Source organism: Vibrio sinaloensis (genome assembly GCF_023195835.1).
GTDB lineage: Bacteria > Pseudomonadota > Gammaproteobacteria > Enterobacterales > Vibrionaceae > Vibrio > Vibrio sinaloensis_C.
This window is the reverse complement of sequence record NZ_CP096199.1, coordinates 115,343-230,685: the sequence shown is the minus strand read 5'-3', so window position 1 is coordinate 230,685 and position 115,343 is coordinate 115,343. Positions and strand designations below refer to the sequence as shown.

108 protein-coding genes and 2 pseudogenes (2 of these 110 running past the window's edge) are annotated in these 115,343 nt (G+C 45.7%); 40 read left to right on the top strand and 70 right to left on the bottom strand.

Going from position 1 to position 115,343, the window contains the following annotated elements:
• From trpS to pilM, 12 genes are all read right to left on the bottom strand, one after another.
• A protein-coding gene (gene trpS, locus MTO69_RS01080; protein ID WP_248330378.1) for a tryptophan--tRNA ligase crosses the window boundary here: on the bottom strand, positions 1 to 669 show its 5' portion. The gene continues 369 nt to the left of window position 1, outside the view; only the first 669 of its 1,038 coding nucleotides appear in the window; the start codon lies at positions 667 to 669; its stop codon lies off the left edge, out of view.
• Between the two features lie 113 nt (positions 670 to 782).
• Positions 783 to 1,463 (bottom strand): phosphoglycolate phosphatase, encoded by a 681-nt coding sequence (locus MTO69_RS01075; protein ID WP_248330376.1) that lies wholly within the window; start codon positions 1,461 to 1,463, stop codon positions 783 to 785.
• A 4-nt stretch (positions 1,464 to 1,467) separates the two neighbouring features.
• A complete protein-coding gene (gene rpe, locus MTO69_RS01070; RefSeq protein ID WP_248330374.1) occupies positions 1,468 to 2,139 on the bottom strand; it encodes a ribulose-phosphate 3-epimerase in 672 nt (223 codons plus the stop codon).
• A 109-nt stretch (positions 2,140 to 2,248) separates the two neighbouring features.
• Positions 2,249 to 3,076, bottom strand: a complete 828-nt coding sequence (locus MTO69_RS01065) for a Dam family site-specific DNA-(adenine-N6)-methyltransferase (protein ID WP_248330372.1) — start codon at positions 3,074 to 3,076, stop codon at positions 2,249 to 2,251.
• Positions 3,077 to 3,173: 97 nt separating this feature from the next.
• Positions 3,174 to 4,661, bottom strand: coding sequence for an SPOR domain-containing protein (locus tag MTO69_RS01060; protein WP_248330370.1), 1,488 nt, complete (start codon positions 4,659 to 4,661; stop codon positions 3,174 to 3,176).
• Between the two features lie 87 nt (positions 4,662 to 4,748).
• Positions 4,749 to 5,837 carry a 3-dehydroquinate synthase gene (aroB, locus tag MTO69_RS01055; protein WP_248330368.1) on the bottom strand — a complete coding sequence of 363 codons (1,089 nt, stop codon included), beginning with the start codon at positions 5,835 to 5,837 and terminating at the stop codon, positions 4,749 to 4,751.
• A 25-nt stretch (positions 5,838 to 5,862) separates the two neighbouring features.
• Positions 5,863 to 6,381 (bottom strand): shikimate kinase AroK, encoded by a 519-nt coding sequence (aroK, locus tag MTO69_RS01050; protein ID WP_248330366.1) that lies wholly within the window; start codon positions 6,379 to 6,381, stop codon positions 5,863 to 5,865.
• Positions 6,382 to 6,539: 158 nt separating this feature from the next.
• On the bottom strand, positions 6,540 to 7,859 hold the full coding sequence (locus MTO69_RS01045; RefSeq protein WP_248330364.1) for a type IV pilus secretin PilQ: 1,320 nt from the start codon (positions 7,857 to 7,859) through the stop codon (positions 6,540 to 6,542).
• Positions 7,856 to 8,254, bottom strand: coding sequence for a hypothetical protein (locus MTO69_RS01040; RefSeq protein ID WP_248330362.1), 399 nt, complete (start codon positions 8,252 to 8,254; stop codon positions 7,856 to 7,858). The genes MTO69_RS01045 and MTO69_RS01040 overlap by 4 nt, the downstream gene beginning before the upstream one ends.
• Positions 8,241 to 8,771: a type 4a pilus biogenesis protein PilO gene (gene pilO, locus MTO69_RS01035; protein WP_248330360.1), complete on the bottom strand. Its 531-nt coding sequence runs from the start codon at positions 8,769 to 8,771 to the stop codon at positions 8,241 to 8,243. The genes MTO69_RS01040 and pilO overlap by 14 nt, the downstream gene beginning before the upstream one ends.
• Complete coding sequence (locus MTO69_RS01030; RefSeq protein WP_248330358.1) at positions 8,761 to 9,312, bottom strand: PilN domain-containing protein; 552 nt, start codon at positions 9,310 to 9,312, stop codon at positions 8,761 to 8,763. Before MTO69_RS01030 ends, pilO begins: the two co-directional genes overlap by 11 nt.
• Complete coding sequence (pilM, locus tag MTO69_RS01025) at positions 9,300 to 10,244, bottom strand: type IV pilus biogenesis protein PilM (RefSeq protein WP_248330356.1); 945 nt, start codon at positions 10,242 to 10,244, stop codon at positions 9,300 to 9,302. Before pilM ends, MTO69_RS01030 begins: the two co-directional genes overlap by 13 nt.
• A 129-nt stretch (positions 10,245 to 10,373) precedes the next feature.
• Between pilM and MTO69_RS01020 the strand changes: the two genes are divergently transcribed.
• Positions 10,374 to 12,887, top strand: a complete 2,514-nt coding sequence (locus MTO69_RS01020) for a penicillin-binding protein 1A (RefSeq protein WP_248330354.1) — start codon at positions 10,374 to 10,376, stop codon at positions 12,885 to 12,887.
• Between the two features lie 210 nt (positions 12,888 to 13,097).
• Here the strand turns inward: MTO69_RS01020 and oxyR are convergent, their stop codons facing one another.
• A complete protein-coding gene (gene oxyR / locus MTO69_RS01015) occupies positions 13,098 to 13,997 on the bottom strand; it encodes a DNA-binding transcriptional regulator OxyR (RefSeq protein ID WP_248330352.1) in 900 nt (299 codons plus the stop codon).
• A gap of 164 nt (positions 13,998 to 14,161) precedes the next feature.
• Here oxyR and MTO69_RS01010 point away from each other — a divergent pair, with 164 nt between their 5' ends.
• Both MTO69_RS01010 and MTO69_RS01005 read left to right on the top strand, forming a co-directional pair.
• Entirely contained in the window at positions 14,162 to 14,890 is a 729-nt protein-coding gene (locus tag MTO69_RS01010) for a glutathione peroxidase (protein ID WP_248330350.1), read from the top strand.
• A gap of 90 nt (positions 14,891 to 14,980) precedes the next feature.
• Positions 14,981 to 15,238 carry a DUF3624 domain-containing protein gene (locus MTO69_RS01005; protein ID WP_248330348.1) on the top strand — a complete coding sequence of 86 codons (258 nt, stop codon included), beginning with the start codon at positions 14,981 to 14,983 and terminating at the stop codon, positions 15,236 to 15,238.
• 178 nt (positions 15,239 to 15,416) lie between these two features.
• Here MTO69_RS01005 and argH read toward each other — a convergent pair whose 3' ends face one another.
• The 4 genes from argH to argC all read right to left on the bottom strand — a co-directional run bounded on the left by argH (position 15,417) and on the right by argC (position 20,688).
• Complete coding sequence (argH, locus tag MTO69_RS01000; RefSeq protein ID WP_248330346.1) at positions 15,417 to 17,291, bottom strand: argininosuccinate lyase; 1,875 nt, start codon at positions 17,289 to 17,291, stop codon at positions 15,417 to 15,419.
• 247 nt (positions 17,292 to 17,538) lie between these two features.
• Positions 17,539 to 18,753 (bottom strand): argininosuccinate synthase, encoded by a 1,215-nt coding sequence (locus MTO69_RS00995; RefSeq protein WP_248330344.1) that lies wholly within the window; start codon positions 18,751 to 18,753, stop codon positions 17,539 to 17,541.
• A gap of 111 nt (positions 18,754 to 18,864) precedes the next feature.
• Positions 18,865 to 19,659: an acetylglutamate kinase gene (gene argB, locus MTO69_RS00990; RefSeq protein ID WP_248330342.1), complete on the bottom strand. Its 795-nt coding sequence runs from the start codon at positions 19,657 to 19,659 to the stop codon at positions 18,865 to 18,867.
• A 24-nt stretch (positions 19,660 to 19,683) separates the two neighbouring features.
• Positions 19,684 to 20,688, bottom strand: a complete 1,005-nt coding sequence (gene argC, locus MTO69_RS00985; protein ID WP_248330340.1) for an N-acetyl-gamma-glutamyl-phosphate reductase — start codon at positions 20,686 to 20,688, stop codon at positions 19,684 to 19,686.
• 154 nt (positions 20,689 to 20,842) lie between these two features.
• Between argC and argE the strand changes: the two genes are divergently transcribed.
• From argE to MTO69_RS00970, 3 genes are all read left to right on the top strand, one after another.
• Entirely contained in the window at positions 20,843 to 21,979 is a 1,137-nt protein-coding gene (gene argE / locus MTO69_RS00980; RefSeq protein WP_248330338.1) for an acetylornithine deacetylase, read from the top strand.
• 380 nt (positions 21,980 to 22,359) lie between these two features.
• Positions 22,360 to 24,993: a phosphoenolpyruvate carboxylase gene (ppc, locus tag MTO69_RS00975; protein WP_248330336.1), complete on the top strand. Its 2,634-nt coding sequence runs from the start codon at positions 22,360 to 22,362 to the stop codon at positions 24,991 to 24,993.
• Between the two features lie 428 nt (positions 24,994 to 25,421).
• A complete protein-coding gene (locus tag MTO69_RS00970; protein ID WP_248330335.1) occupies positions 25,422 to 25,961 on the top strand; it encodes a PadR family transcriptional regulator in 540 nt (179 codons plus the stop codon).
• Between the two features lie 130 nt (positions 25,962 to 26,091).
• Here MTO69_RS00970 and MTO69_RS00965 read toward each other — a convergent pair whose 3' ends face one another.
• Both MTO69_RS00965 and MTO69_RS00960 read right to left on the bottom strand, forming a co-directional pair.
• Positions 26,092 to 29,520 (bottom strand): PAS domain-containing hybrid sensor histidine kinase/response regulator, encoded by a 3,429-nt coding sequence (locus tag MTO69_RS00965; protein WP_248330333.1) that lies wholly within the window; start codon positions 29,518 to 29,520, stop codon positions 26,092 to 26,094.
• Between the two features lie 94 nt (positions 29,521 to 29,614).
• Positions 29,615 to 30,799 (bottom strand): 3-phenylpropionate MFS transporter, encoded by a 1,185-nt coding sequence (locus MTO69_RS00960; protein ID WP_248330331.1) that lies wholly within the window; start codon positions 30,797 to 30,799, stop codon positions 29,615 to 29,617.
• 188 nt (positions 30,800 to 30,987) lie between these two features.
• Here MTO69_RS00960 and MTO69_RS00955 point away from each other — a divergent pair, with 188 nt between their 5' ends.
• From MTO69_RS00955 to MTO69_RS00910, 10 genes are all read left to right on the top strand, one after another.
• Entirely contained in the window at positions 30,988 to 32,814 is a 1,827-nt protein-coding gene (locus tag MTO69_RS00955) for a DUF294 nucleotidyltransferase-like domain-containing protein (protein WP_248330329.1), read from the top strand.
• Positions 32,815 to 32,823: 9 nt separating this feature from the next.
• The gene (locus tag MTO69_RS00950) at positions 32,824 to 33,456 is read left to right on the top strand and encodes a 3'-5' exonuclease (RefSeq protein WP_248330327.1); all 633 of its coding nucleotides are present in this window, start codon (positions 32,824 to 32,826) and stop codon (positions 33,454 to 33,456) included.
• Between the two features lie 211 nt (positions 33,457 to 33,667).
• Complete coding sequence (gene acs, locus MTO69_RS00945; protein ID WP_248330325.1) at positions 33,668 to 35,617, top strand: acetate--CoA ligase; 1,950 nt, start codon at positions 33,668 to 33,670, stop codon at positions 35,615 to 35,617.
• Between the two features lie 705 nt (positions 35,618 to 36,322).
• Entirely contained in the window at positions 36,323 to 36,772 is a 450-nt protein-coding gene (gene aroQ / locus MTO69_RS00940) for a type II 3-dehydroquinate dehydratase (protein WP_248330323.1), read from the top strand.
• A gap of 61 nt (positions 36,773 to 36,833) precedes the next feature.
• Positions 36,834 to 37,292, top strand: coding sequence for an acetyl-CoA carboxylase biotin carboxyl carrier protein (gene accB, locus MTO69_RS00935; protein ID WP_248330321.1), 459 nt, complete (start codon positions 36,834 to 36,836; stop codon positions 37,290 to 37,292).
• A 15-nt stretch (positions 37,293 to 37,307) separates the two neighbouring features.
• Complete coding sequence (gene accC / locus MTO69_RS00930) at positions 37,308 to 38,651, top strand: acetyl-CoA carboxylase biotin carboxylase subunit (protein WP_248330319.1); 1,344 nt, start codon at positions 37,308 to 37,310, stop codon at positions 38,649 to 38,651.
• Positions 38,652 to 38,813: 162 nt separating this feature from the next.
• A complete protein-coding gene (gene prmA / locus MTO69_RS00925) occupies positions 38,814 to 39,701 on the top strand; it encodes a 50S ribosomal protein L11 methyltransferase (protein ID WP_248330317.1) in 888 nt (295 codons plus the stop codon).
• A 139-nt stretch (positions 39,702 to 39,840) separates the two neighbouring features.
• Positions 39,841 to 40,803, top strand: a complete 963-nt coding sequence (dusB, locus tag MTO69_RS00920) for a tRNA dihydrouridine synthase DusB (RefSeq protein WP_248330315.1) — start codon at positions 39,841 to 39,843, stop codon at positions 40,801 to 40,803.
• Between the two features lie 71 nt (positions 40,804 to 40,874).
• Positions 40,875 to 41,171, top strand: coding sequence for a DNA-binding transcriptional regulator Fis (gene fis, locus MTO69_RS00915; protein ID WP_000462885.1), 297 nt, complete (start codon positions 40,875 to 40,877; stop codon positions 41,169 to 41,171).
• A 173-nt stretch (positions 41,172 to 41,344) separates the two neighbouring features.
• The gene (locus MTO69_RS00910; protein WP_248330313.1) at positions 41,345 to 42,316 is read left to right on the top strand and encodes a sensor domain-containing diguanylate cyclase; all 972 of its coding nucleotides are present in this window, start codon (positions 41,345 to 41,347) and stop codon (positions 42,314 to 42,316) included.
• Here MTO69_RS00910 and zntR read toward each other — a convergent pair.
• Entirely contained in the window at positions 42,313 to 42,741 is a 429-nt protein-coding gene (zntR, locus tag MTO69_RS00905; protein ID WP_248330312.1) for a Zn(2+)-responsive transcriptional regulator, read from the bottom strand. The two genes, MTO69_RS00910 and zntR, sit on opposite strands and share 4 nt — an antisense overlap.
• Positions 42,742 to 43,023: 282 nt before the next feature.
• Between zntR and purH the strand changes: the two genes are divergently transcribed.
• The gene (gene purH, locus MTO69_RS00900; RefSeq protein ID WP_248330310.1) at positions 43,024 to 44,616 is read left to right on the top strand and encodes a bifunctional phosphoribosylaminoimidazolecarboxamide formyltransferase/IMP cyclohydrolase; all 1,593 of its coding nucleotides are present in this window, start codon (positions 43,024 to 43,026) and stop codon (positions 44,614 to 44,616) included.
• Between the two features lie 116 nt (positions 44,617 to 44,732).
• Positions 44,733 to 46,022 (top strand): phosphoribosylamine--glycine ligase, encoded by a 1,290-nt coding sequence (gene purD / locus MTO69_RS00895; RefSeq protein ID WP_248330308.1) that lies wholly within the window; start codon positions 44,733 to 44,735, stop codon positions 46,020 to 46,022.
• Between the two features lie 141 nt (positions 46,023 to 46,163).
• Here the strand turns inward: purD and MTO69_RS00890 are convergent, their stop codons facing one another.
• Positions 46,164 to 46,859, bottom strand: a complete 696-nt coding sequence (locus MTO69_RS00890; RefSeq protein ID WP_248330306.1) for a DUF1481 domain-containing protein — start codon at positions 46,857 to 46,859, stop codon at positions 46,164 to 46,166.
• Positions 46,860 to 46,946: 87 nt separating this feature from the next.
• Positions 46,947 to 47,219 carry a nucleoid-associated protein HU-alpha gene (gene hupA, locus MTO69_RS00885; protein WP_100754166.1) on the bottom strand — a complete coding sequence of 91 codons (273 nt, stop codon included), beginning with the start codon at positions 47,217 to 47,219 and terminating at the stop codon, positions 46,947 to 46,949.
• 328 nt (positions 47,220 to 47,547) lie between these two features.
• Here hupA and MTO69_RS00880 point away from each other — a divergent pair, with 328 nt between their 5' ends.
• Positions 47,548 to 48,660 (top strand): CNNM domain-containing protein, encoded by a 1,113-nt coding sequence (locus MTO69_RS00880; protein WP_248330304.1) that lies wholly within the window; start codon positions 47,548 to 47,550, stop codon positions 48,658 to 48,660.
• 729 nt (positions 48,661 to 49,389) lie between these two features.
• On the opposite strand, the gene MTO69_RS00875 is transcribed toward MTO69_RS00880, so the two are convergent.
• On the bottom strand, positions 49,390 to 49,977 hold the full coding sequence (locus MTO69_RS00875) for a YjaG family protein (RefSeq protein WP_248330302.1): 588 nt from the start codon (positions 49,975 to 49,977) through the stop codon (positions 49,390 to 49,392).
• Positions 49,978 to 50,051: 74 nt separating this feature from the next.
• Between MTO69_RS00875 and MTO69_RS00870 the strand changes: the two genes are divergently transcribed.
• Positions 50,052 to 50,978 carry a D-2-hydroxyacid dehydrogenase gene (locus tag MTO69_RS00870; RefSeq protein WP_248330300.1) on the top strand — a complete coding sequence of 309 codons (927 nt, stop codon included), beginning with the start codon at positions 50,052 to 50,054 and terminating at the stop codon, positions 50,976 to 50,978.
• Between the two features lie 29 nt (positions 50,979 to 51,007).
• Here MTO69_RS00870 and MTO69_RS00865 read toward each other — a convergent pair whose 3' ends face one another.
• The 8 genes and pseudogenes from MTO69_RS00865 to MTO69_RS00835 form a co-directional block, all read right to left on the bottom strand.
• Positions 51,008 to 52,174 carry a nucleotide sugar dehydrogenase gene (locus tag MTO69_RS00865; RefSeq protein ID WP_248330298.1) on the bottom strand — a complete coding sequence of 389 codons (1,167 nt, stop codon included), beginning with the start codon at positions 52,172 to 52,174 and terminating at the stop codon, positions 51,008 to 51,010.
• 142 nt (positions 52,175 to 52,316) lie between these two features.
• Positions 52,317 to 53,963 (bottom strand): chaperonin GroEL, encoded by a 1,647-nt coding sequence (groL, locus tag MTO69_RS00860; protein WP_248330296.1) that lies wholly within the window; start codon positions 53,961 to 53,963, stop codon positions 52,317 to 52,319.
• 218 nt (positions 53,964 to 54,181) lie between these two features.
• A complete protein-coding gene (locus tag MTO69_RS00855; protein WP_004410737.1) occupies positions 54,182 to 54,472 on the bottom strand; it encodes a co-chaperone GroES in 291 nt (96 codons plus the stop codon).
• A 373-nt stretch (positions 54,473 to 54,845) separates the two neighbouring features.
• Positions 54,846 to 54,971, bottom strand: a pseudogene (locus MTO69_RS18920) (GNVR domain-containing protein); the annotation flags it as partial.
• A 390-nt stretch (positions 54,972 to 55,361) separates the two neighbouring features.
• A pseudogene (locus tag MTO69_RS18915) lies at positions 55,362 to 55,583 on the bottom strand (Wzz/FepE/Etk N-terminal domain-containing protein); the annotation flags it as partial.
• Between the two features lie 213 nt (positions 55,584 to 55,796).
• On the bottom strand, positions 55,797 to 56,132 hold the full coding sequence (locus MTO69_RS00845; RefSeq protein ID WP_248330292.1) for a DUF3135 domain-containing protein: 336 nt from the start codon (positions 56,130 to 56,132) through the stop codon (positions 55,797 to 55,799).
• Positions 56,133 to 56,244: 112 nt separating this feature from the next.
• Positions 56,245 to 56,862 carry a helix-turn-helix transcriptional regulator gene (locus tag MTO69_RS00840; protein ID WP_248330290.1) on the bottom strand — a complete coding sequence of 206 codons (618 nt, stop codon included), beginning with the start codon at positions 56,860 to 56,862 and terminating at the stop codon, positions 56,245 to 56,247.
• Positions 56,863 to 56,985: 123 nt separating this feature from the next.
• Entirely contained in the window at positions 56,986 to 57,414 is a 429-nt protein-coding gene (locus MTO69_RS00835) for a GNAT family N-acetyltransferase (protein ID WP_248334208.1), read from the bottom strand.
• Positions 57,415 to 57,531: 117 nt separating this feature from the next.
• On the opposite strand from MTO69_RS00835, the gene murB reads away from it, so the two are divergent.
• Complete coding sequence (murB, locus tag MTO69_RS00830) at positions 57,532 to 58,578, top strand: UDP-N-acetylmuramate dehydrogenase (RefSeq protein ID WP_248334206.1); 1,047 nt, start codon at positions 57,532 to 57,534, stop codon at positions 58,576 to 58,578.
• A complete protein-coding gene (gene birA / locus MTO69_RS00825) occupies positions 58,575 to 59,543 on the top strand; it encodes a bifunctional biotin--[acetyl-CoA-carboxylase] ligase/biotin operon repressor BirA (protein WP_248330288.1) in 969 nt (322 codons plus the stop codon). Before murB ends, birA begins: the two co-directional genes overlap by 4 nt.
• A 115-nt stretch (positions 59,544 to 59,658) precedes the next feature.
• Here birA and MTO69_RS00820 read toward each other — a convergent pair whose 3' ends face one another.
• Positions 59,659 to 60,009, bottom strand: a complete 351-nt coding sequence (locus MTO69_RS00820; protein ID WP_248330286.1) for a four helix bundle protein — start codon at positions 60,007 to 60,009, stop codon at positions 59,659 to 59,661.
• Between the two features lie 204 nt (positions 60,010 to 60,213).
• On the opposite strand from MTO69_RS00820, the gene pssA reads away from it, so the two are divergent.
• Positions 60,214 to 61,554 (top strand): CDP-diacylglycerol--serine O-phosphatidyltransferase, encoded by a 1,341-nt coding sequence (pssA, locus tag MTO69_RS00815; protein ID WP_248330284.1) that lies wholly within the window; start codon positions 60,214 to 60,216, stop codon positions 61,552 to 61,554.
• A 370-nt stretch (positions 61,555 to 61,924) separates the two neighbouring features.
• Here pssA and MTO69_RS00810 read toward each other — a convergent pair whose 3' ends face one another.
• The gene (locus MTO69_RS00810) at positions 61,925 to 63,241 is read right to left on the bottom strand and encodes an MBL fold metallo-hydrolase RNA specificity domain-containing protein (protein WP_248330282.1); all 1,317 of its coding nucleotides are present in this window, start codon (positions 63,239 to 63,241) and stop codon (positions 61,925 to 61,927) included.
• A 424-nt stretch (positions 63,242 to 63,665) separates the two neighbouring features.
• On the opposite strand from MTO69_RS00810, the gene MTO69_RS00805 reads away from it, so the two are divergent.
• The 3 genes from MTO69_RS00805 to MTO69_RS00795 are packed head-to-tail and all read left to right on the top strand — an operon-like array spanning position 63,666 to position 66,742.
• Positions 63,666 to 64,214 carry an ECF-type riboflavin transporter substrate-binding protein gene (locus MTO69_RS00805; RefSeq protein ID WP_248330280.1) on the top strand — a complete coding sequence of 183 codons (549 nt, stop codon included), beginning with the start codon at positions 63,666 to 63,668 and terminating at the stop codon, positions 64,212 to 64,214.
• A gap of 6 nt (positions 64,215 to 64,220) precedes the next feature.
• A complete protein-coding gene (locus MTO69_RS00800; RefSeq protein ID WP_248330278.1) occupies positions 64,221 to 65,906 on the top strand; it encodes an ABC transporter ATP-binding protein in 1,686 nt (561 codons plus the stop codon).
• On the top strand, positions 65,903 to 66,742 hold the full coding sequence (locus MTO69_RS00795; protein WP_248330276.1) for an energy-coupling factor transporter transmembrane component T family protein: 840 nt from the start codon (positions 65,903 to 65,905) through the stop codon (positions 66,740 to 66,742). Before MTO69_RS00800 ends, MTO69_RS00795 begins: the two co-directional genes overlap by 4 nt.
• Before the next feature lie 94 nt (positions 66,743 to 66,836).
• On the opposite strand, the gene MTO69_RS00790 is transcribed toward MTO69_RS00795, so the two are convergent.
• From MTO69_RS00790 to MTO69_RS00645, 30 genes are all read right to left on the bottom strand, one after another.
• Positions 66,837 to 68,777: a nucleoside-diphosphate sugar epimerase/dehydratase gene (locus tag MTO69_RS00790; protein ID WP_248330274.1), complete on the bottom strand. Its 1,941-nt coding sequence runs from the start codon at positions 68,775 to 68,777 to the stop codon at positions 66,837 to 66,839.
• Positions 68,778 to 68,859: 82 nt separating this feature from the next.
• A complete protein-coding gene (locus tag MTO69_RS00785; protein WP_248330272.1) occupies positions 68,860 to 69,408 on the bottom strand; it encodes a sugar transferase in 549 nt (182 codons plus the stop codon).
• A complete protein-coding gene (locus MTO69_RS00780) occupies positions 69,405 to 70,316 on the bottom strand; it encodes an NAD-dependent epimerase/dehydratase family protein (protein ID WP_248330270.1) in 912 nt (303 codons plus the stop codon). Before MTO69_RS00780 ends, MTO69_RS00785 begins: the two co-directional genes overlap by 4 nt.
• The gene (locus MTO69_RS00775) at positions 70,313 to 71,521 is read right to left on the bottom strand and encodes a glycosyltransferase family 4 protein (RefSeq protein WP_248330268.1); all 1,209 of its coding nucleotides are present in this window, start codon (positions 71,519 to 71,521) and stop codon (positions 70,313 to 70,315) included. Before MTO69_RS00775 ends, MTO69_RS00780 begins: the two co-directional genes overlap by 4 nt.
• Before the next feature lies 1 nt (position 71,522).
• A complete protein-coding gene (wecB, locus tag MTO69_RS00770) occupies positions 71,523 to 72,653 on the bottom strand; it encodes a non-hydrolyzing UDP-N-acetylglucosamine 2-epimerase (RefSeq protein WP_248330266.1) in 1,131 nt (376 codons plus the stop codon).
• A gap of 9 nt (positions 72,654 to 72,662) precedes the next feature.
• Positions 72,663 to 73,766: a UDP-2-acetamido-2,6-beta-L-arabino-hexul-4-ose reductase gene (gene wbjC, locus MTO69_RS00765; RefSeq protein ID WP_248330264.1), complete on the bottom strand. Its 1,104-nt coding sequence runs from the start codon at positions 73,764 to 73,766 to the stop codon at positions 72,663 to 72,665.
• Positions 73,766 to 74,803, bottom strand: coding sequence for a polysaccharide biosynthesis protein (locus MTO69_RS00760; RefSeq protein ID WP_248330262.1), 1,038 nt, complete (start codon positions 74,801 to 74,803; stop codon positions 73,766 to 73,768). Before MTO69_RS00760 ends, wbjC begins: the two co-directional genes overlap by 1 nt.
• A 3-nt stretch (positions 74,804 to 74,806) precedes the next feature.
• Positions 74,807 to 75,970 (bottom strand): O-antigen polymerase, encoded by a 1,164-nt coding sequence (locus tag MTO69_RS00755; RefSeq protein WP_248330260.1) that lies wholly within the window; start codon positions 75,968 to 75,970, stop codon positions 74,807 to 74,809.
• 2 nt (positions 75,971 to 75,972) lie between these two features.
• Complete coding sequence (locus MTO69_RS00750) at positions 75,973 to 76,917, bottom strand: glycosyltransferase family 2 protein (RefSeq protein ID WP_248330258.1); 945 nt, start codon at positions 76,915 to 76,917, stop codon at positions 75,973 to 75,975.
• 152 nt (positions 76,918 to 77,069) lie between these two features.
• Complete coding sequence (locus MTO69_RS00745; RefSeq protein WP_248330256.1) at positions 77,070 to 78,170, bottom strand: DegT/DnrJ/EryC1/StrS family aminotransferase; 1,101 nt, start codon at positions 78,168 to 78,170, stop codon at positions 77,070 to 77,072.
• Positions 78,148 to 78,609 carry a dTDP-4-dehydrorhamnose 3,5-epimerase gene (locus tag MTO69_RS00740; RefSeq protein ID WP_248330254.1) on the bottom strand — a complete coding sequence of 154 codons (462 nt, stop codon included), beginning with the start codon at positions 78,607 to 78,609 and terminating at the stop codon, positions 78,148 to 78,150. The genes MTO69_RS00745 and MTO69_RS00740 overlap by 23 nt, the downstream gene beginning before the upstream one ends.
• Complete coding sequence (gene rfbG, locus MTO69_RS00735; RefSeq protein ID WP_248330253.1) at positions 78,597 to 79,694, bottom strand: CDP-glucose 4,6-dehydratase; 1,098 nt, start codon at positions 79,692 to 79,694, stop codon at positions 78,597 to 78,599. Before rfbG ends, MTO69_RS00740 begins: the two co-directional genes overlap by 13 nt.
• A 2-nt stretch (positions 79,695 to 79,696) precedes the next feature.
• Positions 79,697 to 80,467 carry a glucose-1-phosphate cytidylyltransferase gene (gene rfbF / locus MTO69_RS00730; protein WP_248330251.1) on the bottom strand — a complete coding sequence of 257 codons (771 nt, stop codon included), beginning with the start codon at positions 80,465 to 80,467 and terminating at the stop codon, positions 79,697 to 79,699.
• A gap of 1 nt (position 80,468) precedes the next feature.
• On the bottom strand, positions 80,469 to 81,701 hold the full coding sequence (locus MTO69_RS00725) for a hypothetical protein (RefSeq protein WP_248330249.1): 1,233 nt from the start codon (positions 81,699 to 81,701) through the stop codon (positions 80,469 to 80,471).
• 68 nt (positions 81,702 to 81,769) lie between these two features.
• Positions 81,770 to 83,023: a hypothetical protein gene (locus MTO69_RS00720; RefSeq protein WP_248330247.1), complete on the bottom strand. Its 1,254-nt coding sequence runs from the start codon at positions 83,021 to 83,023 to the stop codon at positions 81,770 to 81,772.
• Positions 83,013 to 84,110, bottom strand: coding sequence for a DegT/DnrJ/EryC1/StrS family aminotransferase (locus tag MTO69_RS00715; RefSeq protein WP_248330245.1), 1,098 nt, complete (start codon positions 84,108 to 84,110; stop codon positions 83,013 to 83,015). The genes MTO69_RS00720 and MTO69_RS00715 overlap by 11 nt, the downstream gene beginning before the upstream one ends.
• Before the next feature lies 1 nt (position 84,111).
• Positions 84,112 to 84,573: an acyltransferase gene (locus tag MTO69_RS00710; protein ID WP_248330243.1), complete on the bottom strand. Its 462-nt coding sequence runs from the start codon at positions 84,571 to 84,573 to the stop codon at positions 84,112 to 84,114.
• Complete coding sequence (locus MTO69_RS00705; RefSeq protein WP_248330242.1) at positions 84,551 to 84,970, bottom strand: sugar 3,4-ketoisomerase; 420 nt, start codon at positions 84,968 to 84,970, stop codon at positions 84,551 to 84,553. Before MTO69_RS00705 ends, MTO69_RS00710 begins: the two co-directional genes overlap by 23 nt.
• Before the next feature lie 19 nt (positions 84,971 to 84,989).
• Complete coding sequence (gene rfbA / locus MTO69_RS00700) at positions 84,990 to 85,856, bottom strand: glucose-1-phosphate thymidylyltransferase RfbA (protein ID WP_248330240.1); 867 nt, start codon at positions 85,854 to 85,856, stop codon at positions 84,990 to 84,992.
• 4 nt (positions 85,857 to 85,860) lie between these two features.
• Positions 85,861 to 86,931, bottom strand: a complete 1,071-nt coding sequence (gene rfbB, locus MTO69_RS00695) for a dTDP-glucose 4,6-dehydratase (RefSeq protein ID WP_248330238.1) — start codon at positions 86,929 to 86,931, stop codon at positions 85,861 to 85,863.
• A gap of 69 nt (positions 86,932 to 87,000) precedes the next feature.
• Complete coding sequence (locus tag MTO69_RS00690; RefSeq protein ID WP_248330236.1) at positions 87,001 to 88,026, bottom strand: sulfotransferase domain-containing protein; 1,026 nt, start codon at positions 88,024 to 88,026, stop codon at positions 87,001 to 87,003.
• Complete coding sequence (locus MTO69_RS00685; RefSeq protein WP_248330234.1) at positions 88,016 to 88,522, bottom strand: acyltransferase; 507 nt, start codon at positions 88,520 to 88,522, stop codon at positions 88,016 to 88,018. Before MTO69_RS00685 ends, MTO69_RS00690 begins: the two co-directional genes overlap by 11 nt.
• Before the next feature lie 14 nt (positions 88,523 to 88,536).
• Positions 88,537 to 89,472 carry a phosphoglycerate dehydrogenase gene (locus MTO69_RS00680; protein ID WP_248330232.1) on the bottom strand — a complete coding sequence of 312 codons (936 nt, stop codon included), beginning with the start codon at positions 89,470 to 89,472 and terminating at the stop codon, positions 88,537 to 88,539.
• A gap of 162 nt (positions 89,473 to 89,634) precedes the next feature.
• On the bottom strand, positions 89,635 to 90,192 hold the full coding sequence (kdsC, locus tag MTO69_RS00675) for a 3-deoxy-manno-octulosonate-8-phosphatase KdsC (RefSeq protein ID WP_248330230.1): 558 nt from the start codon (positions 90,190 to 90,192) through the stop codon (positions 89,635 to 89,637).
• An 11-nt stretch (positions 90,193 to 90,203) separates the two neighbouring features.
• Complete coding sequence (locus MTO69_RS00670) at positions 90,204 to 90,803, bottom strand: D-sedoheptulose-7-phosphate isomerase (protein WP_248330228.1); 600 nt, start codon at positions 90,801 to 90,803, stop codon at positions 90,204 to 90,206.
• 9 nt (positions 90,804 to 90,812) lie between these two features.
• On the bottom strand, positions 90,813 to 91,835 hold the full coding sequence (locus MTO69_RS00665) for a Gfo/Idh/MocA family protein (protein WP_248330226.1): 1,023 nt from the start codon (positions 91,833 to 91,835) through the stop codon (positions 90,813 to 90,815).
• A 10-nt stretch (positions 91,836 to 91,845) separates the two neighbouring features.
• The gene (locus tag MTO69_RS00660; protein ID WP_248330224.1) at positions 91,846 to 92,829 is read right to left on the bottom strand and encodes a class I SAM-dependent methyltransferase; all 984 of its coding nucleotides are present in this window, start codon (positions 92,827 to 92,829) and stop codon (positions 91,846 to 91,848) included.
• A complete protein-coding gene (locus tag MTO69_RS00655) occupies positions 92,829 to 93,593 on the bottom strand; it encodes a 3-deoxy-manno-octulosonate cytidylyltransferase (RefSeq protein ID WP_248330222.1) in 765 nt (254 codons plus the stop codon). The genes MTO69_RS00660 and MTO69_RS00655 overlap by 1 nt, the downstream gene beginning before the upstream one ends.
• Positions 93,590 to 94,369 (bottom strand): HpcH/HpaI aldolase family protein, encoded by a 780-nt coding sequence (locus tag MTO69_RS00650; RefSeq protein WP_248330220.1) that lies wholly within the window; start codon positions 94,367 to 94,369, stop codon positions 93,590 to 93,592. The genes MTO69_RS00655 and MTO69_RS00650 overlap by 4 nt, the downstream gene beginning before the upstream one ends.
• A 23-nt stretch (positions 94,370 to 94,392) precedes the next feature.
• A complete protein-coding gene (locus tag MTO69_RS00645; protein ID WP_248330218.1) occupies positions 94,393 to 95,091 on the bottom strand; it encodes a 6-phosphogluconolactonase in 699 nt (232 codons plus the stop codon).
• A 286-nt stretch (positions 95,092 to 95,377) separates the two neighbouring features.
• Here MTO69_RS00645 and rfaD point away from each other — a divergent pair, with 286 nt between their 5' ends.
• From rfaD to MTO69_RS00630, 3 genes are all read left to right on the top strand, one after another.
• Entirely contained in the window at positions 95,378 to 96,319 is a 942-nt protein-coding gene (gene rfaD, locus MTO69_RS00640; RefSeq protein WP_248330216.1) for an ADP-glyceromanno-heptose 6-epimerase, read from the top strand.
• Between the two features lie 93 nt (positions 96,320 to 96,412).
• A complete protein-coding gene (locus MTO69_RS00635) occupies positions 96,413 to 98,179 on the top strand; it encodes a polysaccharide deacetylase family protein (RefSeq protein ID WP_248330213.1) in 1,767 nt (588 codons plus the stop codon).
• Between the two features lie 9 nt (positions 98,180 to 98,188).
• Positions 98,189 to 98,749, top strand: a complete 561-nt coding sequence (locus MTO69_RS00630; protein WP_248330211.1) for an acyltransferase — start codon at positions 98,189 to 98,191, stop codon at positions 98,747 to 98,749.
• A 5-nt stretch (positions 98,750 to 98,754) separates the two neighbouring features.
• On the opposite strand, the gene MTO69_RS00625 is transcribed toward MTO69_RS00630, so the two are convergent.
• The 3 genes from MTO69_RS00625 to MTO69_RS00615 are packed head-to-tail and all read right to left on the bottom strand — an operon-like array spanning position 98,755 to position 101,682.
• On the bottom strand, positions 98,755 to 99,732 hold the full coding sequence (locus MTO69_RS00625; RefSeq protein WP_248330209.1) for a hypothetical protein: 978 nt from the start codon (positions 99,730 to 99,732) through the stop codon (positions 98,755 to 98,757).
• A complete protein-coding gene (locus MTO69_RS00620) occupies positions 99,729 to 100,949 on the bottom strand; it encodes an O-antigen ligase family protein (protein WP_248330207.1) in 1,221 nt (406 codons plus the stop codon). Before MTO69_RS00620 ends, MTO69_RS00625 begins: the two co-directional genes overlap by 4 nt.
• Before the next feature lie 7 nt (positions 100,950 to 100,956).
• Positions 100,957 to 101,682 (bottom strand): glycosyltransferase family 25 protein, encoded by a 726-nt coding sequence (locus MTO69_RS00615; protein WP_248330205.1) that lies wholly within the window; start codon positions 101,680 to 101,682, stop codon positions 100,957 to 100,959.
• A gap of 189 nt (positions 101,683 to 101,871) precedes the next feature.
• Here MTO69_RS00615 and waaF point away from each other — a divergent pair, with 189 nt between their 5' ends.
• The 8 genes from waaF to MTO69_RS00575 are packed head-to-tail and all read left to right on the top strand — an operon-like array spanning position 101,872 to position 109,622.
• Positions 101,872 to 102,927, top strand: coding sequence for a lipopolysaccharide heptosyltransferase II (gene waaF / locus MTO69_RS00610; RefSeq protein ID WP_248330203.1), 1,056 nt, complete (start codon positions 101,872 to 101,874; stop codon positions 102,925 to 102,927).
• The gene (locus tag MTO69_RS00605; protein ID WP_248330201.1) at positions 102,908 to 103,921 is read left to right on the top strand and encodes a glycosyltransferase family 9 protein; all 1,014 of its coding nucleotides are present in this window, start codon (positions 102,908 to 102,910) and stop codon (positions 103,919 to 103,921) included. The genes waaF and MTO69_RS00605 overlap by 20 nt, the downstream gene beginning before the upstream one ends.
• A 27-nt stretch (positions 103,922 to 103,948) precedes the next feature.
• Complete coding sequence (locus MTO69_RS00600; RefSeq protein ID WP_248330199.1) at positions 103,949 to 104,725, top strand: glycosyltransferase family 32 protein; 777 nt, start codon at positions 103,949 to 103,951, stop codon at positions 104,723 to 104,725.
• A gap of 2 nt (positions 104,726 to 104,727) precedes the next feature.
• Positions 104,728 to 105,996, top strand: a complete 1,269-nt coding sequence (waaA, locus tag MTO69_RS00595; protein ID WP_248330196.1) for a lipid IV(A) 3-deoxy-D-manno-octulosonic acid transferase — start codon at positions 104,728 to 104,730, stop codon at positions 105,994 to 105,996.
• Between the two features lie 12 nt (positions 105,997 to 106,008).
• Positions 106,009 to 106,389: an HAD-IIIC family phosphatase gene (locus MTO69_RS00590; protein WP_248330194.1), complete on the top strand. Its 381-nt coding sequence runs from the start codon at positions 106,009 to 106,011 to the stop codon at positions 106,387 to 106,389.
• Complete coding sequence (locus MTO69_RS00585; protein ID WP_248330192.1) at positions 106,380 to 107,963, top strand: aminoglycoside phosphotransferase family protein; 1,584 nt, start codon at positions 106,380 to 106,382, stop codon at positions 107,961 to 107,963. The genes MTO69_RS00590 and MTO69_RS00585 overlap by 10 nt, the downstream gene beginning before the upstream one ends.
• Positions 107,960 to 108,694 carry a glycosyltransferase family 2 protein gene (locus MTO69_RS00580; RefSeq protein ID WP_248330190.1) on the top strand — a complete coding sequence of 245 codons (735 nt, stop codon included), beginning with the start codon at positions 107,960 to 107,962 and terminating at the stop codon, positions 108,692 to 108,694. The genes MTO69_RS00585 and MTO69_RS00580 overlap by 4 nt, the downstream gene beginning before the upstream one ends.
• Positions 108,695 to 108,698: 4 nt before the next feature.
• Complete coding sequence (locus MTO69_RS00575) at positions 108,699 to 109,622, top strand: WavE lipopolysaccharide synthesis family protein (protein WP_248330188.1); 924 nt, start codon at positions 108,699 to 108,701, stop codon at positions 109,620 to 109,622.
• Here MTO69_RS00575 and MTO69_RS00570 read toward each other — a convergent pair.
• The gene (locus MTO69_RS00570; RefSeq protein WP_248330186.1) at positions 109,619 to 110,326 is read right to left on the bottom strand and encodes a 3-deoxy-D-manno-octulosonic acid kinase; all 708 of its coding nucleotides are present in this window, start codon (positions 110,324 to 110,326) and stop codon (positions 109,619 to 109,621) included. The genes MTO69_RS00575 and MTO69_RS00570 overlap by 4 nt on opposite strands.
• Before the next feature lie 105 nt (positions 110,327 to 110,431).
• On the opposite strand from MTO69_RS00570, the gene MTO69_RS00565 reads away from it, so the two are divergent.
• The gene (locus MTO69_RS00565; RefSeq protein WP_248330184.1) at positions 110,432 to 111,487 is read left to right on the top strand and encodes a glycosyltransferase family 9 protein; all 1,056 of its coding nucleotides are present in this window, start codon (positions 110,432 to 110,434) and stop codon (positions 111,485 to 111,487) included.
• The gene (locus tag MTO69_RS00560; protein WP_248330182.1) at positions 111,484 to 112,269 is read left to right on the top strand and encodes a glycosyltransferase family 2 protein; all 786 of its coding nucleotides are present in this window, start codon (positions 111,484 to 111,486) and stop codon (positions 112,267 to 112,269) included. The genes MTO69_RS00565 and MTO69_RS00560 overlap by 4 nt, the downstream gene beginning before the upstream one ends.
• Before the next feature lie 42 nt (positions 112,270 to 112,311).
• Here the strand turns inward: MTO69_RS00560 and MTO69_RS00555 are convergent, their stop codons facing one another.
• Positions 112,312 to 113,346 carry a glycosyltransferase family 9 protein gene (locus tag MTO69_RS00555; protein WP_248330180.1) on the bottom strand — a complete coding sequence of 345 codons (1,035 nt, stop codon included), beginning with the start codon at positions 113,344 to 113,346 and terminating at the stop codon, positions 112,312 to 112,314.
• A 107-nt stretch (positions 113,347 to 113,453) separates the two neighbouring features.
• Here MTO69_RS00555 and coaD point away from each other — a divergent pair, with 107 nt between their 5' ends.
• On the top strand, positions 113,454 to 113,948 hold the full coding sequence (gene coaD / locus MTO69_RS00550) for a pantetheine-phosphate adenylyltransferase (RefSeq protein WP_248330178.1): 495 nt from the start codon (positions 113,454 to 113,456) through the stop codon (positions 113,946 to 113,948).
• Positions 113,949 to 114,046: 98 nt separating this feature from the next.
• On the opposite strand, the gene mutM is transcribed toward coaD, so the two are convergent.
• The gene (mutM, locus tag MTO69_RS00545) at positions 114,047 to 114,853 is read right to left on the bottom strand and encodes a bifunctional DNA-formamidopyrimidine glycosylase/DNA-(apurinic or apyrimidinic site) lyase (RefSeq protein ID WP_248330176.1); all 807 of its coding nucleotides are present in this window, start codon (positions 114,851 to 114,853) and stop codon (positions 114,047 to 114,049) included.
• A gap of 71 nt (positions 114,854 to 114,924) precedes the next feature.
• Positions 114,925 to 115,343, bottom strand: the 3' portion of a protein-coding gene (locus MTO69_RS00540; protein WP_248330174.1) for a hypothetical protein. Its footprint extends 70 nt past the window's final position; the window shows 419 of its 489 coding nt (coding positions 71–489); its start codon lies off the right edge, out of view; its stop codon occupies positions 114,925 to 114,927.

Sequence of the window (115,343 nt, the reverse complement as noted above, 5' to 3'; positions counted from 1 at the left end):
AGGCTCTTCCAGCAGAGTGATGACGTTCTTACGGTTATCATCTGACTTGGACATCTTTTTCGTCGCATCTTGCAGGCTCATCACGCGCGCATTGACCGTCGGGATGTAAGGCTCTGGCACAGTGAAAATCGGCTGCTCTGGCGAATAGATATTGTTGAAACGGTTAGCGATGTCGCGCGCCAACTCGAGGTGCTGCTTCTGGTCACTACCGACAGGCACTTGGTGTGCACCGTAGAGCAGGATATCCGCCGCCATCAGCACTGGGTAATCAAACAAGCCGACATTCACATCACCAAATTGGCTAGAGGTGTCTTTAGAATAACGTGCCGACTTATCTTTAAACTGAGTCATGCGGCCCAGTTCACCCATCTGGGTATAGCAGTTAAGAAGCCAACCAAGTTGAGCATGCTCGGGTACATGTGACTGAACAAAAAGCGTGCTCTTTTGCGGATCAACACCAACTGCGAGACAAATTGCCAGGGCATCCAGTGTCGCTTCATGCAACGCTTTAGGGTCTTGACGAACCGTAATCGCATGCAGGTCAACCACACAGTACTGGCAATCATAATCGTCTTGCATCTGCTGCCATTGACGTAGAGCACCCAAGTAGTTACCGATACTTAGTTCACCTGACGGTTGAACACCACTCAATACGATGGGTTTGCTCATTAGAATGATTCCTTTGACTTCTTAAAATTAATAGTAAAAAACCGCGCAGCTCGGTGTGCGCGGTTTTCTCAGTGTACTCATTAACGAGTATTTTGGAAGATCTTTTGTCGCCGTTACGCGCAAACCGCGACGGCATCGATCAGTTCAGCAATGCTGTCGGCGACAAAGTCTGGCTTCGAATCAGCGATCGGCTCGCCGTGGTTGTAGCCATAGGTTAGGCCAAATGAACGGCAACCGGCATTTTTCGCGGCTTTGATGTCGTTACTCGAATCCCCGACCATCAACATCTCGCTCGGCTGACAACCATGCTTGTCGAGCAACCAATTGAGTGCCATTGGGTTAGGCTTTTTCTCTGCAAAAGTGTCGCCACCAATCACATCAGAAAAGTAGTGGTCGATACCATGTTTAGCCAGCACATCCGGTACGAACTTCGACGGCTTGTTGGTCACTAAAGCGAGGGTAAAACCGGCTTGGTGTAGCTCGGCTAAAGTCTCTTTGACAGCTGGGTATAAGTGACTCAACTTGTGGCCACTTTGCTCATAGTAGTCGTCGAACAGCTCACGGGCCTTAGTCAGCAGTTCAGCTGACAAGCTTGGATCGACGGTTAGGCTGCGACTGAGCGAGCGGCCAATTAATACGTCGGCGCCATTGCCAACGTAATCGCGCACCTGCTGCTCTGAAACTGCAGGATACCCCAGTGCTTGTGCGGCTTGATCTGCCGCAATAGCGAGGTCAGGCACACTATCGAGTAGCGTGCCATCCAAATCGAATGCGATTAATTTAATGTTGCTCATTGAATTAGTTTACCTTGGCTAGCTCAGCTCGCATTTGGTCAATGACCGCTTTGTAGTCAGGCTGATTAAAGATAGCCGAGCCTGCGACAAACATGTCTGCGCCGGCTTCCGCAATCTCTTTGATGTTATCCACTTTGACACCACCATCAATTTCGAGACGAATGTCGCGGCCAGATTCATCGATCATCTTGCGCACAGCGCGTAGCTTATCAAGCGTTTTTGGAATGAAAGACTGACCACCAAAGCCTGGGTTAACAGACATCAGTAGAATCATGTCAACTTTATCCATGATGAACTCAAGGTGCGACAGAGGCGTGGCTGGGTTAAGTACAACACCCGCTTTACAGCCGTGCTCTTTGATAAGCTGAAGAGTGCGGTCAACGTGCTCAGACGCTTCAACGTGAAAGGTGATCATAGATGCGCCCGCTTTAGCAAAGTCAGGGATGATACGATCCACTGGCTTAACCATGAGATGCACATCAATCGGCGCGGTAATGCCATAGTCACGCAGTGCTTGGCAGATTGGCGCTCCAAAAGTCAGGTTGGGCACGTAGTGATTGTCCATCACGTCGAAGTGAACCACGTCCGCTCCCGCAGCGAGTACTTTCTCCACATCCTCGCCAAGGCGAGCCATATCCGCAGACAGAATAGATGGAGCGATAAGGAAATCTTTCATACCTGACCTCTAGTAATAATTGGCTAAAAACAGACTCGACACCGAGTATTTTGCGCGCAATTCTACCTAAGCTAGCGGGAAGAATATAGCCAAGCGTGAGGAAATGTGATTATTTGTCGTCAGTCGGCTTAAATAGCGCTAACAATTCGTCGACTTTATTGCGTCCGGCGCCGTTGCGACTGATGGTTCGCTTCACTTTGACCACATTGAGCTCTGCGCCGTGATAAAGACGACGAGTGAGCGTGGTGTCGTGATTAGAGATAAGTACGGGAATGCCGCGTTGTGTCGCAGCCTTTTCCGCCACATCGGCGAGGGCAGCTTGATCGTCAAGACTAAAGCCATTGCCGGCGTAGGAAGTAAAATTAGCGGTGGTCGACAGCGGAGCATAGGGCGGGTCACAATACACCACACACCCTTTGCGCGCGCGCTTGAACGTATCGTGGTAGCCCTCGCAGACGAAGGTGGCTTTCTTAGCCTTTTCGGCAAAAAACTCCAGTTCGGCTTCGGGGAAATACGGTTTTTTATACGAACCAAAAGGCACATTGAAGCCGCCCTTTTTGTTGTAACGGCACAAACCATTAAAACCAAAACGGTTCATATAAAGAAAGGCCAGCGAACGATACATCACGTCATCAGTGGCGTTAAACTGGGCACGAATATCCAAGTAGGCTTCTTTACGGTTGTTATCCGCACAAAACCAACGCTTCGCTTCTGCAATGTACTGTTGTGGGTTCTGCTTAAGCAGATTGTAGAGATTGATTAAATCTGGATTGATATCCGCCAGCAAGTATTGTTCATAATCGGTGTTCAAGAATACTGAACCAGCGCCTACGAACGGTTCCACCAGCTTACGAGCCTCTGGCAAGTGACGCTGAATATCTTCGACAAGTCCGTATTTTCCACCTGCCCATTTCAGGAAGGCCCGCTGCTTCTTCATTTATTGCTCTGTTAATCAACCACTAATTAAGGCTGCGGAATGTAACATATTTTACGATGAAACTCAGGCTATTTTCCGCAGCTTAAATTTTGCAAGATTACTCGACTCGGTCGATCTCACGCTGAACCTGACTTAACGATTTCGCCCAAGGCTCCAACTGTTGCAGTTCAGCCGAGAGCCCTTGGACTGCATCGCGGGCGACTTGAATCGTCGGATAATTTTGATAGGTGATGATGTACCAATCCACCTGATTGCGCACGGTAGGGTAAATGAATACTTGGTTATCGAGCTGGTATTGATCGATGAAGGCTTGCACCTCCTCTAACGATTGCACCGCCGCTAACTGCAAGGTGTAACTGCGTGGCGAGAAGCTTTTCAGCTCATCTTTAGTGAAAGAGAACTGTATGACCACAGGTTGCTCAGGCTCTGACGCTTGAGCTGTCGCTTGCGGTTCAGCTTCCAACGCCGGGCTTTCCTCTTGCATCGATTGTTCGACTACTTGATCAATGGCGCTGGTATCAGCCTGCTCCGCTTTGCCTTCAAGCAATGCATCGACAACATCCGAGGTAATCACCACTCGCTGTTGATCGTCGTCGGCATTCCCCACGCTCTCAACTTGTTCGGTCACATCAGGTGGTAGCGCCATCGAATCATCGACTGCATCGCTCAATGTCGGATCTTCGACTGGAGCAGGTTCGATGATGTTCGCCTCTTGCTCCTCAACAGGGGTGACTTCTGGCAGCGTCGGGATGACGGTCTGCTCCAGCGCTTGATTAATCTGTGCGGCTTTGTCATCGGGAGAAGGTTGCGACATCATCCACCAGTATCCGCCACCGATCGCCAACAATAGAACCAACACCAACAGTGCGATGTTAATCGGTGAGCCCACAATTGAGCGGATAATAATCCTTTTTTCCACTTTCTGATCCCCTAACGCCATAATTTCGCCCGGACGACGAGCCACTGTTCGATACGCATTGCGTACCCGTTTTTCCATGTCATCTTCGACAAAACGAATCACCAAATGTTCAAAAAAAAGATCCGCTTCATCTTGACTAAGTGATTCAATTTCAAGGTCTATTGGCTTATGTTCTTGCCCATAACTCAACCGAGTCAACAGCGCATCAAGGCTGTTCGATTGGGCGAACAGCAGCACATTCACCGTCCAGCGTGGCTGCAGCTGAGCCTCCAGTACCAACATCCACAATTCGGAAATAAATGACTCAGTCAACAAATGGGCATCGTCGACCACGATCAATACATCGCAACTTTCCCCTTCCATCAAACGAGAGAAAGAGTCAGCTAAAGAATCAGCCGGATTAAACAAGGATTCAGAGAGCAACTGACTGAGAATGGTGGAGCGGCGCTGCTCATCGTCTTGGTTGGGATAACACAACAGCAAAGATTGATTTTTATCTTGCGCCCACGCTTCAAGATAGTGCTGTGCAAGCCAAGTTTTCCCTGCGCCATTTGCACCACCAACCGTAACCAGATTCGAGCCGAAATTGGTCAGCAACCGCAAACGTTCGAGCAGTTCGACTTGTGAATCTAATTCTAATACGCGTGGATCATGCGCCAAACTCATTGCGTTACCCTAATGAAAATACGCGTAATACCAAACTAACGCAGCAGCACAAGGCTAAGGTTAGATTGGTACTACTAACAACAAGAATTACAGCGTGCGTCCAAAATCGATGGCTTGCTCAATCACCGACTCAGGCACGCCTTTGACGACCTCTGCCGACCCAATGCTTGTCGGCAATACCAGTCGCAGCTCACCAGCCAGCACTTTTTTGTCGCGCATCATATGCTTGATGAAATCAGCAAACGACATCGACGATGGAGTGTGTACTGGCAACTGCGCTCTTTTCAGTATAGAGATAATTCTTTCAACTTGCTGCTCAGTGATAAGCCCTTGAAGCTGCGCAGTTTTTGCTGCCATTACCGTGCCAGAAGCCACTGCTTCACCGTGCAGCCAATTACCATAACCTAACTCAGCTTCAATCGCATGACCAAATGTATGACCTAGGTTCAGCAATGCGCGAATTCCCGACTCTTTTTCATCTTGTGCGACCACTTCGGCCTTAATTTGGCAACAACGGGCAATGGCATAGGTCAGCGCTTGTTCATCAAGTTGATACAGCTTGTCGAGGTTTTGCTCCAGCCAGTCAAAGAACTCGGCATCATAAATAATGCCGTACTTGATCACTTCTGCCATGCCAGCGGCAAACTCGCGCGTCGGTAGCGTTTTTAAACAATCGGTATCGATGACCACCGCTTTAGGCTGGTAGAAAGCGCCAATCATGTTCTTGCCCAATGGATGGTTAACCGCGGTTTTCCCCCCGACGGAAGAGTCGACTTGTGAAAGCAGTGTGGTCGGAATTTGGATAAAGTCGACACCGCGCTGGTAACAGGCAGCAGAAAAGCCCACTAGGTCGCCTATCACGCCTCCCCCCAAAGCAATCACCACCACATCACGCGCGTAATTACCTTCAAGCAGATAGCTCATGACCGTATTAAAGGTGTCTAAGGTTTTGTATTGTTCGCCGTCCGGCAGCTCTAACAGTGAGGCTTGGCAACCAATTTGCTCAAGAATCGCGAGGATTTTGTCCGCATATAGTGGCGCTACCGTGACATTGGAAATCACCACCACTTTTTGTTTTGCGGTTAAGAAAGAAAGGTGGGCCGGATCATTAAATAATCCGGCGCCAATTGAGATTGGATAGCTACGCTCATCTAAGCTGACCGTAATCCGTTCCATGGGTATTCTCCAAATGCAAAAAGTCTTAACGTTCTTCTAGCATTTTTACGATCTGGTTGGCTACCACTTTTGCACTTTGATCGTCTGTACGTACTGTGTAATCCGCAATTTCTTCGTAAAGTGGGTTGCGTTGTTCAGCCAAGGCTTCTAACACTTCACGTGGATTATCAGTTTGTAGCAATGGACGCTTCTTGTCGCGATTGGTTCGAGCAAGTTGTTTTTCAATTGTTGTCTCTAGGTACACAACAATACCGCGTGCAGAAAGACGATTGCGGTTTTCTTTGCTCATGATTGAACCACCACCTGTAGCAAGCACGATGCCTTGCTCCTCGGTCAGGTCGTTAATCACTTTTTCCTCGCGATCACGGAAGCCTTCTTCACCCTCGACGTCAAATACCCAAGCGATATCTGCGCCAGTGCGCTCTTCAATTACGGTATCCGAGTCAACAAACTCCATATGCAGCTGTTGAGCTAAATGTCTACCAATTGTGCTTTTGCCGGCACCCATAGGGCCAACAAGGAAAATATTGCGTTTCTCAGCCATGTTTAGCAGTAATTTACAACGTTAATTCAATGACATCGCCACAAGAAAAGCCGGTGTAAAACCAGCAATGGAGATGCTTGTGGCACCTATTCCTCACAGATAATTCGTGATAAGACCCGAAATTATCTAGATAAGGTGGCAGTAATGCAAATTTATTTTTATTCACTAAACTCAGTGATGACTTTCGGTGTAACAAAAACCACCAGCTCACGCTTGCCAATTTTTTGGTAAGTTCGGCGAAATAAGCCACCAAGCAACGGTATATCACCGAGTAAGGGCACTTTATCAACACTTTCAAGTACGCTGTGTTGGAAAATCCCTCCGAGTACTATGGTTTGCCCACTTTCGACCAACACTTGGGTACCGATTCGTTGTGTATCGATCGCCACCGCTTCTCCGGTACCGGTATTGACCACATCTCCGGGCCGGTCTTGGGTAACATTGAGGTCAAGAATGACCTGGTTGTTAGGCGTGATTTGCGGCGTCACTTTAAGGCTCAATACGGCTTTTTTGAAGGCGACGTTGGTCGCTCCGCTCGACGATGACTCAAGATAAGGAATCTCCGTTCCTTGCTCGATGAAGGCCGCTTGCTTGTGTGTGGTCATCAAGCTCGGACTTGAAATGACCTCTGCTTTAGATTCACGCTGCAACGCCGACAGTTCGAGATCGAGTAAGGTATCGGACCCGAGTTTGGCGATTTGAAAAGCTATCGACGCTGCGTTAACCGCTTGGGCAGCGAGGTTGACGTTTAACTGCTGATCAATGCTGGCTGAATCAAGGTTAAGGTCTTCAATCGTGCCGCCAACCTGACCATGGCGCCCTGAATGACTGATCCCCCAACGCACACCTAGCGCCTCTAAGTTGCCCTGATTAATGGTGACAATACGCGCTTCTATTTGCACCTGCTTTACTGGCACATCAAGCATCGCCACCATCTCACGCGCTGCGGCTATATTGTCCGCCAAGTCGCGAACTAGAATCACATTGGTGCGCTTATCCACGCTCACTGCACCGCGTTCAGACAACAACCCAACCCCTTGCTCTCCCTGTAACACCTGGGCCAGTTCGCTGGCGTCAGCATATTGCAGCGCTATCATCGAAGTGGTCAGATCCCGGCCTAATGCTGCGCTTGGCACCTTGGGTGAGATCATCACTACGCCTTGCTTAACCTGCTGCTGCAAGCCTTGCATCTCAACAATGGTATCAAGTGCTTGTTGCCCTGTGACTTGGTTCAAACGCAACGTCAATTGGCCCTCAACGGAGTGAGCAATGGCAATATTGATATTTTGACTATCGGCAATAATTCGCAGCGCTTGGCGCACAGAGATATCTTGGAAGTTAAATGACAACCTATGGTGAGAGAGTGACGCGCTGTCGCCTTGCTCTGTGGCGAAGCAAGTAGAAAGCAACATCCAATTGAAGAGAAGTAGGTAGGAACAAGTCGTGATGACTTGCGCCATTTTGCGCCAGTCACTCATCCTCCAAACTCCAATATGATGGCTTGTTCACCACACTCCGTAGCCGTTACATTCACCAAGACAAGCTCAAGTTGCTGGGGATCAATCGCCGCTATTTTCCAACGAGAGGCGAGCACCTCACCCTCGCCAACACTGACCAACTGGCCGTCGGCCAACTCCAGTATCGCTTGAGTGCGGCTTGGCGTTGTCACTATGCCAGCCCACTTCAATACGATAGCTGACGGCGGCGTTGTCGTGACAGACACGCAGTCATTGACTGGCGAGCGTTCGCGCTCTGAACCTGAAAACGGGTCTCTTAACTGCTCAAATGAATGAGGCTCTGTGCTGAAAGCGGCGCTCGGTAGCGCTGTACTAATCGCCATCAGCCAGTAAACCAAAGCCCTACGGTTCATCATCACTTTCCTCGCGCCAGTCGCCAAGCACTTGGGCTCGAAAACTAATGTGGTGGTCATTTAACTGCTGCCATTGACCATTGTCGATGCGAACCAAACTGGTCAACTCGCTTACCTGTTGGCAAAAGTCGCCTATCGATTGAAACCGTCCTACTAAGTTGAGCTCAATTCGACTCCCCTGTTCGCCAACAACCCACTCCAACTGACGCACAACTAACTGATGCTGACGTGCCAAATGATTCAGTTCAGCGACAACCAGAGAGGCCGATGGCTGAGTGTCTATCAATGGCATTGACCTCGTCGCCAACGACTCAGCTTGAAACGACTTCAGCCGTTGTTGCTGCTGTTTGAGCGTATTGGCATGTTGAAGCTGCACCAGATCGGCAGTGGCTAACTGTTGGTGTAAAGGGAGAAGACTGAACACAGCAAACCCAGCATTGACAGATAGCGTTATCAGCGCGATGGCTGCCACTTGCTTATGAAATGGCCATTGCGCAAGGGTATCAAGGTCAAAGTTCATGGTGTTGCACCGCACTAACGTATTGCAATGACAGCGAAAACCGTTGCCGCGACTGCTGCTCTGTCACCGAGTGCAATACCACATTGTGAAAAACCTGAGTTTGATGAAAACGCTCAAGCAACAGGGTGAGTGGTGCCTGTTGTGCGCTGTAGCCACTTAAGGTGATCTGATTACCACGCAAAGCCAACTCATCTAAGTAGATATGTTCAGGAAGAACTTGCGTGAGGCGCCACAACACTTGAGCTGCAAGGCCGCGCTGGGCAATAAACTGTTGCTGCTGCTTAAACTTTGTCAAGTTAGTTTGCTGCTGTTGCTGAAGGAACTCGGCCTGTATCAGTTGACCGTCTAATTGATTGAGCTGCTCGAGCAAATCTTGACTGCGCGCTTCAATCACTTGTCTCCTCTCAGACCACTGGTGCTCGACTTGCAATTGCCATCCCAGCGGCAACAACACACTAACCAGAGTGAATATCAAGAAGCGACGCCTCAGATACGCTCGCTGCTGCTGTCGCCAGGGAAATAAATTAACTAGTTCAGACACGCCCGCCCTCCTGCCATTGATTGACGATACAGGCAAGCACGTACCGCCACACTGCTGGCTAAGGCGTAACTATTACTGATTTCTGTCACTCGATAGTCAGTGAACAAAGAGAGCGGATTCAATGTCTCTATTTTTAGTTGGAGTAATTGCTGCAATTGTTCGACACTACTACGGCAGTTAGCCAGCTCACCACATAGCCACATAACCTCAATCTGTTGGTTATGTTGCACCATCAAACGTTGCAGTAAGGTTTGTAGCTGCTGGCATAGCGGGGTTAAGCCCAGATGCTTGATATCCTGTGGCCAACTATTGGCATAAAGAGTTTGCTGCTGGTCGGCGAACACCAAGGAGCAGCCATTCCAGTTAAGGTCTATCAGCAACCGCGGCTTATCACTATCGGTAGCTTGGATTTGCTGCAGGCAGTGGTTAAGAGCATAACCACACACATCCGCCCCGATGGGGGTTAGGCCGGCTTGTCGTATTGTGGTCTGCCATTGCAACAACGGCGCTTGTTTGGTGGCAAATACGCGATATGTGCGTTTTCCATTCTCACTTTGCGTGCCAAGCGGCACAAAATCAAAACAGAGCGGCTCGGCATCAAGCGCAGATTGACTCAAAAAAGTCTGCTCGATCGCCAAATCTCGTTCATAACCTCTAAAACGGCTATCTATCTGTAATACTTTAGTTATTACGGCGTTGTCCGATATTGCAAACGCAACTTTGCGATTAAAAAGCGGTAAAGACTTCCTTAGTTCTTTGAGTTTCTTTACAATTTTCTGATAATTTAACCCGTGGTTATCGGAGAAAATACCCGCCTCAATGGGCAGGGTACGATAACTCACAAGCGCAAACGCATCCTTGGATGGCTTTATCACTACCGCTTTGATACTGTGGCGACCGATATCTAGGCCTGTAACCAATGCATTACCCATGTAGCTGGCTCCGTACTATGCTCATTGTTTAACTTGCGCAACCACGCAGTAAAACCCAACGGCTTGGAAAATTCGGTCTAAAGTACAAGGGTTTGCATATAGTTAACCCCAATAATCAGGGAATATCCGGTGAAGTTCATAAAGCGACTGTTCTTATTCACATTGATTTGCATAATTCTTGGAGTCGGTACCATCTTCGGCTTCTATTTTTATGTCAAACCAGAGCTACCTGATGTAGCGACGCTAAAAGATGTCCAACTGCAGACGCCAATGCAGGTGTATAGTCGAGACGGAAAACTGATTTCTCAGTTTGGTGAAAAGCGCCGTATTCCGGTGGCTTATGATGAGATTCCGCAGCACCTGATTGAAGCCTTGATCGCAACGGAAGACAGTCGTTTCTACGACCACCCCGGGATCGACCCTATCGGTATTACGCGTGCCGCAGTTGTAGTTGCACTGTCGGGCTCGGCCAAACAAGGGGCCAGTACCATTACGCAGCAGTTGGCACGTAACTTCTTCCTCTCTAACGAGAAGAAGATCATGCGTAAAATCAAAGAGATCTTTATTGCCATTCATATTGAGCAACTGCTGAGCAAAGAAGAGATCATGGAGCTGTACGTCAACAAGATCTTTCTTGGCTACCGCTCATACGGCTTTGGTGCTGCCGCGCAAACCTACTTCGGCAAAGATCTACAAGACCTCAGCTTAAGTGAACTGGCCACCTTGGCGGGTATGCCGAAAGCCCCCTCGACGATGAACCCTATCTACTCTTTGGAGCGTGCAACCAACCGCCGCAATGTGGTACTGCTGCGTATGCTGGATGAGAAGTACATCACCCAACAAGAGTATGACCAAGCGCGTAACGAAGCGATTGTCGCTCGTTACCACGGCGCGGAAATTGAGTTAAGTGCCCCATATGTCGCAGAGCTCGCCCGCGCGTGGATGGTGGAGCGCTACGGCGAAGACGCTTACACCTCAGGTATGAACATCTATACCACGGTCGATTCAAAACTGCAGGCAGCAGCCAATGATTCGGCCATCAATAACTTGTTGGCGTACGACGAACGCCATGGTTACCGCGGTGCGGAAAAAGTGTTGTGGAAAGAGGGGCAAACACCTTTTGATCACGCCGAGATAGAAAAGACCCTCGACAATGTCCCAACATACGGCCAGTTGATACCTGCCGTGGTGATTCAGGTGGCGGATAAACAAGCCACGGTGTGGGTTAAGAACCAAGGCGAACAGCAGCTCGACTGGGATGGCATTAAATGGGCGCGTAAATTCTTAACCGATGAACGCCAAGGCCCAGAGCCAAGCAAGGCGCAACAAGTACTTGCACAAGGCGAACAGATTTGGGTTCGCCAAGTTGAAGTCAGTGACGGTGAACAGAGCCAATTCCGTTGGCAATTAAGTCAGGTGCCCAATGCCAACACCGCATTTGTGGCGATGAACCCAGAAAACGGCGCTGTGCTGTCTCTGGTGGGTGGCTTTAACTTTATTCACAACAAATTTAACCGCGCGACCCAATCGGTGCGTCAAGTCGGCTCGAGTATTAAGCCATTTATTTACTCGGCGGCGATTGATAAAGGCCTGACCCTCGCTACGTTAATCAACGATGCTCCCATCAACCAGTGGGATCAGAGTCAAGGTACGGCATGGCGTCCTAAAAACTCGCCCCCAACGTATGTTGGCCCTACGCGACTGCGCATCGGTTTGGCGCAATCGAAAAACGTGATGGCAGTGCGTGTGCTGCGTGAAGTTGGCCTCGATGAAACCCGTGAATACTTAACGCGTTTCGGTTTCGATATCGATCAAGTACCGCGCTCTGAAACCATTGCCCTCGGTGCAGGTAGCTTAACGCCGATCAAGATGGCACAAGGTTATTCAGTGTTTGCCAATGGAGGTTACTATGTCGAGCCTTTCTATATCGACAGAGTCGAAGGTCCGTTTGGCGACCTAGAATTCGCAGCAACACCAAAAACCATCTGCCAGCAAGACTGTCAACCGAGCGATACTGTGCAAGGTGAATTTGCCGAACAAGACATTGCCCTCGACAGCGAGCAACCTAACTATGCGCCACAGGTGATCTCAGAGCAGACGGCATTTCTAATGCGGGAGATGATGTTCAGCAACGTCTGGGGCGGCGGTAATTGGCGCGAAGGCACAGGTTGGAATGGTACAGGTTGGCGTGCCCAGCAACTGAAACGTCGTGATATCGGCGGTAAAACCGGTACGACTAATGATTCTAAAGATGCTTGGTATAACGGCTATGGACCGGGGATGGTGGCCGTGGCTTGGGTTGGATTTGATGACCACAACCGCAATCTTGGCCGCACTAAGCCAAACAGTAACCTCGACAACGATCAAATTTCGGGCGCTGAAGCCGGGGCCAAAACCGCACAGCCAGCTTGGGTTGATTTTATGCGTATTGCGCTCGAAGGTGTCCCAGAAAAGGATAAGGCAATACCTGAGCAGATTGTGCGGGTGCGAATTGACCGTGACTCTGGTTTATTGACCAACAAGTTCGATGCAAGCTCAATGTTTGAATACTTTTTGGAAGGCACTGAGCCGACGGAGTACGTGCAAAACGAGATAACCAATAGCATATACACCTCGTCCGATGGCGGCGAAGAGCTATTCTAATGCCAAACGGGATAAATAGGTGAACATATAATTGCGCAGGAAAAATCGTTGAGAGCAAGGCATAGATTGCAGCTAGCTAGTTGACCTACCTACAAAATCTATAACGACGCTATCAGCGATTTTAACCAGCAAGAATGACCAGATATTTATGCTGTTTGGTATAATTCACAAGCAAAAAAGAGGTTGATAGCGATATCAACCTCTTTTTATTTAACCGGCTATTTCAGTGGATAACTGTTCTTTGATTGCAGACGCGAGTTGCTCAAAGCGAGAACGCAGTGGTGAGCCTGGTCGATACGCCAACACTATGCTGCGAGATGGCACCGGATTGACCGCTTTTACATAACACACCCCATCTTTTTGCTGCTCTTTCGGCAGCGAAAGGTGTGGCAACAACGTAATCCCTGCCCCGGCGGCTACCATATTGCGCAGCGTCTCAAGGCTTGTGGCTTTAAACCGCTCGTCATCTTTGGCTCCTGCAGCAAAACAGAAACCGAGCGCCTGATCGCGCAAGCAATGACCATCACCTAAGGCCAAAACAGTACGGCCGTTAAGATCGAGCATATCGACCTGGTCGCGCGAGGCCCACTCATGGTCACAAGGCACAGCAATGCTCAACGGCTCGTTGAACACTTCGATTTCTTTAAATGGCGCGGTTTCAGCCACTGAAGCCAGTACCAAACAATCGAGCTTACCTTCTTCGAGCTGGCGCACTAACTGTTGGGTTTGCGCTTCGTGTAAGTAAAGCTCTAACTCGGGAAAGCGCTGCTTGAGCATAGGTACAATTTTTGGCAGCAAGTACGGGCCGACGGTAGGAATAAAGCCGATATGCAGTGGGCCCACCATCTCACCCGCCTGACCACTGGCCATATCTTTAAAGGTTTTGACCTCAGAGAGAACCCGTTTCGCTTGATCCACCAGCTGCAATCCAGCGTCGGTAAACAACACACGCCGACTACTGCGTTCGAGCAGGGCAGTACCGATCTCATCCTCTAGTTTTCGAATCTGGCCACTTAGCGTGGGTTGGCTGACGAAACAAGCTTCTGCGGCTTTGCGAAAATGCTTATGCTCGGCCAAAGCAACCAAATACTCAAAATCGCGGATATTCATCGCGGCTCTCTCCTACAAACAATAGAAATAATCTATCAAAACCATAGCATCAAACGATTGTAACTATCAAAGAATTTCTTGAATAATGCACTTATCGAAACGAAGCACAGTGATTAAACTGATAAGACTCGAAATCAAGTAATTAAAAATTAAAGGAAATATCTATGTTGGTATCAAAAGAAGGTCAGAACATTCCAAACGTAACTTTTCCAACTCGTCAAGGTGACGCTTGGGTTAACGTCAGCACTGAAGAGTTGTTCAAAGACAAAACAGTGATTGTGTTTAGCTTACCCGGCGCGTTTACTCCGACCTGTTCATCAAGCCACTTACCTCGCTACAACGAGCTGTTCCCTGTGTTCAAAGAGCACGGTGTGGACGAGATCCTGTGTGTCTCGGTTAACGATACCTTCGTGATGAACGCTTGGAAGCAAGATCAGGAAGCAGAAAACATCACCTTTATTCCAGACGGCAACGGTGAGTTCACGGATGGCATGGGGATGCTGGTTGACAAAAACGACTTAGGTTTTGGCAAACGTTCATGGCGTTACAGCATGCTAGTGAAAAACGGCGTCGTAGAAAAAATGTTCATTGAGCCTAATGAGCCAGGCGACCCGTTCAAAGTGTCTGATGCCGATACTATGCTCAGCTACATTGCGCCAGACTACAAAACACAAGAATCAATCACTGTGTTCACTAAACCAGGGTGTCCGTTCTGTAACAAGGCGAAGCAAAACCTGATTGATCACGGCCTTCAGTATGAAGAGGTTGTGCTAGGTAAAGATGCGACAACCGTTAGTTTACGTGCAATTTCAGGCCGCTCTACCGTGCCGCAAGTCTTTATTGGTGGTAAACACATCGGTGGTAGTGAAGAGTTGGAAGCATTTCTAGGCTAAGTAACCCGTCTACTAAGTGAAACAAAGCGCTCGCCAATCGGCGAGCGCTTTTCTATTATCAAGCATATCGTTCCCACTATGAGTCACCGTATGAGCTGTCGAGACTGCCGTTCCCACTGGTTTTGGAAAAAGATAGGCCGCTGTCAACGCTGCATGGATCAACTGACGGTGCTTTCTGTGCTGTGCTGGATCGTTTGGTGGTGGCTCTATCGTGATAATCCACAGAGTATCGAGTCGATCGCTTTGATCTTTGCCGGTTTCGCATTCAACGCCCTGTTGTTTCTGCACCTATGGATGCGGTTTGTCATTTTGCCGTGGAAGCGACGTAACGGAAAGTTGGACGAATGAGATAAGTGGTTGAGTTTCGACCATAAAAAAAGCCCCAATACCAATATCTGGTTTGGGGCCTTCTTAGATTCTTCTAAGAAAAAGCAGTGGTACTTTAATAGACCGAGCTTCTTCTCACTAGTTCCCAATAAAATCGATCTTTTTTGATCTTTTATTGTTCACTTTGATATTCAATTAATTACGCAACGTTAACTCGAACGATCGCTTGCTCCACGAGATTCACTTCCAACGCAACTTCATCACAAGCGTGTTGACGTGGACACTGCTCACAGTCTTTGAGTACCTTTTCTGGCAACAGCGATTTTGAAGTAGGTAGAAACGCCTGCTTCATAAAGAACTCAGGGGTGCGAGTTAAGACAAACACCTTTTTGATCGCCATCTGACGGGCTTTTTCAACCAAGTACTGCACGATTGCCGTTCCTTGTCCTTGACCTTGCCAGCCAGCCTCAACCCCCAAAGAGCGGATTTCAGCTAAACCGGAGTCATACACATAGAGTGAGGCGCAACCTGTGACTTCTCCATGATGCTCTGCTACCGCAAATGAACCAATATCACGAACAAGCTCACTGCGAGAACGAGGCAAGTTTTCTCCCATGTTGGCCCAGTAGGTAACCATGCCCTCAAGTGCTTCGATATCTGTCAAACGTGCAGGGCGTACTTTCACTGCCGAGGTATCACGCTTGATTAAACGTCCTTCCGCTTGCTCAACTGCGTGGGCAACTTGTTTAGGTGAAACCCCACCCAAAGCACTGCGTTTTTCTAGACATGATTCAATGGTCAGAATGGCGTAGACATCCTCTTCAATCACCTCAGAGAACTCTTTCAGTTCTGCGATAGAGAGTTCTTCAAGTGCACACCCTTTGGCAATGGCTCCGACCACAGCGACACCAACAATATGGTGCGCTTCACGGAATGGAATGCCTTTCGCCACCAGGTAATCGGCAAGTTCAGTCGCGTTCGCATAACCTTGCTTCGCCGCTTCCAAAGTGCGCTCCTGATTGACCTTAATGCCATCAAAGCACAGCGCCGCCATTTCCATACAGTCGTTCCAGGTATCCAGCGCGTCAAACAGCCCTTCTTTGTCTTCTTGCATATCTTTGTTGTAGGCAAGAGGTAGGGCTTTGACTGTCATCATCATTGCGGCCAATGAGCCGTAGACACGACCTGTTTTACCACGGATAAGCTCCAACGCATCTGGGTTTTTCTTCTGCGGCATCAATGAAGATCCTGACGTGACCGTATCAGCCAACTCAATAAAGTTAGACTCTCCTGAGTTGTAGAAAATCATATCTTCGGCAAGACGCGACAGGTGCAACATCGAGATAGAGGCCACCGACATCAGCTCCATCACATGATCGCGATCAGACACAGAGTCGAGCGAGTTGCGGGTTGCGCGGCGAAACCCTAAGTTATGCGCCACTTTTTCACGGTCAATCGGATAAGCAGTACCGGCCAATGCCCCCGAGCCTAGTGGGCAGGTATCGAGACGTTTGATCGCATCATCTAAACGTGAGTAGTCACGCTCGAACATTTCGACATAGGCTAAACACCAATGGGCAAATGTCACCGGCTGGGCGCGTTGTAAATGGGTGTAACCAGGTAACACTGTGGTTTGATGCTGCTTCGCCACCGCCACCATCTGAGCTTGCAGACGATCCAGCGCCATCAGCAGTTGTTGACCCTGTTGACGACACCAAAGCTTAAGGTCGGTTGCCACCTGATCATTACGCGAACGGCCTGTGTGCAGCTTTTTGCCTAAATCGCCGACTTTGCTGATCAACTGCTGCTCAACCCAAGAGTGGATATCTTCAGCGTCTGAACGCAAGATTTGGTGCGGGTCTTCCATCACCTCTAATTTCAGCTCATTCAGTGCAAGCTCTAGCTTTTGCTGCTCTTCTTCGTTTAGCACATCGACAGAGAATAACGCTTTTGACCATGCGATAGAGCCCACGATATCTTGCTCAGCCAATCGGTAATCGAAGCGCAACGAATCGTTAAATTCTTTGAATCTTGTATCTGCTGCTTGGGTAAATCTTCCGCCCCATAATGCCATCGCGTTTCTCCTGATTACCAATATTCGCTCGTAATGCGAAGTGTGATATTGCTCTGATTGACTCTGGATTAAATCCAGTATTGTATGATGGTTCAAACTTACGGCAAAACAACACAAAAATAAAGTATAAATTCATTATTTTTACATATTTATTCATGATAAATATTTAAGTCGTCGGCTATCTAGCCCTAATAGAAAAAGCCCACTTGCATAGCAAGTGGGCTTTTATCGTTTATCGAGCGTTTGACTATTTCTTCAGACTATTCAGCGCACGGATACGGCTTGAAAGCGAGTAAAGACGGATAAAGCCTTCTGCATGGCTCTGATCGTACACTTCGTCTTCACCAAAGGTCGCGAACTGCTCACAGTACAAGCTGTTTTCCGAACGTTTTTGCGTTACCGTTGCCATGCCTTTGTAGAGTTTGACCACGACTTCGCCATTGACGTCTTTCGCCAGTTCTTCAGCCGCTGCCATAATGGACTTACACAGTGGAGTGAACCAACGGCCATCGTAGACTAGGTGCGATGCTTTTACGCCCAACTCTTCACGGAACTCAAATGCGGTTTTATCCAGCACCAGTTGCTCAACCGCGCGCAAAGCTTCCATCATGATGGTGCCTCCTGGGGTTTCGTAACAGCCACGAGACTTCATCCCAACTAAACGGTTCTCAACAATATCGATACGACCAATACCGTGCTTCGCACCTTTGTCGTTTAGGTAAACCAACGCGTTATACGGAGTCATGGTTTCTCCGTCTACCGCAACGACTTCGCCTTTTGCTACTTTCAGTGTTACATATTCTGCTTCATTCGGTGCTTGCTCAGGGTCAACCGTCCAAGCCCAGCAATCTTCGTTTGGCGCATTCCAAGTTTCTTCCAACACGCCGCCTTCGGTAGAGATGTGCCATGCATTAGCGTCGCGTGAATAAATTTTGGTCAGAGAGGCAGTACAAGGAATATTACGCTCCGCAAGGTAATCTAGACACTCTTCACGGCTAACGAGGTCCCACTCACGCCAAGGCGCAATCACATGCAAATCCGGGGCAAGCGCGGCAAAGGCACCTTCAAAACGCACCTGGTCATTACCTTTACCAGTACAACCATGACATAAGGCATCTGCACCCACTTTACGTGCAACTTCAACTTGAGCTTTGGCAATAATAGGACGTGCCATGGACGTACCCAGTAAGTACTTACCCTCGTAGTAAGCACCGGTTTTTAGCGTCGGGTAGATGTAATCGGCCACCATCTCTTCTTTCAAGTCGGCGATGTAACACTCAGAGGCACCTGATGCTTTGGCTTTCTCTTCAATGCCGGCCAGCTCTTCTTCACCTTGACCCACATCGGCAACGAAGGCCACGACTTCACAGTCATAGTTCTCTTTCAGCCATGGAATGATCACTGAGGTATCCAGACCGCCAGAGTATGCGACAACTACTTTATTTACTTGAACTTTGCTCATTTTCTTTTCTCCAAATCCCGGCGCTGCGCTTGGCGGTCAGTGCTACGGGTACTTCCTATGTTTAATCTGTATCGCTAGCGCCTAAGCGCTAACGTGAAATTTGTTGCGACTTTATGCCTTAGGCAAAAACTGAGTACCGATGCTTTGCCCGGCAAACAGTTCAGCGAGCTTCTCTGGGTATCGCCATGTCGCCACTTCAATCGGACGCCCTAAGTCATTGGCCGCCTCGAGTGCAGCGTTGACTTTGACAATCATCCCATCGGTGATCACATGACCATTGATGAGGCTCTGCGCCTGCTTCTCATCCAGGCTTTTAATTAAGTGGCCTTTTCCGTCCAGCACTCCGCTGACATCAGATAGCAGAACCAATTCAGCGTCGAGGGCACCAGCGACCGCAACCGCAGCCTGATCCGCATTGACGTTCATCATCTGTCCTTGCTCTGTTAGCCCAATGGAACTGATGATCGGCAGCGCACCCGTACTGAGTATCGCTTGCAACACCGTCGAGTTACCTGGCGTCGCTTTGCCTACCGCACCTAGCTCAGGGTCGAGCTCTTGCACGTGACATAAGCCACCATCGGCAAGACTTAAGCCCACCGCATTCAGGCCATCTTTAATCGCTTGCCCCTGCAGCATCTTATTGGCTGTTCCGGCTAAGGCTCCCGCTATCACTGGGATTTGCTCATACGGCGTCACTCTCAAACCGTCTTTCTTGACCGTTTTAAGTTGCAGTTGAGCCATGAGATCGTCCACCAGATAACCTCCCCCGTGGACGATCACAATTCGTCGCTGAGCTTGCTTTTGGTATTGGGCAATCGCACCAAATACCTGGCTTAACGTCTCAGTACACGACAGTGCAGCACCGCCTAATTTGATCACTAATGGAGTAAGATTGTTATCTGTCATCACTTGTTCCTTGCTGCTCTTTAACTACACAAGAGCAGATAGCTCTGGGAATCCGTAGTGGATGTTTAAACATTGCATCGCTTGACTTGATGCACCTTTAAGTAAGTTATCAATCGCAGATACCACGATGATATGCTCACCTTGAACCTTCCAGCCGATATCGCAGAAAGGCGTATTTTCAACATTATGTAACTTAGGCAGAGCATCAGCGAGTAAACGCACTGCCGGTTTATCTTGATAAGCTTGATTGAACGCCGCGTCCACTTGAGATTCGCTCACGCCCGGCGCCAACTTCATGGTAATCGTGGCCAAAATACCGCGCTTAAAGTTGCCTAAGTGAGGAGTAAAAATAACCTGAGTCCCTAAATGATTGGCGATTTCAGGTTGGTGACGATGATTAAATACGCCATAAGGCTGCAAGCTCACTTCACAAAAGCTATTGGTCATCGAGGCTTTACGCCCAGCGCCAGACACACCACTGGTGGCGTTGATCACCGGCCACTGCTGGGTATCAATCAACTGTTGTGCAAGCAAAGGTTTGATTGCCAGTTGCGAAGCGGTTGGGTAACAGCCCGGAACGGCGATCAAAGCACTCTGTTTGATCCCTTCGCTGTTCCATTCGGCTAATCCATACTCTGCTTGGTCTAACCAAGCGGCATGCTGGTGTTCAAAGCCGTAAAACTCACTGTAGAAGCCATCTTGTTGCACACGAAACGCGCCCGATAAGTCGAATACCTGACAACCATGTTCAAGGAAGATTGGCGCTAAATCGTGGCTGACTTCATGCGCGGTAGCCAAAAACACCACATCACACTGCTCGGCAACACTGACCACGTCATTTAATGCTTCAACGATATGAGAAAGCTGCCCGGCCAACTTGCCGTGCAGCTGTGAGATATCTTTCCCAGCATCAACACTGTTGGCGGACACATACAAACCTGTTAGCGTAAGCTTTGAGTGTTTGTGCACCATCAGAGCAAGTTCTGCTCCGGTGTATCCGCTTGCGCCGATGATTGTGGTTTTAAGCATCTCAGACATCCATATTTGACTCAAAATCGCCACTCTCATAGTGACTATTAATTTAAATTATTCGCCTTTTATTGGTTTTTTATTCAATAAAAGTGATTTAATATGTGTTTTACCTTCTTAACCGAAATCTGTCAACAGGGAATGTAAACTAATTATGCAATTACCAAGCTTTCTAGAGGTCTACCGCGGCCTAATCTCGACCTCTTCAATTAGCTCGACTGACCCTAGTTGGGATGAAGGCAACGCCCAAGTAATTGAAAAGCTGGCTACTTGGCTTAAAGACATCGGCTTTGAAGTGAATCTAACCGAAGTAGAAGCGGGCAAATTTAACCTGATTGCCAAAAAAGGCGCTGGCGAAGGTGGACTGCTGCTTGCCGGTCACAGCGACACCGTTCCCTTCGACCAAGGGCGTTGGACCTATGAGCCCCATGCGTTGACCGAGGCCAACAACCGGTTTTATGGTTTAGGCACCGCCGATATGAAAGGTTTCTTTGCTTTTATTATTGAAGCGGTTAAAAAGGTCGATTGGAGTCAGCAGACCAAGCCTCTATATATACTGGCCACCTGCGATGAAGAGACCACCATGCTCGGCGCACGTCATTTCACCGACAACGCTCCGTTCAAACCGGATTACTGCATTATTGGTGAGCCCACCAGTCTGGTGCCGATTCGCGGCCACAAAGGCCACGTAGCCAATGCTGTGCGAGTGACCGGAAAGTCAGGCCACTCGTCTGATCCTGCACTCGGCGTGAATGCGATAGAAATCATGCATGAGGTGCTGTTCGCTCTGATGCAACTGCGTGACAAACTGATCAAAGAGTACCATCACCCTGGCTTTGCCATTCCGAGCCCGACCCTTAACCTAGGCCACATTCACGGTGGTGACAGTGCCAACCGTATTTGTGGTTGCTGTGAGCTGCACTATGACGTACGTCCTCTGCCGGGTATCAGTTTAGATGGCCTAGACAACATGCTGCGCGGTGCGCTTAAAGAAGTCGAAGCCAAATGGCCAGGGCGCGTATCGATCACGCCACTGCATGAGCCAATTCCGGGTTATGAGTGTCAACACGACCACCCTTTTATTGACGGCGTAGAGGAAATCTGTGGCATCGAGTCGCAAACCGTCAACTACTGCACCGAAGCCCCGTTCCTCCAGCAGTTGTGTCCAACTCTGGTCCTCGGGCCCGGATCGATTGATCAGGCTCATCAACCTGACGAGTATCTGGCGTTCGAGTACATTGACCCGACTATCGATGTTCTGGCAAAAGCGATGCATAAATATTGTTTTTAGAGGCGAGAGGCGAGAGGCGAGAGGCGAGAGGCGAGAGGCGAGATTAGTGTCTCTTTGCAGAGGCACATACTGTCAATATTTTTCACACTCAAGATTCTATCCGCTCGCAATCTGGCCCCATGTCTCTGAGGACGAAGTTCCTTCTAAGCTCTCGCAGGGCGAAGCCCGATCTCGGAGCGAAGTACTCTGTAGGGATACCGTCCGTTCTGTAAGAAAGTTTCAACATATTTAGTCAATATCAACACATGCAATGCGTTACATTCACTTGCACAATATTTGCAAACTTAGCCTACAGTATTTGACTCGCTGCGACATTTTTCGCTAGATTGTCTACCTAACAAGGAACATTGGATGTAATTTTTTTACAAGGCAGGATGATAATGAACGAGAAATACTCTGCACTCAGAAGCAATGTCAGCATGCTCGGGCATTTGCTCGGCAACACCATTAAGGACGCACATGGTGAGGTACTTCTAGAGAAAGTAGAAACCATTCGTAAACTCTCCAAATCGGCGCTCGCAGGCAATCAACAAGACCGCGAAAGCTTGATAGATGAGATCAAGAGCCTGCCTAATGATCAGCTCACTCCGGTGGCTCATGCCTTTAACCAGTTTCTCAATCTGACCAACATGGCCGAGCAGTACCACACCATTTCACGTCACTGTGACGCGCATGTGTGTGAGCCTGACGCCATCAATACGCTGTTTGCCAAACTTGGCCAAAACAACATCAGTAAGCTTGATACCGCTCAGGCAGTTCGTGATCTAAATATCGAGCTGGTGTTGACTGCTCACCCGACAGAAATCACTCGTCGCACCATGATTCACAAGCTGGTTAAGATCAATAAGTGTCTATCTAAGCTTGAGCTGGGCGATCTTTCCGTCAAAGAGCGACACAAGACAGAACGCCGTCTGGAGCAGCTCATTGCTCAGAGCTGGCACTCAGATACCATCCGCCAGCAACGCCCAACTCCGCTTGATGAAGCCAAATGGGGCTTCGCTGTGGTTGAGAACTCACTGTGGGAAGCGGTACCTGACTTCTTGCGTGAGCTGGATGAGCGCCTAGAAGGTTATCTTGGTGAAGGGTTGCCTATTGATGCGCGCCCAGTGCATTTCTCATCTTGGATGGGTGGCGACCGCGACGGTAACCCATTCGTCACGCACACTATTACCCGTGAAGTCTTGCTGCTGTCTCGCTGGAAAGCCGCAGATCTCTATCTTGGTGACATCAACGAGCTGGTCAATGAGCTGTCGATGACGCAATGCAACGATGCGGTTCGTGCCCTTGCGGGAGACGACCAACACGAACCGTATCGCGCGGTGTTGAAAGAACTACGTGCGCTACTCGACGAAACTAAAGAGATCCTCGACGCGAAAATCCTTGGCCAGAAACTGGCAGTGAAAGCGCCACTGCAACGGGTCGAGCAACTATGGGAGCCGCTTTACGCGTGTTACCAATCGCTGCACGAATGCGGAATGGGCATCATCGCTGACGGTTCACTACTCGATACCCTGCGTCGTATTAAAGCGTTCGGCATCCACTTGGTTCGACTTGATATCCGTCAAGAGAGTACTCGTCATTCGGATGTGCTGTCTGAGCTAACCCGCTACCTAGGCATTGGTGATTACGACCAGTGGAGCGAGCAAGATAAGATCGCTTTCCTAACCAACGAGCTAGCATCGAAACGACCGCTACTTCCACGCGACTGGCAACCATCAGAGCCAGTACAGGAAGTACTGGATACCTGTAAGATTATTGCCGCTCAACCACGTGAAGCGTTTGGCGCTTACGTGATTTCAATGGCTCGTACTGCCTCCGATGTTCTGGCGGTACACTTGCTACTACAAGAGTCGGGCTGTCCTTACCGTATGGATGTGTGCCCACTGTTTGAGACCTTGGACGATCTCAACAACGCCGAAGCGGTGGTGAAACAGCTGATGGGCATCGACCTCTACCGTGGCTTTATTCAAAACCATCAAATGGTCATGATTGGCTACTCGGATTCTGCCAAAGACGCTGGTGTGATGTCGGCGGGCTGGGCGCAATACCATGCGATGGAGTCTTTAGTTAAAGTCGCGGAAGAAGAAGGCGTCGAGCTAACGCTATTCCACGGTCGCGGCGGTACTATCGGCCGCGGTGGTGCGCCTGCACATGCTGCATTGCTGTCTCAGCCACCAAAGAGCTTAAAAGGCGGCTTACGTGTCACCGAACAGGGCGAGATGATTCGCTTTAAGCTTGGCTTACCTGAAGTGGCGGTCAATAGCTTTAACCTTTACGCCAGCGCCATTTTGGAAGCCAACCTTCTGCCGCCGCCGGAGCCAAAGCAAGAGTGGCGCGATCTGATGAACGTCCTGTCTGAAGTGAGCTGTGAGTCTTACCGCAATGTCGTTCGAGGCGAGCCTGATTTCGTGCCTTACTTCCGCCAAGCCACGCCAGAGCTTGAGCTAGGTAAACTGCCGCTCGGATCTCGCCCCGCTAAGCGTAACCCCAATGGCGGTGTCGAGAGCTTGCGTGCGATTCCATGGATCTTCTCGTGGAGCCAAAACCGCTTGGTTCTGCCTGCTTGGCTCGGTGCTGGTGAAGCGATTCAATACTCGATTGATAAAGGACACCAAGCGCTACTGGAAGAGATGTGTCGCGAATGGCCATTTTTCTCCACTCGCCTAGGTATGCTAGAGATGGTTTACACCAAGTGTAATATGGAAATCTCTCGCTACTACGATGAGCGTCTGGTTGAGCCAAAACTGCAACCTCTCGGCGATCGTCTGCGTGAGCAGTTGCAAAAGGACATCAAAGCGGTGCTCAACGTCGAGAACAACGAGAACTTGATGCAGAGCGACCCTTGGGGTCAAGAGTCGATTCGTTTACGCAACATCTATGTTGAGCCTTTGAACATGTTGCAAGCTGAGCTACTCTATCGTACCCGTCAGAGTGACACCGCCTCTCCTGAACTCGAAGAAGCCTTGATGGTCACCATCGCAGGTATTGCAGCAGGTATGCGTAACACCGGTTAATCGCCTGGATACCCCCTAAACACAACAAGGTTGATGCGCAGGCATCAACCTTTTTCCTTGCAACACCATCGCACCAAAACCAGTTATTCTTACCCCAGAAAAGACATTTAAAACCACTTGGCAACATAACCAACCAAAAAATAAAAGCAATTGAGAGTTTTATCAGTTTTTTGGTCTATTTTGTCCATCTATTCTACTTTATGCTTATTATTTAGATATACTACTCGACCACTGTGGCATTACATAATATCTACACGCCACAACCCTTCGATAATCCTATTATCGATCCTAGGTGATAAACACGGCTTTATAAGGTGACATGACCAACTTTGTTGGTGCCACTTGTACTACTGATGATCAGTGCCTAAAGAAGCACGACAGTAATGAGTGGTTAATTTTGTAGTTTATTGACCATTTGGATTGAAGACATGTCATTACCACACGTTATTTTAACTGTTCTAAGCACCCGTGATGCGACCGGGTACGATATCACTAAAGAATTTTCTGCCACCATTGGTTACTTCTGGAAAGCAAGCCACCAGCAAGTCTACCGTGAGCTCAATAAAATGGCTCAAAACAATCTCGTCACGTGCGTGCTTGAACCTCAAGAAGGCAAACCTGACCGTAAGGTGTATTCGATTACCGATGCAGGTCGCGTCGCCTTAGGTGAATGGTTCGACCAACCAACCGCACACCCAACCGTTCGTGATGAGTTTTCAGCCAAATTGATGGCTTGTGCAGTGCAACCCTCAGAGCCTTACCGTGCTCAACTGGCTGAGCTGGTTGAAGAGTCACGCAAGCTGGTTAATCACTATCAAGAGATTGAAAACGCTTACTACCCAAGTACCGCAACCTTAGACAAGCAGCAACGCCTAGAGCGTTTAACCCTGCGCAGAAATCTACTCCTGCGCCAAGCTTGGATTGAGTGGGCACAAGAAGTGTTGACCGAACTCGACGCGATTGGTTAATCGTTCCTAGCAGCGAGAGCCTAGTTCCTAGAAACCCAACTCTAGGAACTAGTAAACCAATAAGATTCTGAATCACGCTCGTACCTCGCTGTTCAGAATGACGCCCTTTCCTGAAACTAGGGACTAGAAACTAAACCCGATTCAACACCGCTCTTAGTTTAAGTGGTTTCACAGGTTTAGGAATAAAACTAAACCCATTCGACTTAATCCCATCGAGCATATCATCGGTCCGATCGGCACTGATGATCACCCCGATAAAACTGTCTCCCATGCGCAATCGACACTGCTGCAATACTTCAAGTCCAGTACGTCCATGATCCAAGCGATAATCAGACAAAATCACATCGGGCATCCAATGTTCATCGATCTGCTGCAAAGTCGATACAAGGTCGACCGCGGTACGCACCTGACAACCCCAGCGGCTGAGTAAGTTCTCCATACCCACCAAAATGTCTTGCTCATTATCGACACACAGCACGTTGAGATGGCTAAGATCAGAAACACTGGCAGAGGGCACCGCTTTGACCGGTTCTACCGCCTTTTCGCTGCGTGCCAATGTAATCGAAAACACACTGCCTTTGCCTGGCCATGAGCGCATGGTGATTTGGTGTCCCAACACGTGAGCAATCCCTTTTGAAATCGCCAGCCCTAATCCTAAACCTTGGTCTGAACGCACTTGGCTTCCTCGGTTAAACTCCTCAAAGATCTCCTGCTGTTTATCTTCGTCGATACCGACGCCGTTATCCCACACGTCAATTCGCGCTTGTCCTCCAACTCGTCGCACACCGAGTACCACTTTGCCTTTAGGGTTGTAACGAAACGCATTGGTAAGGAAGTTTTGCACCACACGGCGCAGCAACTTAGGGTCCGACTCCACAATCAGCTGACTTGGTATCATCGAAAACTCAATCCCTTGCTGCTTAGCCAAGGCGCTAAACTCGGCATTGAGGTTGGCCAACACGTCATTAATGGCAAAGCCATGCACGTGCACATCCAGCTTTCCCGACTCAAGACGCGAGATATCGAGCAAATCTCCGATCAAATCTTCGGCCGCGCCTAACGCACTCTCGATATGCTGCGAAAGCTGCTTGGTCTCCGGCTCACGCGCGACTTCAGATAACGACGACGCAAATAAGCGCGCCGCATTGAGAGGTTGCATTAAGTCATGACTCACCGCGGCTAAAAAGCGCGATTTAGACTGAGACTCAAGCTCAGAACGCTGTGTGGCTGCCACCAACTTTTTGTTTAACTGCTCAAGCTCTTGAGTGCGCTCCTTTACCCGCTCTTCCAAGGTTTCATTGGCATCTTTTAGCGCCTGCTCAGCATCGCGGAACACGGTAATATCGGTAAAGCTCATCACAAAACCGCCACCGGGCATTGGGTTACCTTGCACTTCGATCACGCGTCCGTCTGGACGAACCCGCGATGAGGTGTGCCGCGTGCCTTGCTCCAAATGATAAACCCGGCGGCGCACGTGCTCTTCAGGATCGCCAGGACCGCACAAGCCGCACTGGGCATTATGACGGATTACATCGGCAATCGGCCTACCCACTTGGATCAAGCCGGCAGGAAAGGTAAACAGTTCGAGATAACGCTGATTCCAAGCCACCAACCGCAGTTGCTTATCGACCACCGCAATGCCCTGTCCGATATGTTCAATCGCCCCCTGCAATAGACCGCGGCTAAAGTCGTACAGCTCTGAGGCTTCATCGACAATCGTCGCGACCTCTTCAAGCTGCATATTCCTGCCTTGCAATGCCGAAGTAAGGACTAACTTCGCAGAAGAGGCACCAAATACCCCAGCTAGCACCCGCTCGGTATGACGAATTAACGTCGATGGCGCTTGCTGATTGGGCATCAAAGTTTCGCGCTGCTGCTGCCAATAGTGACGAAATGCACTGCGTACCCGTTGCCGCCCGACAAAGCGTGAGGCCAACATTTCCAGCTCGCCCACCGTCACTCGACTTTGGTACAGGCTCATATTTTCGCTCTCTGGCAGCGGCGTGCCAACAAACGAAGCAGATTGCAAGCGCTCACTGAGACTGGCGCGCGTCACGCTCGAGACCAGCACGTAACAAAGGGTGTTCAACGTTACACTGAGGACGATGCCCCAGTCCGAGTTGCTCACGTCTAACGCTTGCAACCAGTCTGGCGGAGTGATCATCCACAGTAAGAAGTTATTCTCAGCACTGCCCGCCAGCATATCGGTTTGGCTCATGAGAGTGACCAGCCACAGGGTAAAACCCACCGCTAGCCCGACATACACACCTTTGCGGTTGCCTTGGCGCCAGTACATGCCCCCGATTAACGCCGGAGCAAACTGGGTGATGGCGGCAAAAGAGAGAAAACCGATGGCAGAAAGTGAGTGAATACTTCCTAATGCTTGATAAAACCCCCACGCGCCGAGTAGTAACAACAAAATTAAACCACGGCGGATCACCAATAGCAGCCCTGAAAAATGGCGATGGGTGCGCTGAGAAAGACGCATTCGACGCAGCAACAGCGGCATCACCAAATCGTTGGAGACCATGATCGCTAGGGCAATCGTCGACACAATCACCATGCCGCTCGCCGCCGAGGTGCCGCCTAAAAAGGCCAGTAACGCGACATCTTGCGCCCCAACCGCCATCGGCAAGCTGATCACGTAAGTATCGGGGCTGGCATCGGTCAACAGCGCCTGGCCTACCCAAGCGATCGGCAACACAAACAGTCCCATTAAAATCAAGTAAAGCGGAAACAGCCAGCGGGCGGTATGCAGGTCTTGAGCGCGCTCATTCTCCACCACCATGGTATGAAACTGACGCGGCAGACAGACAATTGCCAGCATAGTGAGAATGGTGTGGATCAAAAGAGTGGGAAAATTCGGCGCTTGATAGGTTTGTCGCGCGACCTCTATTAGCTCAACATCGGTGCGCTTGAGCGCCAAAAATAGAATAAATAGGCCAACGGCTAAAAACGCTACCAGCTTAATGATGGATTCAAAAGCGATGGCCATCATCATGCCGCGATGGTGCTCGGTATTGTCGATGTGCCGCGTACCAAACAGCATAGTAAACATCGCCAGCGCCAACACCACAAACCATGATACGTCAAAGCCGGAACCTTCAAACTGGCCGGATAAATCCGGGGCGATAATCTCCAACCCCATGGTGATACCGCGCAGCTGCAAAGCAATATAAGGTAAGATGCCTGCCACCGCGATAAGGGTGACCACCACGGCGAGCCCTTGAGATTTGCCATAGCGCGCGGCGATAAAGTCGGCGATTGAGGTGATATGTTCTCGTTTGGCGGTAAGGATCAATCGCGCCAAGATCCGCCAACCTAAGGTAAAGACCAGGATCGGGGCAATGTAGATGGGGAGAAACGACCAAGGGTTGCTACTTGCTTGCCCTACCGTGCCGTAAAACGTCCATGAGGTGCAATACACCGCAATCGACAAACTGTACACCCAAGGTCGCCACTTCGCGAGCCACGAGTGGCGCTTGTCGCCATACCAAGCGATGACAAACAGTAAACCGAGGTACAGAAGCGATACAGTGATCACGAGCCAACCTTGCATCAGATATCCTTATCTTTTGACGGCACAAAAAAGCTCTCCACATCGGAGAGCTTTTATTTAACTAAGGATAATGAGCTAACTCAATCAGATAGGTTTAATTCTGTGCATTGGGCTCGGCTTTCATGCCATCATCGATGCGCTGAGATTGCGGCTCGACACGAATCAATAACGCCAATACTCCCATTGCCGCCATCGCCCAAAACACATTGGCGCCCCAATGCTCATAACCCCAGCCACTGAGCGTCGTCATCAAGGCAATAAAGGCCCCGAGAGGAATGGCATTATACAGTGCTTGCAGCGCCACCATTTTACGTTGCTCGGAATGCTGGATGTACTGAATCGCCGCAATGTGGGCGATGGCAAAGGTCACCCCGTGCAACAGTTGAATCAAAACCAAAGCGAACAACAAGGTCGTTGACGCTGTCATCCCCCAGCGAACAATCACCCCAACTGAGGCGAGCAGAAACAGCGCGCGTAGCGTCCAGCCAGAGAACAAGCGCTTACTTAGTGCAAACACCGCCACTTCAGCCACCACGCCCAAACTCCACAGGTAGCCGATGATATCTTCCGAGTAGCCTGCCTCTTTCCAATAGATAGAGCTAAAACTGTAGTAGGCCGCATGGCTGCCCTGAATCAACGCCATTAACAGCAGAAACTTGATAACCGGACCTTCGGTCAGCAATTCGCTCAATTTCGGGCGCTCGGTATTCTCTTCACTGGTTGTCACTGGCATAGGTTGAGTGCTACGCAAGGAGAACACCCATGCAGCAATCACGCCCGCAAGCGCGGTGTACAAGATCATGTCACTGCCAAACTGGGCCACTAAGAAACCCACCACGGTAGAGCCGGCAATAAAGGCAATCGAGCCCCACAATCGGGTGCGCCCATAATCGAGCATTTTTAATCGAGAGTAGTAGTTAGCCATTGCATCAGACAGCGGCACTGCGGGCCCACAACAGAGGTTGAACAGTACCGTCGCCAACGCCATTAGCCAAAAACTGCCCCCGGTAAAAAAGTGAGAACCAATAAACGCAATCGAGGCTAAACTGAGCCAACGTAGCGCCGGCATCAGGTGTTCGACTTTATGAATACGTGGTGTGAGTACCATATTGGCAAGGCAGCGTGTGGCAAAACCAATCCCCACCAGCAAACCAATATCGGTTGGCGAGACACCTTGCTCCTCAAACCACAACGCCCAAAATGGCAAATAGACACCATAGGCAAAAAAGAAACCGACAAAATACTGGGAAATCCAGCCGTAAGGAGAAGGGGTGAGCATGGTGACCTCTAGATAAAATTAGTGCAATGGTATTATCGTTTGCTTATTGTTAATTAAAAAGGGAACAATTGGCACCAGAGTGTTTCCTTATTCTCACTTCAACCGCTGCGTTCGACCAAAGTCGTCTGGCACGTTCGGCAATATCAGGCAAAAATGAACCAATACTGAGTTCGCATTGTAGGTTCGCCATGCCAGAAAAATTCAACATGCACTCCCCGCCTTTCGACCGCCTTGACCCACAGCAGCAAGATAAATTGCGCGGTTCGCTCGACGTTGCCTACTTTCGGACCAATGAAACCTTGCTCAAACCTGGCAGTGAAAGCCAGCATCTGCACATTTTAATCAAAGGTGCGGTGGAAGAGCGATCTGATGACAACAAAGAGATTTTCGCCCACTACGCCAACGATGATTTGTTTGATGTGCGCTCACTGTTCGACGATACCGTCAAGCATCGTTACATCGCACTTGAAGACACGCTCTCCTATTTACTGCCTAAAGCGGTGTTCCTTGAGCTGTACAATCAAAACGGCCAGTTCGCCGCCTACTTTGACAACAACTTGGCCAAACGCCAACAGTTGATCGAAGCTGCGCAGCAACAGCAAAACTTAGCAGAGTTCATCCTTACCAAGGTCGATAAAGCCATCTATCATCCGCCGATGATTTTGTCGCCTGATCAGCCGCTAAATGAGGTCACAAAGACCTTAAAAGAGAAGGGAATCGACTCCGCTTTGGTCAGGCTCAGCGATAATGACATCCGCCTTATCGACGATCTACACGAACTGCCCTACGGCATCATTACCCGCACCAACATGCTCCATGCGGTGATGCTCGACGGCCACCCGCTCGATACCCCGGTAGGTAAAATCGCCACATTTCCTGTCGTGCATGTCGAAGACGGCGAGTTTCTGTTTAATGCGATGATCAAGATGACCCGAAACCGGATGAAACGGGTCATGGTCTCAGACGGCAAAGAAGCGGTCGGCATGCTCGACATGACCCAAATCTTAAGTGCTTTCTCCACCCACTCGCACGTATTGACCCTGAGCATAGCCCGTTCCAGCAGTATTGAAGAGCTTGCCCTCGCCTCCAATCGTCAACGGCAACTGGTCGAGAGCCTACTCAACAACGGGATCCGCACTCGCTTTATCATGGAGCTTATCTCGGCGGTCAACGAGCAGATCATCGAGAAAGCGTTCGAACTGATTGTTCCTCCTGCCCTTCACGATCATTGTTGCTTGGTCGTTTTAGGCTCAGAAGGGCGCGGGGAACAAATACTCAAGACCGACCAAGACAACGCGCTGATCGTCAAAGACGGCTTTGAATGGCATCAATGCGCGGCGGTAATGGATAAACTGACTCACACCCTACAACAGTTGGGTTACCCGCTCTGTCCGGGCAACGTGATGGTCAATAACCCCAAATGGGTTAAGAGCCAAACTGAGTGGAAGAAAACCATTACTCAATGGTCGAAAGCGACTTCAGCCGAGCAGGTGATGGATTTAGCGATTTTCACCGATGCTCATGCGGTGGCGGGCAATAAAGCCCTGCTTGAACCTGTCACTGAGCATCTGAAAAGCACCATGTTAAACAACATGTTGGCGCTGCAAGACTTCGCTCGCCCCGCTTTACTGTTTTCTCTTCCTCTCACCCTATTTGGCAATGTGAAACGGGAGAAAGACGGCCTAGACGTCAAGAGCGGCGGTATCTTCCCAATCGTACATGGTATTCGCACGCTGGCGTTAGAATATGGCATCGATGAGAAAAACACCTTTGAACGAATTGAAGCGCTAAGACAGAAAAAAATTCTCGAACCGGATACCGCCGACAACCTGAGTGAGGCGCTCAAGCTGCTGTTTAAACTGCGACTCAACCAACAATTGACCCATCAACACAGCCATAACCGTATAGACATCAAACAGATCGATCGCACCGAGCGAGACTTACTGCGCCATGGGTTACACGTGGTGAAAAAGTTCAAGCAGTTCTTGGGCTATCATTACCAAATACGCGATTAAGGACAGGCAATGAACTGGATTTCGCGCCGCTATTGGTACTACAAGTTAAAAGGTTCGCCCTATCAATCACTGTTTGCCTCGGTTGAGAAAGGCGAATACGTGTCGCTTGACTGCGAAACCACCAGCCTAGACCCAAACCGCGCCGAGCTGGTGACTATCGCCGCGACCAAAATTATTGATAATCGCATCTTGACCAGCACCCCATTTGAAGTGCGTCTGCGTGCACCGCAATCGCTCGACTCTGGCTCGATTAAAATCCACAAAATTCGCCATCAAGACTTGGCCGACGGTATTGACGAGAAACAAGCCTTGATTCAACTGCTCGAGTTTATCGGTAATCGTCCGCTGGTCGGTTACCACATCCGCTACGACAAAAAGATCCTCGATCTTGCCTGTCGCAAACAGCTTGGCTTCCCGCTGCCTAACCCGCTTATCGAAGTCAGTCAGATCTATCACGACAAGCTTGAACAGCATCTGCCCAACGCCTATTTCGACCTGAGTTTGGATGCGATTTGCAAACATCTCGACCTGCCCCTGCAAGACAAACACGACGCCTTGCAAGACGCTATCGCCGCCGCCTTAGTGTTCGTTCGGCTGACAAAAGGTGATCTCCCTAGCCTTAATCTTCCCTACACACGATGATGCTTGCTTAGATCTGACTCTCAATTTCAAACATAGCTCATTCATTTTTAAGCAGATTATTCGTTCTCATCCTAAAGTCTAATTGTCGAATTCACGCCTGTGCAGGAAAGTTATAGGTATAAGGATTTTGCGACGTTATGACCAAGCGGTCACATCGTTTTAAACGGACACTTGCTCAATTCGTTAAGAATTAAGCACAAGGAGATAAGCAATGAGTGAAGCCCATATCTATCCGGTAAAAGAGAACATCAAGAAAACCACCCACGCGGATCAAGACACTTACCAAGCCATGTATCAGCAATCGGTGACCGATCCGGTTGGATTCTGGAGCGAGCACGGCAAGATTGTTGATTGGATCAAGCCGTTTACTAAAGTCAAAAACACCTCTTTTGATACCGGACACGTGGATATTCGCTGGTTTGAAGATGGCACACTCAATGTTTCAGCCAACTGTATTGACCGCCACTTGGCCGAGCGCGGTGATGATGTGGCGATTATCTGGGAAGGTGACGATCCTAACGATGACAAAACACTCACGTTCAAACAGCTACACAAAGAAGTGTGTGAATTTTCTAACGCACTGAAAGAGCAAGGGGTACGTAAAGGCGATGTGGTTTGTCTGTACATGCCAATGGTGACCGAAGCAGCTGTAGCCATGCTCGCTTGTACCCGTATCGGTGCAGTTCACACGGTAGTATTCGGTGGTTTCTCTCCTGAAGCCCTGTCAGGTCGTATTATCGATTCAGATGCGAAAGTCGTCATTACCGCTGACGAAGGCGTTCGTGGTGGCCGCGCGGTTCCACTGAAGAAAAACGTTGACGAAGCACTAACTAACCCAGAAGTGAAAACCATCGAAAAAGTCATCGTGATGAAACGTACTGGTGGTGATATCGACTGGCACGAGCATCGTGACGTTTGGTGGCATGAAGCCACAGCCAATGTCTCTTCTGACTGCCCGCCAGAAGAGATGAAAGCAGAAGACCCACTGTTCATTCTTTACACTTCAGGTTCAACCGGTAAGCCAAAAGGCGTTCTGCACACCACCGGCGGTTACCTTGTCTATGCGGCAATGACATTCAAATACGTGTTCGACTACCAACCAGGGGAAACCTTCTGGTGTACGGCGGATGTGGGTTGGATTACTGGCCACACTTACTTAATCTACGGCCCACTCGCTAATGGTGCCAAAACCATCCTATTCGAAGGTGTGCCAAACTACCCAAGCACCAATCGCATGAGCCAAGTGGTCGACAAACACCAAGTGAACATCCTTTACACGGCGCCAACAGCGATTCGTGCCCTGATGGCAAAAGGCAATGAAGCGGTTGAAGGCACTTCTCGTAGCAGCCTACGTATTATGGGTTCAGTGGGCGAACCGATTAACCCAGAAGCGTGGGAGTGGTATTACAAAACCATCGGCAACGAGAACTCGCCAATCGTAGATACTTGGTGGCAAACCGAAACCGGCGGCATTCTGATCGCTCCACTTCCAGGCGCAACCGACCTCAAGCCAGGCTCGGCAACACGTCCATTCTTCGGCGTACAACCTGCTCTCGTTGATAACATGGGTAACATCATTGAAGGTGCTACAGACGGCAACCTAGTGATTCTAGATTCATGGCCAGGTCAGATGCGCACTGTCTATGGTGACCATGACCGCTTTGAGCAAACCTACTTCTCGACCTTTAAAGGTATGTACTTCACCAGTGATGGTGCACGTCGCGACGAAGACGGCTACTACTGGATCACTGGTCGTGTTGATGACGTACTCAACGTGTCTGGCCACCGTATGGGCACGGCAGAAATTGAATCTGCGCTCGTGGCTCACGATAAAATTGCCGAAGCGGCGATTGTGGGTATTCCACACGACATCAAAGGCCAAGCGATTTATGCGTATATCACGCTCAACGATGGCGAGTTCCCAAGTGCTGAACTGCACAAAGAGGTGAAAGATTGGGTGCGTAAAGAGATTGGTCCTATCGCCACGCCAGATGTGCTGCACTGGACTGACTCACTACCTAAGACCCGTTCAGGTAAGATCATGCGCCGCATTCTACGTAAGATCGCTACCGGTGACACCAGTAACTTAGGTGATACCTCGACGCTAGCGGATCCAAGCGTAGTGGATAAGTTGATTGCCGAGAAAGCTGAACTGGCTTAAGTTGCGAGAAGCGAGTGCCTAGTTCCTAGAAACCCAACTCTAGGAACTAGGAATAACTTATATTAGGTCGTCATTCCGTAAGTGAGGAACGAGCTATACGGAATCTGGTTTTCAGTCTCTCGAGGCGAGCGCCTAGTCGCTAGAAAACCAACTCTGGGATCTAGCAACCAACAAAATTCTGAATCACGCTCGTACCTCGCTGTTCAGAATGACGGTCTCATCTCCCGACTCTAAATAGCGACATCCAAGGCGTCATTCCGTAAGTGAGGAACGAGCTATACGGAATCTGGTTTTCAGTCCCTCGAGGCGAGCGCCTAGTCGCTAGAAAACCAACTCTGGGATCTAGCAAGCGACAAGATTCTGAATCACGCTCGTGCCTCGCTGTTCAGAATGACGGTCACAATAAGCACTAGAAACTAGAAACCATACAAAAACACACCGCGCATATCCTATGCACGGTGTGTTTTTTTCATCCCTTGCCGCACTGGTTCGAGTGCCAACCGTCATCGAGCCTAGATCCCCGTCCCACTTCCAATCTCTCTTCCAGGTGATTAGACCAGTAAATTGCTGCGATTTGCGCTGAATTAGCTATAATCTTGGTCTATTTCAAAGATTCGCTGCTATTAATTAAAAATTTGCATGCTGAATCTGAAATTATATGGGAGTATTCTAGTTCATAACATGAAGTAGGAAGATGGCAGCATAATGACAGCAAAATCACGCATTCTTGTCTTAAATGGTCCAAATCTAAACCTGTTAGGTCTACGTGAACCCGCTCATTACGGTTCTTCAACCCTACCACAGATTATCGACAATTTAACCAAGCAAGCTCACGACGCAGGGGTCGAGCTAGACCACCTCCAATCTAACCGTGAGTATGAGTTGATCGAAGCGATTCATGCCGCTTACAACCAAGTGGACTTTATCATCATCAACCCAGCCGCGTTCACTCACACCAGTGTCGCGCTCAGAGATGCGTTGCTTGGGGTTGCCATCCCATTTATCGAAGTGCATTTATCCAATGTGCATGCACGAGAGCCCTTTCGTCACCACTCTTACCTGTCTGATAAAGCGCAGGGGGTGATCTGCGGTCTCGGTGCGCAAGGTTACGAATTCGCTTTGTCTGCCGCAATAAAGTCGCTGCAGGCCAAGTAACTCAACACTCTGCAGCTCAAGTTGAGCTGTCTTATTCACAAGATAAAAGAGAAAGAAAAAGATGGATATCCGTAAAATCAAGAAGCTTATCGAATTAGTAGAAGAGTCTGGCATTGCCGAGCTAGAGATCTCTGAAGGTGAAGAGTCGGTACGCATCAGCCGTAACGGTACAGCCGCTCCAGCACCAGTGCATTACGCAGCGGCACCTGCCCCTGTAGCAGCACCAGCGCCAGCCGCGGCACCAGCAGCAGCTCCTGAAGCGGCAGCGCCTGCAGCAGCTCCAGTTGGTCATCAGGTTCTTTCTCCAATGGTCGGTACTTTCTACCGCTCTCCGAGCCCAGATTCAAAAGCCTTTGTTGAAGTGGGTCAATCTGTAAACGCTGGCGATACTCTGTGTATTGTTGAAGCAATGAAGATGATGAACCAAATCGAAGCAGACAAGTCTGGCGTTGTGACCGCTATCCTAGTTGAAGACGGCCAGCCAGTTGAATTCGACCAACCACTTGTTGTTATCGAATAATAGAGGCTCTCTCTTATGCTAGATAAATTAGTCATCGCGAACCGAGGCGAGATTGCGCTTCGAATTCTTCGCGCATGTAAAGAACTCGGTATCAAAACCGTTGCGGTTCACTCAACCGCTGACCGTGACCTAAAACACGTATTGCTGGCAGACGAGGCCATCTGTATCGGTCCTGCTCGTGGTATTGATAGCTACCTAAACATCCCGCGCATCATCTCTGCTGCAGAGGTCACGGGCGCAGTCGCGATCCACCCAGGCTACGGTTTCCTTTCTGAAAACGCTGACTTTGCCGAACAAGTAGAGCGCAGTGGTTTCATCTTTGTGGGTCCGAAAGCCGATACCATCCGCATGATGGGCGACAAAGTCTCTGCGATCACCGCGATGAAAAAAGCCGGCGTCCCTTGTGTGCCAGGTTCAGATGGTCCGCTAGATAACGATGATGCGAAAAACAGAGCGCACGCTAAGCGCATCGGTTACCCAGTGATCATCAAAGCCTCTGGCGGCGGCGGCGGTCGTGGTATGCGTGTGGTTCGCTCAGAAGCTGAACTAGTAGAAGCCATTGCCATGACTCGCGCAGAAGCCAAAGCAGCGTTCAACAACGACATGGTTTACATGGAGAAATTCCTAGAAAACCCTCGTCACGTTGAAGTTCAGGTGATTGCTGACGGTCAAGGCGGCGCTATCCACCTAGGTGAACGTGACTGTTCAATGCAGCGTCGTCACCAGAAAGTGGTTGAAGAAGCACCAGCACCAGGTATCACAGAAGAGATGCGTAAGTACATCGGTGAACGTTGTACCCGCGCTTGTCTAGAAATCGGTTACCGCGGCGCAGGTACGTTTGAATTCCTCTACGAAAACGGCGAGTTCTACTTCATCGAAATGAACACTCGTATTCAGGTAGAGCACCCTGTGACTGAAATGGTCACCGGTGTAGACCTTATCAAAGAGCAGCTTCGCGTTGCCGCAGGCCAGCCTTTGTCATTCACTCAAGATGACATCAAGATTCGCGGCCACGCGATCGAGTGTCGTATCAACGCTGAAGACCCAGAGCGCTTCCTACCGTCACCAGGTAAGATTGAACGCTTCCACGCTCCAGGCGGTATGGGCGTTCGTTGGGAATCGCACATCTACACCGGCTACACAGTGCCTCCTCACTACGATTCAATGATCGGTAAACTGATCACCTTCGGTGAGAACCGTGACGTCGCGATTGCGCGTATGAAGAACGCACTCGGTGAGATGATTGTTGAAGGCATCAAGACCAACGTGCCGCTACAAGAAAGCATTATGAATGATGAAAACTTCCAACACGGTGGTGCCAACATTCATTACCTAGAGAAGAAGCTAGGGCTTCAGTAAGCTTAAAGTTGCGAGTGACGAGTTGCGAGAACAAACTCTCCCTCTCGAAACTCGAAACTAATATCAAATGCTCACTCCGGTGAGCATTTTTTGTTTACGCCTATAATCTCAGCAGAGATCTGCTACACTCTGCGCAAATTTTATTTTTGAGAGCAGATAGCCATGCCTTGGATTCAAATCAAACTCAATGCCACCAACGAAAACGCAGAGCAGATCGGTGATATGCTGATGGAAGAGACCGGCGCTTTGTCGGTCACCTTCCTAGATGCTCACGATACCCCCGTGTTTGAGCCACTTCCGGGAGAAACTCGCCTTTGGGGTGACACCGACATCCTCGCGCTGTATGACGCCGAAGCAGACACGGATTTCATCATCGAGCAAACCAAACTGAGCGGGCTATTCGCTGAAGGCTTTGCTTACAAAATTGAGCAGCTTGAAGATAAAGATTGGGAGCGTGAGTGGATGGATAACTTCCACCCAATGAAGTTCGGCGAGAGACTATGGATTTGCCCAAGTTGGCGTGAAGTCCCTGAGCCAGACGCTGTCAATGTGATGCTCGATCCCGGCCTGGCTTTTGGTACCGGTACCCACCCGACTACTGCACTGTGTCTGGAGTGGCTAGAGCAGCTAGACCTATCTGGAAAAACGGTGATCGACTTTGGCTGCGGCTCTGGCATTCTTGCGATCGCTGCGATCAAGCTTGGGGCTGAAAAAGTGATCGGGATCGATATCGATCCTCAAGCGCTGCTAGCGTCCAAAGACAACGCTGAGCGCAACGGTGTGGCTGACAAACTTGAAGTGTTCCTACCTCAGGATCAACCACAAGGACTGATCGCAGATGTTGTCGTGGCCAATATTCTCGCCGGTCCACTGCGTGAGCTATCGCCAATCATTAAGTCACTAGTCAAGCCAAATGGCCAGCTCGCTATGTCAGGTGTTCTTGATACGCAAGCGGAAGATGTTGCCAATTATTACCGTGATGAGCTTCACATTGATCCGATTAAAGAACAGAGTGAATGGTGCCGCATCTCGGGGCGCAAGCAAGGCTAGACAAGACTTTGCTAGCTAATTGACTGATTTTTAGGCATTTTGGAAAAACAATTTGTAAATGCTCAAATATTAGTCTTTTCACGGCGCTAAAAAATGCGTAAAATGCGCGCCCTTACTGGTTCTAAGCTGTGAAGACGTTTTGAAAATCGGAAATTACCAACTCAAGAATAATCTCATCGTTGCTCCTATGGCTGGGGTAACCGATAGACCGTTTAGAGAGTTGTGTCTCCGCTATGGTGCGGGAATGGCCGTCAGTGAAATGATGTCGTCCAACCCAAAACTATGGAAAACGTCTAAATCCAAGCAACGCATGGTACACGAAGGCGAATCGGGCATTCGCTCTGTACAAATCGCCGGAGCTGATCCACAACTTATGGCCGATGCTGCTCAGTTCAGTGTTGAAAACGGTGCGCAAATCATCGATATCAACATGGGTTGCCCAGCAAAAAAAGTAAACAAAAAGCTCGCGGGCTCTGCGCTGCTACAGTATCCAGACATCATTGAACAGATTCTGAGAGCAGTAGTCGACGCAGTGGATGTCCCTGTGACATTAAAAACTCGTACGGGCTGGGACACAGACAATAAAAACTGTGTTCAAATTGCGAAATTAGCCGAAGACTGCGGCATACAAGCTTTAGCGCTCCATGGGCGCACTAAGGCATGCATGTACAAAGGTGAGGCGGAATACGACAGCATTAAAGCGGTTAAGCAAGCTGTATCAATACCGGTTATCGCCAATGGTGATATCGATAGCCCAGAGAAAGCTAAGCAGGTACTGGAGTACACCGGTGCCGACGCTTTGATGATTGGACGCCCTGCCCAAGGACGTCCGTGGATTTTTCAGGAAATCCAACACTTTTTGGAAAACGGCACCACAATGCCTGAGCTTCCGCTTGCGGAAGTCAAAGACATTCTGCTCGGTCATGTTCGTGCTCTCCATGCTTTTTATGGTGAGTATTTGGGCCCAAGAATCGCGCGCAAGCACGTAGGTTGGTACCTAAAAGAACATGAACAAGCGAGTGAGTTTCGCCGTACCTTCAACGCTCTCGATGCAGCCCCGCTGCAACTTGAGGCGCTAGAAGAGTATTTTGATTTAGCCTAAATATTGCAGCACACGCTGCACATATCTTGGCTTAACGTTGCATCATAATTAAGAGAAGAGCTAGACCGAATATGTTCGAACAAAATCTGACTTCAGAAGCATTAACAGTAACTACAGTAACGTCACAAGACCAGATTACGCAAAAGCCTTTACGTGACTCTGTTAAAGCGTCTCTTAAAAACTACTTGGCTCAACTAAACGGCCAAGAAGTCACAGAACTATACGAATTAGTTCTAGCTGAAGTAGAACAGCCACTACTAGACACCATCATGCAATACACGCGCGGTAACCAAACTCGCGCTGCGACTATGATGGGTATCAACCGCGGTACTCTTCGCAAGAAACTGAAAAAATACGGCATGAACTAATCATTCATTGCATTATTTATCGATTGAAGCCGGGCTCATTTTATGAGCCCGGCTTTTTTATATTAATCAGTTCGATAGTAGTACAAAGATTCATCAATCTGTGATCAATTCCGATTGCGTATGAAAAAGTGGCCGATATAATGAAAAATTACTACTTTTTTTGAGCGCTCTACATGATTGATATGCAAAAGGAAGAATGGCTAGGCTTGATGCTTAGAGAACTGCCTGATCGTCTATTGATCATGTCTGCAGATGGTATCGTCATTGATGCTTTCGGTGAGCCCTCTGCTGGTCTGCAACATCAAGTCGTGGGTCAGCATTTTCATCAACTCCTACCCCAGCCAGTGGTTGAACGCTTTACTTATCAATTTACTCAAGCTCTCAACGGTGGCACTCGCGGCCAACTTCATTACTCGCTGTGCGCGAGTGATCAACTGCAAATGTCTATCGAAGCGCTAGAGGCGTGGCAGGAGCATGAACAGCGATGGTTTGAAGCCAATTTAAAGCCAATCACCTTAAGTAACGGACTTCAGTATGTGTTATGGCAGGAGCGGGAAATAACCCAAAGCTACCTACAGCAGACTGAGCTTAAGAAGCAGGCGGAAACCGATGAGTTAACAGGCATTCTCAATCGGCGCGCGTTTATGACGCACTTAGAGCGAGAGTTTGACCGCCCTCAGCAGCGCCACCTCAGTTGCTTAATGATAGATATAGACCACTTTAAAGAGATCAACGATCAGGTGGGTCACCTTTCTGGTGATGAGGTGATTACGCATGTAGCACAAATGTGTAAAACCATGGTGCGCAGCCACGACCATATCGGTCGTCTAGGGGGAGAAGAGTTTGGTGTCATCCTAACCCAAACCAACGCCATTCAAGCCTACGACATCGCCGAGCGCATTCGTGATAGTGTGGCTTCAACGCCTTGTCATGTTGATGACCATGTGATCACTCCGACCGTGAGTATAGGTATTGCAGAGCTCAACGCTCAAGTCTCGTCGGTGCGCGAGTTAATGGTACAAGCAGACAAAGCGATGTACTACTCGAAGCAAACCGGACGAAATCAGGTCACCCTCTATTACGACAATCTGCCGCAAATCAAAACCAACACTAAGCTAAGTGTGAACATTCGTCGCGCCTCTTAACGCTGACGCTTTCCTTGGGGTTCTTCACTCGCCAGTGCGGTTAAAATCGAGCAATGACTCGCATCATCATCGACGTGTCCGCAGCAAGCATCATTGATTTTTTTTAGAGCCGTACGAATGCGGGTCAACTCACCAATCTTCTCATCAATCAGATCCAGTTTAGCCGAGGTGATCGCTTTGACTTCAGCGCAGCTATGCTCCGTCGCTTCTAAACGAATTTCCAATAACTCGCGGATCTCTTCTAAGCTCAAGCCAAGGTCTTTAGCGCGAATGATAAAGTTGACCTGCTGCTGATTGCTTTCATTGTAGAGACGATAGCCTGAACTGCTGCGCCCTGCCGGTTTAATCAGCTGGTTTTTCTCGTAAAAACGCAACGTATCCGCTGTAACTTGACAGCGTTTTGCCAGTTCGCCGATCTGAAACATAACACTTCCTATTTAACGCTTTCATTACGTTTACCATCAACAATGGCTGTTTTTGCAATTATTTTTGCGATGCCAAACGATTGCGCGAGCTTTTTTGTAATAAATTAGTTAGAATGTGCGCCACCAAACTCAGAGACTCGTTTTGCATCAGTGGATGATGACAAAGGTCTTTACCAAAACTGGCCAATCTCTTACCCGTTAGCAATATAACAGAGCGTAAGAACAAGTTCATTTTTGGCAAATATCTTTATATTAACTCTGTGACTTTGAGGAAATGGAAGCATGACTAACGCTCGTCCTATTCGCCGCGCTTTAATTAGCGTATCAGACAAGACTGGTATCGTAGAATTTGCTCAGGCTCTTGCTGAGCGTGGCGTGGATATCCTATCCACGGGCGGCACCGCTCGCCTACTGGCAGAAAAAGGCATCTCAGTAACCGAAGTGTCTGACTACACTGGATTTCCTGAGATGATGGATGGTCGTGTTAAAACACTTCACCCTAAAGTGCACGGTGGTGTGCTAGGTCGTCGTGGTCAAGACGATGAGGTTATGCAAAAGCACGGCATCAATCCAATCGATATGGTGGTGGTTAACCTTTACCCATTCGCAGAAACCGTCGCAAAACAAGGCTGTACTCTCGCTGACGCCGTTGAGAACATCGATATCGGCGGCCCGACTATGGTTCGCTCTGCGGCGAAAAACCACAAAGATGTCACTATCGTTGTAAATGCTCACGACTATGACCGTGTTATCGCTGAGATGGACGCAAACGACAAGTCTCTTACGCTAGACACTCGTTTTGACCTAGCTATCGCAGCGTTCGAGCACACGGCGGCTTACGACGGTATGATTGCCAACTACTTCGGCACTATGGTTCCCTCATACGGAGAGAACAAGGAAGGTGATGAAGAGTCTAAATTCCCTCGCACTTTCAACCAGCAGTTCATCAAGAAACAAGATATGCGCTACGGTGAGAACAGCCACCAAGATGCTGCTTTCTACGTAGAAGCAAATCCAGAAGAAGCGTCTGTTTCAACAGCTCGTCAAATCCAAGGTAAAGCCCTTTCTTACAACAATATTGCAGATACAGACGCAGCGCTTGAGTGCGTGAAAGAGTTCGACCAGCCAGCCTGTGTCATCGTTAAGCACGCTAACCCATGTGGCGTTGCGCTAGGCAGCAACATTCTTGAAGCTTATGACCGCGCCTACCAAACCGACCCTACCTCAGCATTCGGCGGCATCATCGCCTTTAACCAAGAGCTAGACGCAGCAACAGCAACTGCGATCGTTGAGCGTCAGTTTGTCGAAGTGATCATCGCGCCATCGGTATCAGCAGAAGCAATTGAAGTGGTTGCAGCGAAGAAGAACGTTCGCCTACTAGAGTGCGGCGAGTGGACAACCAAGACAACCGGCTTTGATGTTAAGCGCGTTAACGGCGGCCTACTGGTTCAAGACCGTGACCAGGGTATGGTGAGCCTGGATGATCTAAAAGTGGTTTCTAAACGCCAGCCGACAGAAGAAGAGCTCAAAGATGCGCTATTCTGCTGGAAAGTCGCGAAATACGTGAAATCAAACGCGATTGTTTACTCAAAAGGTGACATGACAATCGGTGTCGGCGCAGGCCAAATGAGCCGCGTTTACTCTGCGAAAATCGCAGGCATCAAAGCCGCTGACGAAGGCCTACAGGTTGAAGGTTGTGTAATGGCATCGGATGCCTTCTTCCCATTCCGTGATGGTATCGATGCAGCAGCCGAAGCGGGCATTAAGTGCGTGATTCAACCGGGCGGCTCTATGCGTGATGACGAAGTTATCGCAGCAGCCGACGAGCATGGTATGGCGATGATCTTTACCGGCATGCGTCACTTCCGTCATTAAAAAGATACGAGAGTGCTTCGCGCCGAGTCGAGAGCAACGAGTAAGGTCAAAAGCAATCACTCGAAGCTCTCTACTCGATACTCGGAGCTAACTAATTTCATTTAAGGAATTTAACAATGCGAGTTTTAATTATCGGCTCTGGCGGCCGTGAACACGCTTTAGGTTGGAAAGCGGCACAAAACCCAAATGTTGAAACAGTGTTCGTTGCACCAGGTAACGCAGGCACCGCTCTTGAGCCAAAGCTTGAGAACGTTGATATCGGTGTCGAAAGCATCTCTGAGTTGGTAGCTTTCGCCAAAGAGAAACAAATTGAGCTCACTATCGTAGGCCCAGAAGCGCCACTGGTTATTGGTGTAGTGGATGCGTTCCGTGAAGCTGGCTTGCCAATTTTTGGTCCAACTCAAGCGGCGGCGCAACTTGAGGGCTCCAAAGCTTTCACTAAAGACTTCTTAGCGCGCCACAACATCCCGACCGCGGCTTACGCTAACTTCACAGAGATTGAACCTGCTCTCGCTTACGTACGTGAGCAAGGCGCACCTATCGTGGTTAAGGCCGACGGCCTTGCTGCGGGTAAAGGTGTGATCGTTGCAATGACACTAAAAGAAGCCGAAGACGCAATCAAAGATATGCTGGCGGGTAACGCGTTTGGTGAAGCGGGTAGCCGAGTGGTTATCGAAGAGTTCCTTGATGGCGAAGAAGCCAGCTTCATCGTGATGGTTGATGGCGCCAGCGTACTGCCGATGGCCACCAGCCAAGACCACAAACGTGTGGGCGACAAAGATACTGGCCCTAACACTGGCGGTATGGGCGCATACTCGCCAGCTCCAGTGGTCACACCTGAAATCCATACCCGTATTCTTGAAGAAGTTATCTACCCTACCGTTCGCGGTATGGATGCAGAGGGCGCACCGTATACTGGCTTCCTCTACGCGGGGCTGATGATCGATAAAGACGGCACACCTAAAGTGATCGAGTACAACTGCCGCTTTGGTGATCCAGAAACACAACCTATCATGATGCGTATGGAATCCGATCTGGTTGAACTGTGTCTGATGGCCATCGACGAGAAGCTGGACCAAGCTGAATCTAAATGGGATCCACGTGCGTCTATTGGCGTTGTGCTAGCGGCAGGTGGCTACCCGGCTGATTACGCTAAAGGTGATGTTATTTCTCTGCCAGAGAGCGAGCAAGACGGTGAAAAGATCTTCCACGCTGGCACGACTAATAATGCTGCTGGTGAAGTTGTGACCAATGGTGGTCGCGTTCTTTGTGCAACAGCACTTGGGAACAGCGTCTCAGAAGCACAGCAACGCGCCTACGCGCTGGCTAAGCAAGTTAGCTGGAATGGCATGTTCCACCGCAATGACATCGGTTACCGAGCGATTGCACGCGAACAAGGGGAATAGGTGGGAGTTCCTAGTATCTAGATCCTAGTTTCGAGTTTCGAGTTTCGAGTTTCGAGTTTCGAGCAAATGTAAAAGGCTTGGTGTTTTAAATACCAAGCCTTTTTTGTTGAATGGTGATTGGGCTATTCAAGCGAGATGAGATTATTCTTCGATAAAGCTTGGGCGCTCAATACAATCTTGACTGTCGTCTGCGAGCATCAGCAACTCATTGACGGTAATTTTCCCCGAACGGGTTGAGCCAATAAAGGCGACGTAACTATCAATAGTTGATAAACGATTAACCACAAAGCTCGGCAAGGTCTCATTAAACTCGACCCGCTGATAGTTTCGACCAGAGCAGGTATCAAAGCTCGACCCATCCCAATAACCTTGAATCAAGCGTAAACCATCACTGGTTTGTACTTTGGTGATTTGCGGGATATTGCGCGCCTCTTGTTTGAGCCATTCCAGTTTGTCTGATTTCAGTGGCAGAACTTTACCATTAACTCGATACTGCTGGTAAATCGCCTCTCCGCCCTTATCAAAGCGGACATGAATACGATACGGTACCAACTCTTGGTTTTCGCGTAGTTGTTCGCCTTGACGAATTAACTCACGCAGCTCGCCTTGACTCCAGCGATAATCGGTTTGATACCAGCCATAATCGCCTGCACTCACATAATCGCCGGCAGAGTAAGGGAAAGTGGTTCGCTCGGTGTACCAATATAAGCTAGTTGAGTCACCAATAGTTTGCCCGCCAGTATAATCGGAAAACTGGTCAAGATTTGGCTGGGGATCGCTACTCGAGCAACCCGCTAAAGCGCCCGCAACCAACATAGCAAAAAGTGTGTTTTTCATTGTCATAAAATAAATATACGCCAAGATAGCGACTACCTTGGCGTATTATATACAGTTTGAGCTTAAAACTCTGAAATCAGTATTAAATTATTTTACTGAATCTTTTAGTGCTTTGCCTGCTACGAAGGCTGGTACGTTTGCAGCAGCGATTTGAATTTCAGCACCAGTTTTTGGGTTGCGGCCAGTACGAGCTGCACGGTGGTTAACTTTGAATGTACCAAAACCAATTAGTTGAACTTGGTCACCCTCTTTAAGTGCATCAGTCACACCATCAAGAGTTGCTTCAAGAGCAGCTTTAGCTTGTGCTTTAGATAGATCTGCTTTCTCTGCGATAAAGTCGATTAATTGGGTCTTGTTCATTAGGTTTCCCTTCTCATATGTTATCGAATTCAACTCACTCTAAAGCATAAATGCCCCATCTGGCAAAGGTTTGTAAGCGTTCTTTAGCTCTCATGCCGTACTTTTAACCATAATCTGAGTATTAACTCACAATTTGTTACTCTGTCAGCAAGCGTTAAAGCTTGTTTTTCACCACGTTAAGCCTTATTTATTACACTGCAATAGCCCTAGAAGCCTGATATTGTGGGGTTCAAAGCGAATATAAAACGCTCACATCAATAATGCACAGGTAAGAAAAGTTCGCCTTTTCTTGCAAAGTTAGAAGTGAGTGAACTGACATAGGACCTTTATGTTTCTGCTAACTCTATACGTTTCAATTGCCATTGGCGTATCGTTTATTTGTTCGGTACTGGAAGCAGTGCTTCTCAGTATTTCCCCCAGCTACATTGCACAATTGCGTCAGCAAGGGCACCCAGCCGCGGATCACCTGGCTAAACTCAAAGCGGACATCGACCGCCCGTTGGCTTCGATTCTCACCCTCAACACCATCGCTCACACCATAGGTGCAGCCAGTGCAGGTGCACAAGCGGCAGTGGTGTTTGGCAGTGAGTGGTTGGGCGTTTTCTCTGCGGTGCTGACATTGGGTATTTTGGTGATGTCTGAGATTGTTCCGAAAACCATTGGTGCCACCTACTGGCGTCAGCTCGCGCCTAGTGCTGCGGTTGTGCTGCGTTGGATGGTTTGGGCACTTACGCCGTTTGTGTGGTTCTCAGAGCAGATCACTAAGCGCCTTGCCCGTGGCAGCGAAGCACCTAAGATGCGCGATGAGCTCTCGGCGATGGCGATCTTGGCCCGCGAAAGTGGTGAGTTTGCCGAAGGTGAATCCAAAATTCTTACCAACTTACTCGGTATTCAAGATGTGCCAGTCACTCAAGTAATGACACCACGCCCAGTAGTATTTCGTGTTAACGCCGAGTCGACCATTGACGAGTTTCTTGCCGAGCATGAAGATACGCCGTTTTCGCGACCATTGGTGTACAGTCAATCTACTGACAACATTATCGGTTTTGTCCACCGTCTTGAGCTATTTAAGATGCAACAAGCCGGTCATGGCAGCCGCCAACTTGGGGCGGTTATGCGTCCGTTGCACGTGTTACTCAACACGCTGCGTTTACCGAAAGCGTTTGAGCAGATGATGGCTAAACGCCTGCAATTGGCGATGATTGTCGACGAATATGGCACGATTCAGGGTATTTTGACCCTAGAGGATATTTTTGAGCATTTGGTCGGCGAAAAGATTGTCGATGAGGCCGATCATGCCACCGACATGCAAGAGTTGGCGTTCGAGCGATGGGAACGTTGGAAGCAAACCCATGGCGTGATTGAGAATCGTGACGATGATGATGAGGAACAACAAGTGGTCGAGGAGCCGGTTGAAGCGCCGAAGGAGAAAGACGCGTAATATAGTTCCTAGTGATGATGGTTCCTAGTGCCTAGAACCTAGTTCCTAGACATCAAACTCTAGGAACTAGTCCTATAGAATCCGTCATTCTGAACAGCGAGGTACGAGTGTGATTCAGAATCTAAGCCAACTCGCTCAAAACCCAGATTCCGTATAGCTCGTTCCTCACTTACGGAATGACGCCTCCCAATCACTCAAAAAGTAATAACCCAGTTCCTAGACATCAAACTCTAGGAACTAGGCCTATAGAATCCGTCATTCTGAACAGCGAGGCACGAGTGTGATTCAGAATCTAAGCCAACTCGCTCAAAACCATAGATTCCGTATAGCTCGTTCCTCACTTACGGAATGACGCCTTAACCCCATCACCATAAAGTACAAACCTAGTTCCTAGACATCAAACTCTAGGAACTTGGCCTATAGAATCCGTCATTCTGAACAGCGAGGCATGAGTGTGATTCAGAATCTAAGCAAACTCGCTCATAACCCAGATTCCGTATAGCTCGTTCCTCACTTACGGAATGACGCCTTAACCCCATTACCATAAAGTACAAACCTAGTTCCTAGACATCATACTCTAGGAACTAGTCCTATAGAATCCGTCATTCTGAACAGCGAGGTACGAGTGTGATTCAGAATCTAAGCCAACTCGCTCAAAACCCAGATTCCGTATAGCTCGTTCCTCACTTACGGAATGACGCCTTAACCCCATCACCATAAAGCACAAACCTAGATACTCACCCCGATATTACTCACACCTTCATCACGCAGTTCAGCGCGTAAATCTTTAATCAGTTCAATGTCACGCTCTTCAGCTTCGCGCAGAGGGCGGAAAATAGCCCATTGCACATCCCACTCGGCGCACACGGCTTCATTCTGCTTCTGGTTTTGGTTGGTAATCTCTTCACCCGTTTGCGCCTCTTCTAGCTGCGCTACCGTCATCACCGATTGCTGACTCACTTTATGCATGTTCTCGTACAGGTAATCTCTATCCAGTAGACCATGCAACAGATCCGACAGCGCCACACAAGCATCAATCGCAGGATAAACACCATAGAAGTCATAATCTTCTGAGGTTGGGATGATTTCTTCGAGCTTTTCAAGCTGACGTTCAAAATTCACTTTGGCGGTTTTGACGGTCAGTTGCTCCCAAATGCTATCGAGAATGTCGCGATAAACGCGCGCCTCGGCGAACTGAGTGCTATCACAAAACATCGCATAGTTAGGATACATACGTTCACACAGGCTAGCCATAAAGGTAATCTGTTTCCAGGGTTCGAGCTTCTCTAGACGAAGCTGAAGAGGGTTCTGTAGCATAGGGACTCGTGAGCTAATGATTGATTTAGACTGCGAGAGTTTACTTGATAACCAACAGGGAAAAAAGCAAGGCGATGAACAATTTTACCCACCGAGTCTATCTACTCACCGAAGACAATGACCAATATCGACATCTGATTGAGCAAGCCTCCTTGCCACAGTTGGCGATCACAAAGCAACCTAGCGAGGCCAGCATACTGCTTGCTTCACCTCCCAAAGCGGCAAAGCGAATCCAAGACTTTGCCAATGTCGAGTGGATTCAATCGATTTATGCCGGCGTAGATGCGCTTATTCCCGCTCTGAATCAGTTTGATGGTCAGCTTACGAATGTCAAAGGGATCTTCGGTCAGCAAATCGCCGAGTACGTCATCGGCTATAGCACCTCGCACTTTAGGCACTTTAACCACTACCGACAGCAACAAAGCCAAGCTGAGTGGTCACCGCTCCCCTATTCTTCGTTAACCGATAAAAAAGTGGTGATTCTCGGTACAGGCTCGATTGGCGCTCATCTGGCTCAAGCAGTCAAAAGCCTATCGATGCAACCTATTGGCGTTAATCGCAGCGGTATTCCAGCCAAACACTCGCCGTTTAGCGCCATCTATCATATTCAGGAGTTAGCCACCGCGCTGGCACAGGCCGATATTGTGGTCAACACCCTACCCAATACCGCGCATACTCAGCAGATTCTAAACCAAACCAGCTTAGCCGCGTGCCAGCAAGCCTTGCTGTTTAATGTCGGTCGTGGCAGCGCCATTGATGAATTAGGTCTGCTCAACGCGATAGAAAGTGGTGCAATTGAACACGCGTTTCTCGACGTGTTTGAGCAAGAGCCTCTATCACCCAATCACCCGTTTTGGAGTCACCCGCAGATTACCGTAACACCACACATCGCCGCTCTCAGCTTTCCAGAGCAAGTGGTCGATATCTTTGCGGATAACTACCAGCGCTGGCGTGATGGGTTTGGGTTGGTGAATCAAATTGACCTAGAGAAAGGCTACTAACCTGAAGTGCAATCAGGCTCCATTTCTGGCTAGTCACAACCGAACAAATCACGCGTGTAGATTTTGTCGGCAACGTCAGCCAGCTCTAACGCCATACGGTTAGAAACGATCACATCCGATTGCGCTTTGAACGCTTCGAGGTCACGAACCACTTCCGAGTTGAAGAACTGATCCTCTTCCAGAACGGGTTCATAAACAATCACCGTCACACCTTTCGCTTTAAGGCGTTTCATGATGCCCTGAATCGAGGAGGCGCGAAAATTATCCGAGCCCGCTTTCATGATAAGGCGATAAATACCGACGACTTTAGGCTCATGTTTAAGAATGGACTCTGCGACAAAGTCTTTGCGAGTGCGGTTAGCGTCGACAATCGCGCCAATGATATTGTTTGGCACATCCTGGTAATTGGCGAGCAGTTGCTTAGTGTCTTTTGGCAAGCAGTAACCTCCGTAGCCAAACGACGGGTTATTGTAGTGACTGCCAATACGCGGGTCTAAACCAACGCCTTCGATTATCTGACGGGCTGCCAGTCCATGCGCTTCGGCGTATGAATCTAGCTCGTTGAAATACGCCACTCGCATCGCAAGATAGGTATTAGAAAAGAGTTTTACCGCTTCAGCTTCAGTCGAGTTGATGAGCAGTACATCAATGTCTTGCTTCTTTGCGCCTTCAACCATTAAGTTGGCAAACTCACGTGCCCGCTCACTCTGCTCGCCAACAATGATACGTGAAGGATGCAGATTGTCATAAAGCGCTTTACCTTCACGAAGAAACTCTGGCGAGAAGATAATATTCTCGCAGCCAAATTCTCGCTTGATACGCTCGGTATACCCGACTGGCACCGTGGATTTAATCACCATTGTGGCCCGTGAGTTGAACGTCAGTACATCTCGAATCACTGCTTCAACGGATGAGGTATCAAAATAGTTAGTAACCGGATCATAATCAGTCGGTGTAGCAATAATGACATATTTCGCATCACAATATGCCAACTGTGCCTCGGTTGTCGCTCGGAAGTCTAGGCGCTTGTAACGAAGAAATGACTCGACCTCGGAGTCGCAAATTGGCGACATTCGGTCTTTGAGTAAATCGACTCGGTGGGTATCAATATCAAATGCCACTACTTTGTGATTCTGCGCTAGCAATAGCGCGTTTGAAAGCCCCACATACCCACATCCAACGACCGCAATCTTCATTGTGTACTCCATTCACTGTTCGCGAATAACTAGAGTTCCTTGCTCAAGTTGCAGCGATAAGACGCCCGTTTGACAATTTAAAGACACAAAAAAGCGGAGACCGAGGTCTCCGCTTTCCATTGCGATAGGTCGCTAGGGGTGATTACATCATACCGCCCATGCCACCCATACCGCCCATGCCGCCCATATCAGGCATCGCAGGCGCGTCTTTCTGTGGTAGATCGGTCACCATCGCTTCTGTGGTGATCATCAGGCCAGCAACCGAAGCGGCAAACTGAAGTGCAGAGCGAGTCACTTTAGTTGGATCTAGGATACCCATCTCTAGCATGTCACCGTACTCACCGGTTGCCGCGTTGTAGCCGTAAGAGCCTTCGCCCGCTTTCACGTTGTTAGCAACCACTGACTCTTCGTCACCAGCGTTGGTGGTGATTTGACGGATAGGCGCTTCCATTGCACGTAGTGCCACGCGAATACCGACGTTTTGCTCTTCGTTGTCGCCTTGTAGGTCAACAATCTTAGACGCTGCACGGATAAGTGCAACACCACCACCCGCGACTACGCCTTCTTCAACCGCTGCGCGAGTTGCGTGTAGTGCATCTTCTACGCGGTCTTTCTTCTCTTTCATTTCAACTTCAGTCGCTGCGCCCACTTTGATGACTGCAACACCGCCCGCTAGCTTAGCAACACGCTCTTGTAGCTTCTCTTTGTCGTAATCCGAAGTCGCTTCTTCGATTTGTTGACGAATCTGAGCAACACGACCTTGGATCATCTCTTCTTCACCCGCGCCATCGATGATGGTGGTGTTTTCTTTAGTGATGGTCACACGTTTCGCTTGACCTAGGTCTTCTAGAACCACTTTCTCTAGCTCTAGGCCGATCTCTTCAGAGATCACTGTACCGCCAGTTAGGATAGCGATGTCTTGTAGCATCGCTTTACGACGGTCACCGAAACCAGGCGCTTTAACCGCTGCTACTTTAACGATGCCGCGCATGTTGTTCACAACCAGTGTTGCTAGCGCTTCGCCTTCCACATCTTCAGCGATGATTAGCAGAGGACGAGACGCTTTTGCTACCGCTTCTAGTGTTGGCAGTAGTTCACGGATGTTCGATACTTTCTTGTCGATAAGAAGAATGAATGGGTTCTCTAGATCAACTGAGCCCGCTTCTTGGTTGTTGATGAAGTATGGCGATAGATAACCGCGATCGAACTGCATACCTTCAACCACGTCTAGCTCGTCTTGTAGCGCCTGACCTTCTTCAACCGTGATCACACCGTCACGACCGACTTTTTCCATCGCTTCGGCAATAATGTTACCCACGCTAGAGTCAGAGTTTGCAGAGATAGTACCCACCTGTGCGATAGCTTTAGTATCAGCACATGGCACAGACAGCGCTTTAAGCTCTTCAACCGCGGCAACGACAGCTTTGTCGATACCGCGCTTAAGATCCATTGGGTTCATGCCAGCGGCAACCGCTTTTAGGCCTTCGTTAACGATAGCTTGAGCAAGAACCGTTGCTGTGGTTGTACCGTCACCCGCAGCGTCATTGGCTTGAGACGCAACTTCTTTAACCATTTGCGCGCCCATGTTTTGGAACTTGTCTTCTAGCTCGATTTCACGCGCCACAGACACACCATCTTTAGTGATGGTTGGAGCACCGAAAGATTTGTCTAGAACTACGTTGCGGCCTTTAGGGCCCAAGGTGACTTTTACTGCGTCAGCTAGAACGTTGACACCTTCTAGCATTTTAATACGTGCGTCATTACCAAATTTAACGTCTTTAGCAGCCATCTTTAGTTTCCTTTAAATTCTTTTTGATTCTTTACTTTAAAGCGTGACTCAGAACTTACTAAGCATTTTAGTAAAACCAGATTCCGGATAACTCGTTCCTCGTTTCCGGAATGACGAAGCTGAATAGCTTCGCTCTGAGTACTGTCATTCTGAACAGCGAGGTACGAGCGTGATTCAGAATCTAGCTATGACACGCTGTGTTCTCAATAGAAATTCAATTATTCAACGATTGCCATGATGTCGTTTTCAGACATGACTAGCACTTCTTTACCGTCGATTTTTTCAGTTTTAGTACCGTAACCTTCAGCGAAGATAACAGTATCACCTACTTTAACGTCCAACGGCAGAACAGTACCGTTTTCTAGGATGCGGCCTTTACCCACAGCTAGCACTACGCCGCGAGTTGATTTCTCTGCAGCAGAACCAGTCAGAACAATGCCACCCGCTGATTTAGACTCAACTTCTTGGCGCTCTACGATAACTCGGTCGTGTAATGGACGAATGTTCATCGGTCGTCTCTCCTGAAAATTTCCATGTTGATTTGATAATGGCCTTGCGCGATTGCACAAGGATTCAAAGTCTTGTGGTAACTATATTTGGGGCAGTTTGGAGAAACCCAAGGGGGAGAGATTAAAAATTTGTGATCGGGATCTGAATAGATGCGAGTGGCGAGTTTCTAGTGACTAGCACCTAGAATATCGGTCATTCTGAACAGCGAGGCACGAGCGTGATTCAGAATCTATTAACACAGATGCCAAAACCAGATTCCGTATAGTTCGTTCCTCTCTTACGGAATGACGACTTCACCTAGATAATACCGAGTGGCGAAAAAAAGCGCGAGCAAATCAACTTGCTCGCGCTCTACGCAATATTTTGAATTATTTAGTCCTCTTCGCGGCGAAACGCAAAACGCACCAGTACGATGGCAACACCGAGCATACCACCGAGGAGTGTGCCAAGCGTTATAATCAGGGCTCTCTTAGGCTTGATATGAGAAGTTGGTAAAGACGCTTGACTAAGCACGGTGACAATTTGTGTTTTTGGGCTCTGCAACATGGCTTTCTTAAACAATTGCTGCGCGAGCAGTTCATCCAAGTAGTCTTGGGACTTTAAGGAAATATGATCCGTGCCCGTGTTGGCACGCAAAGAGTCAAGCGTGACCTGTACTTTATTTAGTTCTTGCTGTTTCAATACATCATTCAAAACATCGCTTACCTTACTTACTCTATCGAAGGCTGCTTTGGCCTCCATTGATATTTGTGAAATTGAGATGACATTGCCACGCTTGGATAAGTTGATACTGCTGAGCATTGACTCTTCTAATCCAGAATACTCCGATAACTGCTTTTTAAAGCTTTGACTGGATATAAGTTCAGAACTAACATCAAGCTCGTAAACCCCGGACGTATCAAAAAAGCGCTTATCGAGTAAAAATGAAGATTGTGCTTGGTACAGATTTGGTTTCATAAAGGCGTAACCTGCCGCTCCTAACGCGGTTACGATAGTCATTACACAAATGATCAATTTCCCATCCCAAAGCGCTTTAAACAGCTCTCTTAAATCGATTTCATCATTGTTCTGAAAAGAAGGTGGGATTTGTGGTGCATACTGCTGATTCATAGGAGGTTGTTGGTTTTGCCCGCTCACGCTTAGTCCTTTATGAAAAATGGAGTCATCATTGATTGCGCAAGGTTAGCATAGAGAGTGGCGAATGGCGAATGGCGAATGGCGAATGGCGAATGGCGAATGGCGAATGGCGAAGAACTTTGAACGATAGGCTTTTATAGTCAAGTAATCATTTCTCGTAACTCGTCACTTCAAACTTATAACCGCTCAACGCCAGCTATCGAAAGGGATCACCTCTGCTTTGGGTTTGTTGTCGAGCTCGCTGCAGTCACTATCAAGCACATCTTGAAACTTGACCATTTGCGAGACCAGTTCTCGCATCAGCACCACGTTCGCTTGGTTGGGGTTTTTGCACTTACTTAGTACCCGGTCGATGTGGCTTTGTTGTGCCCATAACCTAGCTTGCATTTTTGTTGAGGCCGATTGAATCATCTCTTCACACATCTCTTGCTTAAACTGGTTGAAAGCGGCGGGGTTACGCTCTGCCATCGCCATTAACTCATCGAACGACGGCAAAGTTTGATTAATTAACGGTGATTGCATACGGCCTCCATTACTGTTGATTATTTTATCAACACACTATTAAAAATAGTCGATAACGGAGGTTTGGGGTAATGACGGTGTGTTATTTTTTAGAATAGAGAAAGGCAGAGCCTTAACGAGGAGCGATATGATACACGCAGCGTCTTTCGCCAGAGACAATATGTTCGCTGCGCGACACAGTGTATCCTTCACCCAATAAACGCTGGAAGATATTCAATTCAGATTGGCACAAGCTAGGACATCGGGTGGCCGCCTTACAGATAGGGCAATGGTTTTCAATCAAGACAAAGCCTTTATCTTTGACCTCAAACTCTGCCATATAGCCCTCTTGCTGCCTCAGTTCGACCAAGCGAGCTAACTTTTGCTCCAGAGTGCGACACTGTTCCAGCTGCGAAGCATAGAATTGATAGGTTTGCGCTTCGCGTTCATCCGCGACTTTCTGCAAGCCATCAGAGCCAAACAGCGACTCAACCGCCTCAATCACTTGAATAGTGAGTTCACCGTGACGATCAGCGAACTGCGCGTGTCCTTTTTGCGTCAAAGACCAATGGCGAGTAGGCCGGCCCACTTTGACCTTGAGGTCTTCAAATGCCAACAAACCGTCATCTTCAAGCGCCTGCAAGTGTTGACGAGCGCCCATGGTGGTCATGCTCAGCTCATCCGCAATTTGCTTAGCTGTTACCGCCCCCTCACGCTTCACCGTTTGTAAAATCTTTTCGACGCTTTTCATGTTCGCTCCCTCAACCCCCAAAATATTATGAAGCAAGTGGTTTATAAAGCAAATGCTTTACAGGGTTGAGAGCCGTGGGGTTGTTAGCAGCCGTTATTTTCAACCGAGATGTTTTTACCGAGCTCATACCATGGCTTGATAGCGCATCGCCACCAAACTTTTGCTTCGGCTATAGCGTTCAAACAAGCTGTTGAGCGGACTCGGCAACTCGGAACCTCCAAGCGGTCTGAAGCCATATTGCGCGTAAAAGTCTTCTAGGTGGGCGTAGGCAAAGCAGTAGTCACCTGGCTGTAACACCTGCTGCTGGCAGTGCGTCATCAATTGGTGAGCAAAACCCTGTTGACGATATTCCGGCACCACCAGCATCCCGGTCAACAGTCGATACTGATCAATACTGCGAAAGCGCACCACTGCGGCGATTTGGTTTTGATGATAACCCGCGAGCGTCAACTCATCTTTTTTGGCTTTGCCTGAGGGATAATGCGCTTTATACAAGCGGGCAACCAAAGGAAGTTTAATAGGGTCAAGAGGTTCAATAGTCAATGAGCCGATCAAAGAGTAAAATCCGCGGTAAAATTGGGGTAGAATGCAGGCAGTTTAGATTAGCCCATCAACACAATGCAAATCCCTATGCACACCACCCCTATTCACAACACAGTACCGACCACTATGCAGCCAAAAGCCAACGCAGACTTACGCCAGTACCACACTTTCACCATCCCTCAAACCTGCCAATGGTTAGTCGAGGCACACACGCTTGATGACTTGATGGCGGTTTATCAAAATCCACAGTGGGCTGATTTACCTAAACTTCTGCTCGGCAAAGGCAGCAATATGCTGTTCACCGCACCTTTTGCGGGCGTAGTGGTCGTCAATCGCTTGCAAGGTAAGCAGGTATCTGAATCCGAGCACTCGTGGCATTTGCATGTTGCAGCCGGTGAAGATTGGCCTTCGCTAGTCGCTTGGTCGGTAGAGCAAGGTTATCCGGGGCTGGAAAACTTAGCGTTAATTCCCGGCTGTGTCGGCAGCGCGCCGATTCAAAATATCGGCGCTTATGGTGTAGAGCTGAAAGACGTGTGTGACTATGTCGATGTGCTTGATCTTGATAGCTTTGAAGTGCGCAGATTGAGTGTTGATGAGTGCCAATTTGGTTACCGCGATTCGATATTTAAACGTGAGCTACAAGGAAAAGTGGTGATTGTGGCGGTGGGGTTAAAGCTCACTAAGCAGTGGCAAGCTAAGATTGAATACGGACCACTCAAGTCATTAGCAGAGAGCATTCCGACGGCAAGCGATATTTTTCAACGTGTCTGTCAGGTTCGAATGGAAAAATTGCCTGATCCGAACGTCACAGGTAACGCGGGAAGTTTTTTCAAAAACCCAGTGATATCTCAAGCGCATTTTGACCAACTTAAACAACAATTCCCAGAGATTGTCGCCTACCCAGCCGAGAACGGAATAAAAGTCGCGGCGGGGTGGCTCATCGACCAATGCCAGCTTAAAGGCTTTGCCATCGGCGGCGCTCAGGTACATCAAAACCAAGCGTTAGTGCTGATTAACGCCAATAACGCCAGTGCCGATGATGTGGTCAACCTTGCGGCGTATGTTCGCGATAAAGTAAAGCAGCGCTACCAAATCACCCTTGAACACGAAGTCCGTTTTATGGGAGCAGATAGCGAGACCACACTTGAGCAGATGTTGGAGAGCCGCTCATGAAAGACCATTCCGTTAAGCTTGCTATTTTAAACACCTTGGCTCAAGGTGGATTTCACTCAGGGGAACAGCTGGGCGAGCAGCTAAATCTGACCCGAGCGGCGATAAGTAAACACATTAAAGGCATAGAGCAGTGGGGCGTCGATATCTTCCGCGTGCAAGGTAAAGGCTACCAACTCGCAACGCCGATACAGCTACTTGATCAGCAAGTTTTGACGGATGCGCTATCCACGCCCGTTGCTCTGATCCCGATTATTGATTCCACCAACCAATATCTCCTCGACCGCATCGATAGCTTGCAATCAGGCTCGGTGTGCATTGCCGAATATCAAGCCAAAGGACGCGGGCGTCGCGGCCGCGAGTGGGTCTCTCCGTTTGGCGCCAACTTATACCTATCGATGTATTGGCGCTTAGACGCGGGCATGGCGGCAGCAATGGGGCTGAGCTTGGTGGTCGGCGTAGCGATTGTCGAAGCGCTGGAGGAGCTTGGACTCTGTGGTGTTAAGCTCAAATGGCCGAACGACCTTTACTATCAAGACCGCAAGCTAGCGGGCATATTAGTGGAGATGTCGGGGCAAGCGGGCGCGGCGGCACACCTAGTGATCGGGATGGGCATGAACCTAATGATGGCGGAAAACACCGAGGGCATTACCCAACCTTGGGCAAGCTTAACTGAAGTGGCTCAATCACAGTCGTTTGACCGCAATCAACTGGCGATCACCTTAATCAAAACCTTGCATCAGGCTCTATCAGATTACGAGCTTTATGGCATGCAAGGCTTTGTCGAGCGCTGGAATCGCCTCGACAACTTTATCGGCCGCCCGATCAAACTGATTATGGGCCCACGTGAGATTGTTGGCACCTCACGAGGTATTAATGAACAAGGCGCGGTGCTGCTCGAAACCGAACAAGGCATCGAGAGCTTTATCGGTGGCGAGATTAGTTTGAGAGCGGCGGGAAGCGAGTAACGAGTGGCGAGTGGCGAGTGGCGAGTGGCGAGTGGCGAGTGGCGAGTGGCGAGTGGCGAGTCATTTTTCGGGGCCTATGTCGGCTGTCAACTCACAAACATAATGAATTTTCCACTCAGTTATTCTGCCCGCGCACCACGACTATCAGGGAGCCTAACATACGACTGATATGAAGGCACTCCTCAGCCATTTTATCTCCCACATCTGTAGCTACATATTGGATCTCTATAGCAATCAATAGTTGAGTCCTGAGTTCACCAAGCGATCCTTTCGCAATAGAGAGGAAGTGAGCTTTTTCTTTTGAACTATGACGCTCCATCCCTTCGGCTATATTGCTAGGGACCGACAATCCCGAACGACAAATCTGGTCCTTGAACCCGAAATCTCTAATGTGACCAAAAGAGCGATACACCAAGCAGCTAAGCTTAAAACTACGACTCCAGACTTCTAAATTTTCATGCTTCATAACGAAAATCAATGCGTTGACATAAGAACACAGTCAACTATTTTGAGGGTTAGAACAGACGAATTAAGCATGTTTTTCTGGAGACGAAGTCTCACTACTAAAAACTCGAAGCTCGCAACTCTTAACTCGTCACTCATAGCTCGAAACTCGACGCTTTGTTTGCTAATATCCTTGTCCACTTTAAGTAAAGGTAACCCACCCAACATGATGACCAATAGGAATTTATTCGAGCAACTGCCTACTTTGGCGCAAGATCCAGCGGAGTTTGAAACGCTGTATGCGGCCAAAGATTTTCGGACTCGCCTAATTGAAGCGATCCGACAGGCAAGTAAACGAATCTACCTTGTGGCCCTTTATCTTGAAGATGATGAGGCAGGTCGAGAGATCTTGACCGAGCTTTATCAAGCCAAACAGCGCAATCCTGGTTTAGACATCAATGTCTGTGTCGACTGGCACCGTGCACAGCGTGGCTTGATCGGCGCCGAACCCGGTGAAACCAATGCCGCCATGTACAAAGCGTTTGCGGATAGACATCAACATAAAGTGCCAGTATATGGCATACCCGTACGTGGCCGAGAAGTGTTTGGTGTGTTGCACTTAAAAGGTTTCATCATTGATGATCAGGTGCTCTACAGTGGCGCTAGCCTCAACAATATCTACCTCAACTATAAAGAACGTTATCGATTTGACCGCTACCACTTGTTAGCCAATAAAGCACTGGCCGATAGCATGGTTGCGTTTGTACAAAACGAGTTGATTGCGCACCCGGCGGTCAATGATCTTACCTCAGAAACTAAGCCTGAGACCAAAGCGATTAAAGCGCAAATTCGCCAGCTTCGCGGCTCGCTGGCCAAAGCCCAGTACCAGTTTGAATCTCAACCCGTATCTAACCAGCAAGTTGCCATTACGCCCATGGTTGGCGTTGGCAAAAAGCGTAACAAACTCAACCAAGGCATCAATCAACTGCTGGCCAAAGCCAAGGATGAGATTTTTATCTGTACCCCGTATTTCAACTTCCCGCGCAGCGTAGCCAAAGAAGTGAAAAAAGCCCTGAGACGTGGAGTAAAAGTGACCGTAGTGGTGGGCGATAAAACCGCAAACGACTTCTATATTTCACCACAAGACGAGTTCAAAACCATAGGCGGCTTGCCTTATCTGTACGAGCGTAATTTACGCCTGTTCGCAAAGGCCAATGAAGCTAATATCGCCGCAAGAAGGCTCTCTATTCGATTATGGAAGCATGACGAAAATAGCTTCCACTTGAAGGGAATCTGGGTCGACAAACGCTACATGTTGATCACGGGTAATAACCTGAACCCGCGCGCCTGGAGCCTAGACTTAGAAAACGCGATTCTAATTCAAGACCACTTCCATCACTTAACACCACAGTTCGAGAAGGAAGTGGAGAATATTCTGCAACATACGCAGTTGATCTGTACCTACAGACAGCTAGAGAAAGCCGAAGACTACCCAGAGGCAGTGCAGAAGTTAATGCGCAAGATCACCCGAGTCAAAGCGGATAGAGTACTAAAGCGGATTTTGTGATGGATACAGCCAGATTCAGAATAGCTCATTCCTCTCTTCCGGACTGACGCTTAACCTTTAGCCCATAGTCATCCTGAACAGCGAGCACAAGCGTGATTCAGGATCTCCTCAACACACAATCAAAACCCAGATTCCGGATAACTCGTACCTCGTTTCCGGAATGACGCTGAAAACTTTCACCCTTGTCATCCTGAACAGTGAGGCACGAGCGTGATTCAGGATCTAGTCACACAATCAAAAACCAGATGCCGTATAACCCGTTTCTCGCTTCTGGAATGACGCATAAACCTATAGCTCTCGTCATCCTGAACAGCGAGGCACGAGCGTGATTCAGGATCTATTTGCCATAACTACTAGGCCTAACTTAGATTCAGCATCTAACCAGATACCCTCGCTTCTCCAACATAGTGGCAAAGACACGCTTGGCCTCAGCCTCACCATGAATAAGGTGAATACGTTCAGGCTTATGCTCTATCCCCTCAACAAACTCTATTAAGTCTTGCTGGTCAGCATGGGCGCTATAACCTGACATAGTATGCAATTGCGCCTCCACCTGAATCAACTGACCATCGACTTCTATCTGCTTACAACCCTGCTGCAATTTATGCCCCAGAGTCCCCTGCGCCTGATAACCAGAAAAGATAACGTCGGTGCGCTTATCAGGTAGCAAGGCTTTGAGGTACGCCATTACTCGCCCGCCCTGACACATCCCCGACGCTGCCACAACAATCGCTGGCTCTCCAGTCGTCGCCAGACGATTAACCAAGGCTTTATGGCTTGGGTGATCAACAACGGTAATACATTGTTCAAACGCAAGTGGATGTCTGTGTGCATCAAGTCTTTGCTTGGCTTCTTTACCCCACAACTTTTTAAAGCGTCGATAAGAGCGCGTGATCTTCGCTGCCACCGGAGAGTCTAAAATAACTGGAAGCTTGGCGGTGATTTGATGATTGTGAATGAGTTGCTCAATATCGAACAGGAGCTCTTGAGTTCGACCGACACTAAAAGCGGGGATAATGATTGCGCCGCCATCTTGTAGCGAACGTTGAATAATGCCAAGTAAACACTCACTTCGCTCGGCGACACTCTGGTGTATTTTGTTGCCATAGGTAGATTCGATAAACAGAGTATCGGCTCGGCGGGGTGCAACGGGGTCGGGAAGAAGAGGGGTATTTCTCGGCCCTAAATCTCCAGAGAATACAGTCACACGGCCATCCTTTTGCTTAAATTCAACATAAGCTGAACCAAGTATATGCCCAGCTGGATTAAACCTAATATAGACAGTCTCCTGCTTGAGTTTTATCGGCAGCCATTGCTGGTAATTCACCGCCCTGATGCGCTTACGAATCAGCTCTAATACTCGATGCCTTTGACCTTTATTGAGCCCAAGCTGCAACTTTAGACCATCTTCTAACATCAGAGGCAATAACTCTGCCGTCGCTGGTGTGCAATAAATCGGCCCTTGAAAGTCTGCAGCCAATAGCCAAGGAATCCGGCCTATATGGTCAATATGTGCATGAGTCACCACCAGAGCTTGGATATGCTTAACTGGGAACTTTACCTCAAGAGGCTGCGAATCTTGCCCTTGAAACATCCCACAATCGAGCAAGATACTCTGGCGGCCAACTCTCAGCTCATGACACGCACCTGTCACCGTATCCTTGCCGCCGCGATGAATCACTTCCATACCAATCTCCATAATCAACTAAATGAATATAAAGAAAATATTAGGTTTATGAGGAAAATAGTTAGGTAGCTACAGGAAATGCGAGCGAGGCGAGAATTCAAACAAATAGAAGCAACGTGCATAGAGTAAAGAAATGCTTCATTGACCCACCACTATTCGACTAGACCCTGCAAGGCAGGAGAGAACCCTTTGCAAAGATACAAAAGCTTAGAATAAACGTATAAAAATTCATCATCGTAACTGATCCAGTTTAATGTCATTTCCATAACCATTCATTAACAAATGGGCATATGGCCATCTAGACTTATCTTTTCCAATTTGAGGCTGGTATGTATATAATGCTGCGCTGAAAACAACTGGCATACTTGCAACGGCGACAGATGTTAAAAGACGCATTATTTATCCTAAAAGATAAGGAGTATCTATGAACTTAACTGCTAAAACGGTGGTTGTTATTGCTATCGGAGCTGCGCTTTATGGAATTGGCGGGCTTCCTATGTTTGGTATACCAGTCTTTGCCAATACCACACTAAAACCTGCTATGGCGGTCCTCGCTCTTTTCTCTGTTCTTTTTGGACCGTTGGTTGGTTTTTTAATTGGGTTTATTGGTCACTGGGTGACCGACCTATTCGCCGGTTGGGGTGTATGGCTCACTTGGGTGCTTGGCTCAGGAATCGTCGGTATGATTATCGGCCTGTTTCCAATGCTCACCAAGCAGCGCATCGCCACAGGAGAGTTCAATAATAAAGACTTTGGCCTGTTTATTGTTCTGGCCTTGATTGGTAACGTTTTGGGCTATGGATGCTCTGCCTTTTTGGATACAGTGCTTTATGCAGAACCTTTTACCAAAGTCTTTACTCAACTCGTGATTATCGCGGCGGGTAACACTGTCCTGATTTCTGTTGTCGGTTACTTTATTCTTAAGTCAGTCGCCAAACGTAATAAACAGAGCCGAAACCTATCTGAGGCATAAGCAACAATGACTATCGAATTTTCTGACTTCTCTTTTAGATATGAGTCACTGGATAAGCCTACACTTAAGCATATCAATCTAAGGATAGAGAGAGGAGAGAAAATCGTCATCATCGGGCCAAGTGGTAGCGGAAAGTCTACACTTGGCCAGTGTCTAAATGGCCTAATCCCACACGCAATCAAAGGAACATCCACCGGCCAACTAAAGCTCAACGGCAGAGACGCCTCTAAGCTTGAACTTCATCACTTCACAGAACAAGTGGGCACGGTCTTACAAGACACCGACAGTCAATTTGTGGGCCTGAGCGTTGGTGAAGACATCGCGTTTGCTCTAGAGAACCAATTAACCTTAAATATTGAGATGTATCCATTGGTGCAGTCGACCGCCAAGATGGTCGACCTTGCTGATTTACTCGATGCCTCGCCACACGAGTTATCAGGGGGACAGAAGCAGCGCGTCTCTCTTGCCGGCATTTTAGTCGATGAGGTAGATACACTGCTTTTCGATGAGCCCCTCGCAGCCCTAGACCCTAAAACTGGCCGCAAGACAGTTGAAATCATTGACCAACTACACAAAGAAACTGGAAAAACGATCATCATCATCGAGCATCGCCTTGAAGACGTTTTGCATCGGCACGTAGACCGAATAATCCTGATGGAACACGGTGAAATTATTGCTGATATGTCACCTACTCAATTGCTAAGCTCTTCTTTGTTGAGCAAACACGGTATTCGTGAGCCGCTTTACTTATCTGCACTGAAAGCCGCTGGTTGTCCGATTGATATGGCGCATGGTGCTTCCTTAGAAAATCTAAGCAAGCCTTCGTATAAAACCTATTTTAGGGGTTGGAATAGCCCACACTCTTCGTTAAATCTCTCAAACGAAAGCCTGATATCAGTATCAGACTTAACTTATTCTTATGACGGTGAAAGAAACGCGCTTGACAAGGTAAGCTTTGAGATCAAACAAGGCGAATGCGTGTCGATTCTAGGAAAAAATGGGTCGGGCAAGTCAACGCTAACAAAGCTGATCATGGGAGTGCTAGAGCCCGATTCAGGGCACATTACCTATCAAGGCAAAAACCTCAACTCACTGTCTATTTTCGAGCGTAGTCAACATATCGGTGTTGTGATGCAAAATCCAAATCATATGATCTCGCATCACATGATTTTCGATGAAGTGGCATTTGGTCTTAGGAACAAAGGATTACCAGAGCAAAAGGTTGAAAGCCAAGTCAGTGAAGTGTTAGAGCTATGCGGCCTAAGTAAGTATCGCCAGTGGCCTATCGAGGCATTGAGCTATGGTCAGAAGAAACGTGTCACCATTGCTTCAATTCTGGTAATGAAACCGCAGTTGCTGATCCTAGATGAACCAACGGCCGGACAAGACTATCGCAATTATACAGCGATGCTCAACTTCATCGGAAAGCTGAATCAAGAATTAGGTATCACTGTGCTCATCATCTCTCACGATATGCATCTCGTCCTTGAGCATACTCAACGCTCCATTGTGATATCTGATAGCAAGCTTATTGCTGACGCACCGATGACCGATGTATTTACTCACCCAGAACTGCTCGAGCAAGCCAACCTCACGACCACGAGTTTATATGATCTTGCCGAAAATCTTGGCGTTGAAGATAAAAACGCCTTCATGCGGTATTTTATCCAGCAGGAGATGCGTGCAGCATGAATCCATCAAAAATGAAGTTCGGCATCAACTACATCGACACGAAATCACCATTGCACGCTTTAAATGGCATTACCAAATTCGCACTTTTTATGGCTTGGGTCACCGTTGTTCTGACAACGTTTGATTTACGGCTCATAACAGTGCTAATACTCTCCGGGCTCTTTTTATTAAAGCTGACCCAAGTTCCTTTTACAGTCTACAAGCCCTTAATTATTGCGACGGCGAGCGTTCTGATGCTCAATGCCTTGTTCATGTTCTTACTCGCCCCGCAGCAAGGCAGCGTATATATAGGCTCAACGACTGAGCTGTTGGCTCTACCAGGCGATTACACGTTAACCCAAGAAACCCTGTTTTATCTGGGAACCGTGACACTTAAATACTTCAGTATGTTTCCGATTGCGCTGGTCTTTGTGTTCACCACACACCCGACAGAGTTTGCAGCCAGCCTCAATCGAATCGGCGTGCCATACAAAATCGCGTACGCTGTTAGTTTGACGTTGCGTTACCTGCCAGAAGTTAAAAATGACTTTGTTAATATCATGCACGCTCAGCAAGCAAGAGGACTGGATATTTCAAAGCACACGCCTTTGTTTCAACGTATGAAAAATGTGGCAAAGATTCTCGGACCGTTAGTTTTTTCCAGCTTAGATCGCGCCGATGAGATTTCAAATGTCATGACGCTGCGCGGTTTTGGACGACATAAGACACGAACTTGGTACAGCGCCTCTCCTCTAAAGCGAGTAGACAAAATCTGCTTGAGCATTATTGCAATTGTGGTGCTCTTAGCAATCCTCAAGCGTTATCAGGAAACGCAACTGTTTTGGTATCCATTTTAGGAAAAAAGAGTTTCGGAGCACTGAGGGCGTTGGCAACACAAATCGATTGTGTATCAGTAATCAATGAATCGACACTATCGGATCTCTTTGATAATTAGTGACTGTTACCCACCAATTCGTCTGCATCTTCTTGGTGAAGCTTCTGCCAAACCAAGTCACCTATACCATCGGTTGGATTAAAGTCCGTTGGTGCTTCTAGCAACAACTCTCTGATTTTATCGTGCTCAAAATTGTGGCACGCTTTATCTAGTCTATCCAATAGATCAACATAGTGATTCAACGGTAAAAAGCGTTCATGAGCAGTCATGATTCTAGAGTGCGCCGTTTCCCCAACATTGTCACCAATTAACAGCTCTTCAAATAGCTTCTCACCGGGACGAAGGCCCGAGAACTCAATTTCGATGTCGCCATAAGGGTTCTTCTCATCTTTGACTTCTAACCCTGACAGTTGAATAAGATTAGTAGCGAGATCAGTAATTTTAACCGGCTCTCCCATATCGAGAACAAATACATCACCACCTTTTCCCATAGCCCCCGCTTGGATCACTAACTGAGCCGCTTCAGGGATGGTCATAAAGTAGCGAATGATGTCGGGATGAGTCACCGTGATCGGACCACCGTTAGCGATTTGCTTTTTAAAAAGCGGGATCACCGAACCAGAGGAACCTAAGACATTACCAAAACGAACCATGCAGAAACGTGTTCCCTTCTCCTTGGCATTTTCTTGTTCAGCGAGAGCCTGAAGACCCAGTTCTGCCATTCGCTTGGTGGTACCCATGACGTTAGTCGGACGAACGGCTTTGTCTGTCGAGATCAACACGAAGGACTCCACATCGGCTTCAATCGCCGCCTTGGCAGTATAGTAAGTACCAAACACATTGTTGCGCACGCCTTCTACCACGTTGTACTCGACTAATGGTACATGCTTATAGGCAGCGGCGTGATATACAGTTTGCACAGCAAAACTCTTCATTGTGGTCGAAAGACGATTATTACGTTGAACTGAACCCAGTAGAGGAACAACTTCCACACTCAATCCTTCTTCTTGAATCAATTGAGTGAGCTCACGATCAATCTGGTACAAACCGAATTCAGATAGTTCAAACAGAACCAATGATGCAGGTTTTTGCCTGACAATTTGACGACATAACTCAGAGCCAATTGAGCCACCAGCCCCTGTTACCATCACCACTTTGCCTTTAATATTGGCTTCCATCAAAGCTTGCTGGGGTGCGACAGAATCTCGACCCAACAAATCTTCGATGGCGACGTCTTTTAGTTCATCAATATTTGCTCGCCCCTCTACGATATCTTTCATGTCAGGTACAGTAAGTACTTCTGCTGGAAGATGTACCAGAGAATCTAAAATCTGCTTCCGCTTTGCTCTTGTGGCACTGGGAACGGCAAGCAAGATTTGGCTCACATCATGCTTTTCAACTTGGCGCTGCGCCTTGTGAACACCTTTAACTTTTAAACCGAGGATAATGGTATTGTCGAGAGTAGGATCTTCATCAAGAAAACCAACAACTTTATGCGTTTCGGAAGAACGTAGTGCTAATGCTAACTGCCGACCAGCGGCACCCGCACCATAGATAAGGACACGCTTTTTGCCTTTGCTATTGGCTTGATTGACAAGCACTCGCACGATCAAACGTGAACCACCACTTAACAAGCATAAAAATGCTCCATATATAATGGGGATCGAGCGAGGTATTGCTGCATCAAAGTAAAAAGCAAGAATAGCGACGACCGAAGCAGAAATGACAGTACCAATACTTACCGCCGCCAACGCATGGAAAGTCAGGTATCGTAAAATGGCTCGGTACAGGCCTAACTTGGAGTAGGCAAAAATAGTGACAATCAGAGTGCCAAACAACACATAGATTGCTAGAGGCTCTCCAAATGCTTGCACGCTACCAATGCGCACCCAGTATGCAGCGTAAAATGAAGAGACAATAAACACCACATCAATTGCGATGCTAATAAGGCGTTTATTAAAGCGCGATAAATTCCAGATAAAATTCAGCCTAGCCATTTCGGTACTCTTTATACAACTAACGCCTGTATTGTACTGGCGCTTAGATATCTTGTTCATCCTTGATACTCAAAGAAGTTGGCTACTTCACAGCATCACCAGCGCCACTGCCCGTTACAGTCATAAAGATGTACTTAAAGTAATTACTTAGCGATAACGTATCGATCATTTGCTTATCAGTTTTAGCCAATAACTGTGGTGTCGACATATCGATATTTTGCACCTGTGCCAAGCCCGTAATACCAGGTAGCACATCATACACACCAAGCTCGTCCCGCTCTTTAATAAGCTCTTCTTGATTAAACAAGTTTGGGCGAGGACCGACCAAGCTCATCTCTCCTTTCACCACATTGATCAATTGAGGAAGTTCATCAATTTTGGTTTTACGCAAAAAAGCACCCAACTTGGTAATTGAAGCATTATTGGCCAAATGGCTTGCGACCGATTTCGTCTCAACTGACATGGTGCGAAACTTTATCAGTTTGAACGGTTTTTTGTTACGCCCTACACGCTCTTGAACAAAGATGGGGGAGCCTGTGTCGAACCACCCCAAAATAGTCACAATGAGCATGACTGGCCAAAGAAAAAGTAAGCCAAAGAAGGCTGCACAAAAATCGACTATACGAATCATTGATTATTCTCATTAAATGATTGCATTACTTGTTTCACTGTCATAGAAGGCACCCAATCAAGCACTTTTTGCAATTGGGATGAGTCAACTTCGAGGTTGCCATAAAGTTGATCTATCATAGCGGATTTATTCACTATTTTACCCAATATTTTCATGATAAACACTGGAACTGGAAGTTGTATTAATGAGGAGCCTACCCCGTTTGCTATCGCTTTAGTCAGCTCTTTGGTCGACATAGCCTTCCCATCAGAGGCCAAAAAAGTATGTCCCGCAGCACTAGGGTGCTTGGCACATTCCACCAACAAGTCAGCTAAATTCTGCACAGCAATAAAATCACGCCGATTGTTGGCGCATCCAAACGGTAGTATGGGAACACGTTTAACTAACTGTGTTAACATACCAAAATTGCCAGGAGCACCTGGCCCATAAACCAGTGTGGGACGAACAATAACAAGCTCTAAGCCTGTCTCAGCTGCCAATTGCTTCAGCTTGAGCTCTGCACGGTATTTGGATTGTGCATACTCATTGTGAGGCGCAGGCAAGGATGCAGGTGTAAAAGGCTCATTCGCAGTTGATGTGCCGTTAACACCAATAGAGCTAACAAAGACGAAACGTCTTACCCCAGCATTGAATGCCTCTTGAGCCAGATGCAATGTCCCATCGACATTGACGCTCTGATACTCTTGCTCACTGAAGCGATGGCTATGAGCCAATCCCGCAAGGTGAATCACGGCATCGATTCCAGAAAACGCACCATTCCAATTGGTTGCGCCATTCAAGGTATCAATCTCAAACTGAGATGATGTGTTAGAAGCGGTTCTAGAGCGAACGACGACTCTTTTGATACTCGAGCGAGTCGTTACATGACGCCCTATAAAACCAGACGCTCCTGTAAGAAGTATGTTCATGGGGTAATTGTTGCGTCCACTGAATGTTTAATACTCTGCAGAGCCATATCCTCAGAGAAGTTGCTCGCCAGCACTGCACGAGGCTGCATAAACTCAGCGCCGTTTTCAGAGAATTGCTCGGTTATGGAGTCTAATTTATCAGCCAATTGCCTAGGTTGGTTGGGCTCACAAGTCCAACCAATGTGATGTTCTGCGAGAAGTAAAGCTAGCTCAGATTTTGGCTCTCCTACATATAAAATCGGTTTATTGGCAGCCATTGAAAAATACGCTTTGCTCGGCACTCCTAACCCATACATGTTGCTCGATAAAGTCACTAAAGAGACATCACACGCATTTAAGCCGATATGATTCTTTGCCAAATCCAGACGACCAAAAAAGTGAGCCTTTTTATAGCCACAATCTTTATTAATCTTGTAGATTTGATGGCGAATCATTGCTGACTCTGAACCGCACCCGATAAACAGAAACCTTGAACCAGTATTCTTAGACAACTCTATCGCATCCAACAATTGAGCGATCCCTTGCAGGCGCCCCATATTGCCAAAAAACTGGTAAACCACATTGTTTTGCCAGCCTAACTCAGCAATGATTTCATTACTTGACTTGGGTTCTACGGCTATTTTCTCTGTAGAAGCCCAGTTGGGGACGAAGTCTATACTGGCTGAGTTGCCAATTTTGTCACTCAACAAAGCTTTCATATCTCGGCCTATCACAATAAGTCGATTTGGAGAGGAATACATTTTTTTAGACCACGCCAACAACGCTTTGTAAATCAATCCCTTTGGAGAGATGACTTTGGCCGGCACCAAATTATTGGGGAAAACATCGTGGACAAGCACCAACCATTGAAACCGATAGCGCCACTTCATGAGCGACAAACTTGCCATGGTCACGATAGGGTTGGTACCAGAGAAAATTAAATCGGCATCCACGATTTCGCGCTTTACAGCAGACAGAAAACTGGCAGTTTGCTTGGCTTGACCAAGCAAACGAGACAGCAGCTTATTTTTATTGTGCTTAGCCAGTTTCACCAGTCGTGCGTCGATATCATACTGAGCAACAAACGAGATTGAATGCTCATTTTCGGGCGCAATGAGCACAACATGGTAGTCATTCTTAAGATGCTTACTGATTTGAGACCAGTAATACGCGGTAGAGTTATGGTTCTCTCCTATGTATTCAGCTAGGATGATTATTTTTTTCAAACTAGTACTCTTTCCAAACTACGCGCTTCACATAATCTGTATATGAATGAATGATTCTCACCACTTTATCTGACACATTTGGCATCGAGTAATCATAGACTTGACGCAGTAAACGGGCATCACCACTAGGCTGGCTTTCAAGGATTTGAAGCCCTTGCATGACTCTCTCAACTCCTAAACCAACCATCATAACCGACGCTTCTTCCATACCTTCAGGACGCTCATGCGCTTCTCGTAAATTCAAGGCAGGGAAATTCATGATTGAAGACTCTTCATTGATAGTGCCACTATCAGAAAGTACTGCTTTGGCATTTTTTTGCAGATGATTGTAATCGTGAAAACCTAAAGGTTTTAATAGCTGGATATTAGGATGGAAGTCTATACCTTGAGCTTCAATGCGATTACGCGTTCTTGGGTGCGTTGACACAATAACAGGCAAGCCGTAATGAGCTGCCACAGTATTCAACGTTTCCGCCAACTTAACGAGTTGTTTTGGTGAGTCGACATTTTCTTCTCGATGAGCACTCACAACAAAGAACTCACCCTGCTCTAACTGAAGACGCTTTAGTACGTCTGAGCCATCGATTTGCGGCATGTAGTGCGTCAGCACTTCAAACATTGGACTGCCCGTTTTGATCACGCGATCAGCAGGCAACCCTTCAGCAAGCAAGTAGTCTCTCGCGATAGAGCTATAGGTAAGGTTAATGTCTGAAGTATGGTCGACGATACGACGATTGGTTTCTTCCGGCACACGCTGGTCAAAGCACCGGTTCCCCGCCTCCATGTGGAATATTGGCACTTTGCGACGCTTTGCAGGGATAGCAGAGATACAGGAATTAGTATCGCCTAGTACAAGCATTGCTTCTGGCTTTACTTGCTCAAGCACTTCATCAACTTTGATAATTACTTGACCTATGGTTTCTGCTGCATTTTTACCTGCGGCACTTAGGAAATAATCTGGCTTTCGAACGCCAAGATCATTAAAGAAAACTTCATTTAGCTCGAAGTCATAGTTTTGTCCAGTGTGTACTAGGATGTGTTCGCAATGCTCATCCAACTTAGCAAGTACACGGGACAAACGAATAATTTCAGGTCGGGTGCCAACCACTGACATTACTTTCATTTTTTTCATCATTTTACCTTACAGAGGTTTGGCAATTGTATCTGGGGCTTTTCGATCAAAGATTTCATTCGCCCATAACATAACAATCAGCTCTTCAGAACCAACGTTTGTTACATCGTGTGACCATCCAGGAACCGTTTCAACAATCTCTGGAGTTTTGCTGTCTACGCTTAGTTCATAACGCTCGCCGGTGATCACATGCTCAAACTTGAATAAAGCTTGGCCTTTGATCACTAGAAATTTTTCATTCTTAGTATGATGGTAATGACCACCACGAGTGATACCTGGATGAGCAGTAAAGAACGAGAATTGACCAGATTGCTTTGTCTTAAGCACTTCACTAAAGACACCTCTTTCGTCCCCATAACTTGGAATGGCGTAACTGAATTGACTAGGCTGCATATAGCTTAAGTAAGTCGAATACAGAGCTCGCTCTAGACCCACACCCACATTTTCAGTGATTAAGGTATCGCGGCTTTCTTTGAAGCGTTCAAGCGTATCTGCAACATAACCGACCGTTGTTGGATACTCGGGTGTAACCTGAGCGGAACCAGAGGGCGTATCTCCATCTAGTAAGTTCATCAAACATTTACAAACATCATCAATGTAAACCAACGTAACGGGCGCATTTGCATTGTGAATATTGATCTCAATGTCATTCAGGATGTTATGACAGAAAGTAGCAACGAAAGAATTATAGTTTGGACGACACCATTTACCAAAGACATTTGGGAAACGATAGATGAAATAAGGCGAACCTGTTTCCTGCCCGTAAGCTTCTATCATTTTCTCAGCTTCTGCTTTACTGACACCATACGCATTATCACTCGCAGCCTGTGTTGATGAACTGATCATCAAAGGCACTTTACGACCGTTAGCCTTCAAAGTAGTGACAATGTGAGACGTTAAATCTGCATTGCCTTCTTTAAATTCTGAATCGTTCTTAGGGCGATTCACGCCCGCCAAGTGGAAAACAAAGTCGGTGTTAGCTAGCGCGTTATCTAAGTCACTTTCAGTAGAATCTCGATCAATTTCAGTAACTACGTGCTTACCTTGCTCTTTGAGAAATAAAGACAAGTTTTTACCAATGAAGCCTTTTGCGCCTGTAATCAATACATTCATTACACACCTTCCGGGACGTTAACACTACCAGCTTCTATATCCGCAATAAAGTCTAACTTGTGAAGCAATTGGACCATACCCGCAACATCTAATCGTTCCGTATTGTGGGAATTGTAATCTTCGATAGTGCTTAGGTCCTGCTCCCCCTCCTCGACATATTGAGAATAATTCAAATCTCTATTGTCAGAGGGAATTCGGTAGTAACCACCTTGGTCCTCAGCAACAAACATTTCTTCGCGACTACATAGAGCTTCGTAAAGCTTCTCACCGTGTCTAGTTCCGATAACATTAACTTGATGGTCTGGCTTTGAAGTTATTATTTTTATTGCTTCGACTAATACTTCAATAGTTGCTGCTGGCGCTTTTTGGACGAAGATATCACCGTTTACACCATGCGTAAATGCATGTAACACGAGGTCGACTGCATCGTTCAACGTCATCATGAAGCGTGTCATATTCGGGTCTGTAATTGTGATGGGGTTACCATTCACAATTTGGCGTAAAAATAGAGGAATTACAGAGCCACGAGAAGCCATAACATTTCCATAGCGCGTCGCCGATATTACTGTTTTTTCAGGATCAATATTACGTGACTTTGCAACAATGACCTTTTCCATCATTGCTTTAGAAATACCCATTGCATTGATTGGGTAAACCGCTTTATCTGTACTCAAACAAACAACTCGAGACACTTCATTTGAAATACAAGCTTCGAGCACGTTTTCTGTGCCAAGAACGTTCGTTTTTACAGCTTCCATTGGATGGAACTCACAGGAAGGAACCTGTTTTAACGCTGCTGCATGGTAGACAAAGTCAACACCACGAGTGGCAGACAAAATAGAGTTATAATCTCGAACATCACCAATGTAGAACTTCAACTTAGGTGAGTTGTACTTTTTACGCATGTCATCTTGTTTTTTCTCATCACGCGAAAAGATTCGAATTTCTTTAATCTCAGTATTTAGAAAACGATCTAGCACTGCGTTTCCGAAAGAACCCGTTCCGCCAGTAATAAGTAAAACTTTATCATTAAACATAAGCTACCTGATCTTTATGAGATTGTAAGTAAAAAGAGCCAAAATTGGATACAACACCACTACTAGCGAAGTGTAGAACAAACTAAAAAAAGAAAGCGTTACACTCATAAATACTGGAGGCAGAAGTAATATATTTAATAAACAGCCTGTTCTAGCTTTCCTATAAACATAAGAAGTATAGGACAAGAGTAAAGAACTAAACATCAACCCTCCATATAAACCAAAATCTCTAACTAATGGTGTAAAATAAGAAGTGACATTATTTGCAGCATTTACTAATACTCCATAATCTTTCTCAACAAAAAGAAAATCACGTATAATAGTGGGAACCAGACCTTGCATCGAGTAATAAGGATTAAGGTCAAAGAATGTTGCATATTCTAGATTTAGGCCTGTATTAACAATTGGCAATACAATATATAACACACTTGGCATAAAAAGCGCCAAAGGCAAATTATCACCGATATCTATTCCTTGCGATTTTAAATAACTAAATAGCATATCAATACCATTCTCATAGCGTAAGACTTGTATAGAGCCAGTAAAAACAAGAAAAGCGATGAACACTAAGAATAAAAGTGCAAGTTGACCAATGGTAAACTTCCGAGTCAAAAAATATATCGCTACTGGATGAAGAAGCAAAACAACACCGTTCCCTCTTCCAGTTTCGAAGATAAAGGCAGTTACCAATAGAAAAATTGATATATATAAACTGATTTTTTTTGAACGCTTGGGACCAAACTTGTAAATTATGAAAAAACAAGTCAATGTAAAAGCGCGTAGTAGGTTACTTAGCCCACCCAGTGTCGGTAGCCCGAAATCGACATAAGTTCTTCCATCAGATACTATAATCCAATAAATAGGAAGCCCACCAGAACCAACAACATTAACAATATAAACAAAACTCCAGAGTAAAAACAGGCCTATAGTAGCTTTGAAAAAAACGGGATAATTTATATTGTTAGACAATGTAAAACTTGGGCTTGATTTAGCCTTTATGAGAAACTGAAATAGAATTGTCATAAAGAAAAAAAGTAAGGTAGAACCAACAACAAGCACGTATAGGTCAACAGATGGCTTCACAAACAATTCAAAATCAAGAATCTGAATTATTGCAAGAGGAAAGATCCAAAACGAAAAATAAATCTTTAACGGAGAAATAAACATGTCTATCTCATTATTATATTTGTTAATATGGACTTAATCTTCCTATTGTGTATTAAATTCCAGAACGATAAGTTATGAGAAATCAAGTACAGAAAAAAGTAGCTTTTGGATCTGTATCTCAAAAATTTCATCAAGGCTTTTAATTCACGAGTTTTATTGCATGAAGCCATATATCTTGCTTTGTAGTATATACCCCTTTCAATTGCTTTGATATAATAGGAAGGATTCTCTATAAAGTCACCAGGGGATAATTCAAACATATCAAGAATAGTTATCATTCGTTCATAATACCACTGTTCAATATGTTTATTAGTCAAACTTTCTTCGTAAGAGCGGTATTTACCCAGAATATCGTCCGTAGCAAAAACCTTGCCTAATAAAGATAATCTTAAAAAAAGATTGTATTCTTCAGATGCCTTAATTCTAGTATTAAAGTTAATATTATTTTCGATGAGAAAAGTTCTTCGTATAGCAGGTGTAACCATATTAATATCAAATTCATTTAAGAGAGTAGATGTAGATACATCACCATGTTTTTTTGGCAAATCAAATCTTATATGGTTAAGTTGTGAATCAACTTCTTCTACGCCAGAGTAGATCAGGCAATAATCATCATTTAATGAACCGATCAGTGTATGCTGAATCTCCAATTTTTTCTCAAACCAAAGATCATCAACATCTAGAAAAGTAATCCATTCTCCTATGCAAGCCTTTACCGCCTCATTCCTAGCTTCACCAAGAGAAGTATTTACAGATGAAGAATAGTACTTGATCCTACTGTCATTAAAAGTGTCTAGAATATATTTACTATTATCAGTAGAGCAATTGTCCCAAAAAACTATTTCAAAATCATCAAAACTCTGATTTAGTACTGAAGCCAAGGCTTCTGACAAAAACTCTTCGCCATTATAGCAGTTAATTACTACCGAAAAGAAAGGAGGTTTCATAAAAGTTCCTGTCCTATAAACTATTATTTCTTATTAAAGCTTCTTGTAATAGAAAGGCAGATAAAACAATGACAACAAGAAGTTTTCTAGATAGCACTTGAGCCAAAAAACTAAGACTCCTGAAATAAATTAACACAACCACTTGGGGTGATTTATTTATAAAAACCATTAATTAATTGACAAACATGTAACACATCTTCTGAGCTAAGATCACAGTGTAAAGGCAGACTAATTAACTCGTTTCTAAGCGTCTCTGTTATGGGCAAGGGAAATTCACCGCGATAAAGCGACAGCATGTGATTTGGCTTATAATGTACCCCTACTTCAACACCACTGTCAGTCAGATATTCTCTCAATTCGTCTCGGCACTTAGCACGTACAACGAAAATATGAGGCATTATATCTTGGTAGTCCAACTCTAAAGGAACAAGATCGAGATTGTTCAAGTATATATTGACCAGTTCTTGGCGTCTCCTTCGAAACTCATCGATCCTAGTCAGTTGAACCCGACCGATAGCCGCGTTTAAATTGCTTAAGTGGTAACGAAAGCCTTGCTCCACTACATCAAAATCCCAACTTCGTTTATTGGAATACCTCATGTCTGTATCTTTTAGCACACCAAGTAAGCGTGCATTTCGAACTTTTTCAGTGAAAATTGAATCAGACGATACGACTAACCCTCCTTCTCCACACGTTATATTCTTTATACCATCAAAGCTAAAACACACGATATCGCCGAAAGTACCAACTTTCCTTCCTCGGTAGTTGGAACCGAACGATTGTGCTGCATCTTCTACAACCCTTAAGTTGTACTTTTTAGCAACTTCATATATTTCATCAATTCCGTTACATGAACTGGCATAATGCACAGGCATTATAACTTTCGTCCTCTTGCTAATCTTAGACTCAAGTTCATTGACATCTAAAAATGCTGTATTAGAAGATACGTCACATGCAACAGGAGTCGCTCCTGTTGCAGAAATTGCTTGAAATGAGGCTACATAAGTTAATGAAGGAACTAAAACTTCATCTCCGGGACCCACTCCAAGGGCACTTAAAGAGATATGCAGAGCAGATGTTCCCGTATTAACAGCTACAATATTTCCTACAGGGATGTTGAGGTACCTTGCTAAGTCAAGCTCAAACATTTTCGTTTCCTGTCCCATGCCCAAGTATTCGTTGGATAAAACCTGGGATACCTGCTGTATTTCTTTTTCTGAAATACAAGCTTTAGAAAGACGAATATTCTTCATTTAAGCTCCAATCAAAATCGATGTCTTCGAGTGGTACACTTATGGATTCTTCAGGATCATGCATGATATCAGCGAAGTTCATAAGTAAGTTAGTTCCTTGGGACACTCCTTGAAAAGCGACCCACAAGCCACATGGTATAGTAACTCTCGCATAATTGCCCCTAGAGAGTTGAACAACTTGGAAGCCTGCCCCTGTTGATCTGTTTAATTCTTCATCGCAAATGACAATGCGAACTTCACCCTCCGGCACCAAAAGATTCATATTCATCCTAGTATGCTTTTTCCACCCTTTGACTTCCGAAAAATGTATGGTCGAAAAGTATACTTCTCCGAAACCCAAGTAAGCTTTTTCGTTTTCTTTTAGTGCATGAAGAATATCACCTTTAGGATGTTTGATAACGCTCAACGGTTCAACTACAACCCCGTCTAAAGTGCCCATGCTATCCCTCTCTTCCTAGCTACTGATTCATAAACATTAATTTGTGAATCAGTAAAATTCCGCGGATTACAAGATCCTTTGTAGAAGTTAACGTACCAATCGCTGACAAGCTCTATACACGCAGAATAATCTAAAGTCGCTTCCCATTTGAGATGGAACAATGCTTTATCGCAATTTAACTTAAGCAAACCCGCTTCATTGAAAGGAATGTTGTCTGTAACTTGGAAAGCGTCAAGATCATTTTCAAAACCCCACAATTTAGAAAGAGAGGAAAGCAGTTCCTTAACTGTATGATTCTGTTCAGCTCTTGGACCAAAATTGAACTGTTGCCCACTAAGTCCCTGACCCTTGCATAGGGCCATTCCCAAGTGTAAGTAACCGCTAAGTGGCTCAAGTACATGTTGCCAAGGTCTTGTTGCTTCTGGACAACGAATCTGTACCTTGTGTCCTTGACTCCACGCCCTCATGCAATCTGCAACAATTCGGTCCTCAGCCCAATCTCCCCCGCCGATAACATTTCCTGCTCTTCCTGTAGCTAAGCGCACGTTGTGACCTAAAGAAAAAAATGAACTCTGATAGGCGTGAAAAATAACCTCTGCTGCTCCTTTTGAGCCACTATAGATATCTTTACCTCCAAGTGAATCAGTTTCCTTATACCCCCAAAGCCACTCCACATTTTCATAACACTTATCACTAGTAACAATAACAGCACTACATTTGAAACTTACACCTCGCAGAACCTCTAGTATATTCGCAGTCCCCATGACATTGCTAGAAATCGTATCTAAAGGATCTGAATAAGACATAGACACGATTGGCTGTGCAGCTAAATGAAATAGAAAATCTGGTTCAAAATTTTCGATGATACTTCTAATTGCATTTAAGTCACGCACGTCTGCAAAATGATGCTCTATTTCATCTTCTAATTTACATTCTTCAAATATAGATGGCTGAGTTGGAATATCTTTAGATATACCACAAACCTGAGCTCCAAGTTTCAATAGCCATGTTGTGAGCCATGTTCCCTTAAAACCGGTGTGACCCGTTACTAAAACCTTTTTACCGTTATAAACGTTATCAAACATAATCACCAACTTTTCCATTTCGCGCAGTTTTCGAATAACATTTTCTCTAGATCATGTTTGTCTTTTAATGTATCCATGCACTTCCAAAAACCTTGATGCTTATATGAGAACAACTCTCCATCTTCTGCTAACTTCTGAAGTGGCATTTGCTCAAATACGGTTGCATCACCCTCGGTAATATAGTCAAAAACCTTGGGCTCACAGACAAAGAAGCCACCATTAATCCATGAACCATCCCCTTTTGGTTTTTCAAGGAATTGAGTAATTCTATCCCCTTCTATTTCTATCGCCCCAAAGCGGCCATCTGGCTGTACTGATGTCATGGTAGCGGCTTTACCATGGCTCTTATGAAATTCAACCAACTCGGTAATATTCACATCTGAAACACCATCGCCATATGTCAACATAAAAGGATCATTACCGATTATTTCTTGGGCTCTTTTAACACGGCCGCCAGTCATTGAATGCATACCAGTATCCAATAAAGTCACTGTCCAAGGTTCAGAAGCATTCTTATGAATCTTCATCTCATTATTGGCCAGATTAATTGTTACATCACTTTGGTGTAAGAAGTAGTTAGCAAAATACTCTTTTATGTAATAGCCTTTGTAGCCTAAAAGAACAACAAAATCATTATACCCATGCTGGGAGTACATTTTCATGATGTGCCAAAGAATAGGCTTACCACCAATCTCAACCATTGGCTTTGGTCTAACATCGGTTTCTTCACTCAGTCGTGTACCCAATCCACCCGCTAGCAATAATACTTTCATTTTATCCTCTTAGTGCTTTTTTGATAAGCATATATAAACTCATTTTATCGCTTATGATATTTTGCTCTTTCAAATCGTTATAGCAAGTCCTGGACCGGTCTAAACAGGTCACCAGTTGCTCCGCTATTTGTCCTATTTCGTGAAATTTGTTGAAGTATTCCACAGTTGAGTCGGAATACTCTTGGTACTTATCGTTTTCAAGGTCGTGCAGTATATTATACATTGAAGCCAAGCTTTGGTTAACACCATTGCTGTAAGAATGAAGAGCGCTAACATCTTCTCCTAGTGACTCACCTTGTTTGAGAAACAACGGTACGAAAGCATAACTGTCTGGTACATCTTTATAAGAAAAATCGAGCAAAACTGTTGGTACACCCAACTTGGCTGACTCGAGGGCAGAAGTCCCCATTGCAAACATTAGATCAATGTTGTCAAAAATATAATCATCGATCACTTTAGGATCGATATGCTCAATGAACTCAACTTTGATTTGAGTTAAACTAGATGCAAGCCCTTTTACTTCTGATAGGTACTCACCAGAACCAACCACTGTAAACTCAATGGGAGAATTAATCTTACTAGCAACTTTGTTTGCAACTAAAAGAGTGTGCTTTAGTATACTGACTTTAAAGTCCGTAATACGTCCTATCCACCCAAGTCTTAGTAGACCAGGCTCAAATTTTTTATGACGACTATTCACGGAGAATGAAGGTATACGCAAATAAGGACTATCAAAGGTCAGCCCTTTAAAAAAGAATTGTGTGTTATCTTTATTAGGCTTATCCATAAAAGCGATGGAATTGTTTTCACTCAGAATTTCTAAGAATTTGTTGGCTTTGTTCCAGTAAGAACGAAATATTGTTTTATATACTAGTAGATTGATTTGTCTATGAGCTTTCAAATATCCATCTACGACTGGATAGGAAGGAACTAAGTTGTAAGGATGACAGTGCCAAAAGAAAATTCTGCTGCTATCAGGAATAGTTAAAGAAGAAAAGATACTCCAAGGTGTCATAGCTTGAAATACAACAATAGTATTCTCTGGAATGACAGCCGGGGTTTGCTCATCGTATTCAATTAACTTTACACTAGCCTCAATGTTCTTTGCCATAAACCCATCTTTATAATCAACAACAAAGACGCATCTTTTTTTTGATAGATAATTAGCAATTCGAGAGAATAATAACGAAACGCCACCCACACCTCTATAAGGAAAGCAAAATACGATATTCACACTAGAATCTTTATTACATTCCATTATTTATTGTTCCCGAAGAATCATGCAAAAAGCATTTAAATAGTTCAAAAAACACTACTAACTTTTCTTTTGAATGAATATATTATTAGAAAAAACTGCAATGCACATGCTAATAAATATGCAAACGCAACACCCTCAAGATTATAAACATCAACAAGAAAATAGGCCAAAAAAACACAACTAACTGACCAGACAGCTTGATTAAAAATTATTTCAACTAGAATCTTCCTTGCAAAAAGAAATGTCGTAAAAACGGAGGTTAAGACTCTTAAACACTCTGCAATTAACACGAGATACAAAATATCTTTAATTTCATAAAAGTCCTGACTGAATAAAATATCAATAGTAAGCTTTTGAGAAAGAATCATTATAAGCGTTATTAAAGCCAAACTAGGTAGGCATAATGAAAATATTTTCTTAAAGTGTATCCCAAGTTCCATGCTTGAGGTCAAGGATGCAAACTTTGGCAAGTAGTATATGGAAATAGGCAAAGTAAACAACATACCAAAGTACAATCCAATCTTACTTGCTCCCTCCCATATACCTGCACTAAACTCTCCCATGCCATCTATAATTACATATCTAGATCCAGCGAGAATAAAAAATGTAAAAAAACCACTAGATATTGTTACAACACCATATGACAATAAGTCAAAAATATATTTTTTATTAACTGATTTAGATTCTATTTTCAAGATAGGGTATTCAGTCGAATTATATACGTAATAGAACAACCATAAAGAAAAAATTATTTGGATGGCTGAGTAACTATAAAGCGCTCCAATTACGCCATATAGTAGTGCAGATGTTGAAACTCCAATTGTTGTTATAACATTTAAGGTAATATTAGCTACAGAGTACTCCTTAACTTTTCCTAGTCCATTTAAAACTGAAAGAGCATAAAGGTTCATGGAATTAAATAATAGAGAGAAAGAAAGCAACTTAATAGAACCAGTATATTCATATGATTTAAATAGAAAGTATGACACAGTATCCGACAAAGGGAAAAGTGCTAAACCTATTAAAAATGACAGCACAGACAAAATGAACACGGAGTTAGTCCGTGTTAACATCTGATTTTTCTCGCCTAAATCACGGGCGACCATTGAAACTATTCCAGTTTGTACAGAGCCATTTGCGAAACTATAAAACAAACCTGAATAGTTCTGATACTGACCAATATAAGCGAGACCTACTGGCCCCAAGGATATTGCGACAATTTTACCGATAATAATCCCAGAAACGACTTTGGTAAAAGTTTGAGCGCTTGTCCAGAAAAAAGCTCTTTTAATACTCATTTATTATATCAATCACTTTTTGAGCTGCTTTTTCATCTAGGACTGGACTAATAGGCAAAGACAACACCGAGTTATGAATAGCCTCTGATATTGGATATTCGGAGTCAAAATAACCGGCATAAGCTTGTTGCTGATGGGGCGGGATAGGATAGTGAACTAAAGTATGTATACCGTTCTCTTCCAAGTGTTTGGCAAGGACATCTCTATTATCTGTACGAATAACGAACAGATGCCACACATGGCCTTCTTCCGCAACGACTTCGGGGAGTTGGACCTTAGAGTTGCTAATACCTTTTAAGTAAGCATTAGCGACCTTCTTACGATGTTGGTTTTCTGCATCTAGATACTTAAGTTTCACTTTTAGCATCGCAGCTTGCATTTCATCAAGCCGAGAATTGACACCTAAATACTTATTCTCGTATTTTTTGTGAGAGCCATAGTTCCGTAAAGCGGCAAGTGTATAGAACAACTCTTCATCATCCGTTGTTATTGCACCAGCGTCACCAAGTGCCCCCAAATTTTTTCCGGGATAAAAGCTAAATGCACCGGCATGGCCCCAATTACCACATTTTTTATTCTGAATTGAAGCGCCATGAGATTGAGCGCAGTCTTCAAGAACTAAAAGATTGTACTCATCAGCTAACTTCATAATCTCGACCATGGGTGAAATCTGACCATAGAGATGTACGGGTAATATTACCCTTGTCTTACTGGTCATCGCCTTTTTTATGTTGGCGGCGTTTAAGTTGTAGCTTTTTTGGTCTGGCTCAACTAAGACTGGTACCAAGTTGTTCGCTGATATTGCTAATATAGAAGCGATGTAGGTGTTAGATGGCACTATAACTTCGTCACCGTCTTTCACTCTACCAAGTTCTTTCCACGCTTTTAGTGTTAGTGTTAAAGCATCTAAACCGTTTGCCACACCCACACAATATACGCTTCCACAATAGTTTGCGAACTCATTTTCGAATGATTTCAGTTCGTTTCCCGTAATATACCAACCTGAATCGACAACTCTAGCACACGCCTCTTTTAACTCTTCAGCATATCTCTGGTTGATATTTTGCAAATCTAAAAATGGAACCACTTCACGCCTCTATATATCTGACAATTGTCGCAGGGTTACCCATTACGACTGCATTTTCTGGTACGTCTTTTGTAACAACTGAACCTGCCCCAACCATCGCATTCTTACCTATTGTAATACCGGGTAGGATAGTAGAGTTTGCACCAATAGACGCCCCATCTTCTATTTTTGTTTTCGAAAACACCTCAGGGTACTGTTTTGAGCGCGGAAATTTGTCATTAGTAAACGCGACGCAAGGGCCAACAAAAACATCATTACCTAACTTGATGCCATCCCATAAGTAGACACCATTTTTTATAGTAACACGATTGCCAATCTCGACATCATTTTCAATAAATGTATGCGCACAGATATTGCAATTGATTCCAATTTTGGCTCCAGACAAGACAACAGAAAATTGCCAAATCGATGTGCCTTCACCAATACTGCTGGATGCTACATCACTTAATGGGTGTATTTTCATTACCTAACTCTTCTAAAAAAACATTGTAGTCACGAATATAATCCGATTCTAGATATACATCACTAGCTAATACCAACAAGACACAATCACTAGAAAAATTCATCATCTCGTGCCACTGCATTCTATCAATCAGCAGGCCCGACGAGGGCGATTCTAATGTTACCGTCTTTTTTTCTATTCCGTTATCCATCAGAATTTCACATCGCCCACTCACACAAATCGCTAACTGTTTCAACTGTCGATGTGCGTGAAAACCTCGCGGGATATCTCCTCGGAGTCCAAAAAGATAATATACCCTTTGAATAGCAAAGGGGATGTTCTTTGTCGATTCCAAGGCGACTAAGCTTCCTCTCTCATCACCTATTTCATCAAATTTTATCCACTGAATGAGGCTCATGCCTTACTCCTAACCGTTACTACTCGTCCAATAATGCAAGTAGATATTTGCCATAGTCGTTTTTTGCAAGCGACAGCCCTGCTGTTTCCAGCGCTTTGTCTGAAAGCCAGCCCTGCCGCCAGGCAATCTCTTCTAAGCAAGCAACCTTCATTCCTTGAACATTTTCTATTGTCTCTACGAAAGAAGAGGCTTGATGCAAGCTTGAATGTGTTCCTGTATCCAACCAAGCAAACCCCCTTCCTAAAAGCTCTACATTGAGATCACCTCTTTCCAGATACATTTGGTTTAGAGAAGATATCTCGAGTTCACCTCTTGAAGACGGTCTTACTTTTTTGGCGAGTTCAACAACTCGATTGTCATAGAAATATAATCCAGTGATAGCATAATTAGACTTAGGTATAGTCGGTTTTTCTTCTATAGATATTGCTTGCATAGAGGCATCAAACTCGACGACCCCAAAACGTTCTGGATCTTTGACTTGATATCCAAACACTGTTGCACCATCAGACTTTAAGGCTGCTCTTTTAAGAATTGGGCTAAAACCTTGACCGTAAAATATATTGTCGCCCAAGACCAAACATACCGAATCTTGCCCAATAAAGCTTTCACCTATAATAAACGCTTGAGCTAAACCATCCGGGGAGTGCTGAGTTGCAAAGGTTAATTTAATCCCAAAATCCGAACCGTCACCAAGTAACCTTTGAAAACCTTCCCTGTCTTCTGGTGTGGTAATGATCAATATATCCCTAATACCCGCCAGCATAAGCACTGAAAGCGGATAATAAATCATTGGTTTATCGTAAACAGGAAGTAGTTGTTTAGAAACACCACGAGTGAGTGGATACAGTCTAGTCCCAGAGCCGCCAGCTAAAACAATACCTTTCATATACCTACTTTTTTGCTCCAAGCCTTTCTAAGCTGTAAGACGAGTCCAACACCCGAGACCACCACTTCTTGTTTGACAAGTACCATTGAACAGTTTTACGAATCCCAGATTCAAAGGTTTCTTCTGGTGACCACCCTAATTTCTCTTCAATTTTTGATGCATCGATAGCATACCGGACATCATGGCCAGGGCGATCTTCGACGTATGAAATCAATTCCGAATATCTTTGCACACCATCAGGCTTATTTGGTACAAGTTCTTCGAGTATTGAGCAGATCATCTTTACAACTTCGATATTCTGCATCTCGTTGTGGCCACCTATATTGTAGGTTTCCCCAACTTCCCCTTTGGTTAACACCTCGTATAAAGCACATGCGTGATCATCGACATACAGCCAATCACGTATCTGCAACCCATTACCATACACAGGAAGTGGTTTCCCTTCGATTGCATTTAAAATAATGTGCGGGATCAGTTTCTCGGGATAATGAAAAGGTCCATAGTTGTTAGAGCAATTGGTAATGACAACTGGCAATGAATAAGTTCTTCCCCATGCTCGAACTAAATGATCACTTGATGCTTTTGAGGCGGAATAGGGGCTTGAAGGGTCATACGATGTCTCTTCCGTAAACAACGAGTCTGTGTTCTCTAGATCGCCATAAACTTCATCTGTCGATATATGGTGAAAACGAAAACCTGCTTTTTTTTCATTACTCAGACCTTCCCAATATTCTCTTGTCGCCTGTAGTAATGTATATGTGCCTACAATATTGGTTTCTATAAAAGCCGCAGGCCCGTCGATGGATCTATCTACATGCGATTCTGCTGCCAAATGCATAACGAGATCTGGTTTGTGAACGGAAAAAACTCTGTCAAGTTCAACGCGATCGCAAATGTCTACCTGCTCAAAACTATAGCGTTTATCGGAGTCAATATCCGCTAAGGACTCTAGGTTCCCAGCATAGGTAAGCTTGTCGAGATTGACAACGGAATCTTCCGTATTATTTATAATGTAGCGTACAACCGCCGAGCCAATAAACCCAGCGCCGCCCGTTACGAGTATTTTTCTATCCATTTTTTGGCACTAATTTCTGGTGAATTCATCTTACATTGATTATGTAAAACCGTTTAACAATTGATATCATCAATCTAAATAGCATAAATCACTCAGTTCATGCTCAATTCTCTTGATATCAGGATCTTTACTATCCCACATTCTTACGTTTGCTTTAGATTTTTCCGGAGAAAAGTGCTCAAGCCGACGTGTGTGGCTCGAAGAGGTCAGCTCCAAGAAATCCATCACACATGCAAGCGTTTCCGAGTAGTTTAGAACCAGGTCTTCAAAGTTTAGCCTCAAGACGTTATTTTGATTTTCAGACTGATCGACATTTTTTCTCATCGTTCTTTGTTTCTTTATGAAAACATCTAAGTCAAAAGCGCCGGATATCTTAGAATAAAGTTCGACATTATCATTGAATCCATTCGAAAACGTTTTACCTGTCATGTAGATATCGCGTACATCTCTATCAACAATAATCGACTTGGCGTTATGGAATAACATGATGGATTGCTCAGGACAATAAGGTTCAAAGGCATTATGCTCAACAACAACGCTAATGTCCGATGGCACGCCCTGAGAATACAACCTAAACAAGTAATCCTTCACTTTTTGATGGAAAGTTGTTTTATCTACCATTCTATAATGAACATTTGGAAACGTTGTTGTTCGAGTAAGTCGAGAGCGTATTTTTAGGAATGCTAAATATAGGCTAGAGACTTGATGAAGTGTATACGGCCAAGGCATGTCCCATGCGACTGACGTAATATCTTCAATAAAGCGTTCTGACTCTTGTTTAAAGTTGACAAACCTGTCGCTATAGCCATAGCGATGTTGAAATAACCTCATCAAGCCCTTTGGATCATTTGAAAGCTTAGCAATAAGTTGTTCAAATTTTCTTAGAGCAATATCTGCAGATATTGGTGACCAAGGGTTCAGAGCTCTATGGAGATCATTCAACCCATCTGGCATACGTAAAAAATCGAATTCAGTCCGAACATTCGGGACACGAATACAATCAAACTCTCGCAGTAAATCTGAATAAGCGGCTTTTCCAGAAAACATGTATCCAGATAAGTCTAAAAAGCACAAGTTCTTGGCGTTATTGTTCATCTTTTACTAAACTTTTGATTTTTCTAGCCGGGTTTCCTGCATAAAAACAATCACCCTCAATATTTTTGGTCACAATGCTGCCTGCACCTACGACTGCACCATCACCGATCTGAACGGGGCCGATAATCACTGCAGAACTCCCAATATAACAATCCTTACCAATAACAATACTTCGGCCGTCATTTGGGACATCATGCAACGACTTTCCTTGCTCAAGCGCTTCCAATCGGCTTAAATGTTTGCCGGTCAATAGCTTCACATCTTCGCCGAAGACCGTATTACTTCCGACAATAATATCCCCTGACGCCGTATTGAAGTAGACGGAAGCTGGGATCTGATCTTTCGCGAGCTCTGGGGACGCTAAAATAATCTTGTGCTTTCCGTGAGCCTGTAGCCTAGGTTGAACCTTAATGTCATATTGACGAGCCATCCCAGTAACCGCACGATAAGTCACTTTTACAAACCATCTCAAGATAGAGTTTAAAAAACTTTTCATTGGCAACCTTTTGATTAATCCAACAAATTGTTGTTATCCAACCCGTCTATGGCGGCCATTCCCATCGCGAGTATCGCCTCTGTCGCTCCACCACCAATATGAGAAGTAATGTAAAAGTTATCCAGAGCGACAAGTGGATTGTCTACTGGAGGTTCAACACAAAGGACATCAAATCCAGCTGCACCAATACTTTTGTCCTTAAGCGCTGCCAGTAGTGCCACTTCATCCACCACTCCACCACGCGCGGTGTTGAGTAGGATACTGCCTTCTTTCATCATGGATAACTCATCTGATGAAATCATATTTCTTGTCGTCTCATCCAACGGGACATGGAGTGTTACGACATCTGATTCTTGTAATAGTGTATCAAGATGAGTAGCTGTAACTTGATGCTTTGAATAGAACTCTTCATCGTTTTCAATATCATAAGCGAGCACGTTACAACCAAAAGGTACCAATAACTTAATCAAATCCTGACCAATGTTACCACATCCGATAACACCTACTGTCTTTCCTGATAGCAACCTACCTTGGGTTTGCGTCCAGACTCCCGCTTTTACATCTCTCGTAGATTGGTCAATTTTCCTGAGTAGCGTGATCGCAAAAGTTAAAGCGAGCTCTGAAACCGCACGTTTGTTGACACCTTTAGTCCAACCAAACCTGACTCCGTGTTTCTTAAGGGCGCTCAAATCTATCATGTCGATACCAACACCATATTTGGACAACACCTTTAAGTCTGGAAGCTGGCTTAGGGTTTCTTCATTTATTGGTTCTAGTGCAGTGATCGCTTTTTCACAGCCAGCAAGAAAATCTACTAACGATTTTCCAGATAGTCGCTCGCCAGCATCATTAAACTTTACGTTTTCATATCGTTCCAATAATGTTTTTCTTAAAGCACTATTTGCAGAAAACGACCTTGACGTAACACCAATTAAAGTCTTATTTTTCACTTTCTCAACTCCAAAAAGCGATCAGCCCCTCACTCAGATTGGTAGCGAGAAGCTAATTTAAACACTAAGCACTAAACACTAAGCACTAAGCACTAAGCACTAAGCACTAAGCACTAAGCACTAAGCACTAAGCACTAAGCACTAAGCACTAAGCACTAAGCACTAAGCACTAAGCACTATATTTTTTCCTAGCTCATTCTTTGCAGCTAATATAAGATCACACACTTCCCTAACTGCCCCAAAACCGCCATTTGTTACCGTCACATAATTTGCATGACGTTTTAATATTGGATGACAATCGGCCACAGCCGCTTTAATTCCCACCAAATCCATTACTGGTAAGTCAACAAGGTCATCCCCTATATAACAAATTTGACTCGGATCTATATTTGTTCGAGCAGTAATATCCTTATAAGCGCAGATTTTATCCTCAACCCCTTGGTAAACTAAATCTATCCCTAAGTATTCCATTCTATCAGCAACAATCTTAGACTCACGCCCTGTAATTATTGCTATATCAACCCCAGATTTCATTAAAGAGCGTAAACCAAAGCCATCTTTTGTATGAAATGCTTTTAGTTCTTCTCCATGATTCCCCAAATACACTCTTCCATCAGATAAAACACCGTCAACATCACAAATTAACAGTTTAATATTCTTTGCACACAACCCTACATTCGGGCTGACTGGTTTATACAATTCAGAAAAAAACTTTAACACTGTAGTCTTACCTAACTCTTAATAACTCTCATCAAGTAAGCACCAACTAAGTGGTCCAACATCATATGGGCATCTTCCGCCGGGCCATACTCCTTAGGTTCAGTGGGAACATGTATTCCTTGGTCGGCTACCACTTTCATTTTTCCGCCATCAAAAGCTGTCAATGCGACAGTTTTTATGGACATCTCTTTTGCAACTTCAAATGCATTCAGGAGGTTCAGTGAATTGCCAGAAGCAGATATAGCCACAACAACATCGCCTGGTTTACCAAGAACCTTCAGTTGGCGAGAAAATATCTCGTCATATCCAAAGTCATTACCGATAGCAGAAATAATTGCTTGGTTATCTGTTAAACTTAGAACTCTAAACGGCTTCTCGTAGTCGTTGGTACCAATAGCGATATCATTTGCAAAGTGGGATGCTGTTGCAGCACTGCCACCATTGCCAATAAAGAATACCGTGTTACCACTTTCACGCGCTTCTAATATTGTTTCGATAAACGCAGAGATCTCTTTGGTATCTATATTTGCAAAAACCTTTGCCATATACTCTATATATGATTTTGCAAAATCGCCGCTGTCTTTTGTATAAAATCTGTCTACATTATTCATATCAGTTCTCTAAAGGTTGTACTTTTGTTTCCATACTTTATCCGCTTTGTATATACCATACACAAGCTTCATTGTATTGAGCGCATCAGATGATGAGCCCGTTTCCACTTTTTTGTCATTGTGTACACAATCATAAAAGTAAGCTATTTCTTTCTCCCATGAAGGGTCTTTGTTGTATCGAGTAATAACTTCAATAGGATCACCCATATCATTATCAGGATCTGCTTTAACCACACAGAGAGTTTCAGCTCCATAGCTTTTAGATCCAGATAAAATTCCACCCATAATAACACTTCCTTTTTCGAGTGTAATTTCTAAATGGAACTTATGCCTCCACTGGGTAGCGGAAGAATTCAGCATACCAACGATGCCATCCTCAGTTTTCATAAGCGCATAGGCATTATCTTCAACATCGTAACCCCAATGAGAATTTGAGATGTAGCTGTGTATTTCCGTAAACTCACCTGCAAATAGCCTCATTAAGTCCACCATATGAATACCCTGATCCAGTAGGACTCCACCACCTGCTATTTCACGCTTAGTTCTCCAGTCAGGTTGATTAAAAGTAATCAACTGTGACTTTCCATAAACACCGCGAAGATTGATAATATTACCAAGTTCTTTGGAACGAACGAGTTTCAGTGCGTCCTGCACGGCATCATGGTAACGATGATTAAAGCCATACATTAACTTTAAATTTGAATGCTTAGTTTCTGCTTCAATGACACATTCGATATCTTCAACTGTGCGACCAGGTGGTTTCTCGCAGAATACGTGCATACCTTTGTTTAAGCCTGCAATAGTAACTTCAGGAGCAATTTCATTTGTCATGCAAACGATCAAAATGTCCAAATCCTCTTGGAGTAACTCTTGATAAGTTGAATAACAATTAATATTAGTCTCTAATTTGCTCTCTTCATTTTCGATATTTTTATCACAAACTGCTATTAACTCCATACCTGTATGCTTATCAACACAAGCCTTTCGTCTTTTGCCAACAACACCAAATCCTGCTATACCAACTTTTAACATCTTTATACCTTTATTTTTTCCCCAGTACCCAAGCGTGAGAGCTCAATTTATTTTCGATTAGAAAAGTTTGAAAACGTTTTGATAATTCAGAGTCATCAACAATAGTGCGAGTGAACTTATCCACAGCAAAGTCAGGACCAAGGTCCAAGAGTTTATTCTTCACTATATCTACATCTAAAACACCAGGGGTAGTGATTTCTATGCTGTGCAAACCTGCTCGCTCAAATAACATCTGAAATCCTTCAATAGATAAAAAGTTAATATGGTGAGGTGGCGATATGCTATTAGACTTGTCCCAAAGTGTTTGAATATCAAAGCCGCTAGCACTAAGTGTGCTAATAAACAGGTGTCCCCCCGGCTTAACAAATTTTGTTAAGGTCTTGATGAATTCAAGTGGTTCATAAACATGCTCTAGAACCTCAAAGCATACGACCAAATCAGCGTGACCATCATAACCTTCGACATCCTCAGCCATACTTTCAATGACTTTGAAGCCTTTATTTCTGCATTCCTGCGCCAAGTTCTCTGAAGGCTCTATAGCGATCACTTCAGAGTCTGGATTAACTTTGGTCCACTCTTCCAAAAAAATTCCGTAGCCAGAACCAACCTCTATAACATTTTTCATTTCAGCATTTGCAGCTTGGCACAATTGCATCAGTTTCTCTACTCGAGGTTTAAATATCGTATCCCTTCTCTTTTCAGCAACAGCAGGAAAAAACACTTCGGCCCAATATTTTGCCGACTTAGAGTTTGAATAAAAATGAGTAAATTCTGAAAACTCTGGCCGTGGTGTTAAAAAAAGTGTCGAACAATTTTTACACGTCGAATAAGAAAAACCACATTTATCAAATTCTTTTCTAACATGATGATGTCCACAGGCAACGCAATTAAAATCGACTTTCACGCCTGAGTTAAAGCATGTAGTGATATCTTGCTCACTAAGAAGGATATAGTTTTCCATCAGCTCTTTAGGTCTAATATCATTCTCTTTCATTATCGATACTTCTCAAAAAAAACATCCGTTTTAAGAAGTTTATCAACTTCTAGAGCTTCTTCAGGAGTATCGACACCTATATACTTATTCTTGCTCGGTATCATGCGAATCTTTCCACCGTTTTCTAGGACACGATTCATATCTATCGACTCAATAGCTTCGAGAGTCGTTTGCTCCTGGCTATTAAACCTAAGTAGTGCTTCTTTTTTGAAGCCAATAATACCAATTTGATTGTACCTAGGAACACCGCTGCTCCCTTTCCAACAAGATGGAATAGGTTCACGAGATAAATATAAAGCATCGTTATTGGAATCACAGACTACTTTTACATTATTGTAACTTTCAAATGCATCTTGACTATCAATCTCTGACATAAGATTTGCAATAGATACAGAATCATTTTTGATCAACGAGTCGGTAAGAGATTCTATGTCAAGCGGATTAAGTAACGGTTCGTCTCCTTGTACCATGATGATGGTATCAATAGTACCGATCTCAACTTCTAACTTTGTAATCGCTTCAGCAGTACGATCTGTTGCTCTATCGTGAGAAGGTGAAGTCATTACAAAGTCACCTCCGATGCTAGATACATAGTCTGCGATTTCTTGATCACATGTTGCTACGTAAACCCGGTCAATGTTGCGACACATCTTGGTTCGAAAATAACAATGCCCAACCATAGGAATACCATTTATTTTTTCCAATGGTTTACCAGGGAAACGAGTCGAGCCCATTCTAGAAGGTATAATAGCTATCGTAGTCATTTATTCAATTCCTCTTTAAATGATGTTACACCTCTGCCCAACCCGTCATTTAATAGTTTAAAATCCACACTGTAAGCAATGAAGTTGTAACCTTGACGACACAAGCCTTTCAGCTTCTCACAGTCCGGTTCTACAAGGTGATAACCTGAAGGGCAGCCAACCTGTAGACCAACCTTTTCAATTTGAGCAAGTACTTTTTCGAATTCAGGAGCTTCAAATTGTCCAGGGATCCCCATTGAACAAGATAAATCATAAGGGCCCACCATAAACCCATCAACCCCGTCAGTAGTCAGAATATCTTCCAAGTGTTTTACCGCAAAGATATTCTCAATCTGAACAATCACCAATGGTTGAGTTTTCTGCCATTCATAGTGTTCTTTGAAGGTTCTTCCATATTCTTGAGCTCTTCCCAAGCCAACTCCCCTGTTACCAAGTGGGGCGTACTTAACGGCTTTTACAGCTCGCTCAGCTTCTTCTGGAGTATTAACAGAAGGAACAATGATACCATGAGCGCCTGCGTCCATAACACGCTTAATCTGATTTTCATTATTCGATGTTAATCTGACAAGGGGGGAGCTACCACATAAGTCAATAGTACGGATAAGCTCCCCCGCAGTTTCTATTGAGATTGTCGTGTGTTCTAAATCGACAGCAATCCAGTCAAAACCAGAGCTAGACATAATTTCCGCTATAGCGTTATGCCCAATGGTAAGCCATGTTCCTAAAACAACCTCACCATTTGATAATTTTTTCTTTACTTCAGATTTATAGTTCAAAACATCCACCTAGTTTTCACAAATTAGTTTTTACTAACATACCACTTAATGCTCTTCTTTGATGAAAGCTGAAATATAGGCATTTTAGAATTGTTATTCTCTTTTGCCATCTCAGCGATGCTCTCTTTTTCTTTACCTAAAGCAATAACCCAATGCTCTTCACTTTTATTGAGTGCATCCATAGTTAGAGATAGTCTCTCTCCTACCTTAGGAACGTGACAAGAAAAACAGTAATCTCCTTGCACGAGCACTTCACTCATAGGAAACACAGAAGCCACATGGCCGTCAGATGCGGTACCTAATATAGATAAATGTATTGTTTTATTATATAAAATTTTTAATTTATCATCCCAATCAAGAACACTTTCTTTCAGGCTAAAATTTGTTTTAGGATATATATACTCAAGGCAATTAACATTCCTAACAAAGTGTCTCCAACATTGGCCAGAATTATTATTCTTGTCTATGAAATCTAGATACCTTTCATCAACCATAATGAATCTACATCTGCTAGCATAAGTGACGAAATCTTGATTTAATAATAGTTTCTCATATATAAGTAATGGAGTATTACCACCACTAACATATATATTAACCTCATTTATCTCATTCAGTTTTTCTTTTAGAAACATAGCTAAGTCTTTAGAGATTTTTTCGATAGCTTCTTCTTTGCTCTCGCTAGAGACTAACTCTACTTTACAAGCATCGTTATAGACTTCCATTTTTATATTACAACCCCGAGTAATCATAATACCAATTCTAGATGTTGCTAAAATTCACATAACTCAATGAGACACACTATCTAACTGCCTAGTTTGACACTAATAAACGCTTTTGAAAAGCTCAGCAAAACCATACTTGTGCATACCCTCTGGTAATTCACGCCAAAGCAAACAAGGTTATCTACCAATCAACGGTTGATTACAACATATTATGCTTTGATTTACCTCTGGAAGAACAACTAAAGTCAATGATAGAATTTACATAATTTAGCATCTGGGGAAAACAATGATCATCGTAACTGGCGGTGCTGGCATGATTGGCAGCAACATCATCAAAGCACTTAACGAGCAAGGCATTAATGACATTTTAGTTGTCGATAACCTTAAAAATGGTAAAAAGTTTCAAAATCTTGTTGATCTTGATATCGCTGATTACATGGACCGTGATGATTTCCTGACTCAAATCATGGCAGGGGACGACTTTGGCCCTATCGAAGCCGTTTTTCATGAAGGTGCCTGCTCTGCTACCACGGAGTGGGATGGTAAGTACATGATGCTCAACAACTACGAGTATTCCAAAGAGTTGCTTCACTACTGCTTAGATCGTGAAATCCCTTTCCTATACGCTTCTTCTGCCGCAACCTATGGCGAAACCGACAAGTTTATTGAAGAGCAGCAATACGAGGGTGCGCTCAACGTTTACGGCTACTCGAAACAGCAGTTCGATAACTATGTACGCCGCATTTGGCAAGACGCCGAAGAGCACGGCGAAAAACTGTCTCAAGTCACAGGATTCCGTTACTTCAACGTTTACGGCCCGCGCGAGCAGCATAAAGGCTCGATGGCTTCGGTCGCATTCCACCTCAATAATCAAATGAATGCAGGCGAAAACCCTAAGTTGTTTGCCGGTAGCGAGCACTTTAAGCGCGATTTTGTATACGTCGGCGATGTTGCCGCAGTGAACCTTTGGTTTAAGCAAAATGGCGTATCAGGTATTTTTAACCTAGGTACAGGTAACGCCGAGTCTTTTGAAGAGGTGGCCAAATCAGTGATTGCTTATCATGGCAAGGGGGAAGTAGAAACAATTCCGTTCCCTGACCACTTAAAAGGCGCATACCAAGAATATACTCAGGCCGATCTGACTAAGCTACGTGCAGCGGGTTGTGATCACCAGTTCAAAACGGTCGCTGACGGTGTGGCCGAGTATATGTCGCTCATCAATAAGTAGTATCACAACTTCAAATATCCAGAGTTCCTGCTTTGAACTCTGGATATTTGCGGATTAGAATACGGCGTTTACAATAGTCTCGTGGGTCAACTGATGAATATTTTAATGGCACTGTCGCAGTTAGAAGTCACGGGGGCAGAAGTGTATGCGACAACTGTAGGCAATCAGCTAACCAAACGCGGTCATACTGTTCATTATGTTTCAGACACTCTGACCAAACCTTTCGTGGGCAAGTTCTTTAAGCTTCGCTTCAATAAACGCAGTATCCCGCGGCGATTTTGGCATGTGGCCTATCTTGTCTATCTGATTAAAAAGCACAACATTCAACTTGTTCATGCTCACTCGCGTGCATCAAGCTGGAGCTGCCACCTGGCCTGTAAAATTACAGGCACGCCAATGGTCACAACGGTACATGGCCGCCAACCGGTGCATCGCTCGCGTAAGGCATTTCATGCCATGGGTGATAAAGCGCTACCTGTATGCGAAGCGATCAAACAGCAACTTATTGAAGAGCTAAGTGTACCCGCGTCGCAGTTAACCGTTAGTCGTAATGGTATTGAGACCCAAGCATTTTCCGCAGCCGAGCCCCCTAAAAACGTCAAACCGATTATCACTATTGTTGGTCGCTTAACTGGTCCTAAAGGGGATTTATGTTACCGCTTGTTAGATGAATGCCTCGACCTCGATAAGTACGATGTGCGCGTGTTAACGGGCTCCGCAATGGAGGCCAGATTTGAGAGGTTTACCAGTAAAGTCTCTTTCCCTGGTTATACCAACGATGTTGCTCAGGTTCTGCATCAGTCAGATCTCGTCATTGGCGCAGGTCGAGTGGCTATGGAATCTTTACTTTGCGGTCGACCGACTTTAGCGATTGGCGAAGCGATTTCAATCGGTATAATCGATGAACAGAATCTAGCTCACGCGATGGCGACAAACTTTGGCGATATCGGCCCCAATATTCTTGATATTGATTTTGGCTCCATTGCTCAAGAAGTAGAAAACGGGTTGAGCCATTCAACATGCGCACTGTCAGTCACAGAAAAAATTCGAGACAACTACGATCTCAATAATGTTGTCTCTCAGGTAGAATTTATTTACCAAGATGTGGTGATCAGCAAACTGCGAAAAGAGATGCCTATCTTGATGTATCATCGCTTCATCGACAACGAATCGAAAAAAGGCACACGCGGCCCATACATCGATATTAAATTGTTTGAAAAGCATCTTCAGCTGCTAAAGCGCTTGGGCTTTGAGAGCCTTACTTTTGAAGATTTCGCAAATAAAGGGACTATCGAAAGACTCAAGCCAAATAAGCGTTACTTTATGCTAACGGTGGATGATGGCTTCGTCGACAACTATGAGCTGATGTTACCTCTGTTGAAGAAGTATGGTTTCAAAGCCGTCGTCTATGTCGTTACTGGCGAGACTTATAACCGCTGGGATGTTGAGGCAAGCGAGACCCCGGACAAGCCCTTCCCCTTAATGAGTAACGAACAGATTAAAGCAATGTCTGACTCTGGCTATATTGAGATTGGTGGCCACACTCTGACCCATCCGTTTTTGAGTAAACTTTCATATGAAGAGCAAAAGAGTGAGATTGAACAAAATAAGCGCGAGTTGGAATCAATCACTGATAAAGAACTGACTTCATTTGCCTACCCGTATGGTGACCTAAACGAGAACTCAAAAGCCATCGCTCGCGAGTTGGGCTTTGAGTTTGCAGTTGCGACCAATAGCGGCCCCCTTGCTTTTCATCAAGACTTATACCAAATACGCCGTATCGCTATTTTTCCAAAAACCTCTGTGCTGGGGCTGTGGAGGAAAATAAGCGGCCATTATGTATTTCGAAAAAACAAATAGCAGGTTTCTATGGCAAACTTTTCTCTGCTCGCGCGTCTTCGTAACAAAATACGTATTAGCTCTGGCAATACGGTAGAAATTGGCCAAAAGACTCGTATACGTTACTGCGACATTCATATTACAGGCAGTGGCAACAAGTTGGTGTTCAAAGATGGTGCTAACTTAAAAGGTGTCACTATCGAGCTAGATGGCAATGATTGCACGCTAGTTATAGGCAAAGATTGTGTAATTGGAGAAAACTGTTTTATTTCTTGTCGAGAAAGAGGCACACAACTTACGATAGGTGACAACTGTATGTTTTCACGTAACGTCAAACTAATGACCAGTGATGGGCACAACATTATCCAACAGGGCCAACGGATCAATCCAGCCAAAAGCATTCATATCGGCGATAACGTCTGGCTGGCAGACAACGTTACTGTATTAAAGGGGGCGTCTATTGGTAATAACTCTGTGGTAGGAATTAATTCTACGCTAACTAAGAGCATTAACCACAACGTAGTTGCTGTTGGTAACCCAGCTAGAGTGATACAAGAAAACACTAGCTGGGAAAATGAACTGACTTATTAGGTTATTTATCGGTTCTCTCTGATTTTTTGCAACTTATTGCTAAAGGCGTCTAACTGCCTTTTCATTCGAGTTAGCTGCTTCTGCACTTTTTCTAGCTTCTTGTTACTCAGCTTAGAAAAAAGCCAATAAGACCATGAGTTATCTACACCACTTTCTTCCTCTTTTAAATAACTTGGTAGTGGTAAAGTACATACAAAATCAGGTAACGACGCCATATTAGCTTTCAGATGATTACTTCCCGTTGTACGAACAACTGCGTAAGGAAATTGATAGAATCTAGGAACTGCTCCTGATTGAACTAAAGCCTCTAGAAAACTTGCTTCAGGTGCACTAATTCCACCTTTATTCACCTTAGTGAAATCCACGTAAAAGCGCTCAAATTTATCATTTTTTAACTCAAAGAAGTGGTCTAGTGTTTCTGGTTTTGCTATGTAAAAGAGATCTGAAGCAAGAGGTGTCATCACCTTTTTGTGCTCTTGACTATGTTGATGAGAGCCGCTCGAGAAGTGAATGGTACTACTGGTACAATAAGAGAATTCATCTAAATATAGATCAAGATCTAAGTGGGCTAACGGCATAACATCAGGTCTCAAGACAACAACCAAATCATATTTAATATTATGATCTTGAGCATATTTTTTTCTAAGACAATTCACTCGGTTTTGCGAGTGTGACATCGCCTTCATGCCACGCAACGAAATGTTGTTATTTTCGTTAAAAAAGCCAGGGCAATCAATTGTGTTATTGTCTTCAATTTCCAATCGCACTGGTTTATAAAGCTCACGTAACCTAGCTTGATTGGTTCCTTTGGTAAACTGTGCACTGTTCGTTTTTTTGTGCCAGCTTGGATCGCAGTGTTCTTCTTCTGACCAGGTATGGATAAAAACATCGCAGTCATACAGACTCAAAATATGAGCTTTCAAATAGGGGGCTACTATTTCATAGCTTCTTAAATGGCCAAACAGTTGAACCGCAACTTTCACGATACTTCCCCTTTCCCAGTGTCATTGGCAGCGTTTGAATAAAGAATGAGAGCCACAAAAGCGTATAGTATGACTGTATGGTTATATAAAAACATTGAATCAAACCACAAACATATAGCGGTGTACGTCGAGATGTACATCCCTAGCCGCGTAACTCGACCTGAAGCAATTACTGTTGGTAGAAGGATAAACGTTGAAATAAAAAATACGCCAATTAAACCACTGTCGACAAGTGTTTGAATGAATTGGTTATGAAAATTTGGGTTCGGATGCACCAAAAACTGCTTAAGATAGCTTGGCGCAAGCCCTTCAGCTATTAACACTGAGGAATATTGAGAAATGTTCGATTTCGAATGACCAAAAACAAGACTATCTTGACTAATTTTCAATCCTGCTTCCCAGAGCTTAACCCTCATACCTGTCGAAGAATAATAGTTGTCATGAGATAAATTTTGCACTTGCTCAAAGGCATCGACAACTCTTATTCGAACATCATCTACTTGCCACAGTAGTGTCGAAACCGAAATAACGATAGCCAAGACTGAAAATATATTTTTTTTGGTAGGGTATTTAAGTATAAAATGTGTCAGAAAAACCAAACTAATGATTGCTAGTGATAAGTAAGTTGCTCTAGTTTGACTTAGCACAACCGCGCACAACACAAGAGGCAAAGCAAATAGTAAGAAAAACAGCTTAACTCGGTCGATATCCTTCGACAAACTAGAAATAAAAGAGCCGACCATAACAAGCATTGACAATCCGCTATAGTAGGAAAAAGGAATAGGATTCACCGTCCGGTAACCAACTCTAATTTCACCCAAAGCATATACTTCGTAGAGTGCTAAAACACCACTAGAAACACACCCAAGCCAAGCTAAGTAAAACAATGAATCATTTGAAAAATTTCTTGTAGGAACAACAAAAAAATAGATCAACACAAATAGCATTGATCTGGGAAGATCTGAATTTCCTTCATTAAAATACTGCATGAAGAAAAAATACAAACATGCAATTATACCAACAACAAAAAAAGTTGATTTTCTCTTAAATTCTTGTGCAAGATCTTTCCTATGAAAAATCAAACAATATAATACAACTAAAAAAATGGCGCGAGAAATTAAAAACTTAGAATCATGAAAGTTAAAGATGACTGAGAATGTAATTATTATAGGGCTAAATAAAAATAACTTTTCTAAAATTAATGGGCTGTTTTTCATCGTGTAATTATTTATATTTATTATTTGCTAGACTCATGGAAATCTTTCTATACAGAGAATACAACTCTCGAGTTGGTTTCCTATACCATTTCGCTTTTTCTTCTTCCCCCAATTGAATCGTCGTACCAAACTCTTCTGGGTTTTCTACAATAAAAGGTTTGAGCAAGTACGATGGCATATTATGCAGATAAAGAGAGCCAATATAGTTATCCACCGGCATACACCAACGCTCAGAGCCTGAAACTAACTTCTTTGCTGATTGAGGACAAATTGCATATGAACGCGTACCACCAAAGTTATCGCTCATAAAATAGATGGAGTAGCTATCCGAACTTTCTTTTTCGTACAAAGCACATTTTTCTGTCTCAGGCTCTAACCGTAAAAAACCATATTCAATGGTTTTTGCTTCAATCAAAGGCAGTAGCTCTTTAATGCGAGGTTGAACATCTGAATCATCTTCTATAATCAAAATCGGAGCATTTAGGTCAACACATTTTTGCCAAAGTAAATAATGACTTGCATAACAACCCAATTCGCCTTTAGATGGCATTCGACCACTTGTCAACCAGAGTCGTTTGTTATAATCATATCTGGCAAATAAAGGATGCGGTGGTTCAGCACGGCCATCTACTGCATCAAAAAACTCAAACTCTAACCCTAAGGTATCAAGTTGCTTCTTGATGTTTTCTCTTCTTTCAGGAGAACGCTTCAAGCTGATGACGTAGATTTTCATTGATTGATGTCTCACTCACGACGGATTTCACTAAGATCAGCCGCTAATTAGACCATAATCATGCTTGGGTTTGAATTGTTTTCCATGCAAGCACACACATTATTACCAAAAGTCGACAAAACAAGGACATTATCATCAAGCCTACATTGTGCTATTCTCAGCATCGATTTGTATGCAGACATTAGTTAGATGAAAATCCTAATCATTGGCCCTTCGTGGGTTGGAGACATGGTGATGTCTCAAAGCCTTTATATTACGCTGAAGCAACAATATCCCGTAGCGGAAATTGATGTGCTAGCTCCTGCCTGGTGCAAGCCAATTCTCGAGCGAATGCCTCAAGTCTCGCGCGCTATCGAAATGCCAATTGGACATGGTACCTTTGATTTTTCGACCAGAAGACGAATCGGTAAGGCGCTTAAGAACGACCACTATACTCACGCTTTTGTGCTGCCGAACTCAGCCAAATCTGCATTAATCCCTCTCTTTGCGGGTATCCCAATCCGTACTGGTTGGAAAGGGGAGTTTCGCTATGGCCTACTGACAGACCTAAGGCCAAACAAGCGCATCTTCCAATATATGGTCGAGCGCTACGTTGCTCTAGCGTCAACCAAAACAACCATGCGAGAGAACGTATCTTTACAGACCTGTCCTCAACCTAAGTTGATGGTCGATACAGCCAATCAATCTTCATCCCGACAGCGTTTACACTTGCCTTCAAACAAGCCAGTGATTGGGTTATGTCCTGGCGCTGAATTTGGACCTGCCAAACGTTGGCCCGATCAGTATTACGCCGAAGTCGCAAAGCACGCGATAAAACACGGTTATCAAGTTTGGCTGTTTGGCTCAGCCAAAGACAAACCAGTATGTGAACTGATTCGCGCTGCGCTACATGAAGAGGACCAGCAATATATCCACAACCTGGCAGGTCAAACGTCGTTGATTGAAGCGGTAGACTTACTCGCAGCATGTGACACTGTCGTCACAAATGATTCTGGCTTAATGCATGTCTCAGCGGCAGTCGGCTGCAATATTGTCGCTATCTATGGCTCTAGTTCTCCAGAATACACGCCGCCATTAACCGCTAAACTTGCCATGGTTCACACCGATATCGAGTGTCGACCGTGTTTCAAGCGAGAGTGCCCATACGGACACCTAGACTGTCTCAATAAGCTGATGCCAGAAAAGGTAATCAAAGCGCTAAGTACATTTATTGGAAAAGAAAACAATGAAACACCTTTGGTTTGAGAAAGGCGCTTATGCCGCAAAAAGTGCTCGTCGATATATTGAGGATGAGTTCGAACCCAAGAACGTAAAAAAAATTGCTGTCATTCGCCACGCCGCACTTGGTGATCAAGTCATTGTGCGCCCTTTCTTAATCGAGGCCAGAAAGTTCTTCCCGAATGCCGAAATAACTCTGGTCACAGTTTCTAACTATCTGTACGGAACCCCATCTGAGTTAGCAGATAAAACCATCGTGATGAAAAGTCGCGACGACTCAAAAGGCTTATCGCTCAAAGAAAAGTATCAGGATTACAATCAACTAGAAGAACAAGATATTGTCTTCGACGTTGCCGGTACTAACCGCTCATATTGGATGACATTGTTGACTAAGGCGAAACTAAAAGTCGGCTTCCCATACACCTCTTTCTTATGCGGCAAACTCTATAACCTAGCGGTATTTCGTTCCGACTTTCAGCCAGAGGTAGAATGCATGCTCGACATGCTGAAGATCCTCGGTCACAACCCAGGCTACCCACTCGACTTCGCTTATCCTGATCACCGTGAGCTAAAAGATGCCACTCAACCTTATGTGGTCTACTTTAGCGGCGCTTCACAATTAAGAAAGATTCTTTCTAAAGAGGAAATGCGTGAAGTTATTGAGTTGGCTATCGAGCATCAACCGAATATCAAACACGTTTTCCTTGAAGGGAAAAATGACTTTGAAAAAGGCGAGTTTTTACAAGACTTGGCTGATGCCGGCAAACTTACTATCCAGCCGTGCCTACCACTCGATGAGCTAGTCGAGTTTATCGCCAAAGCGAGTTTGGTTGTTGCACCAGATACCGGCATACGCAACGTCGCGATATCAACGCATACACCCACTGTTGGTATCTTTTATGCCACGGTTCCATTTCGCTATACACCATTGTACGAAAAACATTGGGTCGTCATGAATGCCAATGGCAGCAAACCAACCAGCGACCAAATCGTTGCATCGATTGACTGTGCATTAAAATAAAACAACAAAAGATTGGAAATCAAAATAATGAGCCAACTTAAGATATTAGTCGCCAACCGATTAATTCGCCTTACCGGTAATATTTTCAAAGTGCTGTCGTACCCATTTCATTGGGTGTTGCCTAAAGCGCGCTTTACTATTCCTGCTTTTTCCCCTGCCAGAGTGCGCTTGAGCAGCGAAAAAGCGATTCCAAGAACCATTTGGCAAACCAACTTTACCGATCAAGCGTCACTTCCCGTTTATCTCAATTACCTTTTCAATCGCTTGATGTCGTTAAACTGTGACTACCGCTACGTAAGCACCGAGGCTCGCGGCGAATATTTAGAGAAAAACGCCCCAACTGAAGTTTTCAATGCCTACTCACGCTTAACTAACGGTGCTGCTCAAGCCGACCTTTGGCGTCTGTTTGTGCTTTATAAAGAAGGGGGCGTTTATATGGACATTGATGCCACCTTAGTACGACCACTTGATAAATTGCTCGGAGAGGCTAGTGAGCTATATATAAAAGTGAGTAACAATACAGAGGTTACTAACTACTTTATCGCCTCGGCTCCGGGGAATCCCGATCTTCAAGAGACATTGGATCAAGTTGTCTACAACATTAATCACTACAAACCTGAAATGGGAGTTTATCACTCGACGGGACCGACAGTGCTCAATCAAGCTCTAGCGGGAAAACCAGTGAATGCAGAAGACAGAAAATATGTATGTATTCAAGGCACATTTACTAACGAACACTTTCAATACATCGACAAACCGCGAGGAAAGTGGACCCATATCAAACCTGAAGATCTCGTAAAGTAACTGTGATAGCCCGAGCCATTTATTCAACCATTTTAACGTTGGTAGCCCCGCTACTGCTTTATGGCCTCTACAAGAAGAAACCGGGGAAGCCAAGTGTGGGCAAGCGCTGGAAAGAGCACTTCGGTTTTACTCCCGCCATTCCAAATTGCCAACAGCCGATTTGGATTCACGCTGCTTCGGTCGGTGAAACACTCGCCGTCACGCCATTCATTAAACAGCTCAAATCTCGCCATGCAGATGTGAGTATTGTGCTGACAACCACTACCCCAACTGGAGCAGAGCAAGCGAAGCGACTTGGCGAACTAGTCACCCACCGCTACATGCCTGTCGATTTTTCGTTCGCAGTTGAGAGGTTTATTGATGTGATAAGCCCATCGCAATTGATCATTGTCGAAACGGAATTATGGCCCAATACGATTAAAGCCGTCAGCCAAGCTGGCATTCCCATCACTCTGCTTAATGCGCGCTTGTCTGAAAAATCATGTCGCGGCTACCAAAAGATCGCCGCCTTATTTCGACCGATTACACAGCAGCTCACCAAAGTACTTTGCCAGTTTCATGATGATGCTCAACGCTTCGCCGACCTTGGCGTCGACAAAGACAAACTAATTGTTACCGGCTCAATTAAGTTCGACATATCAGTTACGGACGCAGTGATAGATCAAGGCAACCAATTAAGACAGGAGCTAGGTACGCAACGCCCTTTGTGGATAGCCGCGAGCACTCATGAAGGTGAGGACGAACAGATATTCTCAGCGCATCAAAAGCTGCTATCAGAAATCCCGAATGCTTTACTACTCATTGTGCCCAGGCATCCAGAGCGTTTTCAAAAAGTGGCAGCACTGGCAAAAAGGCTCGGCTTTCCGACCGTAACTCGCAGCAGTGGAAAGAGCGTAAGCAGTGATACCCAAGTTTATGTTGGTGACACTATGGGAGAAATGCTGACTTTAATGCAAGCCAGCGATGTCTGCTTTATGGGTGGTAGCTTAATTGGCAAAAAAGTGGGCGGACACAACCTGCTTGAACCGGCCGCTCTTGGCAAACCGATTCTAACTGGCCCGAGCTTCTACAATTTTACAGATATCACTCACGCCTTGGTCGCTGCAGATGGGTGTAAAATTAGCCATAACACCGAAGAGATAGTTACCCATCTGAAAGTATGGCTCAAAGATGACCTACTACGAGAGAGTACGGGACAAAAAGCGCTCTCTGTTGTTCAGCAAAACACCGGAGCCATAGAACGCTCTCTCGCTCAGATAAAAGTAGATTAGGAATTTGAATATATGAAAAAGTTAATCGTCGACCTCGATGGTACTCTCACCCAAGCCAATACCTCAGACTACAAGAATGTACTGCCGCGCCTAGATGTCATTGAACAACTTAAAAAATATAAGAATCAGGGGTTTGAGATTGTTATCGCTACCGCTCGAAACATGCGCACCTATGAAGGTAACGTGGGCAAGATCAATATCCACACACTACCAATAATTACCGAGTGGCTAGACAAGCACGAAATTCCTTATGATGAGATCTTGGTGGGGAAACCGTGGTGTGGTCATGACGGTTTCTACATTGATGATCGTGCTGTACGACCATCAGAGTTCGCTGAGCTCTCTTTTGAACAAATTAATCAGTTGTTTGAAAAGGAAAAGCAATGTTCTTAATCATGTCTGGCGCGTACGTGGGGCAAGAACTAGAGTCCGAATTTGGCCATATTCCGCCCAGCTTTCTACCACTGGGAAACCGTCGCCTATTCCAACATCAGGTTGCGCTCGCGCCTGCCGAAGTTGATGTCTACTTATCAGTACCCGAGTCCTACACAATTTCTCCTCTCGATCAGCAGTGGTTGCAGCAAAATGGGGTCACCCCTATCTGCACACCTGATGGTTTGAGCTTGGGAGCATCTATGGTCGCTGCAATTAATATTAGTGGGCACTCACTAAATACGCCTTTACATATTCTCTATGGTGATACCCTTTTCTCTCAGCTTCCTGTCGGCGATGACATCGCCAGTGTGTCAACCGCTAAAGACAGCTATAACTGGGCAGTGCTAACTGACGATAAGGCTCATTGGTTAAAGGATACCGAACAAAAACTGAGTGCGGAGTCAAATCGAATCATCGACGGTTACTTTAAGTTTAGCCAACCTCGCGAGTTAGTTCGCTGTATCACTCAAAGTGAGTGGAACTTCATCGAAGGGCTCAACCGTTATCATCAATCGATTGGGCTTACGCCTGTAGATTCAAACGGCTGGCTAGATTTCGGCCACGTAAACACTTATTACCGTTCAAAGGCCGAACACACCACACAAAGAGCATTCAATGAACTAACGATCACGCCCAAGTGGATCGAGAAAGCCAGTGTTAAGAATGAAAAAATCGCCGCCGAGGCCAATTGGTTTGAACAGCTCCCCTATCCACTGCGTGGTTATATCCCGCAGTATTTAGGTAGCAACCAAGAGCAGGGAAAAGTCTCATATAGACTCGAATATCTGCACTTGACTGCTTTGAACGAGTTATTTGTGTTCGCCAAACTACCCTCGCAAGTGTGGCAACAAATCCTAACGGGCTGTGTCGATTTCCTATCCGCTTGCAGCAAACAGACCGTTGAAGCAGGTACTCACGCCAACACGCTGGATGTCCTTTTTGGCGGTAAAACACCAGCTCGATTAGCCGAATTCTGCCGAGATCGAAATATCGATATTAATAGCCTTTGGACTTATCAAGACCAAACCGTAAGTTTAAAAGAAGTCCTCGCGTTAAGTGAAAAACATCTACCAACAGAGCAAATGCAGATTGGTGTATTGCACGGCGATTTCTGTTTTAGCAATATTTTGTATGACTTTAGAGCAGGTAAAGTCAAAACCATCGACCCGCGAGGAATAACTCCTGATGGGCGCCAAACAATCTACGGTGATATTCGCTATGACCTGGCCAAACTAAGCCATTCTATTTTGGGACTATATGACTGGATCATTGCTGGCTACTATGAGGCTTCACTCGACCAACAAAAAATCAGCTTAACGATTGAAGATAACGGTACCCATAGGGAAACGCAGCAAGCGTTTATCCAATTAGTCGAACAGGAGTTCGGTATTACCGCCCAAAACTTGTATGCCATGCAGATTCAGCTGTTTTTATCTATGTTGCCACTACACTCCGATGATAAACGCCGACAAGACGCTTTGTTCGCCAATGCTTTCCGACTGCATCAAATATTACAGAGATTAGAACAATGATAGTGATTCCTATGGCGGGCATGAGCTCGCGCTTTTTCAAGGCTGGTTACACAAAACCTAAATACATGTTAGATGCGCATGGTGAAACTCTGTTTGATCACTCAGTAAAGAGCTTTCAAGCCTATTTCTCTACGCTGCCTTTTCTGTTTATCGTCCGAAATGTTTATGAAACAGAAGCGTTTGTTAAACAACGAGCACAAGAACTTGGTATCAAAGAGTTTTACATTGTTGTTCTAGACCAAGAGACAAGAGGACAGGCGGAAACCGTTGCTTTAGGGTTAGAGCTGCTAGAACAACAACGTCCAGACTATCAAGGTGCCATTACCGTATTTAACATTGACACCTTCAGACCCAATTTTGCCTTCCCTGATGTCAGTCATTCCGGCGATGGTTATTTGGAAGTATTTAAAGGCTCTGGTGATAACTGGTCTTTCGCCTTACCAGAAAAAGCGGGCTCAACCAAAGTCATTAAAACTACTGAGAAGAATCCCATTTCCGATCTTTGTAGTACTGGCCTGTATCATTTTAATCGCAAGCAAGCCTACCTAGACGCCTATCAAGCCTATGTTGCTAAGCCACAGCAAGAGTGGGAAAAAGGTGAGCTGTACATTGCTCCTCTATATAACCTGTTAATAGAACAAGGCTTAGAAGTTCACTACCATCTCATAGAGCGCAATGAAGTGATCTTCTGTGGTGTTCCACAAGAGTACACAGACTTTCTAAACAGGTAGCGACATGATTCAGATTGCAGACCAAGATATCACCTTTGTTGTGCAAGGCCCGGTTCAAGCGAGTAATGACCGGAGCCAGATCTCGGGTATCACCAGTGAATGCTTGAGCTCCATCCGCCGCTATTTCCCAGCGTCAACCATCATATTATCAACTTGGAAAGGGCAACCTTATCAAGATTTAGATTATGACCAAGTAATAGAACTCGACGATCCAGGTTCAAACAGCATCTATCATGATGGAAAGCCGCAGACCTTAAACAACAACCGCCAAATGGTCAGCTCTCACTATGGACTCAAAGCGGTAACCACTAAGTACGCCGTCAAAATTCGTTCCGACAATAAGCTTATTGGTCGACAGTTTGTTGATTTGTACCGCCAATATGCTGACCTTCCCCGGAAAGAGCAGTATTCGTTATTTAAACAGCGCACGCTGACCAGTAGTACTTTCTTTATTTCCAGCCACCACGGCAGACCCGTCTATTTCCACAAGAGCGACTTATTTGACTTCGGACTAACAGAAGACTTACTCACTATTTGGTCCTCGAACTGGATAGAAGAGTTGAGCTTTAAGCTCCGGCCAGGTTACAAAGCACGTTACGCCACCACCGAGCAATTCTTGACCCTCAACTGGTTATCCAAGTTACTTGGCAAGCCTCTTAAGATTGACAATTTGACGGGTGAAGATGCGGGATTAGGTGCTGACTTTTGGCCTAAGTTTATCGCCAATAACATCATAGTGGATGCACCAGAAAAACTGGGGCTAGACATCACTGAGAGATTTTATAACCGCGGTAATTTAGCCTTAGAGTATGACCTAGCAGACTGGTTGTATCTTAACAATCAATCAGATAAACCACGCGATATTAAGCGCCTCTATCGAAGCTACAAAAACCTTACTGGCAGCTTTTTGCGCAAAATAAAAGGCTAAATGTTTGACAGGTAGCCTTCAAAAAGTGGTTGCCAGTCACTCTGTTGCCACAAAATATTACGCTTGCCTACCTCTTTCACCAACGATCGCTTCAATCTCTCTAGGTTCGCTTGCTTCCAACCTTCGCCCGATTGTTGGTAACACTTGTCAAAATCGATGATCCAAACCTGTTGCTGGTCATCGATTAGGATATTGTGAATATTAAGATCAGTGTGATTGACTTGGGCGTCATGCATTTTTCTGATTTCTTGGCCAATTTTTTGGTACATTTCAGCGCTGAGCGGTGCATCTTTTAGTACAGCTACTAAGTCACGAGCGTTCGCGACCTTTTCACTTAACAAATCAGCGCGGTACGTTAGCCCATTACGCACAGCACGTGCGGCTATCGGTCTTGGCACATTGACGCCGCAGTTTCTCAGTTGCTGCAAAAGCTGAAACTCCTGATAACTGCGAGTTTTCTCCCAACCATTAAACCAGTAACTGTCTGCGACCAGTTTGCCAAACAGCCCACCACGGCGATAGTGGCGTAATGCAGCCGCAACGGTTTCTGTTTGTACAAACCAAGTGGTACCTCGCCCAGTGGCACTGCCAATCACTTTGCCCGCATCTTGCCAATACTGGGCATCAAAGGCCTTTTCTACAGGCTCTTTCAGCAGCTGTTCATCATACCAAAACGTTTGGTTGTTCTCGGTGACACTCTTCATTGTATTTAGCAAAGCGACCTAAAGTTGGCGAAAATCGGTTCTATTTTACATTTATTCGTTAGCTCTGCATAATTCGATATCACTAACAATAAGTTACTCGACACCATGGCCCTATTTGATACCGCTCCACAATCTCTTTGTATATTGCGCCTTTCAGCCATTGGCGATGTGTGCAATACCATCGCGGCGGTCCAGGCCATTCAGCATCAGTGGCCAACAACTAAAATAACCTGGATAACGGGAGCGCTTGAAGCTAAGTTGCTTGAGAGTATTGATGGCGTCGAACTGATTGTTTTTGATAAAAAACAGGGCTGGCGCGCCTATCAACAACTCTGGGCGAAACTAAAAGGTCGTCGTTTCGATGCGTTACTTCATATGCAGTATGCCTTTCGAGCCAGTATCGCGACTTTGGGCATCAAAGCGAGATACAAACTGGGTTTTGATGCTAAACGTAGTCAAGACTTCCAAACCCTGTTCACTAATATCAAAGTCCCCTCACCTGACAAACCTCATGTTCTCGACGGTTTGATGGCTTTTGCCGGCCACTTGGGTATCGAGGATATAACGCCAAAGTGGCAATTAGGTTATACACAGCAAGATGCCAGCTGGGCAGAAAATCACTTAGATGCCAGTAAACGTAATTTGGTACTGGTACCTGGAGCGAGCAAGTCATATAAAAACTGGCATGCGCAAGGCTATAGCGAGCTTATCCAGCATGCGCACAGTAAAGGTTGGAACATCATCTTAGCTGGCAGCCCGGCGAAAGTTGAGACAGACTTGGCTGAACAAGTTGTAGATCTGAGCCAAGGTGAGGTGACCAACCTTGTCGGGAAAAGTTCACTGATGCAGATGCTCGCTTTATTAGACAAGTGTAATTTGGTCATCGCGCCCGATACTGGCCCTGCCCATATGGCGAATGCGATGAACACACCAGTGATCGGCTTGTACGCACACCATAACCCTCAGCGAACCGGCCCTTATCAGTATCTCAACTATGTGGTCAGTGTTTGGCAACAGGCGATCGAAGAACAAACGGGGCAATCTGCTGAGCAACTGAGTTGGCGCTCACGAGTTAAAGACAAACAAGCCATGAATAGAATTACTTCTTATCAAGTCATCGCCATGTTCGACTTGGTCTGCGAAAAAGAGTCATTATTATGAATCAAGCCAGTCAAAACCGAGCGACGATTGCCGCCGTTATCATCACTAAAAATGAGCAGGACAGTCTGCGCGACTGTCTGGAGAGCTTACGTTGGGTCGATGAGATAGTCATCGTTGACTCAGGTAGTACAGATAATACTGAATCTATCGCCCGAGAATATACCGAGCATTTTTATGTTAATGCCGAGTGGCCAGGGTTTGGCAAACAGAAGCAGCTGGCCCAGAGTTATGCGACCAGTGATTGGATTTTAGCGGTCGATGCCGATGAGCGTATTGATGACACCTTGCGTGATAACATCCTGACTATGCTAGAAAATCCTCCACAGAATACAGTGTTCAATCTTAACGAACTCACTTGGGTATTTGGTCGTTTCCTCAAGCACTCAGGCTGGTATTATCGTCATGTACGCCTCTATCCAAATAAGTTGACCAAGTACAACGACAACCTTGTACATGAGTCTGTGATTATTCCGCAAGGCTGCCAGGTAGCAGAGCTGGATGGTGATATCCTTCACTACTCGTATCAGAACCTCAATCACTATTTAGTTAAGTCTGCAGGCTATGCCAAAGCGTGGGCAGACCAACGCCAAGCCCGTGGGAAGAAAGCTTCTCTATCTCAAGGGATTGTTCATGCGCTAGGCTGTTTTCTGAAGATGTACCTGCTCAAACGTGGTTTTCTCGATGGTAAACAAGGCTTCCTGATCGCATTACTTTCCGCTCATTCGACCTTTGTTAAGTACGCAGACTTATGGGCTCGTGACAACGATCCCCACTATAAGTAATTACCATCACAAACGCATAAAAGGGCTCATCAGAGCCCTTTATCATTTCAGTATTGTCTGCACCCACGGTTTCAGTTCTACTAAAACCTGAGTAATATCAATACGCGCCATATCTTCCTGGCTGGCTTTATCATCCGCTTTAGGCGGGCAAAAGGCGATATGCTTACCTTCCGAATTGATTGGTTTCCAGCGCAGTGGCGTTGCTGAGCGTTTACTTGGGAAGAAGCCAATAGTCGGCACATCTATCGCCGCTGCGATATGCAGTGGGCCAGTAGAGCCGGCGATAAACATATCGGCGCAAGCGATAGAACGAGCAAAATCCACTAAGCCATCATTTTTATCGTACAGCGCTGAACCTCGCCCTCTCTCAGCCAGTAGTGTCTGCAACTCAAAAGCCTTCTTTTCCTCACCTGGTCCTGCGGTCAGCACGACTTCAAACTCGCCCTCTAAACCGCACACTAGCTGAGTATATTGCTCTAGAGAGAGATTATTCGCAGACCCTCCACTCCCCGCATGGACATAAATCCAAGGCTTACTCATATTCAAGTTCAATTGCTGCGCCAGTTTCGTTTTTTGTTCCGCAATCTTCTGCTCGCTAAACGAAAGATAAGGCGCACAAGGTTCGACAACTTTGACTTGGTTGTCAGTTAAGAAGGCGCGAATAAGATCGAGGTTATATTCAAACTCTGGTTTAGCCGATTGCGATCGTTTCTGCTTGATACGCTTGTTGTAGAAAATCTGCGCTAGTTTTGTCGCAGGGGCTAGGCGATAAGGAATCTTACCTTTCCAGACCAGTTTGGCGTTATACGTAGTGGAAAACAGATTAATGGATGCATCAAACTTTTCGGCGCGAATCTGTTGCACTAACTCAGCTTGCTTTGCTTTGTCACTTTTCTCGGTTGGATCAACGAGAACACTATCAATCCAAGGACACAGTTCAGCTAGCGCTACAGTATAGTTCGGGACTAACGCTGTGATATGAGAATCTGGCATCGACTGCTTCAACATCGCAAAGCTTGGCCAAGCGAGCATAAAGTCACCAATTTTATCATTACGCACAACCAGTATCTTTTTCATCATCCCATCCAATTGTCTACTTTGCCCCAATGATAACGGCTTCATTGGGTAATTGTGAGCCTTTTTGTTAGTATTGAAACAGATGGAATAAATTGAGTATCTTAATCGTGAGCAGAAAACGCCTTTCCCGAGTGATCTATCCGGGCACTTTTGATCCTATTACCAACGGGCACTTAGATCTTATCGAGCGCGCTGCTGATATGTTTGATGATGTCATTATTGCGGTCGCCGCCAGCCCAAGTAAAAACACCATGTTTACCTTAGATGAGCGAGTACATTTTGCTCAAGAAGTCACCAAGCATTTGGACAACGTGACATCGAAGGGCTTCTCTGGACTCATGGTCGACTTTGCCAAACAAGAGCAAGCTAACGTGCTTATTCGAGGCTTACGCACTACGGTAGACTTTGAGTATGAGTTCGGCTTGACCAATATGTACCGACGCCTAATGCCTGGTCTAGAAAGTGTTTTTCTGACGCCAGCTGAAGAACACGCATTTATCTCATCAACCATAGTGCGAGAAGTAGCAATTCACGGCGGTGACGTGACTAATTTTGTACCCGAGGTGGTTGCCGAGGCGCTGAAAGAGAAAAAGAAAGTCTGAGTAGCGAGTAGCGAGTAGCGAGTAGCGAGTAGCGAGTAGCGAGAAACTATATACACCCATCCGCTTGTTTCAACCGTTTTAACTCGCTGCTCACGGCTCTATGCTTGGCATTGACGACAAAAAAACGTATTGCGTTGACCAATTTTTTGCTCTTCAATCCGTTCTTCGCAGCTTGGGCATGGCTCACCCGCCTTGCCATAGACTTGTAACTCTTGGGCAAAATAGCCTGGTTTTCCATCAGCTTGAGCAAAGTCTTTTAAGGTGGTTCCACCTTGTTTGATCGCGGTATCCAACACGCCCTTTATCTCTTTAACCAGCAATCCCCACTCTTTTTCAGTAACCTTTCCCGCAGGTCGAGCAGGATGAATCCGCGCACTAAATAACGATTCATTGGCGTAGATGTTGCCTACCCCCACAACCACTTTGTTATCCATAATGAACTGCTTGACAGCGACGCGTTTATTTACCGCCTTTTCAGCCACATAGTCAGCGTTGAACTCCGGTGTTAATGGCTCTGGCCCCATATTACCGAGGGCAGAGTGAGTGCCATCCTCTGTCCATAGCCAAGCGCCAAAACGCCTTGGATCGTTGTAGCGCAGTACCTTACCGTTGGTGAGTTTGAGATCGACGTGATCATGCTTAGCAGGCGCGATTTCGGCATCCAAAACCCGTAAAGAGCCAGACATACCCAAATGGACAATGGCTGTTCCAACGTCAGTTTCTATCAATAGGTATTTGGCTCGTCGTGAGATATTACGAATCACCTGCCCCTCCATTTGCTGTAACTCCTGGGGTATATCCCAACGCAGCTTTGGAGTGCGAAAAGTCAACTTAGCGACAGTTTGACCAATTAAATGAGGCGAAATCCCCATTTTACTTACTTCTACTTCAGGCAGTTCTGGCATGGAAAGTTCCTAGTTTCGAGTTTCGAGTTTTTTTTAGATTGTTCCTTGGTGAATAGAGTAAATCAAGGTGATTAAAGTTCGCTCGGAACAAGATACTCACTGGCCACCGAGATCGCTATCCACTTATCTTGCCAATTGTTGAGCAGCCAAAACTGAGGGGTTTGGTAGTAGGTTATCCTTTGCGGCTCTTCCTGATCAAGATACCAAGCCTCTATGGAGCTAGGTGAGCCCAGTTGCGGCTTCAAACTATCAAAGTTTTCTGACGTCACTTCAGTACCGACGAGGCTTATCCAGCGCTGCGCCAGCTCTTGTTCCGGTATTGCAGTGGCAATGGTACTGCGCCAACGTCCTTGGTTTTTCTCCAATGACCAATCAGAGAAATGTAATGCCTGTAACTCTGCCTGAGGGTTCAACAGATATGGATAAGGGCTTTCAACCACGGTCGGCTCAAGCAGATAGGTTTTGATCAAAGTAGGAAGGTTAAGCAAAG

Coding starts and splice junctions, on each gene's coding strand:
- rfbG (WP_248330253.1), bottom strand. CDS start 79,694: ATGTTTGATAACGTTTATAACGGTAAAAAGGTTTTAGTAACGGGTCAC.
- MTO69_RS00570 (WP_248330186.1), bottom strand. CDS start 110,326: ATGAAGAGTGTCACCGAGAACAACCAAACGTTTTGGTATGATGAACAG.
- MTO69_RS00760 (WP_248330262.1), bottom strand. CDS start 74,803: ATGTTTAATGATAAAGTTTTACTTATTACTGGCGGAACGGGTTCTTTC.
- MTO69_RS00750 (WP_248330258.1), bottom strand. CDS start 76,917: ATGAAACCTCCTTTCTTTTCGGTAGTAATTAACTGCTATAATGGCGAA.
- rfbA (WP_248330240.1), bottom strand. CDS start 85,856: ATGAAAGGTATTGTTTTAGCTGGCGGCTCTGGGACTAGACTGTATCCA.
- MTO69_RS00865 (WP_248330298.1), bottom strand. CDS start 52,174: ATGAAGATTGCGGTCGTTGGATGTGGGTATGTGGGGCTTTCAAACGCG.
- aroQ (WP_248330323.1), top strand. CDS start 36,323: ATGACAGCAAAATCACGCATTCTTGTCTTAAATGGTCCAAATCTAAAC.
- MTO69_RS00880 (WP_248330304.1), top strand. CDS start 47,548: ATGTTTCTGCTAACTCTATACGTTTCAATTGCCATTGGCGTATCGTTT.
- MTO69_RS00685 (WP_248330234.1), bottom strand. CDS start 88,522: ATGAAAAGTTTTTTAAACTCTATCTTGAGATGGTTTGTAAAAGTGACT.
- MTO69_RS00950 (WP_248330327.1), top strand. CDS start 32,824: ATGAACTGGATTTCGCGCCGCTATTGGTACTACAAGTTAAAAGGTTCG.
- MTO69_RS00955 (WP_248330329.1), top strand. CDS start 30,988: ATGCCAGAAAAATTCAACATGCACTCCCCGCCTTTCGACCGCCTTGAC.
- MTO69_RS00800 (WP_248330278.1), top strand. CDS start 64,221: ATGACTATCGAATTTTCTGACTTCTCTTTTAGATATGAGTCACTGGAT.
- wecB (WP_248330266.1), bottom strand. CDS start 72,653: ATGAAAAAAATGAAAGTAATGTCAGTGGTTGGCACCCGACCTGAAATT.
- MTO69_RS00965 (WP_248330333.1), bottom strand. CDS start 29,520: ATGCAAGGTTGGCTCGTGATCACTGTATCGCTTCTGTACCTCGGTTTA.
- MTO69_RS00840 (WP_248330290.1), bottom strand. CDS start 56,862: ATGAAAAGCGTCGAAAAGATTTTACAAACGGTGAAGCGTGAGGGGGCG.
- MTO69_RS00585 (WP_248330192.1), top strand. CDS start 106,380: ATGTTCTTAATCATGTCTGGCGCGTACGTGGGGCAAGAACTAGAGTCC.
- MTO69_RS00785 (WP_248330272.1), bottom strand. CDS start 69,408: ATGATTCGTATAGTCGATTTTTGTGCAGCCTTCTTTGGCTTACTTTTT.
- MTO69_RS00690 (WP_248330236.1), bottom strand. CDS start 88,026: ATGAACAATAACGCCAAGAACTTGTGCTTTTTAGACTTATCTGGATAC.
- aroK (WP_248330366.1), bottom strand. CDS start 6,381: ATGGCTGAGAAACGCAATATTTTCCTTGTTGGCCCTATGGGTGCCGGC.
- fis (WP_000462885.1), top strand. CDS start 40,875: ATGTTCGAACAAAATCTGACTTCAGAAGCATTAACAGTAACTACAGTA.
- MTO69_RS00790 (WP_248330274.1), bottom strand. CDS start 68,777: ATGGCTAGGCTGAATTTTATCTGGAATTTATCGCGCTTTAATAAACGC.
- birA (WP_248330288.1), top strand. CDS start 58,575: ATGAAAGACCATTCCGTTAAGCTTGCTATTTTAAACACCTTGGCTCAA.
- MTO69_RS00805 (WP_248330280.1), top strand. CDS start 63,666: ATGAACTTAACTGCTAAAACGGTGGTTGTTATTGCTATCGGAGCTGCG.
- pilO (WP_248330360.1), bottom strand. CDS start 8,771: ATGAACTTTGACCTTGATACCCTTGCGCAATGGCCATTTCATAAGCAA.
- rfbB (WP_248330238.1), bottom strand. CDS start 86,931: ATGGATAGAAAAATACTCGTAACGGGCGGCGCTGGGTTTATTGGCTCG.
- MTO69_RS00720 (WP_248330247.1), bottom strand. CDS start 83,023: ATGAGTATTAAAAGAGCTTTTTTCTGGACAAGCGCTCAAACTTTTACC.
- MTO69_RS01045 (WP_248330364.1), bottom strand. CDS start 7,859: ATGAGTGACTGGCGCAAAATGGCGCAAGTCATCACGACTTGTTCCTAC.
- MTO69_RS01075 (WP_248330376.1), bottom strand. CDS start 1,463: ATGAGCAACATTAAATTAATCGCATTCGATTTGGATGGCACGCTACTC.
- MTO69_RS00855 (WP_004410737.1), bottom strand. CDS start 54,472: ATGAACATTCGTCCATTACACGACCGAGTTATCGTAGAGCGCCAAGAA.
- MTO69_RS00870 (WP_248330300.1), top strand. CDS start 50,052: ATGAACAATTTTACCCACCGAGTCTATCTACTCACCGAAGACAATGAC.
- MTO69_RS00590 (WP_248330194.1), top strand. CDS start 106,009: ATGAAAAAGTTAATCGTCGACCTCGATGGTACTCTCACCCAAGCCAAT.
- MTO69_RS00910 (WP_248330313.1), top strand. CDS start 41,345: ATGATTGATATGCAAAAGGAAGAATGGCTAGGCTTGATGCTTAGAGAA.
- ppc (WP_248330336.1), top strand. CDS start 22,360: ATGAACGAGAAATACTCTGCACTCAGAAGCAATGTCAGCATGCTCGGG.
- mutM (WP_248330176.1), bottom strand. CDS start 114,853: ATGCCAGAACTGCCTGAAGTAGAAGTAAGTAAAATGGGGATTTCGCCT.
- MTO69_RS00795 (WP_248330276.1), top strand. CDS start 65,903: ATGAATCCATCAAAAATGAAGTTCGGCATCAACTACATCGACACGAAA.
- MTO69_RS00655 (WP_248330222.1), bottom strand. CDS start 93,593: ATGACTACGATAGCTATTATACCTTCTAGAATGGGCTCGACTCGTTTC.
- argC (WP_248330340.1), bottom strand. CDS start 20,688: ATGCTTAAAACCACAATCATCGGCGCAAGCGGATACACCGGAGCAGAA.
- MTO69_RS00605 (WP_248330201.1), top strand. CDS start 102,908: ATGAAACACCTTTGGTTTGAGAAAGGCGCTTATGCCGCAAAAAGTGCT.
- MTO69_RS00635 (WP_248330213.1), top strand. CDS start 96,413: ATGAATATTTTAATGGCACTGTCGCAGTTAGAAGTCACGGGGGCAGAA.
- purH (WP_248330310.1), top strand. CDS start 43,024: ATGACTAACGCTCGTCCTATTCGCCGCGCTTTAATTAGCGTATCAGAC.
- groL (WP_248330296.1), bottom strand. CDS start 53,963: ATGGCTGCTAAAGACGTTAAATTTGGTAATGACGCACGTATTAAAATG.
- MTO69_RS01010 (WP_248330350.1), top strand. CDS start 14,162: ATGTTGGTATCAAAAGAAGGTCAGAACATTCCAAACGTAACTTTTCCA.
- accB (WP_248330321.1), top strand. CDS start 36,834: ATGGATATCCGTAAAATCAAGAAGCTTATCGAATTAGTAGAAGAGTCT.
- MTO69_RS00820 (WP_248330286.1), bottom strand. CDS start 60,009: ATGAAGCATGAAAATTTAGAAGTCTGGAGTCGTAGTTTTAAGCTTAGC.
- aroB (WP_248330368.1), bottom strand. CDS start 5,837: ATGGAACGGATTACGGTCAGCTTAGATGAGCGTAGCTATCCAATCTCA.
- pilM (WP_248330356.1), bottom strand. CDS start 10,244: ATGGGTAATGCATTGGTTACAGGCCTAGATATCGGTCGCCACAGTATC.
- MTO69_RS00565 (WP_248330184.1), top strand. CDS start 110,432: ATGGCCCTATTTGATACCGCTCCACAATCTCTTTGTATATTGCGCCTT.
- MTO69_RS00670 (WP_248330228.1), bottom strand. CDS start 90,803: ATGAATAATGTAGACAGATTTTATACAAAAGACAGCGGCGATTTTGCA.
- murB (WP_248334206.1), top strand. CDS start 57,532: ATGCAGCCAAAAGCCAACGCAGACTTACGCCAGTACCACACTTTCACC.
- MTO69_RS01005 (WP_248330348.1), top strand. CDS start 14,981: ATGAGCTGTCGAGACTGCCGTTCCCACTGGTTTTGGAAAAAGATAGGC.
- MTO69_RS00780 (WP_248330270.1), bottom strand. CDS start 70,316: ATGAACATACTTCTTACAGGAGCGTCTGGTTTTATAGGGCGTCATGTA.
- zntR (WP_248330312.1), bottom strand. CDS start 42,741: ATGTTTCAGATCGGCGAACTGGCAAAACGCTGTCAAGTTACAGCGGAT.
- MTO69_RS00960 (WP_248330331.1), bottom strand. CDS start 30,799: ATGCTCACCCCTTCTCCTTACGGCTGGATTTCCCAGTATTTTGTCGGT.
- MTO69_RS00755 (WP_248330260.1), bottom strand. CDS start 75,970: ATGTTTATTTCTCCGTTAAAGATTTATTTTTCGTTTTGGATCTTTCCT.
- MTO69_RS00745 (WP_248330256.1), bottom strand. CDS start 78,170: ATGAAGAATATTCGTCTTTCTAAAGCTTGTATTTCAGAAAAAGAAATA.
- MTO69_RS00705 (WP_248330242.1), bottom strand. CDS start 84,970: ATGAGCCTCATTCAGTGGATAAAATTTGATGAAATAGGTGATGAGAGA.
- accC (WP_248330319.1), top strand. CDS start 37,308: ATGCTAGATAAATTAGTCATCGCGAACCGAGGCGAGATTGCGCTTCGA.
- MTO69_RS00740 (WP_248330254.1), bottom strand. CDS start 78,609: ATGGGCACTTTAGACGGGGTTGTAGTTGAACCGTTGAGCGTTATCAAA.
- MTO69_RS00890 (WP_248330306.1), bottom strand. CDS start 46,859: ATGAAAAACACACTTTTTGCTATGTTGGTTGCGGGCGCTTTAGCGGGT.
- MTO69_RS00875 (WP_248330302.1), bottom strand. CDS start 49,977: ATGCTACAGAACCCTCTTCAGCTTCGTCTAGAGAAGCTCGAACCCTGG.
- MTO69_RS00555 (WP_248330180.1), bottom strand. CDS start 113,346: ATGAAAAAGATACTGGTTGTGCGTAATGATAAAATTGGTGACTTTATG.
- MTO69_RS00615 (WP_248330205.1), bottom strand. CDS start 101,682: ATGAAAATCTACGTCATCAGCTTGAAGCGTTCTCCTGAAAGAAGAGAA.
- MTO69_RS00845 (WP_248330292.1), bottom strand. CDS start 56,132: ATGCAATCACCGTTAATTAATCAAACTTTGCCGTCGTTCGATGAGTTA.
- MTO69_RS01065 (WP_248330372.1), bottom strand. CDS start 3,076: ATGAAGAAGCAGCGGGCCTTCCTGAAATGGGCAGGTGGAAAATACGGA.
- MTO69_RS00660 (WP_248330224.1), bottom strand. CDS start 92,829: ATGAAAGAGAATGATATTAGACCTAAAGAGCTGATGGAAAACTATATC.
- acs (WP_248330325.1), top strand. CDS start 33,668: ATGAGTGAAGCCCATATCTATCCGGTAAAAGAGAACATCAAGAAAACC.
- MTO69_RS00620 (WP_248330207.1), bottom strand. CDS start 100,949: ATGAAAAACAGCCCATTAATTTTAGAAAAGTTATTTTTATTTAGCCCT.
- MTO69_RS00810 (WP_248330282.1), bottom strand. CDS start 63,241: ATGGAAGTGATTCATCGCGGCGGCAAGGATACGGTGACAGGTGCGTGT.
- rfbF (WP_248330251.1), bottom strand. CDS start 80,467: ATGAAAGTATTATTGCTAGCGGGTGGATTGGGTACACGACTGAGTGAA.
- MTO69_RS00995 (WP_248330344.1), bottom strand. CDS start 18,753: ATGAGCAAAGTTCAAGTAAATAAAGTAGTTGTCGCATACTCTGGCGGT.
- hupA (WP_100754166.1), bottom strand. CDS start 47,219: ATGAACAAGACCCAATTAATCGACTTTATCGCAGAGAAAGCAGATCTA.
- MTO69_RS01060 (WP_248330370.1), bottom strand. CDS start 4,661: ATGAGTTTGGCGCATGATCCACGCGTATTAGAATTAGATTCACAAGTC.
- argH (WP_248330346.1), bottom strand. CDS start 17,291: ATGGCATTATGGGGCGGAAGATTTACCCAAGCAGCAGATACAAGATTC.
- MTO69_RS00580 (WP_248330190.1), top strand. CDS start 107,960: ATGATAGTGATTCCTATGGCGGGCATGAGCTCGCGCTTTTTCAAGGCT.
- MTO69_RS00645 (WP_248330218.1), bottom strand. CDS start 95,091: ATGGAAGTCTATAACGATGCTTGTAAAGTAGAGTTAGTCTCTAGCGAG.
- pssA (WP_248330284.1), top strand. CDS start 60,214: ATGATGACCAATAGGAATTTATTCGAGCAACTGCCTACTTTGGCGCAA.
- MTO69_RS00630 (WP_248330211.1), top strand. CDS start 98,189: ATGGCAAACTTTTCTCTGCTCGCGCGTCTTCGTAACAAAATACGTATT.
- MTO69_RS00665 (WP_248330226.1), bottom strand. CDS start 91,835: ATGTTAAAAGTTGGTATAGCAGGATTTGGTGTTGTTGGCAAAAGACGA.
- wbjC (WP_248330264.1), bottom strand. CDS start 73,766: ATGAATGTATTGATTACAGGCGCAAAAGGCTTCATTGGTAAAAACTTG.
- waaF (WP_248330203.1), top strand. CDS start 101,872: ATGAAAATCCTAATCATTGGCCCTTCGTGGGTTGGAGACATGGTGATG.
- MTO69_RS01040 (WP_248330362.1), bottom strand. CDS start 8,254: ATGATGAACCGTAGGGCTTTGGTTTACTGGCTGATGGCGATTAGTACA.
- rpe (WP_248330374.1), bottom strand. CDS start 2,139: ATGAAAGATTTCCTTATCGCTCCATCTATTCTGTCTGCGGATATGGCT.
- MTO69_RS00970 (WP_248330335.1), top strand. CDS start 25,422: ATGTCATTACCACACGTTATTTTAACTGTTCTAAGCACCCGTGATGCG.
- argB (WP_248330342.1), bottom strand. CDS start 19,659: ATGACAGATAACAATCTTACTCCATTAGTGATCAAATTAGGCGGTGCT.
- prmA (WP_248330317.1), top strand. CDS start 38,814: ATGCCTTGGATTCAAATCAAACTCAATGCCACCAACGAAAACGCAGAG.
- argE (WP_248330338.1), top strand. CDS start 20,843: ATGCAATTACCAAGCTTTCTAGAGGTCTACCGCGGCCTAATCTCGACC.
- MTO69_RS00600 (WP_248330199.1), top strand. CDS start 103,949: ATGAGCCAACTTAAGATATTAGTCGCCAACCGATTAATTCGCCTTACC.
- rfaD (WP_248330216.1), top strand. CDS start 95,378: ATGATCATCGTAACTGGCGGTGCTGGCATGATTGGCAGCAACATCATC.
- MTO69_RS00560 (WP_248330182.1), top strand. CDS start 111,484: ATGAATCAAGCCAGTCAAAACCGAGCGACGATTGCCGCCGTTATCATC.
- purD (WP_248330308.1), top strand. CDS start 44,733: ATGCGAGTTTTAATTATCGGCTCTGGCGGCCGTGAACACGCTTTAGGT.
- oxyR (WP_248330352.1), bottom strand. CDS start 13,997: ATGAATATCCGCGATTTTGAGTATTTGGTTGCTTTGGCCGAGCATAAG.
- MTO69_RS00575 (WP_248330188.1), top strand. CDS start 108,699: ATGATTCAGATTGCAGACCAAGATATCACCTTTGTTGTGCAAGGCCCG.
- MTO69_RS00710 (WP_248330243.1), bottom strand. CDS start 84,573: ATGAAAATACACCCATTAAGTGATGTAGCATCCAGCAGTATTGGTGAA.